80 protein-coding genes and 1 pseudogene (1 of these 81 running past the window's edge) are annotated in these 88761 nt (G+C 73.9%); 19 read left to right on the top strand and 62 right to left on the bottom strand.

The features are described 5' to 3' along the window. Positions 1-139: 139 nt before the first annotated feature. The 3 genes from ACFTWP_RS07235 to ACFTWP_RS07225 all read right to left on the bottom strand — a co-directional run bounded on the left by ACFTWP_RS07235 (position 140) and on the right by ACFTWP_RS07225 (position 2824). Positions 140-1129, bottom strand: coding sequence for a malate dehydrogenase (locus tag ACFTWP_RS07235; protein ID WP_380263236.1), 990 nt, complete (start codon positions 1127-1129; stop codon positions 140-142). 391 nt (positions 1130-1520) lie between these two features. Then, positions 1521-1946 carry a DUF3017 domain-containing protein gene (locus tag ACFTWP_RS07230; RefSeq protein WP_380263235.1) on the bottom strand — a complete coding sequence of 142 codons (426 nt, stop codon included), beginning with the start codon at positions 1944-1946 and terminating at the stop codon, positions 1521-1523. Between the two features lie 20 nt (positions 1947-1966). Continuing rightward, a complete protein-coding gene (locus ACFTWP_RS07225) occupies positions 1967-2824 on the bottom strand; it encodes a bifunctional methylenetetrahydrofolate dehydrogenase/methenyltetrahydrofolate cyclohydrolase (protein WP_380263234.1) in 858 nt (285 codons plus the stop codon). A 221-nt stretch (positions 2825-3045) separates the two neighbouring features. Between ACFTWP_RS07225 and ACFTWP_RS07220 the strand changes: the two genes are divergently transcribed. The 3 genes from ACFTWP_RS07220 (at position 3046) to ACFTWP_RS07210 (ending at position 4739) form a co-directional block, all read left to right on the top strand. Further along, on the top strand, positions 3046-3450 hold the full coding sequence (locus tag ACFTWP_RS07220; protein ID WP_380263233.1) for a hypothetical protein: 405 nt from the start codon (positions 3046-3048) through the stop codon (positions 3448-3450). 2 nt (positions 3451-3452) lie between these two features. Next, on the top strand, positions 3453-3878 hold the full coding sequence (locus ACFTWP_RS07215) for a DUF2752 domain-containing protein (RefSeq protein ID WP_380263232.1): 426 nt from the start codon (positions 3453-3455) through the stop codon (positions 3876-3878). A 222-nt stretch (positions 3879-4100) separates the two neighbouring features. Beyond that, complete coding sequence (locus tag ACFTWP_RS07210; protein WP_380263231.1) at positions 4101-4739, top strand: RDD family protein; 639 nt, start codon at positions 4101-4103, stop codon at positions 4737-4739. 102 nt (positions 4740-4841) lie between these two features. Here ACFTWP_RS07210 and purH read toward each other — a convergent pair whose 3' ends face one another. After that, positions 4842-6422, bottom strand: coding sequence for a bifunctional phosphoribosylaminoimidazolecarboxamide formyltransferase/IMP cyclohydrolase (gene purH / locus ACFTWP_RS07205; protein WP_380263230.1), 1581 nt, complete (start codon positions 6420-6422; stop codon positions 4842-4844). Next, positions 6419-7072: a phosphoribosylglycinamide formyltransferase gene (purN, locus tag ACFTWP_RS07200; protein WP_380263229.1), complete on the bottom strand. Its 654-nt coding sequence runs from the start codon at positions 7070-7072 to the stop codon at positions 6419-6421. The genes purH and purN overlap by 4 nt, the downstream gene beginning before the upstream one ends. A gap of 325 nt (positions 7073-7397) precedes the next feature. Here purN and ACFTWP_RS07195 point away from each other — a divergent pair, with 325 nt between their 5' ends. Then, entirely contained in the window at positions 7398-8084 is a 687-nt protein-coding gene (locus tag ACFTWP_RS07195; RefSeq protein ID WP_380263228.1) for a hypothetical protein, read from the top strand. 74 nt (positions 8085-8158) lie between these two features. On the opposite strand, the gene ACFTWP_RS07190 is transcribed toward ACFTWP_RS07195, so the two are convergent. Continuing rightward, on the bottom strand, positions 8159-9946 hold the full coding sequence (locus tag ACFTWP_RS07190) for a DUF6350 family protein (protein WP_380263227.1): 1788 nt from the start codon (positions 9944-9946) through the stop codon (positions 8159-8161). Positions 9947-10081: 135 nt separating this feature from the next. Here ACFTWP_RS07190 and ACFTWP_RS07185 point away from each other — a divergent pair, with 135 nt between their 5' ends. Then, a complete protein-coding gene (locus ACFTWP_RS07185; protein WP_380263226.1) occupies positions 10082-12235 on the top strand; it encodes a LuxR C-terminal-related transcriptional regulator in 2154 nt (717 codons plus the stop codon). Positions 12236-12395: 160 nt separating this feature from the next. Here the strand turns inward: ACFTWP_RS07185 and sucD are convergent, their stop codons facing one another. From sucD to ACFTWP_RS07160, 5 genes are all read right to left on the bottom strand, one after another. Then, on the bottom strand, positions 12396-13277 hold the full coding sequence (sucD, locus tag ACFTWP_RS07180) for a succinate--CoA ligase subunit alpha (RefSeq protein WP_380263225.1): 882 nt from the start codon (positions 13275-13277) through the stop codon (positions 12396-12398). Positions 13278-13293: 16 nt separating this feature from the next. Next, positions 13294-14466: an ADP-forming succinate--CoA ligase subunit beta gene (gene sucC, locus ACFTWP_RS07175; RefSeq protein ID WP_380263224.1), complete on the bottom strand. Its 1173-nt coding sequence runs from the start codon at positions 14464-14466 to the stop codon at positions 13294-13296. A 341-nt stretch (positions 14467-14807) separates the two neighbouring features. Beyond that, a complete protein-coding gene (locus tag ACFTWP_RS07170; RefSeq protein WP_380263223.1) occupies positions 14808-16040 on the bottom strand; it encodes a VWA domain-containing protein in 1233 nt (410 codons plus the stop codon). A gap of 140 nt (positions 16041-16180) precedes the next feature. After that, complete coding sequence (locus tag ACFTWP_RS07165) at positions 16181-18652, bottom strand: DUF5682 family protein (RefSeq protein ID WP_380263222.1); 2472 nt, start codon at positions 18650-18652, stop codon at positions 16181-16183. Between the two features lie 34 nt (positions 18653-18686). Further along, positions 18687-19808: an AAA family ATPase gene (locus ACFTWP_RS07160; protein WP_380263221.1), complete on the bottom strand. Its 1122-nt coding sequence runs from the start codon at positions 19806-19808 to the stop codon at positions 18687-18689. 225 nt (positions 19809-20033) lie between these two features. On the opposite strand from ACFTWP_RS07160, the gene ACFTWP_RS07155 reads away from it, so the two are divergent. Then, positions 20034-21374, top strand: a complete 1341-nt coding sequence (locus tag ACFTWP_RS07155; protein ID WP_380263220.1) for an SWIM zinc finger domain-containing protein — start codon at positions 20034-20036, stop codon at positions 21372-21374. A gap of 55 nt (positions 21375-21429) precedes the next feature. Continuing rightward, positions 21430-23121, top strand: a complete 1692-nt coding sequence (locus ACFTWP_RS07150; RefSeq protein WP_380263219.1) for a DUF5691 domain-containing protein — start codon at positions 21430-21432, stop codon at positions 23119-23121. 110 nt (positions 23122-23231) lie between these two features. Here the strand turns inward: ACFTWP_RS07150 and ACFTWP_RS07145 are convergent, their stop codons facing one another. Then, complete coding sequence (locus ACFTWP_RS07145; RefSeq protein WP_380263218.1) at positions 23232-23639, bottom strand: cobalamin B12-binding domain-containing protein; 408 nt, start codon at positions 23637-23639, stop codon at positions 23232-23234. A gap of 412 nt (positions 23640-24051) precedes the next feature. On the opposite strand from ACFTWP_RS07145, the gene ACFTWP_RS07140 reads away from it, so the two are divergent. Further along, complete coding sequence (locus ACFTWP_RS07140) at positions 24052-25005, top strand: esterase/lipase family protein (RefSeq protein WP_380263217.1); 954 nt, start codon at positions 24052-24054, stop codon at positions 25003-25005. A 300-nt stretch (positions 25006-25305) separates the two neighbouring features. Further along, positions 25306-26076 carry a M23 family metallopeptidase gene (locus ACFTWP_RS07135; protein ID WP_380263216.1) on the top strand — a complete coding sequence of 257 codons (771 nt, stop codon included), beginning with the start codon at positions 25306-25308 and terminating at the stop codon, positions 26074-26076. Between the two features lie 51 nt (positions 26077-26127). On the opposite strand, the gene pcrA is transcribed toward ACFTWP_RS07135, so the two are convergent. From pcrA to ACFTWP_RS07120, 3 genes are all read right to left on the bottom strand, one after another. Beyond that, positions 26128-28818 carry a DNA helicase PcrA gene (gene pcrA / locus ACFTWP_RS07130; protein WP_380263215.1) on the bottom strand — a complete coding sequence of 897 codons (2691 nt, stop codon included), beginning with the start codon at positions 28816-28818 and terminating at the stop codon, positions 26128-26130. A 259-nt stretch (positions 28819-29077) separates the two neighbouring features. Continuing rightward, positions 29078-29788, bottom strand: a complete 711-nt coding sequence (locus ACFTWP_RS07125; RefSeq protein ID WP_380263214.1) for a LuxR C-terminal-related transcriptional regulator — start codon at positions 29786-29788, stop codon at positions 29078-29080. Beyond that, positions 29781-31256 (bottom strand): PspC domain-containing protein, encoded by a 1476-nt coding sequence (locus ACFTWP_RS07120; protein ID WP_380263213.1) that lies wholly within the window; start codon positions 31254-31256, stop codon positions 29781-29783. The genes ACFTWP_RS07125 and ACFTWP_RS07120 overlap by 8 nt, the downstream gene beginning before the upstream one ends. A gap of 132 nt (positions 31257-31388) precedes the next feature. Between ACFTWP_RS07120 and ACFTWP_RS07115 the strand changes: the two genes are divergently transcribed. Both ACFTWP_RS07115 and ACFTWP_RS07110 read left to right on the top strand, forming a co-directional pair. After that, positions 31389-32822: a PspC domain-containing protein gene (locus ACFTWP_RS07115; RefSeq protein ID WP_380263212.1), complete on the top strand. Its 1434-nt coding sequence runs from the start codon at positions 31389-31391 to the stop codon at positions 32820-32822. Continuing rightward, entirely contained in the window at positions 32819-33130 is a 312-nt protein-coding gene (locus ACFTWP_RS07110) for a hypothetical protein (protein WP_380263211.1), read from the top strand. Before ACFTWP_RS07115 ends, ACFTWP_RS07110 begins: the two co-directional genes overlap by 4 nt. Before the next feature lie 35 nt (positions 33131-33165). On the opposite strand, the gene ACFTWP_RS07105 is transcribed toward ACFTWP_RS07110, so the two are convergent. The 8 genes and pseudogenes from ACFTWP_RS07105 to ACFTWP_RS07070 all read right to left on the bottom strand — a co-directional run bounded on the left by ACFTWP_RS07105 (position 33166) and on the right by ACFTWP_RS07070 (position 45628). Beyond that, positions 33166-33444 (bottom strand): Rieske (2Fe-2S) protein, encoded by a 279-nt coding sequence (locus ACFTWP_RS07105; RefSeq protein ID WP_380263337.1) that lies wholly within the window; start codon positions 33442-33444, stop codon positions 33166-33168. Positions 33445-33651: 207 nt separating this feature from the next. Further along, positions 33652-34188: pseudogene (locus ACFTWP_RS07100) on the bottom strand (DoxX family protein); the annotation flags it as partial. A 176-nt stretch (positions 34189-34364) separates the two neighbouring features. After that, positions 34365-35960, bottom strand: a complete 1596-nt coding sequence (guaA, locus tag ACFTWP_RS07095) for a glutamine-hydrolyzing GMP synthase (protein ID WP_190210829.1) — start codon at positions 35958-35960, stop codon at positions 34365-34367. 1126 nt (positions 35961-37086) lie between these two features. Further along, complete coding sequence (locus tag ACFTWP_RS07090; RefSeq protein WP_380263210.1) at positions 37087-38619, bottom strand: hypothetical protein; 1533 nt, start codon at positions 38617-38619, stop codon at positions 37087-37089. Between the two features lie 390 nt (positions 38620-39009). Next, positions 39010-40893 carry a GMC oxidoreductase gene (locus ACFTWP_RS07085; RefSeq protein ID WP_380263209.1) on the bottom strand — a complete coding sequence of 628 codons (1884 nt, stop codon included), beginning with the start codon at positions 40891-40893 and terminating at the stop codon, positions 39010-39012. Positions 40894-40996: 103 nt separating this feature from the next. Further along, positions 40997-42625 carry a succinic semialdehyde dehydrogenase gene (locus ACFTWP_RS07080; protein ID WP_380263208.1) on the bottom strand — a complete coding sequence of 543 codons (1629 nt, stop codon included), beginning with the start codon at positions 42623-42625 and terminating at the stop codon, positions 40997-40999. A gap of 105 nt (positions 42626-42730) precedes the next feature. Then, positions 42731-44392 (bottom strand): serine/threonine-protein kinase, encoded by a 1662-nt coding sequence (locus tag ACFTWP_RS07075; RefSeq protein WP_380263207.1) that lies wholly within the window; start codon positions 44390-44392, stop codon positions 42731-42733. 162 nt (positions 44393-44554) lie between these two features. Beyond that, positions 44555-45628: a hypothetical protein gene (locus ACFTWP_RS07070; protein ID WP_380263206.1), complete on the bottom strand. Its 1074-nt coding sequence runs from the start codon at positions 45626-45628 to the stop codon at positions 44555-44557. A gap of 96 nt (positions 45629-45724) precedes the next feature. Between ACFTWP_RS07070 and ACFTWP_RS07065 the strand changes: the two genes are divergently transcribed. Beyond that, entirely contained in the window at positions 45725-46267 is a 543-nt protein-coding gene (locus ACFTWP_RS07065) for an SHOCT domain-containing protein (protein WP_380263205.1), read from the top strand. A gap of 51 nt (positions 46268-46318) precedes the next feature. Here the strand turns inward: ACFTWP_RS07065 and ACFTWP_RS07060 are convergent, their stop codons facing one another. Next, positions 46319-48268 (bottom strand): serine/threonine-protein kinase, encoded by a 1950-nt coding sequence (locus ACFTWP_RS07060; RefSeq protein WP_380263204.1) that lies wholly within the window; start codon positions 48266-48268, stop codon positions 46319-46321. 277 nt (positions 48269-48545) lie between these two features. Between ACFTWP_RS07060 and ACFTWP_RS07055 the strand changes: the two genes are divergently transcribed. Continuing rightward, positions 48546-49112 (top strand): hypothetical protein, encoded by a 567-nt coding sequence (locus tag ACFTWP_RS07055; RefSeq protein WP_380263203.1) that lies wholly within the window; start codon positions 48546-48548, stop codon positions 49110-49112. Positions 49113-49173: 61 nt separating this feature from the next. On the opposite strand, the gene ACFTWP_RS07050 is transcribed toward ACFTWP_RS07055, so the two are convergent. The 4 genes from ACFTWP_RS07050 to ACFTWP_RS07035 all read right to left on the bottom strand — a co-directional run bounded on the left by ACFTWP_RS07050 (position 49174) and on the right by ACFTWP_RS07035 (position 54222). Further along, on the bottom strand, positions 49174-50301 hold the full coding sequence (locus ACFTWP_RS07050; RefSeq protein ID WP_380263202.1) for a GuaB3 family IMP dehydrogenase-related protein: 1128 nt from the start codon (positions 50299-50301) through the stop codon (positions 49174-49176). Between the two features lie 198 nt (positions 50302-50499). Beyond that, positions 50500-52014, bottom strand: coding sequence for an IMP dehydrogenase (guaB, locus tag ACFTWP_RS07045; RefSeq protein WP_266323060.1), 1515 nt, complete (start codon positions 52012-52014; stop codon positions 50500-50502). 476 nt (positions 52015-52490) lie between these two features. After that, positions 52491-53048, bottom strand: a complete 558-nt coding sequence (gene shbA / locus ACFTWP_RS07040) for an RNA polymerase sigma factor ShbA (RefSeq protein WP_073924730.1) — start codon at positions 53046-53048, stop codon at positions 52491-52493. A 562-nt stretch (positions 53049-53610) separates the two neighbouring features. After that, positions 53611-54222 (bottom strand): response regulator transcription factor, encoded by a 612-nt coding sequence (locus ACFTWP_RS07035; protein WP_014136228.1) that lies wholly within the window; start codon positions 54220-54222, stop codon positions 53611-53613. 553 nt (positions 54223-54775) lie between these two features. On the opposite strand from ACFTWP_RS07035, the gene ACFTWP_RS07030 reads away from it, so the two are divergent. Next, a complete protein-coding gene (locus ACFTWP_RS07030) occupies positions 54776-55102 on the top strand; it encodes a WhiB family transcriptional regulator (RefSeq protein WP_380263201.1) in 327 nt (108 codons plus the stop codon). Positions 55103-55440: 338 nt separating this feature from the next. Here the strand turns inward: ACFTWP_RS07030 and ACFTWP_RS07025 are convergent, their stop codons facing one another. The 3 genes from ACFTWP_RS07025 to groES all read right to left on the bottom strand — a co-directional run bounded on the left by ACFTWP_RS07025 (position 55441) and on the right by groES (position 58626). Further along, a complete protein-coding gene (locus ACFTWP_RS07025; protein ID WP_380263200.1) occupies positions 55441-56442 on the bottom strand; it encodes a LysR family transcriptional regulator in 1002 nt (333 codons plus the stop codon). Between the two features lie 130 nt (positions 56443-56572). Continuing rightward, entirely contained in the window at positions 56573-58204 is a 1632-nt protein-coding gene (groL, locus tag ACFTWP_RS07020; RefSeq protein ID WP_380263199.1) for a chaperonin GroEL, read from the bottom strand. 116 nt (positions 58205-58320) lie between these two features. Continuing rightward, the gene (gene groES / locus ACFTWP_RS07015; RefSeq protein WP_049654366.1) at positions 58321-58626 is read right to left on the bottom strand and encodes a co-chaperone GroES; all 306 of its coding nucleotides are present in this window, start codon (positions 58624-58626) and stop codon (positions 58321-58323) included. A gap of 323 nt (positions 58627-58949) precedes the next feature. On the opposite strand from groES, the gene ACFTWP_RS07010 reads away from it, so the two are divergent. After that, positions 58950-59255, top strand: a complete 306-nt coding sequence (locus ACFTWP_RS07010; RefSeq protein WP_380263198.1) for a hypothetical protein — start codon at positions 58950-58952, stop codon at positions 59253-59255. A 104-nt stretch (positions 59256-59359) separates the two neighbouring features. Next, positions 59360-60535 carry a methyltransferase domain-containing protein gene (locus ACFTWP_RS07005; RefSeq protein ID WP_380263197.1) on the top strand — a complete coding sequence of 392 codons (1176 nt, stop codon included), beginning with the start codon at positions 59360-59362 and terminating at the stop codon, positions 60533-60535. A 70-nt stretch (positions 60536-60605) separates the two neighbouring features. On the opposite strand, the gene ACFTWP_RS07000 is transcribed toward ACFTWP_RS07005, so the two are convergent. From ACFTWP_RS07000 to tsaB, 5 genes are all read right to left on the bottom strand, one after another. Then, complete coding sequence (locus ACFTWP_RS07000) at positions 60606-61460, bottom strand: polysaccharide deacetylase family protein (RefSeq protein WP_380263196.1); 855 nt, start codon at positions 61458-61460, stop codon at positions 60606-60608. Between the two features lie 119 nt (positions 61461-61579). Then, on the bottom strand, positions 61580-61840 hold the full coding sequence (locus tag ACFTWP_RS06995; protein WP_380263195.1) for a hypothetical protein: 261 nt from the start codon (positions 61838-61840) through the stop codon (positions 61580-61582). Continuing rightward, positions 61837-62973: a tRNA (adenosine(37)-N6)-threonylcarbamoyltransferase complex transferase subunit TsaD gene (gene tsaD / locus ACFTWP_RS06990; RefSeq protein WP_380263194.1), complete on the bottom strand. Its 1137-nt coding sequence runs from the start codon at positions 62971-62973 to the stop codon at positions 61837-61839. The genes ACFTWP_RS06995 and tsaD overlap by 4 nt, the downstream gene beginning before the upstream one ends. Next, positions 62966-63451 (bottom strand): ribosomal protein S18-alanine N-acetyltransferase, encoded by a 486-nt coding sequence (gene rimI, locus ACFTWP_RS06985; RefSeq protein ID WP_380263336.1) that lies wholly within the window; start codon positions 63449-63451, stop codon positions 62966-62968. The genes tsaD and rimI overlap by 8 nt, the downstream gene beginning before the upstream one ends. A gap of 50 nt (positions 63452-63501) precedes the next feature. Beyond that, positions 63502-64155 (bottom strand): tRNA (adenosine(37)-N6)-threonylcarbamoyltransferase complex dimerization subunit type 1 TsaB, encoded by a 654-nt coding sequence (gene tsaB, locus ACFTWP_RS06980; protein ID WP_380263193.1) that lies wholly within the window; start codon positions 64153-64155, stop codon positions 63502-63504. A 164-nt stretch (positions 64156-64319) separates the two neighbouring features. Between tsaB and ACFTWP_RS06975 the strand changes: the two genes are divergently transcribed. Further along, positions 64320-64892: a hypothetical protein gene (locus ACFTWP_RS06975; RefSeq protein WP_380263335.1), complete on the top strand. Its 573-nt coding sequence runs from the start codon at positions 64320-64322 to the stop codon at positions 64890-64892. A 58-nt stretch (positions 64893-64950) separates the two neighbouring features. On the opposite strand, the gene ACFTWP_RS06970 is transcribed toward ACFTWP_RS06975, so the two are convergent. From ACFTWP_RS06970 to ACFTWP_RS06945, 6 genes are all read right to left on the bottom strand, one after another. After that, the gene (locus ACFTWP_RS06970; RefSeq protein WP_380263192.1) at positions 64951-65187 is read right to left on the bottom strand and encodes a hypothetical protein; all 237 of its coding nucleotides are present in this window, start codon (positions 65185-65187) and stop codon (positions 64951-64953) included. 106 nt (positions 65188-65293) lie between these two features. Continuing rightward, positions 65294-65836, bottom strand: a complete 543-nt coding sequence (gene tsaE / locus ACFTWP_RS06965) for a tRNA (adenosine(37)-N6)-threonylcarbamoyltransferase complex ATPase subunit type 1 TsaE (protein ID WP_380263191.1) — start codon at positions 65834-65836, stop codon at positions 65294-65296. Between the two features lie 133 nt (positions 65837-65969). Next, positions 65970-67334, bottom strand: a complete 1365-nt coding sequence (locus ACFTWP_RS06960; protein ID WP_380263190.1) for an alpha/beta fold hydrolase — start codon at positions 67332-67334, stop codon at positions 65970-65972. 10 nt (positions 67335-67344) lie between these two features. Beyond that, positions 67345-68541, bottom strand: a complete 1197-nt coding sequence (gene alr, locus ACFTWP_RS06955) for an alanine racemase (RefSeq protein ID WP_380263189.1) — start codon at positions 68539-68541, stop codon at positions 67345-67347. A 77-nt stretch (positions 68542-68618) separates the two neighbouring features. Beyond that, positions 68619-70121 carry an NAD(P)H-hydrate dehydratase gene (locus ACFTWP_RS06950; RefSeq protein ID WP_380263188.1) on the bottom strand — a complete coding sequence of 501 codons (1503 nt, stop codon included), beginning with the start codon at positions 70119-70121 and terminating at the stop codon, positions 68619-68621. Between the two features lie 34 nt (positions 70122-70155). Further along, a complete protein-coding gene (locus ACFTWP_RS06945; protein WP_380263187.1) occupies positions 70156-70524 on the bottom strand; it encodes a holo-ACP synthase in 369 nt (122 codons plus the stop codon). 176 nt (positions 70525-70700) lie between these two features. Between ACFTWP_RS06945 and ACFTWP_RS06940 the strand changes: the two genes are divergently transcribed. Continuing rightward, a complete protein-coding gene (locus tag ACFTWP_RS06940) occupies positions 70701-71249 on the top strand; it encodes a Uma2 family endonuclease (protein WP_380263334.1) in 549 nt (182 codons plus the stop codon). 56 nt (positions 71250-71305) lie between these two features. Here the strand turns inward: ACFTWP_RS06940 and glmS are convergent, their stop codons facing one another. Further along, entirely contained in the window at positions 71306-73162 is a 1857-nt protein-coding gene (gene glmS, locus ACFTWP_RS06935) for a glutamine--fructose-6-phosphate transaminase (isomerizing) (protein WP_380263186.1), read from the bottom strand. 99 nt (positions 73163-73261) lie between these two features. Here glmS and coaA point away from each other — a divergent pair, with 99 nt between their 5' ends. Beyond that, positions 73262-74257 carry a type I pantothenate kinase gene (gene coaA / locus ACFTWP_RS06930; protein ID WP_380263185.1) on the top strand — a complete coding sequence of 332 codons (996 nt, stop codon included), beginning with the start codon at positions 73262-73264 and terminating at the stop codon, positions 74255-74257. Between the two features lie 84 nt (positions 74258-74341). On the opposite strand, the gene glmM is transcribed toward coaA, so the two are convergent. The 19 genes from glmM to rplR all read right to left on the bottom strand — a co-directional run. Then, positions 74342-75709 carry a phosphoglucosamine mutase gene (glmM, locus tag ACFTWP_RS06925; protein WP_380263184.1) on the bottom strand — a complete coding sequence of 456 codons (1368 nt, stop codon included), beginning with the start codon at positions 75707-75709 and terminating at the stop codon, positions 74342-74344. Positions 75710-75874: 165 nt separating this feature from the next. Next, positions 75875-76378: a 30S ribosomal protein S9 gene (rpsI, locus tag ACFTWP_RS06920; RefSeq protein WP_073924284.1), complete on the bottom strand. Its 504-nt coding sequence runs from the start codon at positions 76376-76378 to the stop codon at positions 75875-75877. Positions 76379-76426: 48 nt separating this feature from the next. Further along, positions 76427-76873: a 50S ribosomal protein L13 gene (gene rplM, locus ACFTWP_RS06915; RefSeq protein ID WP_073924285.1), complete on the bottom strand. Its 447-nt coding sequence runs from the start codon at positions 76871-76873 to the stop codon at positions 76427-76429. 274 nt (positions 76874-77147) lie between these two features. Then, complete coding sequence (locus ACFTWP_RS06910) at positions 77148-78812, bottom strand: ABC-F family ATP-binding cassette domain-containing protein (protein WP_380263183.1); 1665 nt, start codon at positions 78810-78812, stop codon at positions 77148-77150. A 42-nt stretch (positions 78813-78854) separates the two neighbouring features. Continuing rightward, the gene (truA, locus tag ACFTWP_RS06905) at positions 78855-79772 is read right to left on the bottom strand and encodes a tRNA pseudouridine(38-40) synthase TruA (protein WP_380263182.1); all 918 of its coding nucleotides are present in this window, start codon (positions 79770-79772) and stop codon (positions 78855-78857) included. A gap of 94 nt (positions 79773-79866) precedes the next feature. After that, positions 79867-80340: a 50S ribosomal protein L17 gene (gene rplQ / locus ACFTWP_RS06900; RefSeq protein ID WP_073924288.1), complete on the bottom strand. Its 474-nt coding sequence runs from the start codon at positions 80338-80340 to the stop codon at positions 79867-79869. 143 nt (positions 80341-80483) lie between these two features. Then, positions 80484-81506, bottom strand: coding sequence for a DNA-directed RNA polymerase subunit alpha (locus ACFTWP_RS06895; protein WP_030232516.1), 1023 nt, complete (start codon positions 81504-81506; stop codon positions 80484-80486). Between the two features lie 149 nt (positions 81507-81655). Next, positions 81656-82063, bottom strand: a complete 408-nt coding sequence (gene rpsK / locus ACFTWP_RS06890) for a 30S ribosomal protein S11 (RefSeq protein WP_030232513.1) — start codon at positions 82061-82063, stop codon at positions 81656-81658. 73 nt (positions 82064-82136) lie between these two features. Beyond that, entirely contained in the window at positions 82137-82517 is a 381-nt protein-coding gene (gene rpsM / locus ACFTWP_RS06885; protein ID WP_073924290.1) for a 30S ribosomal protein S13, read from the bottom strand. Between the two features lie 177 nt (positions 82518-82694). Further along, positions 82695-82808, bottom strand: coding sequence for a 50S ribosomal protein L36 (rpmJ, locus tag ACFTWP_RS06880; RefSeq protein ID WP_003956441.1), 114 nt, complete (start codon positions 82806-82808; stop codon positions 82695-82697). A gap of 57 nt (positions 82809-82865) precedes the next feature. Beyond that, entirely contained in the window at positions 82866-83087 is a 222-nt protein-coding gene (gene infA / locus ACFTWP_RS06875) for a translation initiation factor IF-1 (RefSeq protein ID WP_003956442.1), read from the bottom strand. Between the two features lie 166 nt (positions 83088-83253). Next, complete coding sequence (gene mscL / locus ACFTWP_RS06870) at positions 83254-83688, bottom strand: large conductance mechanosensitive channel protein MscL (protein ID WP_380263181.1); 435 nt, start codon at positions 83686-83688, stop codon at positions 83254-83256. Positions 83689-83873: 185 nt separating this feature from the next. Continuing rightward, positions 83874-84713, bottom strand: coding sequence for a type I methionyl aminopeptidase (gene map / locus ACFTWP_RS06865; RefSeq protein WP_380263180.1), 840 nt, complete (start codon positions 84711-84713; stop codon positions 83874-83876). A 152-nt stretch (positions 84714-84865) separates the two neighbouring features. After that, entirely contained in the window at positions 84866-85513 is a 648-nt protein-coding gene (locus tag ACFTWP_RS06860; RefSeq protein WP_380263179.1) for an adenylate kinase, read from the bottom strand. After that, positions 85513-86823 (bottom strand): preprotein translocase subunit SecY, encoded by a 1311-nt coding sequence (gene secY, locus ACFTWP_RS06855; RefSeq protein WP_073924294.1) that lies wholly within the window; start codon positions 86821-86823, stop codon positions 85513-85515. Before secY ends, ACFTWP_RS06860 begins: the two co-directional genes overlap by 1 nt. A 330-nt stretch (positions 86824-87153) precedes the next feature. Beyond that, positions 87154-87606, bottom strand: a complete 453-nt coding sequence (rplO, locus tag ACFTWP_RS06850; RefSeq protein ID WP_073924295.1) for a 50S ribosomal protein L15 — start codon at positions 87604-87606, stop codon at positions 87154-87156. A 1-nt stretch (position 87607) separates the two neighbouring features. Further along, positions 87608-87790 carry a 50S ribosomal protein L30 gene (gene rpmD, locus ACFTWP_RS06845; RefSeq protein ID WP_073924296.1) on the bottom strand — a complete coding sequence of 61 codons (183 nt, stop codon included), beginning with the start codon at positions 87788-87790 and terminating at the stop codon, positions 87608-87610. Further along, entirely contained in the window at positions 87790-88407 is a 618-nt protein-coding gene (gene rpsE / locus ACFTWP_RS06840; protein ID WP_073924297.1) for a 30S ribosomal protein S5, read from the bottom strand. The genes rpmD and rpsE overlap by 1 nt, the downstream gene beginning before the upstream one ends. A 48-nt stretch (positions 88408-88455) precedes the next feature. Beyond that, a protein-coding gene (rplR, locus tag ACFTWP_RS06835; protein ID WP_073924298.1) for a 50S ribosomal protein L18 crosses the window boundary here: on the bottom strand, positions 88456-88761 show its 3' portion. The gene runs 78 nt beyond the window's last position; the window shows 306 of its 384 coding nt (coding positions 79-384); its start codon lies beyond the right edge, outside the window; it ends in the stop codon at positions 88456-88458.

Here is an 88761-nt window from a genome sequence, read left to right as displayed (position 1 = left end):
GTGGGGGCCCCCCCCGTCGCCGGGCTGGCCCGCCGGTCACGCCGGGGCGGGCGCGGGGCTGACCCCGGGCCGGCGGGCGCCCCCCGACGGCCGGGCCCCCGCGCGGGGGCCCGGCCGTCGGGCGTCGCACTGCTACGGCTCAGATCAGGCCGAGCTCGGCGACCGCGTCGCGCTCCTCGACCAGCTCGCCGACCGAGGCGTCGATCCGGGCGCGCGAGAAGTCGGAGATCTCCAGGCCCTGGACGATCTCGAACTTGCCGTCCTTGGTGGTGACCGGGAAGGACGAGATGATGCCGGGCTCCACGCCGTACGAGCCGTCGGAGACGATGCCCATCGAGGTCCAGTCGCCCTCGGCGGTGCCGTTGACCCAGGTGTACACGTGGTCGATGGCGGCGTTGGCGGCCGAGGCGGCCGAGGAGGCGCCACGGACCTCGATGATCGCGGCGCCGCGCTTGGCGACGGTCGGGATGAAGTCGTTCTCCAGCCAGGCCTGGTCGTCGATCAGCTCGGCGGCGTTCTTGCCGGCGACCTCGGCGTGGAAGATGTCCGGGTACTGGGTGGCCGAGTGGTTGCCCCAGATGGTGAGCTTCCGGACGTCGTTGACGGTGACGCCGGTCTTCTTGGCGAGCTGGGCGACCGCGCGGTTGTGGTCCAGGCGGGTCATCGCGGTGAAGCGCTCGGCCGGGACGTCGGGCGCGTTGCGCTGGGCGATCAGGGCGTTGGTGTTCGCCGGGTTGCCGACCACCAGGACCTTGATGTCGTCGGCCGCGTTGTCGTTGATGGCCTTGCCCTGCGGGCCGAAGATGCCGCCGTTGGCCGACAGCAGGTCGCCGCGCTCCATGCCGGCGGTGCGCGGACGGGCGCCCACCAGCAGGGCCACGTTGGCGCCGTCGAACGCGGTGGCGGCGTTGTCGGTGATGGTGATGTCGCGCAGCAGCGGGAAGGCGCAGTCGTCGAGCTCCATGGCGACGCCCTCGGCGGCCTTGAGGCCCTGCGGGATCTCCAGGAGGCGGAGGTTCACCGGCACGTCGGCACCGAGCAGGTGGCCCGAGGCGATGCGGAAGAGCAGCGCGTAGCCGATCTGGCCGGCCGCTCCGGTGATGGTGACGTTGACGGGGGTGCGAGTCATTTTTACCTACTCCAGCGATCGCCAGTACCGCGCTCCACGCGCGCCCGACGCGCTGGAGCCGAGGACGGTCTCTCGACATCGAGAGACCCGGCTCAGGCTATCGCAAGCTGGGCGCGCCGCCAGCGCACGGGCCTGGCTGATATCTCACATCCGCGCCGGTTTCGGCCCCGCGGCGGGCGACACCGGCCCGGGCGGGCGGGTCCGAGGCCGGCACCGGGCGTCCCCGGACCGCAGCCGCGACACGCCCGGACGGACGCGCGGCCGGACGCGCGGCCGGACCGCCCCGGGGCACGCCAAGGCCCCCGCGGGCGTACCCGGCGGGGGCCGTGGCGACCGCGTCCGGGCGGTGGCTTCACCGGACGGCGTCGGGGCGGCCGGCGCGGCCGCCGCCTCAGTGCCGGGGCCGGCCGATCAGCTGCCCGATGTTGTCGAGCAGCGGGATCTCCAGCCACGGGTTGGGCTGGGCCACCAGGGTGAGCAGCACGATCCCGCTGCCCAGCACCAGCAGCACGATGACGTCCGTGAAGCGGCTGCGCACCGCTAGCATGCCGACCTCGGGCAGCAGCAGTCGCAGCACGGCGCCGAGCAGGATCCCGCTGCCGACCACCATCAGGCCGTACTTGAAGCCGTCCTGGAAGTCGGCGAACACGGTGACCGCCAGCCCGGTCAGGACCACCGTCAGGACCAGCGTTATGGGCCACTGGCGGACCGGCAGCGTATGGCCGCGCCCGAGCGCCGCCCCCGCGCCCTCCGGCGGCAGCGTGCCCGTGGTCCTGACCGGCCTGCGGCGGGTCCTGGCCGGTCGTCGTTCGCTCATGGCCAGACCGTCCCTCGGGGTCAGATACCGGCGCGGCGCTCGGCCGCCTCGACGATGTTGTTCAGCAGCATGGCGCGGGTCATCGGGCCGACGCCGCCGGGGTTCGGCGAGATCCAGCCCGCCACCTCGGCCACCGACGGCTCGACGTCGCCGACGATCTTGCCCTCGCCGTCCCGGCTGACGCCGACGTCCAGCACGGCCGCGCCGGGCTTCACGTCGGCGGCCTTGACCAGGTGGCCGACGCCGGCCGCCGCGACGACGATGTCCGCCCGGCGCAGGTGCGCGGAGAGGTCGCGGGTGCCGGTGTGGCAGAGCGTCACGGTCGCGTTCTCGCTCTTGCGGGTGAGCAGCAGGCCGATCGAGCGGCCGACCGTCACCCCGCGGCCGAGCACCACGACGTCGGCGCCGTTGATCTCCACCTTGTGCCGGCGGAGCAGCTCGACGATGCCGTACGGGGTGCAGGGCAGCGGGCCCTCGATGCCGAGCGCGAGCCGACCGAGCGAGGTCGGGTGCAGCCCGTCGGCGTCCTTGTCGGGGTCCATCAGCTCCAGGACGGGGTTCTGGTCCAGCCCCTTGGGCAGCGGCAGCTGGACGATGTAGCCGGTGCAGGCCGGGTCGGCGTTGAGCTCGCGGACGACGTCCTCGACCTCCTGCTGGGTGGCGGTCGCGGGCAGCTCGCGCTGGATCGACGCGATGCCGACCTCGGCGCAGTCCTTGTGCTTGCCGTTGACGTACCAGCGGCTGCCCGGGTCGTCGCCGACCAGGACGGTACCGAGACCGGGGACGACGCCCCGCTCCCTGAGGGCCGCCACGCGGACGGACAGTTCGGACTTGATCGCGGCAGCGGTGGCCTTGCCGTCGAGAATCTGGGCAGTCATGGGCCTATTCTCCTGGATCGGCCGGGGTGCCCGTGAATGCGCCCCCGCGGATACGGAACGTGTGGTTCTAGTTGCGGTTGCGCCACAGTTGTGTCCGCGAGCCGGGCCAGGCTGGACAGGGCCCGGCTGTCGGGTTGACGATAAGGCCCGGCCATCTCCGTGCCCACAGCCCGGCGACGGGCCGCCGGAGACGATGCGGGGACATCCTCGGGGGAAGAACAGTGAGCAATCCGTACCAGACACCGCCGCCGGACCCGTACGGCGGCTACGGTCAGCAGCAGCCGCAACAGCCGTACGGTGCGCCGCAGTACCAGCAGCCGCAACCGCAGTACCAGCAGCCCGGCTACGGCTACCCGCAGCAGCAGGCGTACGCGCCGCAGCCGGTCGCCCAGCCGAACTCCTACGCCACGGCGGCCGTGGTGCTCGGCTTCGTCGCCGTCCTCTTCTCCTGCTTCTACGGCGGGTTCCTCGGCCTGATCGGCCTCGGCGTCGGCATCGCCGGCCTCAACCGGTCCACCGCCACCGGTGTCGGGCGCAACGCCTCGATCGGCGGGATCGCCCTCAACACGCTGGCCGTGCTGATCTCGATCGCCATGATCGTCTTCATCGTGATCGCCCCGCAGTAGCCGTGACCACCCCCACCCTGACCGGACTGACGGTCCGTTGGCGGCGCAGTGCCGGCTCCCGGCCGGGCGCCGTGCTGCGCACCGTGCTGCGCGCCGCCGCCGGCGCGGCCGCCGCCGTGGCGGTGGCGGGCCTTCACCGGGCCCACGACCCGGGCGTGCTCTGCCCGCTGCGCCTGCTCACCGGCGTCCCGTGCCCCGCCTGCGGGAGCACCACCGTGCTGATCGAGGCCGGTCAGGGCCACTGGGCGGCCGCCGCGGGCGCGAACCCGGTGACCGTGGCCGCGCTGGTCGGTCTGCTGTTCGCCCCGCTCGGCCCCGGCCGCTGGTGGACGGCGCTCCCGGCGAACCGCCGGAACACCCTGGTCGCGGCAGCCCTGGCCGCCGCCTGGGTGTGGCAGCTCGAACGGCTGGGCATCTCCCGGCCCTGAGCCGGCGTCCGCCGCCCCGGAACGGCCGTCAGAACAGTCGTGCCCGAACGCTCGTATCCGAACACCCTCCCGATTCACGGACCGACAGGTTCTCGACCGTCACCGGTGGACCCCGCGTCAGTCCGCTCCGCTATTGTCCCCTTCGGTCGGCAGCCCACATGCCCGTCCGTCCAGGACTCCCCTGCTGTCCGTCACCCGTCCCATCCTGCCCGGAGGCATCTCATGAGCTACCCGCCCGACCCCAACAACCCGTACGGCCAGCAGGCCCCGCAGCCCGGCTACGGCTACCCGCAGCAGGCCCCGCAGCAGCCGGGCTACGGCTACCCGCAGCAGGCGCCCGCCGGCTACGGCATCCCGCAGCAGGGCGGCTACGGCCACCCCGGCTACGTGCAGCCGTTCTACGCGGGCTGGGGCTCGAGGGTCATCGCGCTCCTGCTCGACGGGCTGATCGTCGGGGTGCCCTCCGGCATCCTCTACGGCATCGGCGCCGCGATGACGGCGAGCAGCCTCGACTGCTCCACCGACTCCTACGGCATCACGACCTGTGACGGCGGCGGCGTCAGCGGCGGCGGCATCGCCCTGATCCTGCTCGGTGCGGCCGTGGCCCTGGGCCTCGGCCTCTGGCTGATCGCCCAGGAGGGCAAGACCGGCCAGACCCCGGGCAAGAAGATGGTCAACATCCGCGTCGTGCGCGAGGCCGACGGCCAGCCGCTCGGCTTCGGCATGGCCTTCGTCCGCCGGCTCTGCCACGCCGTCGACGGCCTGCCCTGCTACATCGGCTACCTGTGGCCGATCTGGGACGCCAAGAAGCAGACCTTCGCCGACAAGATCATGAGCACCGTCGTGGTCAAGTCCTCCTGACGAGGACGCACACGCCGACGGCCCGCACCCCCGGGGAGATCCCGGGGGGTGCGGGCCGTCGGCGTTCCCGCCGCGGCGGGAGGGGGCTCGGACCGACCGGTCTCAGTGGAAGAAGTGCCGGGTGCCGGTCAGGTACATCGTCACGCCGGCCTCGGTCGCGGCGGCCACGACCTCCTCGTCCCGGATCGAACCACCGGGCTGGACCACGGCCCTGATGCCGCCGCCGATGAGGATCTGCAGGCCGTCCGCGAACGGGAAGAACGCGTCCGACGCGGCGTACGAGCCCTTGGCGCGCTCGCCGGCCCGCTCGACCGCGAGCTTCGCCGAGTCGACCCGGTTGACCTGGCCCATGCCGACGCCGACCGAGGCGCCGTCCTTGGCCAGCAGGATCGCGTTGGACTTGACGGCCCGGCAGGCCCGCCAGGCGAAGGCCAGCTCGGCCAGCTCCTCGGCCGACAGGGCGTCACCGGCGGCCAGCGTCCAGGTCGACGGGTCGTCGCCCTCGGCGTGGATGCGGTCGGTCTCCTGCAGCAGGACGCCGCCGGAGACCGGGCGGACCTCCTGGCGACCGGCCGGGGCCCCGGGGGCGCGCAGCACCCGGATGTTCTTCTTGCGGGCCAGCACCTCGACGGCGCCGTCCTCGTACGCCGGGGCCACCACGACCTCGGTGAAGATCGGGGCGATCTGCTCGGCCAGCTCGACGGTGACCGGGCGGTTCACCGCGATCACACCGCCGTACGCGGAGACCGGGTCGCACTCGTGCGCCTTGCGGTGCGCCTCGGCGACGTCCGCACCGGTCGCGATGCCGCACGGGTTGGCGTGCTTGATGATCGCGACGGCCGGCTCGGCGTGGTCGTAGGCGGCCCGGCGCGCGGCGTCGGTGTCGACGTAGTTGTTGTACGACATCTCCTTGCCGTGCAGCTGCTCGGCCCCGGCCAGGCCGCCGGTGCCGTCGCTGTAGAGCGCGGCGCCCTGGTGCGGGTTCTCGCCGTAGCGCAGCACGCTCTGACGCTCCCAGGTGGCACCGAGGAACTCGGGGAACCGCTCGTCGCTCGGCGCGTAGCCGGCCTCGAACCAGGAGGCCACCGCGACGTCGTAGGCGGCGGTGTGCGCGAACGCGGCACCGGCCAGGCGCTTGCGGGCGGCCAGGTCGAAACCGCCGGAGCCCACGGCGGCCAGCACGTCGGTGTAGCGGGCCGGGTCGACCACGACGGCCACCGACGGGTGGTTCTTCGCGGCGGCGCGCACCATGCTCGGGCCGCCGATGTCGATCTGCTCGACGCACTCGTCCGGGGTGGCGCCCGAGGCGACGGTGGCCTTGAAGGGGTAGAGGTTGACCACGACCAGGTCGAAGGGCTCCACGCCCAGCTCGGCCAGCTGCGCGCGGTGCGACTCCAGCCGCAGGTCGGCCAGGATGCCGGCGTGCACGCGGGGGTGCAGCGTCTTCACGCGCCCGTCGAGGCACTCGGGGAAGCCGGTCAGTTCGGACACCTCGGTGACCGGGACGCCCGCGGCGGCGATCCGGCCGGCCGTCGAACCGGTCGAGACCAGCTCGACCCCGGCGGCGTGCAGGCCCTGGGCCAGCTCCTCCAGGCCGGTCTTGTCGTAGACGCTGACCAGGGCGCGGCGAATCGGGCGGACGTCTTCGGAGACAAGCGGCGTGGTGCTGGCGGCGGCGCTCATGCCGGGATCCATACCTTTCGGTCTTCAATGCGGTGGCCTTCGCGGGCCAGCCGGCCCACGATCTCGACGAGCAACTGGCGCTCGACAGTCTTGATGCGCTCGTGCAGCGCGTCGCCGCCATCGGCGTGGTCGGCGTCGGTGACCTCCACGACGCCCTGCGCGATGATCGGCCCGGTGTCCACGCCGGCGTCGACCAGGTGGACGGTGCAACCGGTGACCTTCACGCCGTACGCCAGCGCGTCGGTGACGCCGTGGGCGCCGGGGAAGGCGGGCAGCAGAGCGGGGTGGGTGTTGACGATCCGGCCGGCGAAGGCGGCGACGAACTCCGGGCCGAGGATCTTCATGAAGCCGGCCGTGACCACCAGGTCCGGTTCGTACGAGGCGACGGCGGCGGTCAGGGCACGGTCCCAGTCGGCCCGGGCGGGGAAGTCCTTGACCCGGTGCACGAAGGTCGGCAGGCCGGCGCGCCCGGCGCGGTCCAGACCCGCGATTCCCTCGCGGTCCGCGCCGACGGCGAGGATCTCCGCGCCGTACGCGGAGTCGGTGACCGCGTCGATCAGGGCCTGCAGGTTGGTGCCGGAGCCGGAGACCAGGACCACCAGACGGGCGGGGCCGGCCGTACGGGGCGGGAACACTTTGGCGGAGGCCACTGCGCGATTCTCCGTAGGTTCGGTGCGCCGCCCGCTGGTACGTCCACCGACGGTGGGGCCACTACGAACGGCAGGTCGAGCGGGTCAAGGGGCGGGAATCCCGCGGCGCTGCGAGGTCCCGGGAACCGATGGGGGTTGCTGACCGTCACCACGATAACGGCTGCTCCGGCGGGGCCAGAACCGGCCGGATGCCGCTACGCGCGTAGTTGAGACACGGATCTCGCCGCACCCGTGACGGCAGGCCGCCGCAGGCCGCCCGGACGCCTGCGGGATCATTGGAGGCGGGCAGGCAGGCCCCACCGACCGAGAAGGATTGGCTGACACCATGAGCAGCGGCGACAACACCGGCGAGCGCAACCCCTTCGCGCCGCCGCCGGCGGACGCCCCGGACCAGCCGTGGCAGCCGCGGACGCAGCCCCCGGCCGGCGGGCAATCCGAGGACCCGGATCGGCCCGAGGGCGAGGAGCAGCACCCCCAGGTGCCCCCGCCGCACCCGTGGAGCCCCGGCTACCAGGGCCCCTGGCACCCGCAGCCGGCCCCCCAGCAGCCGAAGCCGGACCCCAACGACCCCGCCCAGCGGCGCGCCCGGAACGCCCTGATGGCCGGTATGGCCGCCCTGGTCTGCACCCTCGGCGGCATCCCGTACGTCGCCCTGTTCGTCGGGGCGCTCGCCGTCTACTGGGGCATCAGCGCACTGCGCACCACCCCCAAGCCGCCCGCCCCCGCCCACCCCACGGCCCCGGCCGCCTCCGCCGCCCCGACCCGCCCCGGCTTCGGCCCGACCCTCGGCCCCGCCCAGGGGCCGGCCGGCAACCCGCAGAACCCGGCCGCCCTCGGCGGCCTGTTCACCGGCGCGGTCGCCGTGGTCGTGACGCTCTGCGCGATCGGCCTGAGCATGTACTACGCCGACTACGGGACCTGCGTGAAGGACGCCCTCACCGCGGCCGGCGAGCAGGACTGCGCCAAGCTCGCGCCGAAGTGGTACGTCGACATCGTCAACCCCAGCAAGTAGCCGAGCGCGGGAACGACGGGCCCGGGCACGACGGGCCCGGGCCGGCCCCGGACGCGCGCCCCGGCCGGGTGCCACTACCCGCGAGGGGCGCGCCGGCCCGGCCGCCCGGCGTACAGCACCAGTGCGTACGCGAGCGCCCGGGCCCGGGCCTGCCCCGCCCCGAGCGCCGCTCCCACGGCCGACCGCCGGCCGCCGACGCCCACCCCGCGGCCTGTCCCGGACGGCTCACCGCCGACGGCCACGACCGCTCCCGCCCCTCCCTGCTCTGCCTGCTCTGCCTGCCCTGCCGGCCCTGCCGGCGTTTCGGCCGCGTCGGCCGCATCGACCACCCGCCGCGTCGACCACCGGCCGGGCCCGCCCCACGACAGCGCCTTCCACCCTGCCGCGCCCTGTCCCACCGCGCCCTGTCCCGCCTCACCCTGTCCCGGCCCGCCCCGCACCCGCCAGGCACGCACCGCCAGGGCCCCGGGTACGCCGACCCCCGCGAACCAGGCCGCGGCCGCCGAACCCGCCTGCCACGGGACGGGCCCCAGCTGCGCCATCCGACCGGTACCGAGCGAGCCCCCGGCCAACCAGCCGCAACCGGCCGCCGCGGCCCCCGCCAGCACGGCGGCCACCAGCACCACGACCACCGTCGCCCCCGGATGCCAGACCCCGCCGCCGCCCCCGGTGCCGGACGGCGCCTCCTCCGCGCGTCCTGCGGACCCCACCGGCACGCCGCCGGACGCCGCCCGCCCAGCCGTCGGCGCTCCCCCGCCCGCCGCCGCCCTGCCGAGCAGTACGGCCGGCACCGCCCCGGCCAGCAGGGGCAGCAGGCAGACGAGCCAGCGCCAGCCGCCCTCGCCCGCCGCCGGCAACAGCTCGAACAGCGGGACGCCCGGCACCGACCCGAGCCGCGCGCCGGACGGCGCCACCACCGCGCCCGTCCCCACCGTGAAGCCCGGGCCCAGCGCGTACGCCGCACCCCAGAGCACCGCGTTGGGCAGCAGCACCACGCAGAGCAGCAGCAGGCCGAGCACCCCGGCCACCCCGCCGCCGGCCGGCGGCAGGGGCCGGCCACCGCCCACCGCCGCGTCCAGCAGGGCGGAGCCGGCGACCAGCAACGCTCCCGCCGCCACGAGCCCGTACGCCGCGGCCAGCACCGCCCCCCGGACGGCCTCCCGGACCTCCGCGCGCGCCGTCGGCCACGCCCAGGGCGGGATCCGCTCCGCCAACCGGAGCAATCGGCCGGGCTGCCCAGAACCTGGCGCGAAGTCACCCGCGGACCCCGCCGAACGGGCGCCCGCACCGACCGCGAGGGCCACCAGCAACGCCGCCGCGAGGACGTCCGGCAGCACCCGCGCCCGGAAGGCCGCCCCGGCCGCGGGAGTCACCCCGCTCGCCCCCAGCAGGGCCACGCCGGCCACCACCATCAGGTAGCCGGCGCCCACCGCCGCCGCCGCGCCCCGCCCGCCGCCGCGCGCCGTCGCACGCGCATCCGGGCGACCGCCCCCCGCCCGGCCGCCGCGGACCTCGGCCGGTCCCGCGCCGTGGACGGCCGTCGCCTGCCGGCCGGCTCGATGGAGCTGCCAGGCGGTCAGGACGGTGAGCAGCAGCGGAGTGACGGTCACCGGCGCGCCGGACCCGCCTCGGGCGAGCGGACCGCCGTGGCCCAGCAGCCAGACCGTGCCGGCCAGCCGGGCGGCCCCGCTCGCCGTGTCGTCCGCGTACGGGGTCACCACCCAGAGCGCCAGGATCGGCACCGCGACCGCCGCGAGCCCCAGGAGTGCCGTCCGCACCCCGGCGAGCAGGTCGGCGAGCACCGACCGGGAGCTCAGCTCGCCTGGCAGATCCAGGATCGGACGGCCCATCAGCTGCGTCATGCGCCTCATGGTGCCAAGGCGACTCGCCCCGCCCCGTGAAGAGGCAAACCGTCGCCGTGTCCCAGATTATTGGCTTATGCGCATTTTCAGACCACGTCACCAAGCCGTCGTCGCCGCCCCGGCCCGGAGGGTCTGATGACCACGCCACCCACGGCCGAGCGCCCGGCCGAGCGCGCCCCGGGAGGCGCCGCCCCGCAGCCGCCACCGACCAAGGGGCGCCGGTCCAAGCGCACCGATGCCCGGGCCCGCCCCCAGCCGGATCCGGCTCGGCTGCTCGGCCTGCTGACACCGCGTGAGGCCCAGGTGCTGGCCAGGCTGGCGGCCGGGGACGACACCGCCCAGCTCGCGGCGGCCCTGGGCATCGCGCCCGCGACCGCCCGCACCCATCTGCACCGGACCATGCGCAAGATCGGTGCCCGCACCCCCCAGGAGGCCGCCGCCACCGCCGCGGCCCTGCTGGGCGGCGCCGCACCGCCCCGGCCGCCGGCCCTGGGCGGCGCGACCGCGCCCCCGAACGCCGGGCACCCGCCGGATGCGCCCGGCGCCGCTGACGCCCCGGCGGCCGCCGCCGGGACCGGGGCCAAAACTGGGGCCGGGGCCGGGACTGGGGCCGGGGCCGGGACTGTGCCGGCGGACGCCCCGGCCCAGAAGGAGCGCCGGCCGCCCACCGGACGCCGGGCGGCGGCGCCCTCTCGACAGGACGCGGCACCCGAGGACGGGCCGGCGACGGCGAGCTCCACGAGAAGCGCTCCCGCCAAGGGCACGCCGACGAAGAACGCCCCCGCGAGCGCCCCGGCGAAGGAGGCGGCCGGCAAGGACGGTGGGCCGGCTAGCGGAGCGACGACGGCCGAGGCGGCGGAGGTGACGGCGGCCGAACCGGCGAAGGTCGCCGCAGCGAAGTCGGGGAACCAGCGGGCGGGGAGTCAGAAGGCACGTGGTCAGGAGGCGGGCGGTCAGGAGGCAGCCGGCCAGAAGACGGACGCCCGGAAGGCGTCAGGCCGGACGGCAGCGGCCCGGAAGGCGGCCGAGCCCGACGCCCGCCCGTCCGGATCCGACGCACCCGAACCGGCGGACGGACCGGCGTCCACCGAACAGCCCCAGCCCGACCGGCCCTCGACCGAGCACCCCACAGCCGAGCAACCGTCCGACGGACAACCCGCCGCCGAGCAACCGTCCGCCGAGGAGTCACCCGTACGGCCCCCCGCCGTCCCGGCGGACTCCGCCTTCGAGGAGCTGTACGAGTCCGCCCACACCCGCCTCGTCCAGCAGGTCTTCCTGCTCACCGGCGCGCGCCACCACACCCTGCACTGCGTGCACCTGGCCTTCGGCGCCGCGCTGCGGGCCTGGCCGGAGGTGTCCGAACTACCGGACCCGGAGGCCTGGGTCCGGGCCCGGGCCTGCGAGGCGGCGCTCTCCCCCTGGCGCCGGGCCGGCCGACGGCGGGGGGCGGCGCGGCGCCGGCCGTGGCGTCGGCCACCGGTGCGGCCTGCCGACGAGGGGCAGACCGTGCTGCCGGAGCACGACCGGCTCACGGAGCAGGACCGGGCGCTGCTCAGGGTGCTCCGGCGGCTGACTCGGCCGCAGCGCCGCGCGTTGGTGCTGCATGACGGGATCGGGTTGCCGGCCGCGGAGGTCGCGGTCGAGGTGGAGTCCAGTACGGCCGCCGCCGAGGGCCGGGTCCTGGCCGCACGGGCGGCGCTGGCGGCCCAGTTGCCCAAGCTGGTCGGCGCGGACCCGGCCGAACCGGGCTTCGCGGACCGGCTCAGCGCCCTGCTCCACCGGGCGGGTGTCCGCGGCTGCCCGGAGCCGCATCGGCCGCCGGTCCCGGTGCTGAGCGCCCGGCACCGGGTGTCCACGGCCACGGTGACCGGTGGCGCCGCACTGGTCACGCTGGCGATGACCACCGCGGTGGCGACCACGCTGTTCGGCGCCGGCCCCGGCGAGCTGTTCAAGCCGACTCCGCCGGTGCCGCACCCGGTCTGCACGAACGGGCAGAACGGCAGCGCCGGGCCGGCAGCGCCGGGCGGGCCGCCGCCGGGTCTGCGGACCGCCTGGTGCAGCTCGGCACCGGGCCGGGAGGCGGTGCTGGGCCCGCCGCCGCCACCGGCGCTGGCGCTCTGGGGGCCGGTGCACCAGGGCGTCCGGGGGTCGATGGACGCGGCCGGCCCGCCCGGGCCGAGCGGCGCGACCGCCGCCCCGTGCTCGGCGCTCGCACCCCGCCCGTGCGCCGTCCGCGCACAGCCCGCGCCTCCGTTGCCGGCGCCGTTGCGCGCGCCCGCGGGTCGGTGATGCCGCCGGGTCGCTCGGACGGCGCGCGGCGGGTGCAGAGCGACGGGCGACGGCAGTGGGCAGTGGGCAGCGGGCGACGAAACGCGAGGGCGCCCCTCATCGGACCGATGTCCGACGAGGGGCGCCCTCGCAGGCGGGCGGCCGTGGCCGCCGCGCCTTGTCAGCCGATGAGCTCGCGCGCCAGGCGGGCGGTCTCGGACGGCGTCTTGCCGACCTTGACGCCGGCGGCCTCAAGGGCCTCCTTCTTCGCCTGCGCGGTGCCCGAGGAGCCGGAGACGATGGCGCCGGCGTGGCCCATGGTCTTGCCCTCGGGGGCGGTGAAGCCCGCGACGTAGCCGACGACCGGCTTGGTGACGTGCTCGGCGATGTAGGCCGCGGCACGCTCCTCGGCGTCGCCGCCGATCTCACCGATCATCACGATGATCTCGGTCTGCGGGTCCTCCTGGAACGCCTTGAGGGCGTCGATGTGGGTGGTGCCGATGACGGGGTCGCCACCGATGCCCACGGCCGAGGAGAAGCCGATGTCGCGCAGCTCGTACATGAGCTGGTAGGTCAGGGTGCCGGACTTCGACACCAGGCCGATCTTGCCGGCCTGGGTGATGTCCGCCGGGATGATGCCGGCGTTGGACTGTCCGGGGCTGATCAGGCCCGGGCAGTTCGGGCCGATGATCCGGGTCTTGCCGCCCTTGGAGCCGGCGTACGCCCAGAAGGCGGCCGAGTCGTGGACCGGGACACCCTCGGTGATGACGACCGCGAGGCCGATCTCGGCGTCGATCGCCTCGACGACGGCGTCCTTGGTGAACTTCGGCGGCACGAAGATGACCGTGACGTCGGCGCCGGTCTTCTCGATGGCCTCGGAGACGCTGCCGAACACCGGCACGTCGGTGCCGTCGACGTCGACGGTGGTGCCGGCCTTGCGCGGGTTCACACCGCCGACGATCTGGGTGCCGGAGGCGAGCATGCGGCGGGTGTGCTTCATGCCCTCGGAGCCGGTCATGCCCTGGACGATGACCTTGCTGTCCTTGGTAAGGAAGATAGCCATGATTCAGTCCTCTCCCTTACTTGTTGGCCAGCTCGGCGGCGCGGTCGGCCGCACCGTCCATGGTGTCCACGCGCTGCACCAGCGGGTGGTTGGCGTCGTCGAGGATCTTGCGACCCAGCTCCGCGTTGTTGCCGTCGAGGCGGACGACCAGCGGCTTGCTGACCTCCTCGCCCTTCGAGGCGAGCAGGGCCAGCGCCTGCACGATGCCGTTGGCGACCGCGTCGCACGCGGTGATGCCGCCGAAGACGTTGACGAAGACCGACTTGACGTCGGGGTCGCCCAGGATGATCTCCAGGCCGTTCGCCATCACCTCGGCGGAGGCGCCGCCACCGATGTCGAGGAAGTTGGCGGGCTTGACGCCACCGTGGTTCTCGCCGGCGTAGGCGACGACGTCCAGGGTGCTCATGACGAGACCCGCGCCGTTGCCGATGATGCCGACCTCGCCGTCGAGCTTGACGTAGTTCAGGCCCTTGGCCTTCGCCGCCGCCTCGAGGGGGTTGGCCGCGGCCTTGTCCTCGAGCTCCTCGTGGTGGGGCTGACGGAACTCGGCGTTCTCGTCCAGCGACACCTTGCCGTCGAGCGCGATGATCTTGCCCTCGCCGGACTTGATCAGCGGGTTGACCTCGACGAGGAGCGCGTCCTCGGCGATGAAGACCTTCCACAGCTTCTGCAGAACGTCGGCGACCTGGTCGGCGACCTCGGCCGGGAACTTCGCGGCCGCGACGATCTCGGCGGCCTTCTCCGGGGTGCAGCCCTCGTTGGCGTCGACCGGGATCTTCGCCAGTGCGTCGGGGTTCTCCTCGGCGACGACCTCGATCTCCACACCGCCCTCGACACTGGCCATGGCCAGGAAGGTGCGGTTGGTGCGGTCCAGCAGGAACGAGACGTAGTACTCGTCCTTGATGTCCGCGGTCTGGGCCAGCATCACCTTGTGAACGGTGTGACCCTTGATGTCCATACCGAGGATCGCCTCGGCCTTGGCGACCGCGTCGGCCGGGTCGGCGGCGAGCTTGACGCCGCCGGCCTTGCCTCGGCCACCGACCTTCACCTGAGCCTTGACGACGGCGCGTCCGCCGAAGCGCTCGGCGATGGCACGAGCGGCTTCGGGGGTCTCGATGACATCCCCGTCAAGCACGGGTACACCGTGCTTGGCGAAGAGGTCCCTCGCCTGGTACTCGAACAGGTCCACGTGTGTTCGTCCTTGTTCGTGGTCGCGGATTGTGTCTCTACGAGCGTGCCACGGCAGGATCTTCGCTGCGGGTCGTCGAGGCGGTGCAGGTACGCAGAGATACGGCCTTGCGGCCCACACAGCCACGGGCGCACACGTCAATCAACACGCGCGTCACGTCCGTCTGGCAGGTTATCCCCGTACGACGGGCGTGTTTCGCCCGGGACCGGCACGGGTTTGGTGAGAACCGTCACAACGGCCGCACGGCGGTGTGCCGGGCGTGCTTCTCACCGCGCCCGGTCACCGCCTGTGAGCACCGACCCGGTTCACCCGTGCGAGTGAATTTCGGCCCCGTCCGTTCACTACTGCGGGTCGGGCACCGGCAGCGGGCGCTTCTCGATCGCGGCGGCCATGATCTCCGGAAAGGCGTCCGGCGTGCAGGCGAAGGCGGGCGCGCCCAGGGCGGCCAGCGCGGCCGCGTGCGCGTGGTCGTAGGCCGGGACTCCCTCGTCCGAGAGCGCGAGCAGCGCGATGAACTGGACGCCCGAGGCCTTCATCGCCGCGACCCGCTTGAGCATCTCGTCGCGGATCCCGCCCTCGTAGAGGTCGCTGATCAGGACCACGATCGTCTCGGACGGCCTGGTGATCCGCGACTGGCAGTACGCCAGCGCCCGGTTGATGTCCGTTCCGCCCCCGAGTTGAGTCGCGAACAGGACGTCCACCGGATCGCTCAGTTGCTCGGTGAGGTCGACCACCGAGGTGTCGAAGACGACCAGGCGGGTGTCCAGGGTCCTCATCGAGGCGAGCACCGCGCCGAACACCGCCGAGTGGACGACGGACGGCGCCATCGAGCCGGACTGGTCGATGCAGAGGATGACGTCCTTCTTCACCGCCCGCTGGGCCCGGGCGTAGCCGACCAGACGCTCGGGCACGACCGTGCCGCGCCCGTCCGGGCCCGCCTCGGGCAGGTAGTTCCTGAGGTTGGCCCGGATCGTGCGGTCCCAGTCGATGTCGCGGTGGCGCGGGCGGTTGACCTTCGCGCTGCGGTCCAGCGCGCCGCCGAGGGTGGCCCGGGTGCGGTCGGCGAGCCGGCGCTCCAGGTCCGCGACCACCTTGCCGACCACGGCCCGGGCCGTCTCCCGGGTGGTCTCGGGCAGCGCGTGCTTCAGCGACAGCAGCGTGCCGACCAGGTGGACGTCGGGCTCGACGGCCTCCAGCATCTCGGGCTCCAGCAGCAGGCGCTCCAGGCCGAGGCGGGAGATCGCGTCCTGCTGCATCAGCTGGACGACCGAGCTCGGGAAGTACTCCCGGATGTCACCGAGCCAGCGGGCCACCTGCGGCGCCGAGCCGCCCAGCCCCGCGCTGCGCGCACCCGGCCTCGTCCGCTCGGCCCCCTCCCCGCGGTAGAGGGCGGCGAGCGCGCCGTCCATGGCGGCGTCCCGGCCGGACAGGCGGCAGCCCGTCCCGTCGGCCTCCCCGCCGAGGACCAACCGCCAGCGGCGCAGCCGCTCGGCGTCGGCGTCCAGGGGAGCGGCGCCGGCGCTGGGGCCGCCGGCGCCCGCGGTGGCACCGGCGAGCTGGGGGGTGACGGACATCGGGCGCTCCTTCTGACGGCTGACGGCTGACGGTTGGCGGCTGACGGCTGGCGTTGATGGTTGGCGGAAGTACGGACGAACGGGCGGGGACGGGACCGGACGGACGCGCGGGGCGGGCACCGAGGGTCGGACGGCTGGCCTCAGGGGCCGCGGCGGTCGGCCTGCCGGGGGAACCGGCGCAGCGGGCCCTCGGCAGGGTCGCCGTCGCGGCCCGTCGGCAGCGGCCCGGGCAGGCCGAGCAGCAGTGCCACGGTGGGGACGGCGGCGTCCGCACGCTCCTCGTCGAGGTCGGCCGCCGGGCCGGCCGCCCGAGCGGCCGGGGCGCCGAGCCGGCCGGCGGCGACCTGCTCGCCGACGGTCCGTCGCACGCCGGCCTCCAGTTCGGAGAAGGTCCGGCGGAGCAGCGGCAGCACGTCGGTGAAGACCCCGCCGGGCACACCCGCCAGCCATGCGTCCAGCAGCCCGAGCAGGCGGGTGTCGTGCAGCAGCAGGGCGCCGCCGCCCGAGAGGAAGCCCTCCACCCAGCCGGCGGCGTCGGCGGGTGCGCTGGCGGTGGAGAGCACCAGACCCATCCGGCGGCCCGCCTCCGCGGAGTCCAGCCGGCCGTCGTCCAGCAGCAGCCGTACGGCCCGGCCGCGCAGCAGCCCCGGGACGCCGGTGGCCGGGCCGCCGGCCGGCTCGCGGCGGGCCAGCGAGCCGAGGGTGGCGGACCAGCGGTCGGCGAGCGTGTCGCTGCCGCCGCGCCCGGGCTCCTCAGGGGCGTCACCGGCGGAGCCGCCGTCGGTGGCGTTCTCCAGCAGGCCGATCGCGGCGTGCACCGCGTCGAGCGAGCGGCGCATCGCGGCGGCGCCCTCGGCGTCCAGCCCGGTGCAGGCGGGCGGCAGGCCGACGCAGATCCGCTCGGCCAGGCCCCGGGCCACGGCGTCGAGCGCGGAGCTGTCGGTGCCCCGGACGTCGCCGTAGCGCAGCGCCCGGACCAGGGCCGGCAGGGCCGCGGCCAGCTGGGCGACGTCGGTGTCCAGGGCGGCCCGGTCGGCGAGCACCCGCATCACGGCGGGCAGCGCGCCGGACAGGCCCGCCAGCAGGCAGCGCTCGACCAGGCCGGTGAGCTCGCCGAGCTCACCGGCCCGGGCGGCCGTCTCCACGGCCCGGCCGGTCGCCGCGCCCTCGACCGTGGTGCCCCACTGCGCGGCCTCCACGATCCGGACCGCGAACTCGGGCTCCCAGCGCAGCCGCCAGCTCTCCCGGAAGGTGCCGGTGGAGTTGACCGCGGAGCGGCCGGGGGTGCCCCAGTCGACGCCGAGCAGGCGCAGTCGGTGCAGCAGCCGGGAGCGGGCCGCGTCGTTCTCCTTGCGGAGGTCGAGGTCGAGCTCCCGGACGGCCGCCTCCGGCTTGAGCCGCAGCGTGCGCTGGAGCCGGGTGAGGTCGCGCTGGAGCGGCACGGCCGGGGCGTCGTCGGGCACCGCGCCGAGCTCGTCGCCGATCACCAGGCGGTCGTGCACCAGGGCCAGCGCGACGTCCGAGCCGTCGCACATCACCGAGCGCACGGCGTCCAGCGTCTCGGTGAGTCCGGCCAGCGGGCGTCCGCGCATCACGGCGAGCGTGCCGGCCAGCCGGACGGCCTCGATGACGTGCGCGGAGGACACCGGGTGGTCCTCGCCCCGGAGCAGTTCGGCGGCCCTGGTCATCCAGCAGGCGAGCGGGTCGCCCTCGGTGGTGAACAGGTGGTGGTACCAGCCCGGGGAGGCGATTCCGGCGCCGTAGCCGGTGTGCTGGGCGAGCCTGCGGTGCGTCCAGGGCACCCAGGTGATCTCGGTGCGGACCTTCCGCGGCAGGGTGGCGAGCAGCGCCCTGTCGTGGGCGACGGTCGGCATGGTCGCCAGCGCCGGGACGTGCCAGGCCCCGCAGACCACGGCGATCCGCCGGTGCCCGGCCCGGCGGGCCGCCCGGATCTGCTGGCGCATGTACGCCTCCCGCAGTTCATCGCGCCGCCCGGCCCGGCCACCTTCGCGCAGGGCCGTCATCGCCTCGGCCACGGCGGTGAACGGCGCGAGCGCGTCCGAGCCGGGGGCCCGGTGCTCGATGACGTCCTCCCACCAGCGCTCGGCGTCGTCGTGGCCGGCGGCGGCGGCCAGCGCGCCGATCGGGTCGGCGGTGGCCTCCTCGCCGCCCGGGTCGGGGGCGCGGCCGTCCGCGGCGGCCGGGCCCGGGGCCGGCGGGCCGTCCGGAGAAGTGCCCCCCGGCACTCCCCCTGACGGCTCGGACGGACCGGGGGGCCCGGCCGGTTCCCCGGCGAGGCCGTACGCCGCCGGGAGGTCGACGAAGCGGACCGGCACCTCGGCGTCGAGTGCGTACCGGATCGCGACCCACTCCGGGGAGAAGACCGCGAAGGGCCAGAACGCGGCGCGGGCCGGGTCGTCCACCGCGTGGGCGAGCAGGGCCACCGGCGGCGCCGTCTCCTTGTGGCCCGCCAGGCCGATGATCGGATCGGCCTCGGGCGGGCCTTCGATCAGCACCACGTCCGGCCGCAACTGCCGCAGCGCGGCGCCCACCGCGCGGGCCGAGCCCGGGCCGTGGTGGCGTACGCCGAGCAGCGTCACCTCTGCGCTCATCGCGCCTCCCCTCCTCGAAGACCGTCGTTCGGATTCAGCGGGCGTTCTCGCGCGCGGCGCGGTAGAAGTCCTTCCAGCCGTCCCGCTCGCGGACCACGCCCTCGACGTACTCGCGCCAGACCACCTGGTCGGCGACCGGGTCGCGCAGGACGGCGCCGAGGATGCCGGTGGTCACGTCGCCGGCCCGGAGCACGCCGTCGCCGAAGTGCGCGGCCAGCGCGAGGCCGTTGGTGACCACCGAGATCGCCTCGGCGGTCGACAGGGTGCTGCTCGGCGACTTCACCTTCGTCCGGCCGTCCGCGGTGATGCCGTCCCGCAGCTCGCGGAAGACCGTCACCACCCGGCGGATCTCCTCCGCGCCGCCCGGAAGCTCCGGCAGGTCCAGCGAGCGGCCCAGCTGGCCGACCCGCCGGGTGACGATGTCGACCTCCTCGTCGAGCGTCGCGGGCAGCGGCAGCACCACGGTGTTGAACCGGCGGCGCAGCGCGCTGGAGAGCTCGTTCACCCCCCGGTCGCGGTCGTTCGCGGTGGCGATCAGGTTGAAGCCGCGCACCGCCTGCGTCTCGCCGCCGAGCTCGGGGACGGGCAGGGTCTTCTCGGACAGGACGGTGATCAGGGCGTCCTGGACGTCGGCCGGGATCCGGGTCAGCTCCTCGACCCGGGCGATCTTGCCATCGGCCATCGCCCGCATCACGGGGGACGGCACCAGGGCGTCCCGGCTGGGGCCGTGGGCGAGCAGCTGGGCGTAGTTCCAGCCGTACCGGACGGCCTCCTCCGGCGTGCCGGCGGTGCCCTGGACCAGCAGCGTGGAGTCCCCGCTGATCGCCGCGGCCAGATGCTCGGACACCCAGGTCTTGGCCGTGCCCGGCACCCCGAGCAGCAGCAGGGCCCGGTCGGTGGCCAGCGTGGTCACGGCGACCTCGACGATCCGGCGCGGGCCGATGTACTTGGGGGTGATCACGGTGCCGTCGGGCAGTTCACCGCCCAGCAGGTAGGTGGCCACGGCCCACGGCGAGAGCCGCCAGCGCTCGGGGCGCGGGCGGTCGTCCTGCGCGGCGAGCGCGGCCAGCTCGGCGGCGAACGCGTCCTCGGCGTGCTCCCGCAGCACCTCGGCGGTGGCCGTCGGCGCGGTCGCGGCGGTGGTGGCGGTCGTCATGAGGGCTCCTTCTGGTCGGCCGCCGGACACACCTGTGGCAGGGGTCGCGGGCGGCGGGGTGATCGATGGGGAGCATCGGCGCAGATGTCGTCCGGCCGGCGGGAGGGCCCCGTCCGGCCTGCTCGAACAACCATGCACCCCGCCACTGACAACCGGCCCGGACGACCTGACCGGCGATCAGTTCGGCCCGGCCGGTTGTCAGTCCCTCCCCCTAGCGTGGTGGGCATGGAGGAACGCTGGAGCACCGAACACGTCCTGTCCCTGGCGCCTGACGCCCCCTCACGCAAGGCCGCGGGCAAGCTGTCCTCACCCGCACCCTGGTCGGGCACCGGCACCGACGGCGACGCGCTCTGGGGGGAGTGCCGGGGCAGCGGCAGCACGCCCTACCGGACGGCGGTAGAACTGGCCACGCCCGCCTACACGTGCAGCTGCCCGAGCCGGAAGTTCCCGTGCAAGCACGCCCTGGGGCTGCTCCTGCTGTGGAGCGCCGGCCCGGAGGCCGTCCCGGCGGGCGCCGAACCCGCCGACTGGGCCGCCGCCTGGCTCGAGGAGCGCCGGGACCGCGCCGAGCAGGCCGCCGAGCGGCGCACCGCGAAGGCCGAGGCCGCGGCGGCCGACCCGGCCGCCGCCCGGCGCCGGGCCGAGAAGCGCTCCGCGCGGGTCGCCGCCGGCGCCCAGGAGCTCAGGCTCCGCCTCGCCGACCGGATCCGGCACGGCCTGGCCGACGCGAGCAGCGCGCCGGAGGGCTGGGACGAGGTCGCCGCCCGGATGGTCGACGCCCAGGCCCCCGGCCTCGCCGCCCGGGCCCGCGAGCTGGACCACACCCCGCAGGCCGACCTACTGGAGGAATACGCGATGCTGCACCTGCTGGCCACCGCCTACGGCCGGGTCGACGAGCTGCCCGAGGCCCTGGGCGCGACCGTCCGGGCCCGGGTCGGCTTCACCACCGACACCGCCGAACTTCTCGCCGGCCCCACCGTCCGCGACCGCTGGCAGGTGCTCGGCTCCCGGACCGCACCGATGGACGCCGGCGGCGACGAACGCCTCACCACCCGCCGGGTCTGGCTGCGCGGCGCCAAGACCGGCCGCCACGCCCTGCTGCTCGCCTTCGGCCGGCCCGGCCAGGCCCCGGACCTCGCCCTGCCCACCGGCCACCTGCTGGAGGCCGAGCTCGCCTTCCACCCGGGCGCCCGCCCGCTGCGCGCCGTCCTCGGCACCCGGCACGGCGGGCCGCAGGCCCCCGACCAGGGCGCCCCGGCCGGCCTCTCCCCCGCCGCCGCCCTCGCCGAGTACGGGGCGGCCGTCGCCGAGGACCCGTGGGTCGAGGCCTGGCCCACCGTGCTGGCCGGTGTCGTCCCCGTCCACGACGTCGACGGCTGGCACCTCACCGACGGCCGGCACTCCCTGCGCCTGCACCGGGCGGGCGCGCCCGAGCCGGCCCTCTGGCGGCTCGCCGCCGTCTCCGGCGGCCGCCCGGTCACCCTCTTCGGCGAGTGCGGCCACCGCGGCTTCACCCCCGTCACGGTCTGGGACGAGCACGGCCGCCCGACCGGCCTCGCCCAGTAGCCGCCCCGGCGCACAGACCCCCCCGGCCCAGCAACCAGACCGCAGGAGCCCGCACGTGACGGCCACCCGAACCGAACCGACCGCCCCGGCCGACGCCTGGGAGGACCTCAGGACCTCCGCCCTGCTCGGCACCGACCGCCGCCCGCTGCCCGCGCCCGCCGGGTCGCCGGCCCTGGTCGCCGCCGCGGCGGCGGTGGACCGCACCGACCCGGCCACCGCCCTGCTGGAGCTGGCCGCCCTCACCGCCGTCCGCCGGCGGGCCGGGGCGCGGCCCGCCACCCGGGCGGCCGCCGGGCCCGCCGCCCCCGCCGACCCGAGGGCCGAACTGCCCGTGGCGGCCGCCCGACGGCTGGCCGTCCTGCTCGGCGGCCGGTCCGCGGGCGGCACCCTCGCCAACCTCACCGAACTGCTCCCGCAGTGGCTCGCCGCCGCCCGGGACCGCGACTACCGCCCGCCCGCCGCACTCGTCCCGGGGCTGCTGGACACCGCCCGCGCCCGCAGCGAGCTGCGCGGCGACGTGGTCGCGCTGACCGGCCCGCTGGGCCGCTGGCTGGCGGAGCAGAACCCGGACTGGCGCTTCGTCCTGCGGACGGCCGTCCCCGTCCCCGCCGGCGACCCGGCCGGCACCACCGACTCGGCCGACTCGGATGATCGGGGTCCGGACGGCGGGGGCGCGGAGCCGTCCGGCGCCGAGCACCGGATCTGGCACGAGGGCCTGTTCGCCGAACGCGTCACCCACCTGACGCGGTTGCGCCGCACCGATCCGGCCGCCGGGCTCGACCTGCTGCGCGGCACCTGGGCGACCGAGCGCGCGGAGGACCGCCTGCTCTTCCTGGACGCCCTCCAGGACGGCCTCTCCGCGGCCGACGAGCCCTTCCTGGAGTCCGCGCTCGGGGACCGCAGCAAGAACGTCCGCGCGACGGCGGCCGAACTGCTCTCCACCCTCCCCGGCTCGGCGCTCGCCACCCGGATGGCCGAGCGCGCACGATCCACCGTGCAGCTCGCCGGCACCGGGGACGCACTCCTGGTCACTCCGCCCGCCGCGTGCGACGCCGCGATGCAGCGCGACGGCGTCGCGCCGAAGTCACCGACCGGGCGCGGCGAACGGGCCTGGTGGTTCGGCGAGATCATCGCGGCCACCCCCCTGCGCACCTGGACGGAGGACACCGGCCTGACGCCGGCCGGGCTCCTCGCGCTGCCGGTCGGTGACGCCGGCCGAGGCGGGCGGGGAGACGGCGGCGCCGACAGCACCTGGGCCGACGACCTGCGGGAGGCCTGGGCCCGGGCCGCCGTCCGCCAGCACGACGCCGACTGGGCGCGCGCCCTGCTCGGGCCGGCGCCGCGACCGGGCCGGGGCGGCCGGGCCGCGCGCACCTCCGGCGCGCCCGCCAAGCTGCTCTCCGTGCTGCCCGCACCCGAGCGGGCCGCCTGGACGGCGGCGTTCATCCAGGCGCACGGGCTGGGCGAGGCGTTCCAGCTCCTGGGGGCGTGCGCCACCCCGTGGACGCCCCCGCTCTCGACCGCCGTGGTGGCGGCCCTGGAGCGGGCCGCCAGTTCGGGCACGTACCCGTGGAGCCACAGCGGAGTCCTCGGGATGACCGAGCGGGCGCTCGCCCCCGGGACGGCACCGGCCGTGGAGGCCCTGGCGGCCGACGCGGCGCCGGACACGGCCTGGGCGGAGACCTTCGCCCGGCTCGCCGGGACGCTGCGCTTCCGCGCCGCGATGCTGACCGAACTGGACGGCTGAGCCGGGGCGGACGGCCCCGCACCCGCCGGGCACGGCGGGGCAGCGGGACCGCCGGGATGCGGGACTGCGGGACTGCGGGACTGCGGGACTGCGGGACTGCGGGACAGTGATCAGTTGGCGGCGCGCAGGTTGGCCTCGACCCAGGCCACCACGTCGCGGGTGGGCGTGCCGGGCGTGAAGATGTCCGCCACCCCGAGCGCCTTGAGCTCGATGATGTCCTCCTCCGGGATGATCCCGCCGCAGAAGACCTTGATGTCCGCAGCGTCCCGCTCCCGGAGCAGTTCGAGCACCCGCGCGCAGAGCGTCATGTGGGCGCCGGAGAGGATCGACAGGCCGATGCCGTCCGCGTCCTCCTGGATCGCGGTGTCCACGACCTGCTCGGGCGTCTGGTGCAGGCCGGTGTAGATGACCTCCATGCCGGCGTCGCGCAGTGCGCGGGCGATCACCTTGGCACCCCGGTCGTGACCGTCCAGCCCCGGCTTGGCGACGACTACGCGGATCGGCCCTGACACACCCATGACTGCCTCCTGGACGACGTTGTCCACCACCCCTCCGGATTGTGTCCGGTCCGGGTGTTGTTAACCATCGATAACTGAACCTGAGGGGAGGTTAGCGCCACGGGGGCCGGTTGGTCGTTTCGCCCTTCCAAGCGAGGGGAAAATCACAGCACCGCGTGTTCTCCGCGGCCCCACCACCCACCCACCGGGCCCCCGCCTGCCCGCGTGGCACGGCTCCGCGAACACGGCACCGTGCCCGTGTCCCGTGTCCCGTCGCACCACGGCAGCGTGACCGCAGTCGGGCGGCAGCAGTTGTACGAAGGCAGCCCCGCGACCACCGCCGCCGGCCACCCGCTCCACCGCTCCCGCCAGACCCACCCGCGCCGCCCGACCGGGCGTCCCCGCCCCCGCCGCCGATCCGGGGAGCCGCCGCATGTCCGTCCCCTTCCAGCGAGCCGCGGACGCCGTCCGCGGAGCCGGTGCCGAGGCCGCCGCCATCGCCGGCCACCTGGCCCGCTATCCCACCGGGGTGGGCGGCGAGCGCCGCCCCGCACCCGGCCGCCCGTGCCCGCCGCAGCCCGAGGGCACCGGCGACCGGTCCGCGGCCGCGCAGTCGCGCCCGGCGGATCCCGGCCCCGAGCGCGCCGGTCCGGCGCACGACGGGTCGACGCACGACGGTCCGGTGCTGTTCCTGCACGGCTTCGCCGACAACCGCGCGGTCTTCCATCCGCTGCTGCGCGCCCTGCGCCGGGACGGCTGGACGCACCTGCACGCCCTCAACCACTCCCCGCTGACCGGCGACGTCCGGACCGCCGCCGTACTGCTCGGCCGGCACGTCGAGTGGGCGCGGCGGGCACACCGCGGAGCGCCGGTGACGCTGGTCGGCCACAGCCTGGGCGGCCTGATCGCCCGGTACTACGTCCAGCGGCTCGGCGGGGACGAGCACGTGCCGACCGTGATCACCCTGGCGGCGCCGCACGAGGGCACGCTGGCCGCCCACCTGCCCAACCCGTTCCCGATCACCCGCCAGATGCGGCCCGGCAGTGAGCTGCTCGCCGAACTGCGGTTGCCGGCCCCGCACTGCCGGACCAGGTTCACCGCCTTCTGGGGCGAACTGGACGAGGTCGTGCTGCCGGCCCGCAACGGCCGGCTGCGACACCCCGACCTGACGGCCGAGAACGTCCTGGTGCCGGGCACCGGCCATGTGGGGTTGCCGGTGGACCGCCGGGTGGTGGACGCCGTCCGCGAGCGCCTGACCGCCGCCGAGGCCGCCGGGGCGCAGCGGTGGACGTCCGGGGGTGCCGCCGGTGCCCCGGCGGTGGCGGAGGCCACCGGGCTGCCGGGCGGCCCGCCGGCCCTCCCGCCCGGGGGCCGGCTGACGGCCTGACCGTCGCCGCGCACCCCGGCGCCCGGCGGGTGGCCACGACCGGCGGGTGGCGGCATGCGGGCGGCGGCAGGCGGGTGGCGACGGCCGCCCACCCGCCCGCGGGCGGGGCGCACCGCCGCGCCCGGCCGGCACAGCCACCACACCCCGTCCGCACGCCTTCGACACCGCAGCGATGCGATCCGGCGACCTGAATGACCGTCAGGGGTCTTGACATCCGGACTTTTGTCCGGACTCGGCCAGGGAGGCTACAGTCTCGCCTGTTTTCCCCCTCAGCCGCGGACCACCAGGAGGCGCCGCCCGATGCCTGACGCCGTCCGCCCCACCCGCGCGGAACTGCGGGAGGCTGCCCGCGCGCAGTCGCGCGCGGAGCGCCGCGGCGCCGCGAAGGCCGCCACCCGTTCGGCCCTGCTGGGTGTCGCGCTGCCCTCGCTCGCCGCGCTCGGCGTGGCCGGCGCCGCGGCCGTCACGGTGCAGGGCGGCGCCGAGCGCTCCACGGTCGCGGGTGCGGCACCGGACGCCGCGCCGGCCGGCGAGCAGGTGCCGGCCGACGGCCGGACGCCCGACCCGGCGGGCGGTACGGACACCGAGCGCGCCGCCCGCGGCGAGGCCCGGACCGAACTGTCCGCCCAGGAGCCGGCCGCCGCCCCGGTCGAGGCACCGCCCGCCCCGGCGCGCCCGACGGTCTCGCTGCCGGTGGAGCTGCACGGCCTCAGCGCGACCTACGGCGAGGCCGGCACCCACTGGACGGCGCGGCACACCGGGATCGACTTCCCCGTCCAGGGCGGCACGCCGGTGATGGCCGTCACCGACGGCACCGTCCGCACGCAGTGGAACTCGGCGTACGGGTACATGGCGATAGTGAAGGCCCCGGACGGCACCGAGACCTGGTACTGCCACCTGCGCACCTACAAGGTCCGCAAGGGCCCGGTGAAGGCCGGCGACGTGATCGCCTTCTCCGGCAGCAGCGGTAACAGCACCGGCCCGCACCTGCACTTCGAGGTCCGCCCGGACGGCGGCGCCCCGATCGACCCGCTGCCCTGGCTGCTCGCCCAGGGGCTCGACCCGCGCTGAGACGCGCGGGCCGAGCAGCCCGTCCGACAGCCCTAGAGCTTCTCCACCGGTCTAGAGCTTCTCCACCGGCGCGTACCGCAGCAGCAGCTGCTTGCGGCCCGCGGTGCCGAAGTCCACCGTGGCCTGCGCCTTGTCGCCGACCCCGGCGGTGGCCACCACGGTGCCCAGACCGAAGGTGTCGTGGGTGACGCGGTCGCCGACCGCCAGGCCGACGACCTCGCGCTCGGTGACCCGCCGGGCCGACTGCCCCCAGCCCGCCTTCGGTGCGGCGGCGGTGCCGGCGCCCCGCGAGGCCCCGCGCGAGCCGCCGCTGCTGCTCGCGGTGAACCCGCCGGAGCCGCCGGAGTACCCGCGCGCGGGCGGCGCCGAGGCGGCCCCCATCCGCTTCCAGTCCACCAGCGTCTCCGGGATCTCCTCCAGGAACCGCGAGGCAGGGTTGTACGAGGGCTGGCCCCAGGCGCTGCGCAGCACCGACCTGGTGAGGTAGAGCCGCTGCCGGGCCCGGGTGAGGCCGACGTACGCGAGCCGCCGCTCCTCCTCCAGCTCCTTGACCTGGTTGAGCGCCCGCATGTGCGGGAAGATGCCGTCCTCCATGCCGGTGAGGAAGACCACCGGGAACTCCAGGCCCTTGGCGGTGTGCAGGGTCATCATGGTGATGACGCCGCCGCCCTCCTCGTCGTCCGGGATCTGGTCGGAGTCGGCGACCAGCGCGACCCGCTCCAGGAAGTCCGCGAGCGAGCCGAGCGGCGGGGTGGCGTCGCCCTCCTCGGCCTCGGGGCGCTCGCCCGGGTCCTTCTCGTACTCCAGCGCGACCGAGGCGAGCTCCTGGAGGTTCTCCACCCGGGTCTCGTCCTGCGGGTCGGTGGAGGACTGCAGCTCGGCGAGGTAGCCGGTCTCCTCCAGCACCGCCTCCAGCACCGCGGCCGGGCCGGCGCCGGACTCGACGACCTGGCGCAGCCCGGCCATCAGCGTGTTGAACTTCTTCACCGCGTTGGCGGAGCGCGAGGCCATCCCGTACGCCTCGTCCACCCGGACCAGCGCCTGGGCGAAGCTGATCCGCTCGCGGGCGGCGAGCGCGTCGATCATCGCCTCGGCGCGGTCGCCGATGCCGCGCTTGGGGACGTTGAGGATCCGGCGCAGCGGCACGGTGTCCTCGGGGTTGGAGAGCACCCGCAGGTACGCGAGGACGTCCCGGACCTCCTTGCGCTCGTAGAAGCGGACGCCGCCGACGACCTTGTACGGCAGGCCGACCCGGATGAACACCTCCTCGAACACCCGGGACTGCGCGTTCGTCCGGTAGAAGATCGCCACGTCGCCGGGGCGGGCGTCGCCCGCGTCGGTGAGCCGGTCGATCTCGTCGGCGATGAACTGGGCCTCGCCGTGCTCGTCGTCCGCGACGTAGCCGACGACCTTCTCGCCGTCCTCGCCGGCCGTCCAGAGCTTCTTCTCGCGGCGGCTGGTGTTCCGCTCGATCACCGCGTTGGCGGCGCTGAGGATGGTCTGGGTGGAGCGGTAGTTCTGCTCCAGCAGGATGGTGGTCGCGTTCGGGTAGTCCTCCTCGAACTGGAGGATGTTGCGGATCGTCGCGCCGCGGAAGGCGTAGATCGACTGGTCCGCGTCACCGACGACGCACAGTTCGGCGGGCAACACCTCGGCCGCCGCCGCGGCCGCCGGGTTCACCAGGTCGCCGTCCACGGTGCGCTTCGGCGCCGCCGTGGCGGTGCCGCCGCTGAGCTCCCGGACGAGCATGTACTGGGCGTGGTTGGTGTCCTGGTACTCGTCGACCAGGATGTGCCGGAAGCGGCGGCGGTAGTACTCGGCGACGGCGGGGAAGGCCTGCAGCAGGTTGACCGTCGTCATGATGATGTCGTCGAAGTCCAGCGCGTTGGCCTCGCGCAGGCGCCGCTGGTAGAGGAAGTACGCCTCGGCGAGCTTCTTCTCCATCGGGTTGGCCGCCTGGTCGGCGTAGGTCTCCTCGTCGATCAGCTCGTTCTTGAGGTTGCTGACCTTCGAGATGAACGACTTCGGCGGGTACTGCTTGGGGTCGAGGTCCAGGTCGCGGCAGACCAGGCCCATCAGCCGCAGCGAGTCCGCCGAGTCGTAGATCGAGAAGCTCGACGTGAAGCCGAGCAGCTTGCTCTCCCGGCGCAGGATGCGCACGCAGGCGCTGTGGAAGGTGGAGACCCACATCGCCCGGGCGCGCGGGCCGACCAGCTGCTCGACGCGCTCGCGCATCTCGCCCGCGGCCTTGTTGGTGAAGGTGATCGCGAGGATCTCGCCGGGCTGCACGTGGCGCGCGCCCAGCAGGTACGCGATCCGGTGGGTCAGCACCCGGGTCTTGCCGGAGCCGGCGCCGGCCACGATCAGCAGCGGGGAGCCGGCGTGCAGCACCGCCTCGCGCTGCGGGTCGTTCATCCCCTCCAGCAGCAGCGCCGGGTCGGCCATGACGCGGGCGGCGCCGTTGCGGTGCCAGGCGTCGCGCTCGGTCTCGGCCGCGTAGTCGGTCTGGAAGAGGCCCGCCGGGATGGCCTCCTCGTAGCCGGCCTCGTACGCGGCGTACGGGACGTCCTCCTCGTACGGGACGTCGTCCTCGTACGGCGGCGGCTCCTCCGCGCCGAACGGGCCGCCGGGGTCGTCCAGGGGGGTGGCGGCGGTGGCGGCGGGCCGCGTCGGGCCGGCGGGCTTCCGGGCGGCGGGCAGCTCGAAGCCGGGGAGCGGGAGGTCGTCAAAGAGGCTACTCATGGCACTCCGAGTCTATGACCCAGGACTGACAGCCCAGGCCCGTACCGGAGCTCCCGGGGCGTTCGGGCCCCGACCGGCGAAGGCCTGCGGGCCCTGACCAGCGCGGCTGCGATCCCCCGCCCGCGAAGGCCTGCGGGCCCCGACCGGCGCGCGTGCGGGCCCCGACCGGCGGGGACGACCGACCGGTGCCCGGGTGAACGAGCACGGGCCCGCCGCCGCGTCACCGCGGCGGCGGGCCCACGTCGTACCGCGGGGCGCGTCAGACCAGCCGGCGGGCGGTCGCCCAGCGGGTCAGCTCGTGCCGGTTGCTCAGCTGGAGCTTGCGCAGCACCGCCGAGACGTGGCTCTCCACCGTCTTCACCGAGATGAAGAGCTGCTTGGCGATCTCCTTGTACGCGTAGCCGCGCGCGATCAGCCGCAGCACCTCGCGCTCGCGCTGGGTCAGCCGGTCGAGGTCCTCGTCCACCGGCGGGGTGTCGGTGGCGGCGAAGGCGTCCAGCACGAAGCCGGCCAGCCGGGGGGAGAAGACCGCGTCGCCGTCGGAGATCCGGAAGATCGCGTTCACCAGGTCGGTGCCGGTGATGGTCTTGGTGACGTAGCCGCGGGCACCGCCGCGGATCACCCCGATCACGTCCTCGGCCGCGTCCGAGACCGACAGCGCGAGGAAGCGCACCCCCGCCGGGTCCCCCATCAGCGCGGCGGAGCGCCGCAGCACCTCGACCCCGCCACCGCCGGGCAGGTGGACGTCCAGCAGGACGACGTCCGGCCTGGTCTCGGCGACCACCCGGACCGCCGACTCGACGTCGTCGGCCTCGCCGACCACGTCGATGCCGGTCACCTCGGTGCGCCCGATCTCGGCCCGCACCCCCGTACGGAACATCCGGTGGTCGTCGACCAGGACCACCCGTGCCACCCGCCCCCCGCCTTCGGCCGGAGGATCCCCCATGGGCCCACCCGTGGGCTCAGTCATCAGCTCTCTCCATCTCCAGCTCGACCTCGGTCCCGCCGTCCGGCGCGGGCCGCACCCTCGCGGTGCCGCCGTTGCGCTTCATCCGGCCGATGATCGACTCGCGTACGCCCATCCGGTCCTCGGGCACCTCGTCGGGGTCGAACCCGGGCCCGTGGTCGCGTACGAACACCGACACCGTGCGCCCCTCCACCTCGGCGTAGACCTGGACCGGCTCCCCGCCACCGTACTTGGCCGCGTTGACCATCGCCTCCCTCGCGGCCCGCATCTGCGCCGAGATCCGCTCGTCCATCGGGCAGTCGCCGACGCAGACCAGCTCCACCGGCACCCCGTGCCGGTCCTCGACCTCGGCCACCACCTCGCGGATCCGCTCGGCCAGGGTGTCCGGGGCGTCCTCGGCGGCGGCCTCCGGGCGGTAGAGCCACAGGCGCAGCTCGCGCTCCTGGGCGCGGGCGAGCCGGAGCACCTCCTTCGGGTCCTCCGCCCGGCGCTGGATCAGCGTGAGGGTGTGCAGCACCGAGTCATGGACGTGCGCGGCGATCTCGGCCCGCTCCTGGGCCCGGATCCGGGCGGTGCGCTCGGCCCCGAGGTCCTGCCACATCCGCAGCGCGTACGGGCCGACCAGGACCAGCACGCCCGCGAGGACGGCGATCGACGCCTCGATCACCGAGCCGATCGTCGAGCCGGTGCCCTGCAGGACCAGGAAGCCGATGATCCCCGCCACCACCAGCAGCACGCCCGCGCCGACCCTGGTGTACGCGCCGCGCCGCCGCTCGCCCTCCTCCAGGCCGAACCAGCGCTGCCAGCGGGAGTCGTCGGCCTGCCGCCAGACCAGCGCGACGCCGACGCCGATCGCCAGCAGCGGCCAGGTGTAGGGCTTCGCGGTCTGGATGTTCAGCGCGTTCAGCAGCGCCATGATGCCGATCACCAGCATCACCAGGGCGGCGAGCTGGCCCAGGCCCTGCCTCCCGGCGCCCTCCGGGGCCGTGCCGGCCCCCGCCGCCTGCTCCTGCGCGGCCGCCCCGGCCGGCACCGCGGGCTCGCCCTGGAAGGTCCGCTGCAGGAGCTCGCGCAGCCGGGCCACCCGGCCCCCGCCGCCCTTGCGCAGCGTGCTGCCGCTCTGCCCCGGCGCGGCCGGGACGAACGCGCCGTCGACGTACGCCCAGTGCGGCGCGCCGCCCGGGGCCGGCTCGCCGATGCCGATCGGCACCACGAACCAGAACGCCGCGTACAGCAGGGCGCCGATCCCCTGGGCGAAGAAGAGCAGGACGAACGCCGCCCGCACCCAGGTGACCGGCAGCCCGAGGTGCACGGCGAGGCCGTGCGCGACGCCGCCGAGCATCCGCCCGTGCGGGCTGCGGTAGAGCCTGCGGTAGGGCGGCCGGCCCTCGTCGGGCGTGGCCGGGTCGGCCCCGGCCGCCGACGGGGTGTCAGGGACTGGGGACTTGGGATCGGTACCGGGGGCTGCCACGCCACGAATGGTCACACGTGCCCGGGCCCGTGCGCATCAGGGTGGGCCCCGAGTATCTCTCAGGGACAAGTCAGGGTCCGGACAGGGCCCGGAACGGTTGGGCGGGCGCTCGCGGGCCACCAGGATGGAGGCATGACGGACGACCACACTCCGGGGGCGGGGCCGATCTCCCCGCCGGACTCCGAGCGCCCCCCGCTGACCCGCAGCGAGCACCACCGCGTGGTGGCCGGGGTGTGCGGCGGCCTGGGCCGGCACCTGGACATCGACCCGGTGGTGTTCCGCGTGGTCATCGCGGTGCTCTGCCTCTCCGGCGGCCTCGGCCTCTTCCTGTACGGACTGGCCTGGCTGGTCGTCCCGATCGAGGCGGCGGAGGGCCGGGAGGGTCGCACCGAGCTGCAGCGGGTGCTGACCGGCCGGGTGGACGGCCAGTCGATCGGCGCGGTCCTGCTGACCGTGATCGGCACCGGGGTGTTCTTCTCCTCGATGGGCGACGGCGACCAGCTGTTCCCGCTGCTGCTGCTCGGCGGGCTGATCTTCCTCGCCGTGCGCCGCCGCGACCCCGAGCACCGCGGCGGTCGGCAGCGCCGGCGCCACCGGGGCCGGCGCCACGGCGGCCCGTACGACCGGCTGTACCCGCAGGCGCCGGAGCAGCCGGCCGACGCGGTGGGGGGCGGCGAGGAGTGGCGGGCCGCCGCCGAGGCCCGGGCCCGGCACGCTCGGGAGCGCGAGGCCGGCACGGTGCCCCAGGACACCCCGCACGCCGGCCCGACCGGGTACCTCTGGGACCCTCGCCATCCCGAGCGCAACCCGTACGCCGAGCGCGGTCCGTACCCGGGGCCGACCGCGCCGCCGGGCGCCCCGGCCCAGGCCTGGTGGCAGCGGACCGACCTGCCGGAGGGCGACCCGCTGCGCAAGGGCCCCGCTCCCGCCGGGCGGCCGGCCACCCCCGTCCGGCGCCGCGAGCGCTCCTTCCTCGGCCCGCTCGGCCTGCTGGTCACGGCCGGCGTCTGCACCCTCCTCTGGGGCCTGCCGGGCGGCCGCGGCGCCGGCGTGCTGATCACCACCGCGATGGCGGCGCTGCTGCTCGGGATCGGCCTGACCCTGCTGGTCGGCGCCAAGTTCGGGCGGGCCCGGGCGCTGGTGGTCCCGGCCGTGCTGCTGACCCTCGTCCTGGCCTCCGGCAACAATTCCGGGGCGACGGTGGGCGACGCCTTCGGCGACCGGGTCTGGGCGCCGACGAGCGCGGGCGAGCTGCACCGGGAGTACCGGCTCGGCGCCGGCAGCGGGACGCTCGACCTGCGCGGGCTGGATCCGGCGGGCGGCACCCTGAGCACGACCGCCCGGGTCGGCGCGGGCGACCTCACCGTCCTGGTACCCCCGGATGTCGTGGTCAGCGTGCGGGCGAGGCACATCCTCGGCAACGTACAGATCACCGGGTTCGACGACACCGGCGACAGCAACGACCGCACGTACGAGCTGCAACCGCGCAGCGGGCAGGCATCGAAGGGGACGCTCGACCTCACGCTGACGGTCGGGCTCGGCGACATCAAGGTGGTCCAGGCATGAGGAAGCACCCGCTCGACCTGTTCTCGCTGATCGCGGGAACCCTCTTCACCGTGGTGGCCACGCTCTACCTGGTGGCCTCGCTGAACGACTTCTCGGTGAACGGGCGGATAGTCATCCCGGTGACCTTCATCGTGCTCGGCACCGCGGGCCTGGCGGGGGCGGTGCTGGCGATGGCGCGGCGCGGCCGGACGGAGGCGCCCGCCCCGCCGGCGGCGCCGGCCGCCCCCGGCACCCCGGAGGGCGACCTGGACGCCCACCTGCGCGAGCTGGGCCTGCTGGACCGCGAACGCCCCGGGAGCGACCGCTAGGGTCCTCCCGGGGCGCGGGGGCCGTTGCGGGCCGCTCAGGCCTGGACGGCGCCGAGGTTGAGCTTGTCGCCGTCCTTGGTGACGGCGTACTTGGGGAGCGGCTTGGTGGCCGGGCCGTTGATCACCGCGCCGGTCGCGGCGTCGAACTTCGAGCCGTGGCAGGGGCAGTACATCTGGCCGTTCTTGGGGGCGTCGACCGCGCAGCCGGAGTGGGTGCAGACGGCCGAGAAGCCGCAGTACTGGCCGGCCGTCGGCTGGACGACGTAGACGGCGTCGCCGGTGGCCGGGTCCTTGACCTGGGCCGAGCCGCCCACCGGGACGGCCGAGACGGCCACCGAGACGACCGGTCCGGCGGGCGTCGGCGCGGCGGTCTGCCGGGGCTTGACCGTCTTGTCCCGGCCGAAGGTGGCCGTCAGCGATCCGGTGAGCAGCCCGGCCCCGCCGATCGCGACGGCCGCGATGGAGCCGTCCACCAGGGAGCGGCGCCGGATCTGCGCGTCGCCCAGGCCCCGGGCGCGGTCCCGCTTCCCGCGGGCCGCGAGGTAGCCGTCCACCGAGAGGTACGGGGTGCCGGCCAGGACCAGGGCCGTCCAGGCCATCAGGTAGACGAGGTCGTTGCCGAGGAAGTACGGGGTGACGCCCCAGCTGACGGTGAGCCAGAGGCTGGCGCTGATCAGCGCGCCGCCGGTGGCCGCGATCCGGCCCCAGAGTCCGAACAGGGTGCCCAGCCCGACGGCCAGCTCGCCGAAGGCGATCAGCAGGGCGAAGAAGGTCGGCGCGTCCAGGGCCGGGCCGAGCAGGAAGGAGATCGGGCTGGCCGCCTTCACCGCCTGGGTCTGCGAGACGAACGAGGCGGGGTCCGCGGCGCCGGCGAGGTAGTGCGCGTCGGAGAGCTTGTCCAGCGCGGCGTAGACGAAGGTCACCCCGAGGAAGAGCCGCAGCGGCAGCAGCGCGTACCGCGACGCGAGCCCGCGCAGCCGCTCCGCCCGGCTGCCGCCGCCGAGTCCCGTACCGCCGGCTCCCGTACCGCCGGCCGCGTCCGTGCTGGCCTCCGACATGCCTCCACCTTCCTTCACGGCCCGTCAGCCCCCTGACAGATCCGGTCCGATTCTGCCCGTTGCCGAGCGCTTTCGGTGGGAGGGCCCACCCGGTGGGCGCCCCGCACCGCGAACGGCCGCGCCGCCGCTCCCATGGATACGGGTGCGACGGCGCGGCTGTTCAGTCCGGCGGGAGACTACTCCCACTCGATGGTGCCCGGCGGCTTGCTGGTGACGTCCAGCACCACGCGGTTCACCTCGTCGACCTCGTTGGTGATCCGGGTCGAGATCTTCGCCAGCACCTCGTAGGGCACCCGCGACCAGTCGGCCGTCATGGCGTCCTCGGAGGAGACCGGGCGCAGCACGATCGGGTGGCCGTAGGTGCGGCCGTCGCCCTGCACGCCGACGCTGCGGACGTCGGCCAGCAGCACGACCGGGCACTGCCAGATCGAGCGGTCCAGGCCGGCCGCGGTGAGCTCCTCGCGGGCGATGGCGTCGGCCTCGCGCAGCAGGTCCAGGCGCTCCTTGGTGACCTCGCCGACGATCCGGATGCCCAGGCCCGGGCCGGGGAACGGCTGGCGCTGGACGATCTCCTCCGGCAGGCCGAGCTCCTGGCCGACCATCCGGACCTCGTCCTTGAACAGCTTGCGCAGCGGCTCGATGAGCTCGAACTCGATGTCGTCGGGCAGGCCGCCGACGTTGTGGTGCGACTTGATGTTCGCGGTGCCGGTGCCGCCGCCGGACTCGACCACGTCCGGGTAGAGCGTGCCCTGGACCAGGAACGCGACGTCCTCGCCGGACGCGCCGGCCTCGGCCACGATCTCGGCCTGGGCCTGCTCGAAGACCCGGATGAACTCGCGGCCGATGATCTTCCGCTTGGTCTCGGGGTCGCTGACCCCGGCGAGGGCGGCGAGGAAGCGCTCCTCGGCGTCCACGACCTTCAGCTGGATGCCGGTGGCCGCGACGAAGTCCTTCTCGACCTGCTCGGTCTCGCCCTTGCGCATCAGGCCGTGGTCCACGTACACGCAGGTCAGCTGCGAGCCGATGGCCTTCTGCACGAGGGCCGCGGCGACCGCGGAGTCGACACCGCCGGAGAGTCCGCAGATCGCGCGCTTGCTGCCGACCTGCTCGCGGATGAGCGCGACCTGCTCCTCGACCACGTTGGTGGTGGTCCAGTTCGGCTCGATGCCGGCGCCCCGGTAGAGGAAGTGCTCCAGCACCTGCTGGCCGTGCGTGGAGTGCATCACCTCGGGGTGGTACTGGACCCCGTACAGCTTCTTCTCGTCGTTCTCGAAGGCCGCGACCGGCACCACGTCGGTGGAGGCGGTGACGGTGAAGCCCTCCGGCGCGGCCGAGCAGGCGTCGCCGTGCGACATCCACACCGACTGCTCGGCCGGGGTGCCCTCGAAGAGGGTCGAGCCGGTCTTGGAGACGGTCAGCGGGGTGCGGCCGTACTCCCGGGCGCCGTTGTCGTCGACGGTGCCGCCGAGCGTGGTGGCCATCAGCTGGAAGCCGTAGCACATGCCGAAGACCGGGACGCCGGACTCGAAGAGGGACCGGTCGACGGTCGGGGCGCCCTCCGCGTACACGGACGACGGGCCGCCGGAGAGGATGATCGCCCGGGGGTTCTTGGCCAGCATCTCTTCCACGGGCATCGTGCTCGGCACGATCTCGCTGTAGACCCGGGCCTCACGGACGCGGCGGGCGATGAGCTGGGCGTACTGGGCGCCGAAGTCGACGACCAGGACGGTGTCGGCCGGCGGTACGGAGTGGTCGGGGGTAGCAGAGGACACGAACGGCCTTCCGGCAGCGGAACGGGAGGTGCCACACGCCACGGCGCCCGGCAGGGCGGCGGCGGGTGGTATGTGGGGGTGTCGGCCCCCAGTCTACCGGCCCGCCCGGGGCCTCCCGCTGCACCCGGTACGTCACCCTGTTGGCACCGTGACCGCCCGGGCCGCCGGCTCGTTCTCCACACGACCGTACGACCGCGACGCACCCGCCAGGTGCGCCGCCTCGGCCCCGCAGGTCCGGGGGTGGTGCCGTACGGGCTTTGCAGGACCACGCGTGGAGCTCATCGCCAGTCCACCGGCGCACGTGGCGCCGCCGTCGTTCCGGTCGCAGCCGGGCGCGGCCCGCCGTGGGACCGTGCGCGGGTGCCGCGACCGGACAGCAGGGGACAGCGACCCCGGCCGCGACTGGACCCAAGGAGGTGGGGCGGCCGTTGCCCGGGGACGCCCGGGCGGCGGCCGTCGCACCCCCGGACCGTCCCCCCGTCCCCACCGGCGCACGTCCCCCGCCGCCCCGCGCCGCTACGCGCGTCCCCATGCGCTCCGGCCCGGTCCCACTACTCAACGTGATCATCACTCCCCGCACCCGGGGCCCCGGTCAGCGGCTGCCCGGCCGTGGAAGCGGGCCCGCGACGGAGGCACCGCGGTGCTTCCGGGCGGACCGGGCGGCGGGCCTTTCGGCAAAATGGACTGTGCCGAACTGCGTCGAATCGGTTGCAGAGCAAGGCCTGTGTCCAGCACGATGCTGGTTGAGGGGGTTCGCAGGCGACCGCGGTCGGGTCGGCGGCGAGTCCGTGCCGGTGGCGTCGCAACCCGACGACGACAACGGTTATCACCTCACGCTCCGTGAGCGTCGGCCCGCGCGCACCGTCGCGCCGGACCGCGCACGACCGCGCACCCGCCGCACCCCGGCTCACCCGCGCCGGCCGCGGGGCGCGACATCCGAAGCCATCCGCCGCGACGGCGCTCTTCCCCCGGCGCCGTCACCACAGCACCGGCGCAGCCCTGACGCCGAGTGCTGAGCGACAAAGGGCCCCGTTCCCCCGCGGGGCCCTTTGCCCTTTCCGGGCCCGACCGCGACCGGGGCGGCGCCGGAGGCAGCGCTGCCGGCCCGCCCTGGCCGGCAGCGGCGCTACGCGTCCGTCTGGTCCTGCCTGCGCCAGACCGAGGGGTCCTCGCCCGCCTCGCGGGAGGGCTCCGGGGAGGGCGCAGGGGAGAGCGCCGGACCGCTGCCGGCCGACGCCGCAGCCCGGTCCGAGTCCAGCAGGTCGGTCGGCGCCGGAACGACGGTCGGCGGGACGACGGTCGGCGGCCCCTGGGGCGCGGAGGCGAAGTCGTGCGCCCCCGTCTCGCCCCCACCGTGGGGAGTCTGCGCGGGGATGCCGGCGGCGCCGACCGCCCCCGACCGCCCGACACCGAGGGAGGCGAGCAGCCGCGGCACGGCCAGCGCGCCGACGGCCGCCCAGACGACGTTCGCCAGCACCACCGAGGCGAGGGCCAGGCCCGCCGAGGAGGTCTGGCCGTAGCCCCGAACGCCGGGCATCCCACCCATGCCCAACTGGCTGACGGTCAGCCCCGCACCGCCCAGCAGCATCAGCAGGCTGAGGAAGGCCGCGTACAGCACCGCGAGCTTGATCCGCTCCGCCGCGCCCAGCCGGTGGCGCAACGCCGACCGGCCGAGCAGCACCACGGCGAGCACCGCCAGCAGGCCGGCCCAGCGCCAGTCCCCGGGGGCGTCGTGCAGGTCGAAGAACGAGAACCGCACCCCGGAGACCGGGAGTCCGTCCACGGACATCCCGTACTGCCGTCCCGCCTCGAAGGTCGCCCCCGAGCCGAAGCCGAGCAGCTGCAGGCCGAGGTTCGGCAGGAACGCCAGCGAGCTGAGCGTGGCGCCGGCCGAGCCCTGCACCGCGACCACCACGAAGGCCGCCGCCGAGGCCACGGCCACCACCAGGCCGATCACCCGGGCGGCCGACAGCGCGGCCACCGCCCACCCGCGCACCTCGGTACTGCGCCAGGCCGCCCAGCGCGCCGCGTCCGTCCCGTACACCAGCAGCGCCGTCAGGCCGGCGAGCAGGAACGTCCAGGGGACGGCCTCCAGCCAGCGGGCCTCCAGACCGAAGCCCGTCAGGGACGGGTAGACCCGCAGGTCGACGTCGACGCCGGCGCCGCGGGCGGGCCGGAAGCTGCCGCCCGCGAGGACGCCGAGCACCAGCGTGACGGCCGCCGCCACCAGCCCGGTGCGGACCGCCTCACCGAAGGCCCGCCGCCCGGTCAGCTGCTCGCCGGAGCGCGCCTGCCGCCGCCGCAGCCCGATCCGCAGACCGAGCCAGAGTGCCAGCAGCCACAGGGCGGTGACCGTCAGCGGCGCCACCCGCAGCAGGTACTCCAACACCAGTTGCTGCCCCCCGTCGACGCCCCAGTCCGGGGAGACGTGCAGGGCGAACGGCGCGCCGAGCGCCGCGAGCGAGGCCGCCAGCGCCGCCCCCAGGCGGGAGCCGAAGGGCGCCGGGAACGCGCCGCCGTAGTCGCTCGGGATCGCCGCCAGCAGGGCCGCCACCAGCAGGACGCCCGTGGGCGCGAGCACCACCCGCAGCGCGGGACGCCAGTCGGCCCCGGTGAGCCAGCGCAGCACGGCGGAGCGGGCCGCCGCGGGGGCGACCACCGTGCCCGCACCCCAGGACCCCACCGGCGGAGCGCCGACGGGCGGAGCCGTGACGGGCGGCGCAGCGGGAGGCACCGGCGGTGCCGGCCAGGCGGCCGGGTCGCCGGGCACGGCCGGTGGCGCGAGCGGTGCCGGCGGCACCGGCGGGGCGGTGGGCGGCAGGGGCGGGGCGGTGGGCGGCCCCGCCGCGGCGGGCGGCGCGAGCGGCCGGTCGCAGGAGGCGCAGCGCTGCGCCCCCTGGGCCGATGCCGCCCCGCACGATGCACAGATGGCCACAGCTGCGTTCCCCCGTCGTCGCAAGCCTCGATGAGCCACTGTTTATCCCACCGGCCGTCAGACACTGTCAACCGGCGGCGGTACGGGCCCGAACTCCCGCCCGGGAGGCCGGTCCTAGAGCTTTTCCGACCCGACCTGGTCCGCCGCCACGGACTTCTTCGGCACCGCCGGCACGGCGAGGAGCGGCAGCCGCAGCTCCCCGAAGGCGCCCTTCGGCACCGCCGGGCGCACCGGCGCCACCGCCGCGACCCGCCGGTAGGCCTCGCCCTGGGCCGGGCGCGGGTCCGCCTCGCCCTTGTTCGGCCACATCGACATCGCCCGTTCGGCCTGCGCCGTGATGGTGAGCGAGGGGTTGACCCCGAGGTTCGCCGAGACCGCGGAGCCGTCCACCACGCTGATCCCCGGGTGCCCGTACAGCCGGTGGTAGGGGTCGACCACGCCGGTCTCGGGGGCGTCGCCGATCGGGCAGCCGCCGAGGAAGTGCGCGGTCATCGGGATGTCGAAGATCTCGCCGATGGTGCTCCCGGGGAACCCGTTGATCTCCGCCGCCAGCGCCCGGGCGCCCTCCTCGGCGGCCGGGATCCAGGTCGGGTTGGGTTCGCCGTGCCCCTGACTCGACGTCAGCTTGCCTTTGCCGAGGCCCTTGCGCTTCACCGAGACGGTGATCGAGTTGTCCAGGGACTGCATCACCAGGCCGATGATGGTCTTCTCCGACCAGCGGTGCAGGGTCATCGACCGGACGAAGTTGACCGGGTGGGTGGCCGCGGTGACGGCGTACGTCAGCCAGCGCGGCGCCCGGCCGCCGCCGGGGATCTGCTGCACCGAGAGCGCGCCCATCGCGTTGGAGCCCTTGCCGTAGCGGACCGGCTCGATGTGGGTGTTCTCGTTGGGGTGGATGGAGGAGGTGATCGCGACGCCCTTGGTGAAGTCCGCCTTCGACCCGTAGCGCCGGTCGTTGGTCTGCGCGCCCACCAGGGCCTCGGAGTTGGTGCGGGTCAGCTCGCCGAGCCGGGCCGAGATGCCGGGCAGGTGGCCGCCGTCCCGCATCCGGTGCAGCAGGCTCTGGGTGCCGTAGGTGCCGGCCGCGACCACCACCCGGGCCGCCGTGATCGTCCGGGCGCCGGCCTTCCCCCGGTCCCGGGAGCGCGAGTCGGTGCGCCGCACGTCGACCGCGAAGCCCCCGCCGCTCTCCCGGATCCGGGACACGGTGGTCAGCGGGTGGATCCGCGCGCCGTTGCGCTCGGCGAGGTAGAGGTAGTTCTCGGTCAGCATGTTCTTCGCGCCGTGCCGGCAGCCGGTCATGCACTCCCCGCACTCGGTGCAGGCCCGGCGCCTGGGCCCGGCGCCGCCGAAGTACGGGTCCTCGCTCTCCTCGCCCGGCGCCGCCCTGACCTCGCCCGCGGCGTCCCCGCCGTCGCCGAAGAACACGCCGACCGGCGCCAGGTGGAAGGTGTCCCCGACGCCCATCTTCTCGGCCGCCGCCCTGAGGTGGACGTCGGCGGGGGTGACGGTCGGGTTCAGGCGCACCCCGAGCATCCGCTGCGCCTGGTCGTAGAACGGCGCCAACTCCTCCTGCCAGTCGGTGATGTGGCGCCACTGGCGGTCCTCGAAGAACGGCTTCGGCGGTACGTACAGGGTGTTGGCGTAGTTGAGCGAGCCGCCGCCGACGCCCGCACCGGCCAGGATCAGGACGTTGGCCAGCAGGTGGATCCGCTGGATGCCGTACAGGCCGAGGGCGGGGGCCCAGAGGTAGTTCCTGGTGTCCCACGAGGTGGACGGGAGTTCGTCCGCGCGGAACCGCCGGCCGGCCTCCAGGACGGCGACCCGGTACCCCTTCTCGGTCAGCCGCAGGGCGGTGACCGAGCCGCCGAAGCCGGAGCCGACCACGACCACGTCGTAGTCGAACTCCCCCTCGCCGGACGGGCGTTCCGCCTCCGGTCGGGCGTCCGTCAGGTCGTCCGCTTCGGACGGCACTGCCGCCTCCGGTGTCGCTGCCATCGCCCGCTGCTCCTTCGAAGTACCGGCCGGCGCACCACCGACCTATCGCTCGACGTACCGGAGGACCACACCCGCCCGGCGGTGAACCGCGCCGCCGTACGGGCTACTTGAGCCGGAAGGCCTTCATCGCCCGCAGACCGGTGGTGAACAGGGCGGCGAACCGCGCGTCGTCCATGCCCAGCGAGGGTCCGATCGGCAGCAGCCGCTGGCTCGCGATGGTCTGCGCCTCGGTGTAGCGCAGGATGCCCTCGGAGCCGTGCCGGCGGCCGAGTCCGGAGTCGCCCATCCCGCCCATCGGCGAGGCGACCGAGCCGTAGGCCGCGGCGTACGCCTCGTTGACGTTGACCGTCCCGGTGCGCAGTCGGGCCGCGACCGCCCGGCCGCGCCGGCCGTCCTTCGTCCAGACGCTGGAGTTCAGGCCGTAGGAGGTGGAGTTGGCCGCCGCGACGGCCTCGTCCTCGGTGTCGAAGCGGTAGACGGAGACCACCGGGCCGAAGGTCTCCTCGGCGCACACCGCCATGCCCGGCGTGACGCCGTCCAGGATGGTCGGCTCGAAGAACAGCGGGCCGAGGTCGGGGCGGGCCCGACCGCCGGCCAGGACGGTCGCGCCGGCCTTCACCGCCTCCTCCACGTGCCCGCTGACGACCTCCAGCTGGCGCTCGGAGACCAGCGAGCCCATGTCCGCGCCGTAGGCGAGGCCGCCGCCGAGCCGCAGCGCCCGGGTCCGCTCGGCGAAGCGCGCGAGGAACTCGTCGGCCACCGAGCGGTGCACGAAGAGCCGCTCCACCGAGATGCAGAGCTGGCCGGCCGAGGAGAAGCAGGCCCGGACGGCGCCCTCGGCGGCCTTGTCGAGGTCGGCGTCGGCGAGCACCAGCAGGGCGTTCTTGCCGCCCAGCTCCAGGGAGGCGCCGACCAGCCGGGCGGCGGCCCGCTGCGCGACCTCGCGCCCGGTGCGGGTCGAGCCGGTGAACGAGACGTAGTCGGCGTGCTCGACCACGGCCGGCCCGATGACCGGGCCGTCGCCGATCACGATCTGCCACAGGTCGGCGGGCAGCCCGGCCTCGATCAGCAGTTCGCGGGCCCACAGGGCGGTCAGCGCGGTCTGCGTGTCGGGCTTGTTGACCACCGCGTTGCCGGCCACGAAGGCCGGCAGGGCGTCGCCGACGGACAGCTCCAGCGGGTAGTTCCACGGCGAGATCTGGCCGACCACGCCCTTGGGGCGGCGGGCCTCCACGGTGTGGGTGAGGACGGGCACGGCGCCGCCCCGGCGGCGGTCGCGCAGGTACTTCTGCGCGGCGCGGCCGTAGTGCCGGGCGGCCAGTGCGGCGCCCAGCACCTCCTCGAAGGCGTGCAGCCTGGCCTTGCCGGTCTCCGCCTGGATCAGGTCGAGCACCTCGTCCTGCCGCTTGAGCAGCAGGTCGTGGAAGCGCAGCAGGACGGCGGCGCGCCGGCGCACCGGCAGCGCGGCCCAGTTGCGCTGGGCGCGGCGGGCCAGCTCGTACGCCAGCTCCACGTCGGCCGGGGTGGACTGCGGCAGCGTGGCCAGCCGCTCGCCGGTGAGCGGCGCGACGGTGTCGACCGTCCGCGGTTCGCCGGCCGCGGTCACACCGGCGGCGAGCCGGGCGACCAGGGCCTGCGGGACCGCCGAGGCGACGGTGCGGGCGCCACCCGGCGCGGCGGGGTTGCGTCCGGGCTGCGCGGGCGCCTGTGCATCTGCCGTGAGGTCCGTCATGCGGCGAAGCCTAGGCGCTCGGCGGCCGGTTCGGTACCCGCCAGTAACCGGAAAACAGGAGACTTCACGCGCCCGGCCCCGGGAGGGCGAGCCGGGCGCCCGGCCTCAGCGGGTGGGTTCGAAGCTGTTCAGCACCGTGGTGAAACGCTGCTCGCCCTCGGTCCAGTCCTTCTCCGGGCAGGACAGGTAGACGGCGTACGCGGTGCCCTGGTCGTCGATGAACTCGGCCTCGACGGCGTGCCGGCGGCCGCCCTCCTTCGCCGCGTACGAGAACTCCCAGACCGCCGCGTCGTGGCCCTTGACCTTCGCGTCCGCCATCTTGAGCTGGGTGTATCCGGCCAGGTTCTTGCTGACCGTGAGCTCCAGCTGCCCGAGGTGGTCGAGCGGGCGGGTCGACTGGCCGACGGTCACCGCGAACTGCAGGTAGTGCACCTTGTTGTCGGGGCTGTAGTAGATCTGGTTGCGGTCCATGCTGCGCTGCCAGACCCCGCCGGTCTCCGGCAGCAGGAACCGGAAACCGCCCGGGTCCTCCGTCCAGCGGTAGCCCGCCGGCGCCGGCGCGCCGGCGGTCGGGGACTGCGGGGCGGCCGTCCCGGTCGGCCCGGACGCGGCGCCGCCGTTCCGGTCCTTCTGGGCGGTCACCAGGTACGCGGCCCCGCCGGCCACCAGCGCGCTCGCCAGGCCCAGCGCGGCCACCTGGAGGACCAGCCGGGCGCGCGAGCGCCGCCGGACCGGGGCGGCCGGCGCCACCGGCACCGGGGTGACGGGCGTGGTGGCGGGGGTCGCCGGCTCGGCGGCCCGCGGGACGGTGACCGGCTCCGGGTCCTCCGCGAGCGCCGGCGTGCCCGTCCGGTCCACCACCGGCACCGACTGGGTCGGCACCTTCGGCGGGCTCTTCGGCTCGGGCTTCTTGAAGCCCATGGTGTGCCCCGCGGTGACCTCGGCGAGCATCCGCAGCGCCTCGTCCGCGGTCGGCCGCTCGGCCGGGTCCTTGGCCATCAGCGCCGCCAGCACCGGGCCCAGCGCGCCGGCCCTGCGCGGCTCCGGCAGCGGGTCGCCGACCACCGCGGCCAGCGTGGTCAGCGGGGAGGTGCGCCGGAACGGCGACTCCCCCTCCACCGCCGCGTACAGCGTCGCACCGAGGCCCCACAGGTCGGAGGCCGGGCCGGGGCGCTCGCCCTGGGCCCGCTCGGGCGCCAGGTAGTCCGGAGATCCCACCAGGTCGCCGGGGCGGGTCAGCTCGGCCGAGCCCTCGTAGGTCGCGATGCCGAAGTCCAGCAGCACCACCCGGCCGGTGCCGCGCTCCAGCAGCACGTTGCCCGGCTTGACGTCCCGGTGCAGCACGCCCAGCTGGTGGCCCCGGTGCAGCGCGGCCAGCACCTGGGCGCCGACCTCGGCCGCCTCCCGGGGCAGCAGGGTGCCGTCCTGGCTGATCACGTCGGCCAGCGAGCGGCCGTCCACCAGCTCCATCACGATCCACGGCCGGCCGTCCTGCTCCAGCACGTCGTGGACGGTGATCACGCCGGGGTGCTTGATCCGGGCAGCGGCGCTGGCCTCACGCTTCATCCGGGCGTTGAGGATCTCCAGCTCCTCCTCGGGGAGGTGGCTGACGGTCAGTTCCTTGACCGCCACCTCGCGGTCGAGCATCCGGTCCCGGGCCCGCCAGACCGTGCCCATGCCGCCGCGGCCGAGCCGCTCCCCCAGCTCGTAGCGGTCCGCCAGCAACCGCTGCGCGACAGGCGCCTCCGGCCGATCCTGAACGCCCATCGCGACCGCTCCCCCTCATCCACCTGCCGTCACCCCGACGGAGGGCCCGGTGCACCGCCGACCACCGCTCGAACAACTCTCACGCACAGATTAGGCCGGACGTTCCATTCCAGGGATTCCGCCCCGGCCACGTGACCGCCCCGTGACCTGCGGGGCGGCCCGTCAGCCTGCGAACAACACCACGGCGCCGACCCCGAGCACCAGCGCCACCAGCACCCCCGCCACCAGCAGCGGCCCCAGCAGGGCCGGCGGGATCCTCGGCGGCCGGCCGGGCCGCCCGTCGTCCCCCGCGGCGGCCGGAGCGGCGGCGCGCCGACGGTCACGGCGCTGGACGGGCACCAGCGGACCCTCCGGGCGCATCACCGGGAGCAGCACCGGCGGCGCCGAACCGAACGGCTCGGGGGCGCCGGCCAGCAGTTCGGTCAGCTCCCGCCACGCCTCGACGGCGGTCGGCCGCAGCGCCGGGTCCGGCTGGAGCAGCCGCCCGACCAGCGGACCGAGCGGACCGCAGCCGTGGGTGGAGGCCCGCCGGTCGTCCCGGACGGCTCCGAGCAGCGTCGGCAGGTCGTCCTCCGGGTACGGCCCGGCGCCGGTGAGCAGCCGGAACAGCAGCACGCCCAGCGCCCAGCAGTCACCGGCCGGGCCGCCGTCCATCGGCCAGCGCTCGGTGCGGGGACCGAGCAGTCCGGCCCGCACCTCGTACCGGCGCCGGCCGGCCGGACCGCCCAGCTCCTCGCAGAGCGCCTCCAGCGCGACCCCGGCCTCCAGGCCGCCCAGCAGCGCGGCGCCGTCCTCGCAGACCAGCACCGAGTCGGCCGAAACGTTTCCGTGCGTCAGACCGTCCTCGTGCAGCGCCCGCAGTGCCCCGGCGAGGTCCGCGGCCAGCTCCGCGACCCGGTAGGGGGCCACCGGACCGTCCGCCGCGAGGTCGGCCAGCGAGACCCCGCCCGGGTACTCCTCCACCGTCCAGAGCAGCTCGCCGTCGACGAAGGCCCCGCCCGCGCCGAGCAGCCGCGGGTGCCCTGGCACCCCGGCCGCCGCGGCGGCCACCCTGCGCACCAGCCGCTCGCCCTGCGCCGGCACCGGGTCCTCGTAGGTCTCGGCGGCCTGGGCGCCCCCGTAGGCCGGGCCGCCGGCCGACAGCAGGCCGGGCAACTCCAGTCCCGTCAGTCTCACCGGGGTGCCGGTCCGTTCGTCCTTCGCGAGCACCCGCAGGTACTCCGGACGGTCCGTCACCCGGTACCGCCCTGCCAACACCTGCCCCGGGCCCGCCAGCATGCTGTTCCTCTCGTCACCGCCAGCGTACGTGGCCGTCGCGGGTACGCTCGATCCGTGGACTGGACCGATCTGATCGATGTGGCCTTCGACGCGGCCGGAAACGGCGAGGACCGCGGGCGGGCCGCGGCCGTCCGGACCGTCGAGGCCACCATCGCACCCGGCGAGCGCCCCGTCGCGGCGACCGCCGCCCGACACCCCGACCACTTCCGCAAGGGCGCGCTGGTCCTGACCACGCACCGGCTGCTCTTCCTGAAGGACGGCAAGCCGCCGCTGCCGGTTCCGCTGGAGGCCGTCACCGAGGTGACGGTCACCCGGACGAGGCTCAACGGCGAGGTGCTGAAGGTGGTCGCGCTCACCGGCGCCCACCGCTTCGAGGACGTGACCAAGGCCGAGCCGTTCGCCGAACGGCTCCGGGAGAGCGCCCGGGCGGCCCGCGAGGGCGCGACCGCCGCCCCGGCCGCCACCGGCCCGGCCACCGGCTCCCCCGCGACCGGCGCCGACCTGCTGGACCAGTTGGAGCGGCTGGCCGCGCTGCGCACCGCGGGCGCCCTCACCGAGGAGGAGTTCACCCGGGCCAAGCAGCGCCTGATCGGCTGACTCCCCGGGCCGGGCCCGACCCGACCGGCGGTGGCCGCCGGACCGGCCCCGCTAGGGCGCGGGCTGGAAGGTGTCGAAGCCGGTCTGCCGGGCCTGCGCGAACTCGGGCGCGGCCCAGTCCGCGTCCGCCATCGTCCAGTAGAGGGCGTAGCCGTACTTGCCGCCGCCGGTGACGAAGCCCCGGTTCAGCGAGTGCATCCGGGTGGAGCTGCCGAAGGTCCACTCCCAGTCGGCCGCGTTGGTCCACTGCCGGTAGGTGACGGCCTGCAGCGCCACCCGCTGGTAGCTGCCGCTGCGCTGGCCGGCCTCGGCGCTCTGCCAGTCGGCGAGCGCGCTGGCGCCGCCCGGCTGGGTCCAGTCGACGACCAGCTTCACGTGCCGGCCCTCGAACCTGCGGCTGCTGTCGTCGTAGTCCTTGCCCGCGTCCGCCAGCCAGTCGGGCAGCACGATGGAGAAGCCCGACGGGTCCTTGTACTCGCGGTAGCCCGCGGGGACGGCCGCGGCGGCCGGCGGGGTCGTGACCGGCGGGGTCGCGGCCGAGGCGGCCGGCTGGGTCGCCGGCGGCTGGCCGGCCGTCGCCTGGGTGGCCGGCGCCGCGGCCGACGGCGCCGCCCCCGCGGCGCTCTGCGCCGGGTCGGCCGTGGAGTTCTGCGGCGCGTTCTGCGAGGCGCTCCCGGCCGGGCTCACCGGCTGGCCGCCGTCCTGGCCCGGCGCCGGGTTCGCGGCCGGCGCGGAGCCGGTCGCGCCCTTCGCCGTACCGCCCTGACCGGAGTCGCCCAGCGCCTGGGAGAGGACCACCGCGGCGATCAGCACCACGAGGGCCACCAGCAGGATCAGGGCCCGCTTGCGCCCGCCCACGGCCCGTACCAGCCCGGCGCCGCGCCGGGCCCGGACGGTCTCGCCCGCCGACCACTGGCCGGGCGCGGGCGCGGCGGCGCTCTCGGCGGGGTCCGGGGTCCGGGCGGCGGCGGGCGCCGGCGCCCCCGGGTCCGCCGGCTGCGGGGCCTTGGACCTGCTGCCCACCCGGACGGTGCCCAGCAGCCCGGCCACCGGGCGGCGGTCGCCGGCCGGGGCGTCCCCGACCGGGGCGTCCGCGGCGGCCGGCGGGGTCGCGTCCGGCGCGTCCGCGACCGGCACCCGCTGCTGGGTGGTCGCCTCGGACTTCACGGTGGCCTGGGCCACCACGCGCCGCAGCATCGCCCGGGTCTGCGAGGCGTCCAGGCGCCGCGCCGGGTCCTTCTCCAGCAGCCCCTCGATGACCGGCTTCAGCGGGCCGGCGTTGGCCGGCGCGGCCAGGTCCTCGGTCATCACGGCCGTCAGGGTGGCGAGCGCCGAACCCCGGTCGTACGGGGGCTTGCCCTCCAGCATCGCGTAGAGCGTGCCGCCCAGCGACCACAGGTCGGCCGGCGGCCCGGGCTTCTGGCCCCTGGCCCGCTCGGGCGATATGTAGGAGGGCGCGCCGACCAGCATCCCGGTCGAGGTCACCGACGCGTCCCCCTCGACGCTGGCGATCCCGAAGTCGGTGAGCACGACCCGGCCGTCCTCGCCGATCAGCACGTTGGAGGGCTTCACGTCGCGGTGCAGGATCCCGTGGCTGTGGGCGGCGCCGAGCACGCCCAGCAGGTCGAGGGCGATCTCGGCCGCGCGGACGGGCGTGAGCGGGCCGTCCTCCTTGATCACCTCGGCCAGCGAGCGGGACTCCACCAGCTCCATGACGATCCACGGCCGGTCGTCCTCCTCGACCACGTCGAAGACGGTGACCGCCGCGGTGTGCCGGATCCGCGCCGTCGCCTTGGCCTCGCGCAGCGTGCGGACGATCAGGCGGTGCTTCTCCTCCTCGTCGACACCGCCGTGCATCCGCAGTTCCTTGACCGCGACGACCCGGCCGAGCATCTCGTCCTCGGCCCGCCAGACGGTACCCATACCGCCCCGTCCGAGCACTGCGTTCAGCCGGTAGCGTCCGGCCAGGAGACGGCCGGTGGAACCCTGCGCCTGGGTCATTTGGAGAGTTCCCCCATGTGGTGCTGGCGGTCGAAGTGACGGCGTATCGGCCCGGCGTCGGGCTCCGCATGCCAAGCCTCCATCATCCCCTGTCGACGGGCTCCCCGACCACCCGGCCCCTGGCCCGCGGGGCGGGGCCGCCGGAGCCGCGACGGCGTGCGCCGTCGCACGACCGGCGCTCTGTGCCCGACCCGTAATCAAATCCCTGTGTTCCGGGGCGCATCGGCGCTGCTAACCTTCGACGCCGCCGCACCACACGTCCCCGGGGGGAACCCGCATGACCGCACCCGCGCCAGGCTCTGACGGCAAGGCAGGCCCCGCGGCCCAGCACTACGCCGCGCCGATGTACGAGCCCGAGGCCCCGGTCGGCTACGTGGCGCCGGGCATGCCCGGCGCACCGGCACCGTACGCGTACGCCCCGCTGCCGCCCAGCGCGCGCCGGCGCCCGAACGCCGTCGCCGCGGTGGCGGCCGCCCTCGGGGGCATGCTGGCCGGCGCGCTGGCGTACGGGTTCCTGACGAAGGCCCTGGACCGGGAGTTCGGCTGGCTGGTCATCGGCCTGGCGGCGGCCGTCGCCTGGCCGCTGGGCAAGCTGGGCGGCCGCAATCCGGTGCTGCCGGTGGTCGGCTCGCTGCTGGCGGCGCTCTCGCTGCTGCTCGGCCAGTTCTTCGGGGTCACCCTGTACCTGCACGAGCTCACCGGGGCCTCGGTCGGCGAGCTGTTCGGCCCGCAGTTCGACCTCACCGTCGAGGGCTGGAAGGCCACCCTGGAGCCGCTGGACGCCCTGTTCTACGGGATCGCGGTCTTCGAGGGCTTCGTCTTCACCCGGCGGACGGCCGGCTGACCCCGGACGCGCCCGTGGCCCCCGCCGGATCGCTCCGGCGGGGGCCACGGGTCTGTCGTCGTCAGCCGTGCTGCGGCGCCGAGTTGACCGTGACCTCGACCCGCTGGAACTCCTTGAGCTCCGAGTAGCCGGTGGTGGCCATCGCGCGGCGCAGGGCGCCGAAGAGGTTCATGGTGCCGTCGGGGGTGTGCGACGGGCCGGTGAGGATCTCCTCGGTGCTGCCGACCGTGCCGAGGTCCACCCGCTTGCCGCGCGGCAGCTCCTCGTGGACGGCCTCCATGCCCCAGTGGAAGCCCTTGCCCGGGGCGTCGGTGGCCCGCGCCAGCGCCGCGCCGATCATCACCGCGTCCGCGCCGCAGGCCACGGCCTTGGCGAGGTCGCCGCTGTAGCCCACGCCGCCGTCGGCGATCACGTGCACGTACCGGCCGCCGGACTCGTCCATGTAGTCCCGGCGGGCGGCCGCGACGTCCGCCACCGCGGTCGCCATCGGCACCTGGATGCCGAGCACGTTGCGGGTGGTGTGCGCGGCGCCGCCGCCGAAGCCGACCAGCACGCCCGCCGCGCCGGTGCGCATCAGGTGCAGGGCCGCGGTGTACGTGGCGCAGCCGCCGACGATCACCGGGACGTCCAGCTCGTAGATGAACTGCTTCAGGTTGAGCGGCTCGGCCGCGCCGGACACGTGCTCGGCGGAGACCGTGGTGCCCCGGATCACGAAGACGTCGACGCCGGCGTCCACTACGGCCTTGGAGAACTCCGCGGTGCGCTGCGGCGACAGGGCCGCGGCGGTGACGACGCCCGACTCGCGGACCTCCTTGATGCGCTGCCCGATCAGGTCGGCCTGGATCGGCGCCGCGTAGATCTCCTGCAGGCGGCGGGTGGCGGCGGCCTCGTCGGTCATCGCGGCGATCTCGTCGAGCAGCGGCTGCGGGTCCTCGTACCGGGTCCACAGGCCTTCGAGGTTCAGCACGCCGAGCCCGCCGAGCCGGCCGATGTTGATGGCCTGCTGGGGCGAGACCACGCTGTCCATCGGGGCCGCCAGGAACGGCAGCTCGAAGCGGTAGGCGTCGATCTGCCAGGCGATCGAGACCTCCTTCGGGTCCCGCGTACGGCGGCTGGGGACGACGGCGATGTCGTCGAAGGAGTACGCCCGGCGTCCGCGCTTGCCTCGCCCGATCTCGATCTCAGTCACTTCGAGCCCTTCCGGTTTTCTCGCTCATACCTGCCGGGTCACCCCGGCCGCCCCCAGTATCCCGCACCCGCGGGCCCGCGCGGCGCAGCCGGTCAACGGGCGGACAGCCGGCGGGCACCGGGGGCACCGCCGCCGAACAGCGCGGGAGGCCCGCCACCGGGTGGTGGCGGGCCTCCCGCGGGCCGGCGAGCGGGGTGCTCAGCGGCTGGTGTAGTTCGGGGCCTCGACGGTCATCTGGATGTCGTGCGGGTGGCTCTCCTTGAGGCCCGCGGAGGTGATCCGGACGAACCGGCCCTTGCTCTCCATCTCGGCGACGGTGGCGGCGCCCACGTAGCCCATGGTCTGGCGCAGACCGCCGACCAGCTGGTAGAGCACCGCGGAGAGCGGGCCGCGGTAGGGGACCTGGCCCTCGATGCCCTCGGCGATCAGCTTCTCGTCGGAGGAGACCTCGGCCTGGAAGTAGCGGTCCTTGGAGAAGGACTTCGCCTGGCCGCGGGTCTGCATGGCGCCCAGCGAGCCCATGCCGCGGTAGGACTTGAACTGCTTGCCGTTGATGAAGAGCAGCTCGCCGGGCGACTCCTCGCAGCCGGCCAGCAGGCTGCCGAGCATCACGGTGTCGGCGCCGGCGGCGAGCGCCTTGCCGATGTCGCCCGAGTACTGCAGGCCGCCGTCGCCGATCACCGGCACACCGGCCGCCTGGCAGGCGAGCGCGGCCTCGTAGATCGCGGTGACCTGCGGGACGCCGATGCCGGCGACCACGCGGGTGGTACAGATGGAGCCGGGGCCGACGCCCACCTTCACGCCGTCCACGCCGGCGTCGATCAGCGCCTGGGCGCCGTCGCGGGTGGCGACGTTGCCACCGACGACGTCGATGCCGACGGCGGCCTTGATCTTGGCGATCCAGGACAGCGCGTTGTGGCTGTGGCCGTGCGAGGTGTCGACGACCAGGAAGTCCACGCCGGCGCCGACCAGCGCCTGGGCGCGGTCGAAGGCCTCGGCGCTGGCGCCGACGGCGGCGCCGACCAGCAGGCGGCCCTCGGCGTCCTTGGCGGCGTTCGGGTACTTCTCGGCCTTGACGAAGTCCTTGACGGTGATGAGGCCCTTGATCCGGCCCTCGTCGTCGACCAGCGGCAGCTTCTCGATCTTGTGGCGGCGGAGCAGCCCGATCGCGTCCTCGCCGGAGATGCCGACCTTGCCGGTGATCAGCGGCATCGGCGTCATGATCTCGCGCACCTTGCGGCTGCGGTCCGACTCGAAGGCCATGTCGCGGTTGGTGACGATGCCGAGCAGCCGGCCGGCCTCGTCGGCGATCGGCACGCCGCTGATCCGGAACTTGGCGCAGAGCGCGTCGGCCTCGCCGAGGGTGGTCTCCGGGCCGACCGTGATCGGGTCGGTGACCATGCCGGACTCGGAGCGCTTGACCAGGTCGACCTGGTTGACCTGGTCCTCGATCGACAGGTTGCGGTGCAGGACGCCGACGCCGCCCTGACGGGCCATCGCGATCGCCATCCGGGACTCGGTGACCTTGTCCATGGCGGCCGAGAGCAGCGGGATGTTCACCCGCACGTTGCGGGAGACGCGCGAGGACGTGTCCACCTGGTTCGGCAGCACCTCGGAGGCCCCGGGCAGCAGCAGGACGTCGTCGTACGTGAGTCCGAGCATCGCGAACTTCTCGGGTACGCCTGCGGCGTTGACGCCGTCGTTGATGGGCATCTTGGGGGTTACCTTCCGTGGCCGGCCGAATCCATTGCAATGCGCCCGGTCGAGGGTGGGGGCGCACTGATCCTCGCTCGGGCGGACGACCGACCGTGGTACGGCCCCGTCACACCCGCGCGCTCACCGGCACAGGCACAGGCCACCGAAACGCTCGGTGCCTTGGAGGAACCTCCAGGGGAACCCCGTCCGCACCCACGAAACTTTGGCGACCAGCCCAGGCGCCGATACCCCATGGTACTGGCACCGGGAATGCCGACTCGCGCCCCCTTGACAACACTGATCACACGTGGGTGATTCCACGGTCCGTACGTGCCGGTACGATCACGCCGCGTTCCGGGATGCCCGGAAAGTCCGGCGGGCGCCGGCGTTCGGCGGCCCGGGGGCGGGACACGCCGGAACACGGAGCGCGGGACACGCCGGAACACGGGAGACGGTCGACCGCGGGCCGCGCCGGAGCGCGGGAGGCCCAGCCGTCAGGAGGATTCCTCCGCCAGCGCCCGCAGCCGGCTGAGCGCCCGGTGCTGGGCGACCCGGACGGCGCCCGGCGACATCCCGAGCACCTCGCCGGTCTCCTCCGCCGACAGGCCGGCGGCCACCCGCAGCAGCACCAGCTCGCGCTGACGGGCCGGAAGGTTGGAGAGCAGCTCCTTCGCCCAGGCGGCGTCACTGCTGAGCAGCGCGCGCTCCTCGGGGCCGAGCGCGTCGTCCGGCAGCTCGGGGAGGTCGTCCGGCGGGATCACGGTCGATCCCGGCCCGCGCATCGCGGCCCGCTGCAGGTCGGCGATCTTGTGCGCGGCGATGCCGTAGACGAAGGCCTCGAACGGCCGGCCCTGGTCCCGGTAGCGCGGCAGGGCGCAGAGCACCGCCACGCAGACCTCCTGGGCGATGTCGTCCACGTGATGACGCGCACCGCCGGGCAGCCGGACCAGCCGACCGCGGCAGTACCGCAGCGCCAGGGGGTGGACGTAGGCCAGCAGGGTGTCGATGGCCGGACCCTCGCCGCGCACGGCGGCGGCGACCAGGTCGGCCATCAGCGGCGATCCGGCGGCCCCCAGAACGGGCGGGCGCTCCTCGCCGCCCGGGGCGGCGTGCGGCTCCCGGTCGACCTCTTCCGCCGACGGGCCGTCGGCGTACGGCGACTCCCGACCCGGGCCGGAGAGCCCGGCCTCCTCTGGGCCCGCCCCGCGGGGAGCGGGGTCAACGTCGTCGCGCATCGGTCCATGGTGCCTGGTCGGACCGGAAAACATGGCACCGCGTCCGGAGTTGTGCACCGGAACGTTATGCGCTGCCGCCGCCACACCGAGTACCGGCCGGCCGCCGTCCCGGGGCACGGTGGGCACGGGCGGGTCGAGCCCCGGACCGTCGTGCACCGGACCGTCGTGCACCGTGCCGCCTCCCGCCCCGCCGCCGTCGGTTGTCCCGCCTGCCGCGCCGTCCGCCGAGTGTCCTGCGGCTGCGTCGTCCGCCGCAGTGCCTGTCCGCTGGTCCCCGAGGTGCTCCACTCCTCCATGGTGCAACCTCGGGACCGTAACGTCACACGTCTGCGCGAGGGGAATCGCGAGGAGGGTGCCGCGGGAGCCCGACCGGGGCCGGTCAGCGCACCAGGCCCCACCTGAACCCCAGGGCCACCGCGTGCGCGCGGTCCGAGGCGCCGAGCTTCTTGAACAGCCGTCGGGCGTGCGTCTTCACGGTGTCCTCGGAGAGGAAGAGCTCCCGGCCGATCTCCGCGTTGCTGCGGCCGTGGCTCATGCCCTCCAGCACCTGGATCTCACGCGCCGTCAGGGTCGGCGCCGCGCCCATGTCCGGGCTGCGCAGCCGGCGCGGGGCGAGCCGCCAGGTCGGGTCGGCGAGGGCCTGGGTGACGGTGGCCCGCAGTTCGGCGCGCGAGGCGTCCTTGTGCAGGTACCCCCGCGCACCGGCGGCCACCGCCAGGGCGACGCCGTCGAGGTCCTCGGCGACGGTGAGCATGATGATGCGCGCGCCCGGGTCGGCGGACAGCAGCCGCCGCACCGTCTCGACGCCGCCGAGTCCGGGCATCCGGACGTCCATCAGGACGAGGTCGGAGCGGTCGGCCACCCAGCGGCGGAGGACCTCCTCACCGTTCGTCGCGGTGGTGACCCGGTCGACACCGGGTACGGTCGCGACCGCGCGGCGAAGCGCCTCGCGGGCGAGCGGGGAATCGTCGCAAACGAGAACGGAAGTCATGACCGTCCTCCGCTGCTGATCCGCGTCACGTTGAGCCTCCTGGCTGGTACGAATCTCTCCGACACGGCCGATTGGCGACAGACCTCGTGCTGATCGCCGGTTCTCCCCGCGATCGTTCCCGACGTCCGGCGCCCGCTAACCGCCTCCGCACATCCAACGACCGTCACTCGAATGAGTTACGGCCTTCAGGGCCATCTCCACCACTGTACGTGGCCAACCCATCACGGATCGGCCGCATCGCGGGGCGCGCGCCGCACTTTTCTGCAGCTGGTGCGCGGTAGGCGCGCGACGCGCACGCCGGTACGGGACCGCACACCCGCACCGGCCACTCGATCGCCACGTGTCCGCCCGCCAAACCACATGCCCACTTTGCCCGTTTTTATAGCTTTTGTATGGTCATTGACTGTTGTGTCACTCTGTGGGTGACTTGTCCATGAGGTTGCCTTAAGTCATATTTCCAGGTGTCCACACCAGCGCACCGAAGCCCCGCCGAGCCGAGCCGAGCGATCCCCGGGCCGGCGCGGGGCCGACGAGCCCTTGAAGGGAATGAGCCATGGCAGATTTTTCCCGCCTCCCCGGCCCCAACGCGGACCTTTGGGACTGGCAGCTCTCCGCCGCGTGCCGAGGCGTGGACAGCTCGCTCTTCTTCCACCCGGAGGGCGAGCGCGGCGCCGCGCGCAGCTCGCGCGAGGCCAGTGCCAAGGAGGTCTGCATGCGCTGCCCGGTACGCACCGAGTGCGCGGCACACGCGTTGGCGGTCCGTGAACCGTACGGCGTGTGGGGCGGCCTCACCGAGGACGAGCGCGAGGAGATGATGGGCCGATCGCGCAACCGCCTGGCCGAGGTCCCGCTGACGATGCCGTCGGGCGTACGGCGCTAGACGACCGTCGCCGCACCGTGAGGAAACGTTTCTTCACGGCTTTCCCCGTGCCCGACCTCGACCAGATGCACTGCCCTCGTGCACTGCCCTCATGCACTGCTCTGATGACCTGACCTGATGACCTGACCTGATGCTTTGATCCGATGCTCTGATCCGATGCCCGACCTGATGATGCGCCGACCATCCCCGAACACCCGTCGACACCCCCGGCGCCGGCCGGCCTGCGCGGCGTCCCGACCCCTGCGGCGCCCCTCCCGGTGCCACCGACCACGGCACCGCGACCACGGCACCCGCCCGACCCGGGCCCTCGCCCCCTCCGGGCCCGGGTCCGCGGCGGGTCAGCGGCGGGCGGCGGCTCCCGCCAGCCGGTCGAGCATCAGGGCCACGGCCGGCACCTCCGCGAGGTCCGGCAGGGTGAGGGCGACCACCTGGCGCAGCGCCGGCTCACCGGTGGCGGCCCGCAGCCCGACCGGCGACACGCCCTCCTGGCGCACCGAGTCCAGCGCCAGCCCCGGCAGCACGGCCACCCCGAGGCCGGCCGCGACCAGGCCGACCACCGCGGGGTAGTCGTCGGTGGCGAAGTCGATCCGCGGCTCGAAGCCGGCGGCCGCGCAGAGCTCCACGAGGTGGCCGCGGCACTGCGGGCAGCCGGCGATCCACTGCTCCTGCGACAGCTCGGCCAGCTCCACCGGCCGCTCGCCCGCCGGGTCGGCCAGCGGATGCCCGGCGGGCAGCAGTCCGACCAGCGGGTCGTCCAGCAGCGGGCGGACCACCAGGTCGGACCAGTCGTTGGCGGCCGCGGCGGCCGCCGCCTCCAGGACGGCCTCGGCGCGCGCCTCGCGCGGGGTGCCGTGCGGGGCGGGAACGGTCGCCGCGCCCTGCGAGTCCGGGTACCGGAACGCCAGCGCGACCTCGCACTCGCCGCCGCGCAGCATCGCCAGCGACTCGGTCGGCTCCGCCTCGACCAGCGACACCCGCAGCCCCGGGTGGGTGCTCCGCAGCTCGGCGACCGCGGGAGGCACCAGGGTGGAGCTCGCGGTCGGGAAGGACACCAGCCGCACCCGCCCGGCCCGCAGCCCGGCGATCGCGGCGACCTCCTCCTCGGCCGCCGAGAGTCCGGCCAGGATGCCGTTGGCGTGCTTCAGGAGCACCCGGCCGGCCTCGCTGAGCTGCATGCCCCGCCCGACCCGGACCACCAGCGGCGTGTCCACGGATTTCTCCAGGGCCTTCATCTGCTGGCTGATGGCGGGCTGGGTGCAGCCCAGCTCCCGCGCGGCGGCGGAGAAGGACCCGGTGCGGGCGACGGCACGCAGGACGCGGAGATGGCGGGCCTCGATCATGCCTCAGTTATAAGGCACTCTTTGCCATTGGCAAAATTATCCTGATATGTGGTTGAACATTGGAGCAGTACGCCGGAGGCCCGGCCGCACCCCATGGGGCGCGACCGGGCCTCCGGTCAACGGTCAGGCGTCAGTGCGAGTGGCCGTGGCCGCCGTGCGAGTGGCCCGCGGAGGCCTCCTCCTCGGCCGGCTTCTCCACCACGAGGGTCTCGGTGGTGAGCAGCAGCGAGGCGATCGAGGCCGCGTTCTCCAGAGCGGAGCGGGTGACCTTGACCGGGTCGATGACGCCGGCCTTCAGCAGGTCGCCGTACTCGCCGGTGGCGGCGTTGTAGCCGAAGCCCGCCTCCAGCTCGGCCACCTTGTGGGTGATGACGTAGCCCTCGAGACCGGCGTTCTGGGCGATCCAGCGCAGCGGCTCGGCGAGCGCCTTGCGGACGACGGCGACACCGGTCGCCTCGTCGCCGGACAGGCCCAGGCCGCCGTCGAGCACCTTCTGCGCGTGCACGAGAGAGGCGCCACCACCGGCGACGATGCCCTCCTCGACCGCGGCACGGGTCGCCGAGATGGCGTCCTCCAGGCGGTGCTTGCGCTCCTTGAGCTCCACCTCGGTGGCGGCGCCGACCTTGATCACGCAGACACCGCCGGCCAGCTTGGCCAGGCGCTCCTGCAGCTTCTCGCGGTCCCAGTCCGAGTCGGTGTTGGCGATCTCGGCCTTGATCTGGGCGACGCGACCGGCGACGGCCTCGGTGTCACCGGCACCGTCGACGACCGTGGTGTCGTCCTTGGTGATGGTGACGCGGCGGGCGGTGCCCAGCACCTCCAGGCCGGCCTGGTCGAGCTTGAGGCCGACCTCCTCGGAGATGACGGTGGCACCGGTCAGGGTGGCCAGGTCGCCCAGGATCGCCTTGCGGCGGTCACCGAAGCCGGGGGCCTTGACGGCCACCGCGTTGAAGGTGCCGCGGATCTTGTTCACCACGAGGGTGGACAGCGCCTCGCCGTCGACGTCCTCGGCGATGATCAGCAGCGGCTTGGAGGCACCGCCCTGCAGGATCTTCTCCAGCAGCGGGAGCAGCTCCTGGATGGAGGAGATCTTGCCCTGGTTGATCAGGATGTAGGGGTCCTCCAGGACCGCTTCCTGACGCTCCGCGTCGGTGACGAAGTACGGCGACAGGTAGCCCTTGTCGAACTGCATGCCCTCGGTGAAGTCGAGCTCCACGCCGAAGGTGTTGGACTCCTCGACGGTGATGACACCGTCCTTGCCGACCTTGTCGATCGCCTCGGCGATGAGCTCGCCGACCTGCGAGTCCTGCGCCGAGAGACCGGCGACGGCGGCGATGTCGTCCTTGCCGTCGACCTCGCGGGCGATCGAGAGGAGGTGCTCGGAGACGGCGGCGACGGCCTTGTCGATGCCCTTCTTCAGGGCGGCCGGGCCGGCGCCCGCGGCGACGTTGCGCAGACCCTCGTTGACCAGGGCCTGGGCCAGCACCGTGGCGGTGGTGGTGCCGTCACCGGCGACGTCGTTGGTCTTGGTGGCGACCTCCTTGACGAGCTGCGCGCCAAGGTTCTCGTACGGGTCGTCGAGCTCGACCTCACGGGCGATGGTGACGCCGTCGTTGGTGATGGTCGGGGCGCCGAACTTCTTGTCGATGACGACGTTGCGGCCCTTGGGGCCGATGGTCACCTTGACCGTGTCGGCCAGCTTGTTCACGCCGCGCTCCAGCGAGCGGCGGGCGTCCTCGTCGAACTGCAGAATCTTCGGCATGTTCCCGTTCCTCAGGGGTTACTGAATACGTGAGCCAACAGCCGCGCCCCGGGCCCCTGTCGGTGAAGACACGGATCCGGGGCGGGGCGGATACGGACCCGCGGGCCCGTGAGGTCTTACTTCTCGATGACCGCGAGAACGTCGCGGGCCGAGAGGACGAGGTACTCCTCGCCCTTGTACTTCACCTCGGTGCCGCCGTACTTCGAGTACAGGACGATGTCGCCCACGGCGAGGTCGAGCGGAAGACGCTGACCGTCCTCGAAGCGACCCGGTCCGACGGCCAGGACGACGCCCTCCTGGGGCTTCTCCTTGGCGGTGTCCGGGATAACCAGGCCGGAGGCCGTGGTGGTCTCGGCGTCGAGCGGCTGGACCACGATGCGGTCCTCGAGCGGCTTGATGGCAACCTTGCTGCTGGTGGTCACGTCCGAGCTCCCCTTCGGAGATTACGGGGTTGTCTTACAGGTAGTTGTGGTGCCTGCGTGTCTGCCGTCGCGGGGGTCAGACACGCTTCACCGTGTTAGCACTCACCCGGTGGGGAGTGCCAGGAACGACCATAGGGCGCCGTTAGCACTCAGTCAACCAGAGTGCCAACGGCGCGGCCGGGAGATTCCGGCGACCGCACGTGCGTACGGGTCGGCAGGGTGCGGAGCGCCGCGCGGAGCCGCCCCCGACCGGGGCGACCCCACACCGGGTTGAGTAGCCGTACTCAGGCGCCCGGCACCCGCCCGGCCACAGACTCGACGGCATGACCGCCGAACCCGCCGGACTCCACCGGCCGCTGCGCCTGGACCTGCTGCTGACCCTCGTCGTCCTGCCGATGGAGGCCCTGCTGGTCGCCGGAACCGCCCTGCTGACCTTCGCCCTGGCCTTCGGCGCCTCCGAGGGCGGGGGCGGCGCCTGGGTCGCCGCCCTCCTGGTCGTCGGCCCGCTGCTCGCCCTCGCACCGCCCGTCCTGGTGACCGTCCACTCCAGGAGGGCCGGGTTCCGGGTCCTGCCGGTGGCGGCCGCCCTGCTGCCGGTCGCCCTGCTGCTGCTGACCTCCGCACTCTGACCGCGGGCCGGGCCGGCCTCGCGGTCGCCGGCCGGGCGGGCTTCGCGGGCTCCGCCCGGGCGAGTAGGGCGCACGAGGCGGCGCCGGGCGGCGAGAATGGGCGGGTGGAGACCGAGAACCTGCAGGCCCTGCTGACCCCCGAGGGCCAGTCGCTGCTCGCCGAACTGCGCGACTACGCACCCGGCGACGAACTGGCGCTGGCCACCCGGCTGCGCCGCGACCACCCGGCGGAGCTGGTCTCCGCGGCCCTGGCCCAGGCCCGGCTGCGGCAGCGCGCCGAGGCCAAGTTCGGCGACGACGCCCGGCGGATGTACTTCACGCCGAACGGCGTCGAGCAGTCCACCCGGCGCAGCGTCGCCGAGTGGCGGGCCAGGCGGTTCGCGGCACTGGGCGTCCGGCGACTGGCCGACCTGTGCTGCGGGATCGGCGGCGACGCCGTCGCCCTGGCCCGGGAGGGGATCGCGGTGCTGGCCGTGGACCGCGACCCGGCGGCCTGCGCGGCCGCCGCGGCCAACGCGGCGGCGCTCGGCCTGTCCGGGCTGATCGAGGTGCGCTGCGCGGACGTCGCGGAGATCGACGTGACGGGCTACGACGCGGTGTTCACCGACCCCGCCCGACGGACCACCAAGGGCCGGGTCTTCGACCCCGAGGCGTACTCCCCACCGCTCTCCTGGGCGATCGAGGCGGGCCGGCGCACCCCGGTCGGCGCGCTGAAGATCGCCCCCGGCATCCCGCACGACCTGGTGCCCGAGGACGCCGAGGCCGAGTGGGTCTCCGACCACGGCGACGTGAAGGAGGCGGTGCTCTGGTTCGGGACGAAGGCCGCCGACCGGCACCGGGCGACCCTGCTGCCGCACGACCGCACCCTGACCGGCGGCGACCTGCCCGACCCGCCGGCCGGCCCGGTCGGGCGCTACCTCTACGAGCCGGACGGGGCCGTGATCCGGGCCCACCTGGTCGCCGAGGTCGCCCGCGAGGTCGGGGGCCGGCTGATCGACCCGATGATCGCGTACGTGACCTCCGACCGGCTGGTGGCCACCCGCTACGCGCACGCCTACGAGCTCACCGACGTGCTGCCGTTCAACGTGAAGAAGCTCAGGTCGCTGCTGCGCGAGCGCGGCGTCGGCACCGTGGTGATCAAGAAGCGCGGCCTCTCCATGACCCCGGAGGAACTGCGCCACAAGCTGAAGCCGCAGGGGCCGCACAGCGTGACCGTGATCCTCTCGCGGGTCGGCGACGGGCACCTGATGATGCTGGCCCGGCCGGTGTCGACCGGCTGAGCCGGCCGGCCGGGCGCGTGCCACGGGCGCGTGCGACGGGCGTTGGCCGGGCGCGCTCGGCGGGCCGGCGCTAGCCCGGCGCCTTGACGTAGTCCTCCAGCCGGGCCACCGCGAAGCCCTGCTCCTGGATGCGGCTGAGCAGCTCGCCGAACATCTGGGTCATGGTCTCGCCCTTGAGGTCCTTGGGCCCCCGGAAGTGGGCCAGGATGATGTCGCCCGGCTTCAGCTTCTTGTCGGCCGCCTGGTACTGCATGTCGTGGATCTGCATCGACTCGCGCCAGAGCACGATCGCGCGCGGGCCGCACTGCTGCACCGCCGTGTTGAGCGCGGGTGTGTGCGCGCCGTCGCCGTACGGCGGGCGGAACAGCAGCGGCGCGGTGCCGTACTGCTGGGTGAGGGCCGCCTGCGCCTCGCAGACCTCGGCCTTCTGCGCCTCGGGCGGCTTGGTGCTCATCGCCGGGTGGTCGACGGTGTGGTTGTGGATGTGGTTGCCGAGGGCCTGGAGCGGCTTGAAGTAGCCGTAGTCGTTCTTGACGATGTCGCGGGTCAGGAACATCGAGACCGGCACCCTGAGGTCGGTCAGCATCTCGACGAACTTCGGGTCCTTCTCCGCGCCGTCGTCGAGGGTGACGAAGACGACCTTGTCGGTGGTCGGGACTTCGCTGAAGACCGGCACGGCGCCCGTCGCGGTGAGCTTCAGGGGCTTGTCCGCGGGCGGCGCCGGGGCGGGCGGCAGCGGCTTGAGGTTCCATTTCGTCCAGACCGCCGGGGCCGCGTCCGAACCCGGCGAGGCCGTGCCGGCCGGCGGTGACGCCGGCGGCTGCGAGCGGGCCGGCGTGCCGGTGACGGCCGGCGGGCCGCTCGGCACCTCGGGGGCCGCTCCCCCGCACCCGCTGACCAGCGCGCCGAAGGCGAGGGCCCCCACCGCGTACGTCGTCGTCCTGCCCCGCCCGTACCGCTCCACCGCGCCGTGCCCCCCAGATCGTTCAGCCGACTCCCAGGAAGCACGCTACCGGCCGGCGGCCGGTTCCCCGGCGCGGCGCACTACTCGACGTGTTCGCTCGTGAACGCCCAGCGGTGGACCGGCCGGGCGAGCAGTCCGGCGGGCGGGTCGGCGACCGCCACCGGGGCGCCGTCCCACCAGGTGATCAGCAGCACCCGGTCGCCCGGCGCGCCGAGCACCTCGGCGCGCTCCAGGCCCGCGGAGCCGCGCAGCGCGGGCAGCGCGACGGCGTGCACCCAGGCGGTCAGCTCGGCGGCCCGGCCGTCGGCCGCCCGGGCCTCCCACATCGCGGCGACGGTCACCGCCCGCCGCCGAGCGCCCGGTAGGCCTGGCCGTGGACGTCGCCGTGCGCCCCGCCGTCCGTACCGGCGCCGGTGGCCGCGCCCGCGCCCGTGGCGGGCACGTGCACCTCGGTGACGGGCAGCGAGGAGTCCGCGGAGAGGTCGGCGGAGGACGGCGTACGGCCCCGCCAGACCATCTCGGAGCCGAGCGCGGCGACCATCGCCCCGTTGTCCGTGCACAGGCCCGGGCGCGGCACCCGCAGCCGGATGCCGGCCTTGTCGCAGCGCTGCCGGGCCATCTCGCGCAGCCGCGAGTTGGCGGCCACGCCGCCGCCGATCATCAGGTGGTCCACGCCGCTCTCCTTGCAGGCCTTGACGGCCTTGCGGGTGAGCACGTCGGTGACCGCCTCCTGGAAGGACGCGGCGACGTCCGCGACCGGGACGTCCTCGCCGGCCCGGCGCTTCGCCTCGACCCAGCGGGCCACCGCGGTCTTCAGGCCGGAGAAGGAGAAGTCGTACGCCGGGTCCTTCGCGCCGCTCAGCCCGCGCGGGAAGGCGATCGCCCGCGGGTCCCCCTCGCGGGCCATCCGGTCGACCACCGGGCCGCCGGGGAACCCGAGGCCGAGCACCCGGGCGACCTTGTCGAAGGCCTCGCCGGCCGCGTCGTCGATGGTCGCGCCCAGCGGGCGGACGTCACTGGTGATGTCCTCGCTGAGCAGCAGCGAGGAGTGCCCGCCGGAGACCAGCAGGGCCATCGTGGGCGAGGGCAGCCGGCCGTGCTCCAGCTGGTCCACGCAGATGTGCGAGGCGAGGTGGTTGACCCCGTAGAGCGGCTTGTCCAGCGCCCAGGCGTAGGCCTTGGCGGCGCTGACGCCGACCAGCAGCGCGCCGGCCAGGCCGGGGCCGGCGGTGACGGCGATGCCGTCCAGGTCCGAGGCCTTGACGCCGGCCGTGTCCAGCGCCCGCTGGATGGTCGGGACCATCGCCTCCAGGTGCGCCCGGCTGGCGATCTCGGGCACCACGCCGCCGAAGCGGGCGTGGTCGTTGACGCTGGAGGCGACCGCGTCGGCGAGCAGGGTGGTGCCGCGCACGATGCCGACGCCGGTCTCGTCGCAGGAGGTCTCGATGCCGAGGACGAGCGGTTCGTCAGCCATGGCGGGGGTCCTTGTTCACGTCGGTCTTCGGTTCGGTCTTGGGGTCGTCCAGGCGCATCACCAGCGCGTCCACGTTGGCGGGCTGGTAGTAGCCGCGGCGGATGCCGACCGGCTCGAACCCGAAACGCTCGTACAGGCGCTGGGCGCGCGGGTTGTCCACCCGCACCTCCAGCAGCAGCTCGGCGCAGCCGCGCCGGGCGGACTCCTCGATCAGGTCGGTGAGCAGCGCGGCGCCGAGTCCGGCGCCCTGCATCCGCTCGTCGACGGCGATGGTCTGCACGTCGCCCTCGCCGGCCACGGCCATCAGGCCGGCGTAGCCGACCACGGCGCCGTCGGGAGCGGTGGCCACGGTGTAGTGGCGGGTGCCGCCGGGGTGGGTCTCGGCGAGCTCGGACCAGTACATGCCGGTGGACCAGGCGTCCTCGGGGAACAGCCGCAGTTCCAGCTCCATCACCGGTGCGATGTCCCACCAGCGCATGGGTCGCAGGGTGGTGCCGCCCGGGCCGGCGGCGCCGTTCGGGCCGGGGCTCACGCCGGGAGCACCGCCTTGTAGCCGGCCGGGACCTGGGCGTCGGGGCGCCGGAGGTAGAGCGGGACGCAGGGCAGCAGTTCGCGGCCGGCGGCCAGTTCGGCGGCGGCGAAGGCGGCCAGGGCGCCGGCCGAGACGTGCTCGGGGCCCTGCGCGCCGGGGAAGACCTCGGGGTAGAGCAGCGCGCCGGCGCCGACCGACCGCGGTTCGGGCGTCAGGTCGGCCGGGCGGTCCACCGAGGGGCCCTCGGTCCGGACGCCGTCGGCGTCGTACGAGGCCCAGTAGACCTCCTTGCGGCGCGCGTCGGTGGCCACCGTGAACGGGCCGGTGACCCCCTCGGCGCGGGCCCGGTGGGCGATCGCGTCCAGGGTGCAGACGCCGTGCACCGGCAGGTCGAGGGCGTGTCCGAGGGCGGCGGCGGTGACCAGGCCGACCCGCAGTCCGGTGTAGGGGCCGGGTCCGACGCCGACGGCGATCCCGGTCAGCCGGTGCTTGTCGACGCCGGCCTCCCTCAGTACCTGGTCGACGGCGGGCAGGAGCAGCTCACCGTGCCGTCTGGCGTCGACCGTCCAGGCCTCGGCGAGGACGGTCGTGCCGTCGAAGACGGCGGCGGTGACGGCGGGGGTTGCGGTGTCGAACGCGAGCAGCAGCACGGGTCCAGGTTAGTTGGTCCCGCCGACCGGTCCTCGTCGCTCCCGCCGACCGGAATTCCGTGCCAGTACGGAACACACGTCCGGATCGGTGCGGGCGCGCCCGGCGGACCTGGCACGATTGGGGCCGACAGTTCCGGACGGTGGTGGGAGCAGACGTGGCGAAGATGGGTCCTGGAGTGGTGGTCACCGGGCTGACCCTGGGGGCCCTGGCGTTGGTGAGCATGCTGGCCTTCCAGGCCAACGGCGCCGTGGACCGCGCCGGCGGGCCGCCGAAGCCGGCCGAGAGCAGTGCCGCCCCCGGCCCCTCCGCCTCGACCGCGGCGCCGACCGCCTCCGCCACCCCGACCGTGCCGGCCCTGCCGGCCACCTCCGGCACGGGGCTGCGGGTGGTGTACTCGCTGGGCACGCACACCGTCTGGCTGGTCGATCCCAAGAAGACCCCGCAGGTCCAGGCCGCCTTCACGGTGGCACCGGGCTCGGTGGAGCCGTCCGCGGGCAACTACACGGTCTACAGTCGGCGGCCCACCACCACCGGCACCGACGGCAAGCAGATCGAGCACGTGGTGCTGTTCGCCCAGCAGAACGGCATCGTCTTCGGCTTCAGCGCGGCCCAGGACGGCGCCCTGCCGACGCCCGACCCGGCCGTGAAGACCGGCGGCATCCGCCAGAGCCGGCAGAACGGCCAGCTGCTCTGGGACTTCGCACCGAACGGGACCAAGGTCGTGGTCGTCGCCTGAGGTCGTGGTCGTCGCCCGAGGCCGCCCCGGCGCGGTGGTCCGCGGCGGATCGGCGCGGTCAGGCGGCGCTGCGCCGCCCCTCCGGCCGGCCTGCCGGCCCGCGGCGCCCCGGCGGTGTGGACACGGCCTCGGCGGCCGCGCAGGCGGCCAGCAGGGTGCGCATCGCGGCGCCGGGCTGAGCCGCGGCGGCCGGCCCGGCCCCTTGGCCGTGGCCGGGGGCGCCGGAGGCGGGACGGGCGGACTCGCCGGCCCGGTCACGCGGTGCGCGCTCCGGGGCGGGGGTGGTGCTCGACATGGCGCCTCCCTAGTTAGGCAGACCTAACCGCAGCACCCATCCCACCACGCCCGGCGCCCCGGCCGCAACATCTTCCCGACAACCTGTCGGAACCCGTCGCCGGCCGTCAGCCCTCGGCCAGCGCCGCCAGCTCCACCGCGTCCCAGCGCCGGCCGAGGCCGGTCAGCACCACCCGCCGCGGATCCGAGTCGTCGTCGGCCTCGCCGCCGGCGTCCCCGGTGCCGACCGGGGCCTGCGGCTGCGCGCCACCGAGCGTCCGCTCGATCCGCACCTCCAGGCGGTCGTCGGAGAGCTGCTCGACCTTGCCCTCGCCCCACTCGACCACCACCACCGACTCGGGCAGCGACACGTCCAGGTCGAGGTCCTCCATCTCGTCCAGGCCGCCGCCCAGCCGGTACGCGTCCACGTGCACCAGTGCCGGGCCGCCGACCAGGGAGGGGTGCACCCGGGCGATCACGAAGGTGGGCGAGGTGACGGCGCCGCGCACGCCGAGCCCCTCCCCCAGGCCCCGGGTCAGCGTGGTCTTGCCCGCGCCGAGCTCGCCGGAGAGCAGCACGAGGTCCCCCGGGCGCAACAGCCCGGCCAGTTCCCGGCCGAGCCGGCCCATCCGCTCGGGGGTGGGAACGGTGAGAGTGGCGTGCGAGCCCATGCGCGTGTCATGCCCTTCGGATCCGTGCGGCGCCGCCGGTCGGACGCCACCGCTACGGTGCCACATTCCCGGGCGGCCCCGCTTGCAGGGCAGCACAGCACAGGGCAGCGCAGGCCCGGACGCCCCGCCCGCCTCACTCGCCGCGGGCCGCCTCCAGGACGGACGCCGGCAGCGGGGCAGCCCCCGCGTACTGCGCGGCCTGCCGGAGCAGCACCGCCAGCCGGTGGTCGACCAGCTCGGGGCGCTCCAGCATCACCAGGTGCCCGGCGTTCTCCACCAGCAGCAGGTCGGCCTCCGGCAGCTCCCGGGCGATCGCCTCGCTGTGGCCGGGCGGGGTGAGCAGGTCCCGGGTGCCGGCCAGCACGAGGGCGGGGATGCCGCGCATGGCGGCCAGCGCGGCGTGCTTGTCGTGCCGGCCGAACGCCGGGTAGAACTCGGCGACCACGTCGATCGGGGTGGCGTCCAGCAGCTGCTCGGCGAACCGGGCCACGCCGGGGTCGACGTCCTGGCTTCCGAAGGAGAACCGGCGGTAGAAGACCGCCGCGAAGTCGGCCCCGAACCGCCGGGTGGCCTCGACGAGTTCGACCTGGCGGCCGAGCAACTTCATCATCCCCGGGGCGACCCGCCGGAAGATCTTCGCACCGACGGCCGGCAGGCCCAGCGTGACGCTGTCCCAGTCGCTCGCCAGGGTGCCGATCAGGGCGACGCCGGCCACCCGCTCGCGGAACAGCTCGGGGTGGCGGTCGGCGAGCGCCATCACCGTCATGCCGCCCATCGAGTGGCCCACCAGCACCAGCGGGCCCTCGGGCGCGACCGCGTCGATGACGGCCTTGAGGTCGCCGCCGAGCTGGTCGATGCCGGCCGGCTCGCCGGCCAGGTAGGAGCGCGAGCGCTCGGAGCGACCGTGGCTGCGCTGGTCCCAGAAGACCAGCCGCATGCCCTCGCGCAGCGCGGCCCGCTGGAAGTGCCAGCTGTCCTGGTTGAGGCAGTAGCCGTGGGAGAACACCACCGTCAGCGGAGCCCCGTCCTGCGCCGGGGAGCCTCCGAAGCTCCGGCGGCTGCTCGCCCGCACCAGCGCGCCGGAGCCGGCCAGCAGGCCGGGCAGCCCGGTGCGGTCCACCGGCCCCTGCTCGCCGCGCCGGCGGGCGAACCAGCTGCGTCTGGGGCCCCGGTGGTGGTCCTCGGGGTGCACCTGCACCGGATCGGGCCAGCCGGTGCCGTCCAGTTCGACGTACAGCTCGGTGCCGTCCGGAGCGGCCACCGTGCGCGGGCGCCCGCGCAGCGAGCCGTAGGGGGCGGTGGCGTCCAGCGCCTCGCGCGCCCGCCGGCGCATCGCCCGGCCGACGGTGAGGCGCTCGACCGCCACGCCCGCCGCCGCGCCGGCCGCGACCACACCCACCGAGATGCCGATCAGCCCGGCCCGGCTGACGCCCGCCGACGCGCTCTCGGCAGCCCGGGCCACGGCCACGATCGGGCTCCCCCCGCCCTCCTCGCTCATCGCTCCCCGTTCATCCCTCGATGGTGCCGACGTAGCGGCGCGGCACCCGGGCGCCGATCCGGGTGACGATCTCGTACGAGAGGGTGCCGCAGGCCCGGGCCCAGTCCTCGGCCGTCGGCTCGCCGTGCTCGCCGGGGCCGAAGAGCAGCACGTCCTCGCCGACCTGCGGGGTGTCGCCGCCGAGGTCGACCACGAACTGGTCCATCGCGACCCGGCCCGCCACCGTGCGCCACTTGCCGGCGATCTGCACCGGCCCGGTGTTGCTGGCGTGCCGGGGGATGCCGTCCGCGTAGCCGAGCGGGACCAGCCCGAGCGTGGTGCTGCCCGGGGTCGTGTAGTGGTGGCCGTAGCTGACGCCGTGTCCGCCCGGCACCTCCTTGACCAGGGCCAGCCTGGCCGTCAGCGACATCACCGGGTGCAGCCCGAAGTCGGCCGGCCCGCCGACCTCCGGGACGGGCGACAGCCCGTACACCGCCAGACCCGGCCGGACCAGGTCGTAGTGCGACTGCGGGAGCAGCAGGGTGGCCGGCGAGTTGGCCAGGTGCCGGACCTCGGGGCGCAGCCCCGCCCGCTCGGCGTGCGCCAGCGCGGCGGCGAAGCCGTCCAGCTGGGCCTGGATGGACGGGTGCCCGGGCTCGTCCGCCGCCGCGAAGTGCGACCAGACGCCGGCCACCCGCAGCAGGCCCTCCGCCTCGGCCCGCCCGGCGGCGGCCACCAGCTCGGGCCAGTCGTGCGGCTGGCAGCCGCCGCGGCCGAGGCCGGTGTCGGCCTTCAGGTGCACCCGGGCCGGAACACCGGTCTCGCGGACGGCGGCCAGCAGCTCGTCGAGCGCCCACTGCCCGCTGACCGAGATGTCGACGCCGGCGCGCAGCGCCTGCGCCCACGGACCGCCCGGGGTCCAGAGCCAGCACAGGATGCGGGCCCGGTCCGGGCCGATGCCGGCGGCCCGCAGCGCGAGCGCCTCCTCCGGGGTGGCCGTGCCGAGCCAGCTCGCGCCGGCTTCGAGCGCCGCCAGGGCGCACGGCAGCGCGCCGTGGCCGTAGGCGTCCGCCTTGACCACGGCCATCACGGCGGGCCCGCTGGTCCGCTCACGCAGCGCGGCCAGGTTGGCCCGCAGGGCGGCCAGATCGATGGTCGCCTCAGCCCGGTGGTGTCGACCGGGGGCGTCGGTGGAGGTGGCCGTCCCGGTCGTCTTCGCAGTTGTCATCGGGGTCAGTCTCCCAGACGGGGCCGGGTGCCCGCCGAACGGCCCGGCGGCGCGGCGCCCGGTCGGCGGCCGGTCCATCAGCGCCGACCGCCGGCGGCGGCGCCGGGCGCGCCGCCGTGGACGTCCCGCCAGACGGCCGGCAGCGTCCGGGCCACGTCCGTCGCCGCGACCGGCGCGCCGGTGCCCGCGGCCCGGCGGCCGGCCAGCCCGTGCAGGTAGGCGGCCACCGAGGCGGCGTCGAACGGTCCCAGACCGGCCGCCAGCAGGGAGCCGGCCAGGCCCGCCAGTACGTCGCCGCTGCCTGCCGTGGCCAGCCAGGAGGTGCCGGTCGGATTGGCCCGGGCCGTGCCGGTGGGCTCGGCGACCACCGTGGTGGAGCCCTTCAGCAGCGCCGTGGCCCGGTAGGCCGCCGCCAGCCGGCGCGCGGTGCGCAGCCGGGTCGCCGCCAGGTCCGCGGCCTGCGGCGGCGCGGACTGCTCGGCGCCGGCCAGCAGCCGGGCGGCCTCGCCGGTGTGCGGGGTGAGCAGGGTCGGGGCGGTGCGCCCGGCCAGCGCGGCGGGCCCGAGCCGGGCGAGTTCGGTGAGGCCGTCCGCGTCGACCAGCACGGGCACGTCGCTCGCCAGCGCCTCGCGCAGGGCCCGTTCGGCGCCGTCGCCGCCGCCGGGCCCCACCACCCAGGCCTGGACCCGCCCGGCGCCGGCCGGTCCGCCCTCGGTGACCAGCACCTCGGGGAAGCGCCGGACCACCTCCTCGGCCGCCGTCCCGACGTACCGCACCGCGCCGGCGCCGCCGCGCAGCGCCCCGGCGACCGCGAGCACCGCCGCCCCCGGGTAGCGGGCCGACCCGGCCGCCACGCCCACCACGCCCCGCCGGTACTTGTCGCTCTCGGCGTCCGGCCGGGGCAGCAGCGCGGCCACGTCCGGGTGCTGCAGGGCCGTCAGGGCGGCCTCCGGCAGGTCCAGCCCGATGCCGACCAGCTGGACCGTCCCGGCGTACGAGGCCCCCGGGTCGATCAGCAGCCCCGGTTTGAACGTCCCGAACGCCACGGTCACGTCCGCCCGCAGCGCGGCGCCCGGCACCTCGCCGGTGTCGGGGTCGACCCCGCTCGGCACGTCCACGGCGACCACCGTGCCGGGGCGCGGCGCCGCGGCGTACGGCTGGGCGGCGGGCCGCAGCCCGCCCCGGCCGCCGATGCCGACGATGCCGTCCAGGGCGAGGTCGGCGCCGGTGAAGGCCGCGAGTCCCGCCTCCCGGTCCGTCAGCACCCGGCCGCGGGCGGCCCGCAGTGCGGCGAGGCCGCCGGGGTGGGCCCGGTCGGGGTCGAGCAGGACGGCGGTGACGGCGGCGCCGCGCCGGGCGAGCAGGGCGCCGGCGTACAGGGCGTCACCGCCGTTGTCCCCGCTGCCGGCCAGCACCGTCACGCGGCTGCCGTAGACCCGGCCGCGGGCTCCGGTGAGCAGCCGGGCGCAGGTGGCGGCGAGGCCGGCGACGGCCCGCTGCATCAGGGTGCCGTCCGGCAGCCGGGCCATCAGTGCGGCCTCGGCCGCCCGGACCTGCTCGACGGTGTGTGCGTGGCGCATTCCTCGGCCTCCTGGGGGCTCGGTGCCGGGGGGCTCAGCCTTCGGCGATCACTACCGCCGACGCTACGCCCGCGTCGTGGCTGAGCGACACGTGCCACGAGCCGACGCCGAGTTCGGCGGCGCGGGCGGCGACCGTCCCGGTGACCCGCAGCACCGGGCGGCCCGAGCTCTCGGTGTGCACCTCGGCGTCGTGCCAGTGCAGCCCTCCGGGTGCGCCGAGGGCCTTGGCCAGCGCCTCCTTGGCGGCGAACCGGGCCGCCAGCGAGGCCGGGGAGCGCCGGGCGCCGGAGGGCAGGGTCAGTTCGGCCGCGGTGAACAGCCGCTCCGCCATCCCGGGCGTGCGCTCCATGGCGGCGCCGAACCGGTCGATGGCGGCCACGTCGATGCCGATCCCGATGATCACTCCGGTACTCCTCCGTGTCGTCCGCCCGTGTCGTCCGCGGTGAGGGCCGCCCGCTGCCGCGGACCTTACGGCACACTTTCGGGTGAGAGCCGCTGCGAACCCCCGCCGGCTTCGGTCCGTACGCCTACCGTGTCGCGTGGCACGGACCAGCAGGAGGGAGAAAGGCCATGGTCGCCATGCCCGCCGTCGAGCACCCCCTGACCGAGGACGACGTCCTCCAGGCGTTCCTGGAGCTGGAGACACCGGCCGGTTTCAAGGCCGAGCTCATCGAAGGGGAGATCGTCGTGACCCCACCGCCTGACGGTGACCACGAGGACGCGATCGCACGGTTCGCACGTGCAGTCGCCCGACACGCAGCGGAGGAGTTGTACGTCAGTGGAGGCAAGGGCCTGATCACACCGAACGGTCGTTTCATCCCTGACGCCACGGTGGCACCGGTCGGACGCTTCCGAGCCCAGGAGTCCTGGTCGAAGCCGACGGATGTCAGGCTCGTACTGGAGGTCACCTCGACCCGTCCCGACAACGACCGCGGTGCCAAACGCCTCGGCTACGCCGCCGCCGGCATCCCCTGCTACCTGCTGGTCGACCGCACCGACGGCAACGTCACGCTCTTCACCGACCCGGAGGACGGCGACTACACCGCCCACGTCCAGGTCCCGTTCGGCAAGCCGCTGGACCTGCCGGCGCCGTTCTCCTTCGCGCTCGACACGGCGCCCCTGCGGTAGGGCCCCCGAACCCAGGGCACCGCCACCGCAGGGGCGCACGCACGCGCTCGGACGGACTACTCGACGGTGACCGACTTCGCCAGGTTGCGCGGCTGGTCCACCTCGTGGCCCTTGGCGGTGGCCAGCTCGCAGGCGAAGACCTGCAGCGGCACCGTCGACACCAGCGGCTGGAGCAGCACCGGCGTGGCCGGGATGCGGATCAGGTGGTCGGCGTACGGCACGACCGCCTCGTCGCCCTCCTCGGCGATCACGATGGTCCGCGCGCCGCGGGCCCGGATCTCCTGGATGTTGGAGACGATCTTGTCGTGCAGGATCGACCGGCCGCGCGGCGAGGGAACGACCACCACGACCGGCAGCCCCTCCTCGATCAGCGCGATCGGGCCGTGCTTGAGCTCGCCCGCCGCGAAGCCCTCGGCGTGCATGTACGCCAGCTCCTTGAGCTTGAGCGCACCCTCCAGGGCGACCGGGAAGCCCACGTGCCGGCCGAGGAAGAGCACCGACTTGGCGTCGGCCAGCGAGCGGGCCAGCTCGCGGACCGGCTCCATGGTCTCCAGCACCTGCTCGATCGCCTTCGGGGCGTCGCCGAGCTCCTTGATGACGGCGAAGATCTCGTCGCCCCACTTGGTGCCGCGGACCTGGCCGAGGTAGAGGGCGACCAGGTAGCAGGCGACCAGCTGGGTCAGGAACGCCTTGGTGGAGGCGACCGCGACCTCGGGGCCGGCGTGGGTGTAGAGCACCGCGTCGGACTCGCGCGGGATGGTCGAGCCGTTGGTGTTGCAGATCGCCAGCACCTTGGCGCCCTGCTCGCGGGCGTGCCGCAGCGCCATCAGGGTGTCCATGGTCTCGCCGGACTGCGAGATGGCGATGACCAGCGTCCGCTCGTCGAGGATCGGGTCCCGGTAGCGGAACTCCGAGGCGACCTCGACCTCGCAGGCGATCCGGGTCCAGTGCTCGATCGCGTACTTGGCGATCATGCCCGCGTGGAAGGCCGTGCCGCAGGCGACGATGACGACCTTGTCGACGGCGCGCAGGTCCGCGTCGGCGATCCGCAGCTCGTCGAGGGTGAGCCGGCCGTCGGTGCCGATCCGACCGAGGAGGGTGTCGGCGACGGCCTTCGGCTGCTCGGCGATCTCCTTGAGCATGAAGTAGTCGTAGCCGCCCTTCTCGGCGGCCGAGGCGTCCCAGTCCACGTGGTACTCGCGCACCTCGGCGGGGTTGCCGTCGAAGTCCGTGACGGTCACCGCGTCGTGGCGCAGCTCGACGACCTGGTCCTGGCCCAGCTCGATCGCCTCGCGGGTGTGCGCGATGAACGCGGACACGTCGGAGGCGAGGAAGTTCTCGCCCTCGCCGCGGCCGACCACCAGCGGCGAGTTGCGGCGGGCGCCGACCACCACGTCGGGGGCGTCCGCGTGCACGGCCACCAGGGTGAAGGCACCGTCCAGGCGGCGGCAGACGATCCGCATCGCCTCGGCGAGGTCGCCCTCGTAGGCCTCGCCCAGCAGGTGCGCGACGACCTCGGTGTCGGTCTCCGAGCGCAGCGTGTGGCCGCGCTCGGCGAGCTCCGCCCGCAGCTGGGCGAAGTTCTCGATGATGCCGTTGTGGACGACGGCCACCTTGGCGGCGTCGTCCAGGTGGGGGTGGGCGTTGGCGTCCGTCGGGCCGCCGTGGGTGGCCCAGCGGGTGTGGCCGATACCGGTGGTGCCGCCGGGAAGAGGGGTCTCGGCGAGCGACTTCTCCAGGTTGGCGAGCTTGCCCGCCCGCTTGTCGGTGGCGAGGCTCCACTGCCCGTCGGAGCCCAGGGTCTGGACGGCCACACCGGCGGAGTCGTACCCGCGGTACTCCAGCCGTTGCAGACCTGCGATTACTACGTCAAGGGCGGGCTGAGCGCCCACATATCCAACAATTCCGCACATGCGTGCCAGCATAAGGGCCGCCCCCACGTGGCCTCACCCCCGAACGCGAAGCCCGCGTGACAGACACCACAGCGTGCCGTGCGGCCCGCACGGCCCACAATGGAGCACGTGCTGACCGAACTCTGTACGCGGGGCGCCGCCACGCCCGGCCCCTCCCCGTCCCCGTACGTGGACCTGAGCCGGGCCGAGTGGAGCGCGCTGCGCGAGCGTACGCCGCTGCCGCTGACCGCCGAGGAGGTGGAACGGCTCCGCGGTCTGGGCACCGCCCTGGACCTCGACGAGGTCCGGGACGTCTACCTGCCGCTGTCCCGCCTGCTGAACCTCTACATCCACGCCACCCACGAGCTGCGCGGGGCGGTGGGCACCTTCCTGGACACCGGGGACACCGAGCGCACCCGCACGCCGTTCATCATCGGGGTGGCCGGGTCCGTGGCGGTCGGGAAGTCGACCACGGCCCGACTGCTGAAGGCCCTGCTGGCCCGCTGGCCCGAGCACCCCCGGGTCGAACTCGTCACCACCGACGGGTTCCTGCTGCCCAACGCCGAGTTGCGCCGGCGCGGGCTGATGGCGCGCAAGGGGTTCCCCGAGTCGTACGACCGCCGGGCCCTGATGCGCTTCGTCGCGGACGTGAAGGCGGGCAAGGACCGCGTCACCGCCCCCGTCTACTCCCACCTGGTGTACGACATCGTGCCGGACGAGCGCCTCACCGTGGAGCGCCCGGACATCCTGATCGTCGAGGGCCTGAACGTCCTGCAGCCGGCCCTGCCCGGCACCGACGGCCGCACCCGGCTCGCGGTCGCCGACTACTTCGACTTCTCGATCTACGTCGACGCCCGCACCGACGACATCGAGAACTGGTACCTGTCCCGGTTCAAGAAGCTGCGGGACACCGCCTTCCAGGACCCGAACTCCTACTTCCGCCGCTTCACGGAGGTGCCGGAGGAGGAGGCGATGGACTACGGCCGCCAGGTCTGGCGCACCATCAACAAGCCCAACCTGGTGGAGAACGTGCTGCCCACCCGGGGCCGGGCCACCCTGATCCTGCAGAAGGGCCCCGACCACAAGGTCCGCCGGGCCCTGCTGCGCAAGCTCTGACACCGCACCGCCTCCCTCGCGACGGCCGGCGCCCCGCCGGAGACTCTCCGGCGGGGCGCTGACCGCTGTTCAGGTGGCGGTGCCTCAGCCCAGGTACGTGCGGACCACCTCGGCCAGCCGCTCCGCGACGGCCTTCGCCTGCACCTGGTCCGCGGCCTCGACCATCACCCGGACCAGCGGCTCGGTGCCCGACGGGCGCAGCAGCACCCGGCCGGTGCCGCCCAGCTCGGCCTCGGCCTCGGCGACGGCGGCGATCAGCTCGGGGCAGCTGTCCACCCGGCTCTTGTCGACGCCCTTGACGTTGATCAGCAGCTGCGGCAGCCGGGTCATCACCGCCGCGAGGTCGGCCAGCGGCTGCTTGGTGGCGGCGAGCCGGGCGCCCAGCATCAGGCCGGTCAGCGTGCCGTCGCCGGTGGTGGCGTGGTCCAGCAGGATGACGTGGCCGGACTGCTCGCCGCCCAGGGCGAAGCCGTGCTGCTTCATCTCCTCCAGCACGTAGCGGTCGCCGACCGCCGTCTGGACGAGGTCGATGCCCTCGCGCTCCATGGCCAGCTTGAAGCCCAGGTTGGACATCACGGTGGCGACCGCGGTGTTGCCGCGCAGGGTGCCCGCCTCGCGCATGGCGACCGCGAGGATCGCGATGATCTGGTCGCCGTCCACCTCGTTGCCGTCGGCGTCGGCGGCCAGGCAGCGGTCGGCGTCACCGTCCAGGGCGATGCCGAGGTCGGCCTTGTGCTCGGTCATCGCCGCGCGCAGCTTGTCCAGGTGGGTGGAGCCGACGCCGTCGTTGATGTTGAGGCCGGTGGGCTCGGCGCCCAGGGTGTGGACGACCTCCGCGCCGGCCCGGGCGAACGCCTCCGGGGCGACGTAGGCGGCGGCGCCGTGCGCGCCGTCGATGACGACCTTGACGCCGTCCAGGCGGTTGGGCAGCACGCCGATCAGGTGGGCGACGTACTTGTCGAAGCCCTCGGTGTACTCGCGCACCCGGCCGACGGCCGCGCCGGTGGGCCGCTTCCAGTCCTCGCCGGCGCCTTCGCGGTGGCGGTGGTAGTGCGCCTCGATGGCGTCCTCGATGCGGTCGTCCAGCTTGTGGCCGCCGCGGGCGAGGAACTTGATGCCGTTGTCGGGCATGGCGTTGTGGCTGGCGGACAGCATCACGCCGAGGTCGGCGCCGAGCGCGCCGGTGAGGTACGCCACGGCGGGCGTCGGCAGCACGCCGACGCGCAGGACGTCGACGCCCGCACCCGCCAGGCCGGCGATGACCGCGGCCTCCAGGAACTCGCCGGACGCCCGGGGATCGCGGCCGACCACGGCGACCGGACGATGCCCGTCGAAGGCCCCCGCATCACCGAGAACATGCGCGGCCGCCACCGAGAGGCCCAGGGCCAGTTCGGCCGTGAGGCCTTCGTTGGCCACACCGCGTACGCCGTCCGTACCGAAGAGTCGTCCCACTGTCCTGTCCTCCATTGCCGCTGCTGGCAGTCATCCTGTGGTGTCCCGGGCCGCCGCACAACGGCCGGGGAGCACGACGCCCCGGAGTACACGAGGTACTCCGGGGCGTATGAGCGCTTCCAGGGGCGCGCACCACCAGGGCGGTACGCACCCCCGGGGGCGCGACTAGCGCTTGCTGTACTGCGGCGCCTTGCGGGCCTTCTTGAGACCGGCCTTCTTGCGCTCGACGGCACGCGCGTCACGCATCAGGAAACCGGCCTTCTTCAGGGCGGCGCGGTTGTTGTCCACGTCGGCCTCGTTCAGGGCACGGGCGACGCCGAGGCGCAGCGCGTAGGCCTGACCGGACACGCCGCCACCCGAGATGCGGGCGACGACGTCGTAGCGGCCGTCGAGCTCAAGCAGCTTGAAGGGCTCGTTGACGGTCTGCTGGTGCACCTTGTTGGGGAAGTAGTTCTCCAGGGTGCGACCGTTGATCTTCCAGACGCCGGTGCCCGGGACGATGCGCACGCGGGCGATCGCCTCCTTGCGACGGCCGAGGCCGGCGCCCGGGGTGGCCTCGCCGAAGCGGCCGGCCAGCGACTCGGAGGTGTAGCTCTCCTCGGAGGTGTACTCGCCCTCGACGACGGTCTCGTCGAAGTCGACCTCAAGGGTTTCAGTGGTCTCGGCCACGGTGTTCCTCAGCTCCTGCTAATTGGGATGGGGTTTTGGTGGCCGGACTTACTGCTGCGCGACCTGGGTGATCTCGAACGGCACCGGCTGCTGGGCAGCGTGCGGGTGCTGGTCGCCCGAGTAGACCTTCAGCTTCGAGAGCATCTGGCGGCCCAGGGTGTTCTTCGGGATCATGCCCTTGATGGCCTTCTCGACGGCCTTCTCCGGGTTCTTGTCCAGGAGGTCGTCGTAGCGGACCGAGCGGAGACCGCCCGGGAAGCCGCTGTGGCGGTAGGCCAGCTTCTGGGTCTTCTTGTTACCCGAGAGGTGCACCTTGTCCGCGTTGATGATGATGACGAAGTCACCAGTGTCAACGTGCGGCGCGTAGATCGCCTTGTGCTTGCCCCGGAGGAGGTTGGCGGCCTGGGAGGCCAGGCGGCCGAGCACGACGTCGGTCGCGTCGATGACGTGCCACTGACGCTGGACGTCGCCGGGCTTGGGGCTGTACGTACGCACGGTCGTAGCCTTCGCTTTTCAGTGAGTGAGTCCTGACAGGAGCACCTGAACGAGAAGAACAGCCTGGCTCGCCTTGGACGCAATTCAAGGGGAGCCGCTGATCGTCGGCCGGGTGTCTCCGGCGTACCGACCTCTCACGTGAGATGGAGCGAGCCAATACGCACAACAAGCGCCCAGCCTACCGGGCGCATCCTTGGGGGTCAAAAAGGCCCGGCCGCCACCGGGGCCCGGTGGCGGCCGGATCGTTCGGAAAGGGCCCCTGACCTGGCACTCGTCAGCGGTCGCGGACGACCCGGGTCTCGTCCCAGACCGGCTCGGGAGCCTCGTAGACCCGGCCGTCGGAGCCGAACACCAGGAACCGGTCGAAGCTGCGGGCGAACCAGCGATCGTGGGTGACGCAGAGCACCGTCCCCTCGAAGGCCTCCAGGCCCTCCTGGAGGGCCTCGGCGCTCTCCAGGTCCAGGTTGTCCGTCGGCTCGTCCAGCAGCAGCGCGGTGACCCCGGAGAGCTCCAGCTTGAGGATCATCAGCCGGGCCTGCTGCCCGCCGGAGAGCGACTCGAACTTCTGCTCCTCCTGCCGGTCCAGCTCGTACCGGCGCAGCGCGCCCATCGCGGCCCCGCGGCTGAGCGCGTGCTCCTCCTCCACGATCGAGCGCACGGTGCGGCCGAACAGCTCGGGGTGCGCGTGGGTCTGCCGGAAGTGGCCGGGCACCACCCGGGCGCCGAGCTTCCAACTGCCGGTGTGCGCCACCGAGTCGTCGCCGGCCAGCATCCGCAGGAAGTGCGACTTGCCGGAGCCGTTGGAGCCGAGCACCGCGACCCGCTCGCCGTAGAAGACCTCCAGGTCGAAGGGCTTCATCAGGCCGGTCAGTTCCAGGTTCTCCAGGGTGAGCGAACGCACACCGGTACGGCCGCCCTTGAGCCGCATGGTGATGCTCTGCTCGCGCGGCGGCTCCTCCGGCCGGCCGGCCTCCTCGAACTTCTTCAGCCGGGTCTGCGCGGCCGCGTAGCGGGTGGCGAGGGCGTGGCTGACCGAGGCCGCCTGACGCAGGTTGACCACCAGCTTCTTCAGCTTGGCGTGCTCCTCGTCCCAGCGGCGGCCGAGCTCCTCGAAGCGGGCGAAGCGCTCCTTGCGGGCCTCGTGGAAGGAGTCGAAGCCGCCGCCGTGCACCCAGACGCTGCTGCCGCCGCCCCCGAAGCCGGACTCCACGGCGATGATCTTCTCCGCCGTCCGGGAGAGCAGCTCGCGGTCGTGCGAGATGTACAGCACGGTCTTGGAGGTCGCCCTGATGGCCTCCTCCAGCCAGCGCTTGCCGGGGACGTCCAGGTAGTTGTCCGGCTCGTCCAGCAGCAGGACCTCCTCCGGGCCGCGCAGCAGCGCCTCCAGGACGAGCCGCTTCTGCTCACCGCCGGAGAGGGTGTTCAGCCCGCGGAACTGGGCCCGGTCGAAGGGCAGCCCGAGGGCCGCCATGGTGCAGACGTCCCAGTCGGTCTCGTAGTCGTAGCCGTCGGCGTCCGCCCAGTCGGAGAGCGCCTGGGCGTACGCCATCTGGGTCTTCTCGTCGTCCTGCGCCATCATGGCCAGCTCGGCGGCGTCCACCGCCTTCGCCGCCCTGGCGATCCGGGGCGGGGCGACGGAGACCAGGAGGTCCCGTACCGAGGCGTCCGGGGCCAGCGCGCCCGGCGTGTCGCGCTGGTCCTCCCGGCCGGTGGTGCCGACGAACTGGCGCATCACACCGAGCCCGCCGCTGATCGTCACGCTGCCGCCGTGCGACTGGATGTCACCCGCGATCATGCGCAGCAGGGTGGTCTTGCCGGCCCCGTTGGCGCCCACCAGGGCCACCGCGGAGCCCTCCCCCACCCGGAAGGACGCGTCGTCGAACAGCACCCGCCCGTCCGGCAGGTAGTACTCAAGGTGTGAAATCTCGACGTGTCCCATATGGCGGATTTTGCCAAGAGAACCGCCGTGGGCCCAAACGGATTACCCCTCGGTCCGCGGCTGCCCCGGCAGGGTGCGCATCCGGCGGGCCGCCCGGTTGCGCTCGGCCAGCTGGTCGTCGGCCGGGTAGCCGACCTCCTCCAGCGTCAGCCCGTACGGCCGGATCACGTTGACGGCCGAGTTGCGCACCCCGCCGGCCAGCACCTCGCCGGGGAACTCCACCGGCCGGTGCCCGTCGCCGACCAGCAGCATCGCGCCGACCAGGGCGCGCACCATGTTGTGGCAGAAGGCGTCGGCCCGGACGGTGGCGACCGCCAGCGAGCCCGCCACGCCCGCGGTGTGGCTGTCGGCCGGCACCCGCTCCCAGTACAGGTCGAGCAGGGTGCGGATGGTGGTGGCGCCCTCGCGCTTCTTGCAGTACGCGGCGAAGTCGTGCTCGCCGAGCAGCAGCTTCGCGGCCTCGTTCATCCGGTCCACGTCCAGCGGGCGGTCGTGCCAGAGCACGTGGCCGCGCAGCAGCGGGTCCACGCCGCCCTGGTGGTCGGCCACCCGGTAGGCGTAGCGGCGCCAGATCGCCGCGAAGCGGGCGTCGAAGCCGGCCGGGGCCTCGCTCAGCCGGTAGATCCGGACGTCCCCCGGCAGCCGCCCGGCCAGGCGCCGCAGCAGCTTCCCGCCGTGCGCGGCCCACAGCTCCACCGGCAGGTCCACGTGGGCGACCTGCCCGCGGGCGTGCACGCCCGCGTCGGTGCGCCCGGCCACCGTCAGGTCGTAGGTCTCCTCGCTGCGGGTGACCACCTTCAGGGCGCTCTCGATCTCGCCCTGGACGGTGCGGCGGCCCGGCTGGCGGGCCCAGCCGGAGAAGTCGGCGCCGTGGTAGGCCAGGTCCAGCCGGATCCGGACCGTCCCCTCGGCCGGGCCGTCCTGCTGCGGGCCCGCGGTCTGCGCGCAATCCTTGAGCACTGCTACTCCAGAAAGATATGGCTGCGTCTTGGCAACAGAACGGGCCCGCTCCCCCATCGCTGGGAGAACGGGCCCGGACTCACACCGGAGGGTGTCAGGCGGTCTCGACCTCGGGGGTCTCGTCGGCCTTGGTCTCGGCGGCCTGCTCGGCCTCCTTGACGGCGCGCTTGGTGGCACCCTCGGCCTCGCCGACGGCGGTCTGCGCGACGGTCAGGGCCTCGACCAGCTCGATCACGGCCATCGGGGCGTTGTCGCCACGACGGGGACCGATCTTGGTGATGCGGGTGTAGCCACCGGGGCGGTTCTCGTAGCGCGGCGCGATCTCGGTGAAGAGGGTGTGCAGCACGGAGACGTCGGTGATCGTCTTGCGGACGATGCGACGGTTGTGGATGTCGCCGACCTTCGCCTTGGTGATCAGCTTCTCCGCCAGCGGGCGCATCCGACGGGCCTTGGCCTCGGTCGTGGTGATGCGGCCGTACTGGAAGAGCTCCCGGCAGAGGCCGGCGAGCAGCAGCGGCTCGTGGTGCGGGCCGCCGCCGAGGCGGGCACCCTTCGCGGGACGGGGCATGGTAGCTCCTTAAATCTCCGAATCCGGCCGTGTCAGGTACCGGAACGGGCGGCCGGGCACGGTTGCCCGGACGACTTAGCGTGGGCCCGAGGGCCCGGTGTGCATCGAACAGGGGCGGCCCGGTGGGCCGCCCCCGCCCAAAATCAGTACTGCTCGGTCTCCGCGTAACCCGCGTCGTCCAGGTCGTCGGCGCCGAAGGCGTCGGCGGCGGCGGTCGGGTCGAATCCGGGCGGGCTGTCCTTGAGGGCCAGGCCCATGCCGGCCAGCTTCGCCTTGACCTCGTCGATCGACTTCGCACCGAAGTTGCGGATGTCGAGCAGGTCGGCCTCGGAGCGGGCGACGAGCTCACCCACGGTGTGGATGCCCTCGCGCTTGAGGCAGTTGTACGACCGAACGGTGAGCTCCAGCTCCTCGATCGGCAGCGCCAGGTCGGCGGCCAGGGCGGCGTCCGTCGGGGACGGGCCCATGTCGATGCCCTCGGCGTCGATGTTCAGCTCGCGGGCGAGACCGAACAGCTCCACCAGGGTCTTGCCGGCCGAGGCCATGGCGTCACGGGGGCGCATGGCGGGCTTGGTCTCGACGTCGACGATGAGCTTGTCGAAGTCGGTCCGCTGCTCGACACGGGTGGCCTCGACCTTGTAGGTGACCTTCAGCACGGGGCTGTAGATCGAGTCGACCGGGATGCGGCCGATCTCCTGGCCGGAGGCCTTGTTCTGGACGGCGGAGACGTAGCCGCGACCGCGCTCGACGGTCAGCTCCATCTCCAGCTTGCCCTTGCCGTTGAGCGTGGCGAGGACCAGCTCGGGGTTGTGCACCTCGACACCGGCCGGGGGCGCGATGTCGGCGGCGGTGACCACACCCGGGCCCTGCTTGCGCAGGTACATCACGACCGGCTCGTCGTGCTCCGAGGAGACGACCAGCTGCTTGATGTTGAGGATGAGGTCGGTGACGTCCTCCTTGACGCCCGGCACGGTGGTGAACTCGTGCAGGACACCGTCGACGCGGATGCTGGTGACAGCGGCGCCGGGGATCGAGGAGAGGAGCGTGCGGCGGAGCGAGTTGCCGAGGGTGTAGCCGAAGCCCGGCTCCAGCGGCTCGATCACGAACCGCGAGCGGAATTCGTCGACGACCTCTTCGGTCAGCGAGGGACGCTGAGCGATCAGCATGTTTTCAGATCCTCCAGTTGTCTTCGGCACCCACTATTTGATGCCGAACAGAACCAGCGTACGGGGTCCTGTCGGAAACAGGACCCCGTACGCGGTGTCGTGCTGTGGCGCGGGGCGAGCCCCGCAACACCCTGCCCGAAGGCGCTGCGTCAGACGCGGCGGCGCTTCGGCGGACGGCAGCCGTTGTGCGGGGTGGGGGTGACGTCCTGGATCGAGCCGACCTCCAGGCCGGTGGCCTGGAGCGAACGGATCGCGGTCTCGCGGCCCGAGCCCGGACCCTTCACGAAGACGTCGACCTTGCGCATGCCGTGCTCCTGCGCGCGACGGGCAGCGGCCTCGGCGGCCATCTGCGCGGCGAACGGGGTGGACTTGCGCGAGCCCTTGAAGCCGACGTGGCCGGCGGAGGCCCAGGAGATCACGTTGCCCGCGGGGTCCGTGATCGAGACGATCGTGTTGTTGAACGTGCTCTTGATGTGAGCGTGCCCGTGGGCGACGTTCTTCTTTTCCTTGCGGCGGATCTTCTTCGCGCCGGCAGCCTGACGACCCTTGGGGGGCATAAGTCTGTTTCTCCTACTGAGGTGGTCGGTCCGCTAACCCGCGGGCCGGAGGGATGTCCGGTTACGGGACGGACTACTTCTTGCCGGGCTTCTTCTTGCCGGCAATCGCGCGACGCGGGCCCTTGCGGGTACGCGCGTTGGTGTGGGTGCGCTGACCGCGGACCGGGAGGCCACGGCGGTGACGCAGACCCTCGTAGCAGCCGATCTCGACCTTGCGGCGGATGTCGGCGGCCACCGAGCGGCGGAGGTCACCCTCGACCGTGTAGTTGGCGTCGATCCACTGCGCGAGCTTCACGAGGTCTTCCTCGGAAATGTCGCGGACCCGGATGTCGGGGTTCACGCCCGTCTCGGCCAGCGACTGCTGGGCGCGGGTACGGCCGATGCCGTAGACGTACGTGAGGGCGATCTCGATCCGCTTTTCGCGGGGGAGATCAACGCCGGCGAGGCGTGCCATTCATGGCTCCTGTGGTTCTTCAGAGGTCTGACGGGCGGCCTACTCCGCAACCTCTCGGTTTGGGAGCCCCGGCCTCTGACCGGGGGTGGCAGTCCGTCCCTGGGGGACGGATCGGGCAGCCCGCGTTATGACGTTTTTTCGCGTCGCGCGAAGTACTACGAGAAATGCGGAGCTGGATCAGCCCTGGCGCTGCTTGTGGCGCAGGTTGTCGCAGATCACCATGACCCGGCCGTGACGGCGGATCACCTTGCACTTGTCGCAGATCTTCTTGACGCTCGGCTTGACCTTCATGGTTCAGGTTCTCCGGGTCTAGATCTGACGTTGTGTCCCCTCGCGAGCGAGGGAGTCCTACTTGTAGCGGTAGACGATCCGGCCGCGCGTCAGGTCGTAGGGGCTGAGCTCCACCACGACCCGGTCGTCCGGGAGGATGCGGATGTAGTGCATCCGCATCTTTCCGCTGATGTGCGCGAGGACCTTGTGACCGTTCTGCAGCTCAACCTTGAACATGGCGTTCGGGAGAGACTCGATCACGGTGCCCTCGATCTCAATGGCGCCTTGCTTCTTTGCCATGAACTGCGAGATCCACCTTCCGGGACCGGCTACCGTATGCGGCACGCTCGTGCGAACCTGGGTTCACCCCGACCCCTGTGAGGGGGAAGAGGGCGTGCTGAAGCACGCTACGAGTGAGCCGACGGTCCATCCTACGCCAGTCGCACGGGTACGGCCAAAACCGACGTCACCGCTGGGTGTAGATGACCGCCGGCTCGACCGGCTCGACCTCGGCGGTGCAGGCCGCACAACGGCGCGCGGCCTCCGGAATCTCGGTCAGGCACTCGGGGCAGGGGCGCCTGGGAGCCTTCGGCTTCTTCGGCAGGTAGCGCGCCGTGGCCTTCGTCACGGGCAGCACCACGCAGAAGTAGAGCACCGCGGCGGTCAGCACGAACGCGATCAGCACGTTCAGGAACTGTCCGTAGGGGAAGGTCACCCCGCCGACGCTGAAGGCGTAGTTCTTGAAGTCGCCGGCCGCACCGACCGCGACACCCACCAGCGGCGTGAGGAAGGCCGACACGAAGCCGGTCACCACCCCGGTGAAGGCGGCGCCGATGACGACACCGACCGCCATGTCGATGACGTTGCCGCGCATCATGAAGTCCCGGAAGCCCTTGAGCACCGCTGTCCCCTTTTCTCATCTCATCTGGTAAGCCAGGCAGCTTAGCGAAACTTCGGGGCATGGCAAAAAGGACAAAGGTCCGGAAGCGGGAGCTTCCGGACCTTGGGTCCCACTGTTCACGTCGGCGCCGGCCGGGGCCGCGCGGGCCCGCCCGGCGGGCCCGCCCGACGGCTCGGGCCGGCAGGTCAGCCCAGCGGATCCGGCGCCGCGGTGACGCCCAGCTTCGCCAGCTCGGCCTTGCCGCCGTCGAAGGCGGTCAGCACCAGCGGGCCCTGCTCGGTCACGGCCACCGAGTGCTCCCAGTGCGAGGCCCAGGTGCCGTCGTTGGTGACGACCGTCCAGTCGTCCTCCAGCACCGAGGTGTGCGGGGTGCCGAGCGAGACCATCGGCTCGATCGCCAGCACCGTGCCCGGGACGAGCTTGGGGCCCTTGCCGCGACCCCGCTCGACGTAGTTCAGCACGTGCGGCTCCATGTGCATCGCGGTGCCGATGCCGTGGCCGCCGTACCCCTCGGTGATGCCCCACTTGCCCTTGGGCGGCAGCGGCTGGCGCCGGATGAAGCCCTCGATCGCCTTGGAGACGTCGACCAGCCGGTTGTTCTTCTTCATCTGGGCGATGCCCGCCCACATCGAGCCCTCGGTGACCCGGCTCAGCATCTCGACCTCGGGCCGGACCTCGCCCACCGCCACGGTGATGGCCGCGTCGCCGTGCCAGCCGTCCACGATCGCCCCGCAGTCGATGGAGATGACGTCACCCTCCACCAGCACCCGGTCACCCGGGATCCCGTGCACGACCTCGTTGTTGACCGAGGCGCAGATCACCCCGGGGAACCAGAGGCCACCGTGGTGGGCGCGGAAGTTGGAGGTGGCGCCGTGGTCGGCGATCACCTTCGCCGCGACGTCGTTCAGCTCCTGGGTGGTCACCCCGGGCACCACGGCCGCACGGGCCGCCTTGAGCGCCTCGGCCACGACCAGCCCGGCCACCCGCATCTTCGCGATCTGCTCGGGGGTCTTGATCTCCACCATCTGGCCACGCCTTCCCGTTGGTCGCCGCCCGGTCCTTGCCGGGCGGCCGTGCACTCGTACCACCGTACGACGCCGTACGGCCGCGTTGCCCCGTCCCGGGGCCCCGCGGCCGTACGTACGTCGGTCGGACCCGGCTGCGCCGGGGCCGCTCGCTACTTCTTCAGCGCCGCGATCGCGCGCTGGGTGACCTCGTCGACCTTGCCGAGCGCCGGGATGGTCGCGACCAGCCCCTGCTGCACGTAGTAGTCGATGATCGGCTCGGTCTCCGTGTGGTAGACCTCCAGCCGGGTCCGCACCTTGTCCTCGGTGTCGTCGGAGCGCTGGTACAGCTCCCCGCCGCACTCGTCGCAGACGCCCGCGGTCGCGGGCGGGTTGTAGTCCACGTGGAACACGTGGCCGCCGTCGTTGCGGCACAGCCGGCGACCGGCGATGCGCTTGACGACCTCGTCCTCGGGGACCTCCAGGTCGAGCACGCCGTCGAGGGCGATGCCCCACTCGACGAGGATCTCGTCGAGCGCCTTGGCCTGGGCAAGGTTGCGCGGGAAGCCGTCGAGCAGGAAGCCGCCAGCGGCGTCCGGCTGGGCCATCCGGTCCTTGGCCATGCCGATGGTGACCTCATCCGGCACCAGGCGACCCGCGTCCATGTAGCTCTTGGCCTCGAGCCCCAACTGGGTGCGCTGGCCGATGTTGGCGCGGAACAGGTCGCCGGTGGAGATGTGGGGGATGGACAGGGTCTTGGCGAGCAGGTGCGCCTGAGTACCCTTCCCGGCCCCGGGAGGCCCGACGAGGACGATACGCATCAGCGGAGGAACCCTTCGTAATTGCGCTGCTGGAGCTGGCTCTCGATCTGCTTAACAGTTTCGAGTCCGACGCCGACGACGATGAGCACGCTGGTGCCGCCGAACGGGAAGTTGGTCTGCTGTCCGAAGGCGACCAGGGCGATCATCGGGATCAACGCGATAAGGCCCAGGTAGAGCGAACCCGGCCACGTGATGCGGGTGAGCACGTAGTTCAGGTACTCGGCCGTCGGTCGGCCGGCCCGGATCCCCGGGATGAACCCACCATACTTCTTCATATTGTCCGCAACTTCTTCGGGGTTGAAGGAGATCGCGACGTAGAAGAAGGCGAAGAAGACGATCAGGAGGAAGTAGGTCGCCATGTAGATCGGGTGGTCGCCCTTGACGAAGTTCGTCCTGATCCAGGTCGCCCAGCCGGCCTGGCTGCTGGTCAGCTGCACCAGCAGGGCCGGGATGTACAGCAGCGACGAGGCGAAGATGACCGGGATGACACCGGCCTGGTTCACCTTGAGCGGGATGTACGTCGAGGTGCCGCCGAAGGCGCGGCGCCCGATCATCCGCTTCGCGTACTGGACCGGGATCCGGCGCTGCGCCTGCTCCACGAAGATGACCAGCATCACAACGATCACGCCGACCGCGATGACGGAGAAGAACTCCACCCAGCCGCCGCCGATGGTGCCCGACTTCTTGATCGCCCACATCGAGCCGGGGAAGCCGGCCGCGATCGAGGTGAAGATCAGGATGGACATGCCGTTGCCGATGCCGCGGTCGGTGATGAGCTCACCGAGCCACATGATCACCGAGGTGCCGGCCGTCATCGTGATCACCATGACGGCGATCCGGAAGACCGAGGTGTCCGGCACGATCTCGTTGGCGAAGGTGCAGCCGGAGAAGAGTGCGCCGCTGGAGGCCGTCGCGACGATGCCGGTGCCCTGGAGCACGGCGAGCGCGATGGTCAGGTAGCGGGTGTACTGGGTGATCTTCGCGGTGCCGGCCTGACCCTCCTTCTTCAGCGCCTCCAGTCGCGGGATCACGACGGTGAGGAGCTGGAGGATGATGCTGGCCGTGATGTACGGCATGATGCCGAGGGCGAAGATCGTCAACTGCAGCAGCGCGTTGCCGCTGAACAGGTTGACGAGGCCGAACAGGCCGCTGGTCTTGGTCTGGTCCAAACAGGCATTGACTGCTGTGAAACTGACCCCGGGGACGGGGATGTGTGCACCCAGCCGGAACAGCACCATGATGCCCAGCGTGAACAGCAGCTTCTTGCGCAGGTCGGGCGTCTGGAACGCCCGCGCGAACGCACTGAGCACGGTGCCTCCTGCGCCTCCCGCGCGTCGTCGGCGGGAGGGTCGGTCCTGATGGGGGGAGTTTGCGGTCTGGCTCTCCGGCGGGCGGGCACAAGCAGAGCTGCGCGAGCCTACAAGGGAACCCCACGGACTCTAACAGTGCACGGCCACTCGACAGAAGCGCGTGCCACCTCTCCCCCACGCATGGGGTACGGGATGACCGGTTTTGCCATACAAAAGACTTGCCGATTCCGGATGAGAAATCCGTGTCCGGAGCACCGGAGGGTGCGCCGGGAAAAGCGACAGGCCCCGCACCTCCCTTGCGGGAAGTACGGGGCCCAGGTGTCAGCGGGCTCAGATGAGCTCGGTGACGGTGCCGCCGGCGGCGGTGATCTTCTCGGCGGCGGAGCCGGAGACGGCGTCAACCGAAACCTGCAGCGCGACCGAGATGTCGCCGGTGCCGAGCACCTTGACGAGCGAGTTCTTGCGAACCGCGCCCTTGGCGACCAGGTCCTCGACGGTGACCTCTCCACCCTGCGGGTAGAGCTCGGCCAGCTTGTCGAGGTTGACCACCTGGAAGGTGATCTTGAACGGGTTCTTGAAGCCCTTCAGCTTCGGCAGGCGCATGTGGAGGGGCATCTGGCCACCCTCGAAGCGCTGCGGAACCTGGTAGCGGGCCTTGGTGCCCTTGGTGCCACGACCGGCGGTCTTACCCTTGGACGCCTCGCCACGACCCACGCGGGTCTTGGCGGTCTTGGCACCCGGGGCAGGACGCAGGTTGTGGACCTTCAGCGGAGAGTCCGCCATGTCAGTCAACCTCCTCGACCGTGACGAGGTGGCGGACGGTCTGGGCCATCCCGCGGATCTCGGGACGGTCCTCCTTCACGACCACGTCGTTCATCCGCTTGAGACCAAGCGAACGAAGGGTGTCACGGTGGTTCTGCTTGCTACCGATGTAGGACTTGGTCTGCGTGATCTTGAGGCGAGCCATCAGGCGCTCACCCCTGCAGCACGCGCCCGCAGCAGAGCGGCGGGAGCCACGTCCTCCAGCGGCAGGCCACGACGGGCGGCGATCTCCTCGGGGCGCACGAGGCCCTTCAGAGCGGCCACCGTGGCGTGCACGATGTTGATCGCGTTGTCCGAGCCGAGCGACTTCGACAGGATGTCGTGGATGCCGGCGCACTCCAGGACGGCACGCACCGGGCCACCGGCGATAACACCGGTACCGGGGGCGGCCGGCTTCAGGAGCACGACGCCGGCAGCCTTCTCGCCCTGGATCGGGTGAGGGATGGTGCCCTGGATACGGGGGACCTTGAAGAAGTTCTTCTTGGCCTCCTCAACACCCTTGGCGATGGCGGCCGGAACCTCCTTCGCCTTCCCGTAGCCGACACCTACGGTGCCGTCACCGTCGCCCACCACGACCAGCGCGGTGAAGCTGAAACGACGACCACCCTTGACAACCTTGGCGACACGGTTGATCGCGACGACACGCTCGACGTAAGCGCTCTTCTCGACGACGGGGGCGCCGCCGTCACGCTTACGGTCACGCCGCTCGCCACCGCCGGTGCCGCCGCCGGCGCCGCTACCGCGGCGCTGGGGTCCAGCCATTGGAATTACCTCTCTCGTTTACGTCCGTCGACAGAGCCGACGAGCGGCTTAGAAGTCGAGCCCGGCCTCACGGGCGGCATCGGCCAGAGCGGCGATGCGGCCTGCGTAGCGGTTACCCGCGCGGTCGAAGACGACCGACTCGATGCCGGCGGCCTTGGCGCGCTCGGCGACCAGGCTTCCGACCTTCTTGGCCAGCTCGGTCTTGTCGCCCTCGACGCCCTTGATGGACACGTCGAGAGTGGACGCCGACGCGAGGGTGTGACCCTTGGCGTCGTCGATGACCTGGGCGACCATGTGACGGTTCGAGCGGGTCACGACGAGACGAGGACGAACCTCGGTGCCGGTGACGCGCTT

This window comes from Kitasatospora sp. NPDC057015 (assembly GCF_042673745.1).
In the GTDB taxonomy this organism is placed as follows: domain Bacteria; phylum Actinomycetota; class Actinomycetes; order Streptomycetales; family Streptomycetaceae; genus Kitasatospora.
The sequence above is the reverse complement of the archived record's forward strand: the minus strand, read 5'-3'. Positions and strand labels throughout refer to the sequence as shown.

Excerpts from the sequence above, each read along its gene's own strand:
- ACFTWP_RS07235 (WP_380263236.1), bottom strand. The coding sequence starts at position 1,129 with ATGACTCGCACCCCCGTCAACGTCACCATCACCGGAGCGGCCGGCCAG.
- ACFTWP_RS07230 (WP_380263235.1), bottom strand. The coding sequence starts at position 1,946 with ATGAGCGAACGACGACCGGCCAGGACCCGCCGCAGGCCGGTCAGGACC.
- ACFTWP_RS07225 (WP_380263234.1), bottom strand. The coding sequence starts at position 2,824 with ATGACTGCCCAGATTCTCGACGGCAAGGCCACCGCTGCCGCGATCAAG.
- ACFTWP_RS07210 (WP_380263231.1), top strand. The coding sequence starts at position 4,101 with ATGAGCTACCCGCCCGACCCCAACAACCCGTACGGCCAGCAGGCCCCG.
- purH (WP_380263230.1), bottom strand. The coding sequence starts at position 6,422 with ATGAGCGCCGCCGCCAGCACCACGCCGCTTGTCTCCGAAGACGTCCGC.
- ACFTWP_RS07195 (WP_380263228.1), top strand. The coding sequence starts at position 7,398 with ATGAGCAGCGGCGACAACACCGGCGAGCGCAACCCCTTCGCGCCGCCG.
- ACFTWP_RS07190 (WP_380263227.1), bottom strand. The coding sequence starts at position 9,946 with ATGACGCAGCTGATGGGCCGTCCGATCCTGGATCTGCCAGGCGAGCTG.
- ACFTWP_RS07185 (WP_380263226.1), top strand. The coding sequence starts at position 10,082 with ATGACCACGCCACCCACGGCCGAGCGCCCGGCCGAGCGCGCCCCGGGA.
- sucD (WP_380263225.1), bottom strand. The coding sequence starts at position 13,277 with ATGGCTATCTTCCTTACCAAGGACAGCAAGGTCATCGTCCAGGGCATG.
- ACFTWP_RS07170 (WP_380263223.1), bottom strand. The coding sequence starts at position 16,040 with ATGTCCGTCACCCCCCAGCTCGCCGGTGCCACCGCGGGCGCCGGCGGC.
- ACFTWP_RS07165 (WP_380263222.1), bottom strand. The coding sequence starts at position 18,652 with ATGAGCGCAGAGGTGACGCTGCTCGGCGTACGCCACCACGGCCCGGGC.
- ACFTWP_RS07160 (WP_380263221.1), bottom strand. The coding sequence starts at position 19,808 with ATGACGACCGCCACCACCGCCGCGACCGCGCCGACGGCCACCGCCGAG.
- ACFTWP_RS07155 (WP_380263220.1), top strand. The coding sequence starts at position 20,034 with ATGGAGGAACGCTGGAGCACCGAACACGTCCTGTCCCTGGCGCCTGAC.
- ACFTWP_RS07145 (WP_380263218.1), bottom strand. The coding sequence starts at position 23,639 with ATGGGTGTGTCAGGGCCGATCCGCGTAGTCGTCGCCAAGCCGGGGCTG.
- ACFTWP_RS07140 (WP_380263217.1), top strand. The coding sequence starts at position 24,052 with ATGTCCGTCCCCTTCCAGCGAGCCGCGGACGCCGTCCGCGGAGCCGGT.
- ACFTWP_RS07135 (WP_380263216.1), top strand. The coding sequence starts at position 25,306 with ATGCCTGACGCCGTCCGCCCCACCCGCGCGGAACTGCGGGAGGCTGCC.
- pcrA (WP_380263215.1), bottom strand. The coding sequence starts at position 28,818 with ATGAGTAGCCTCTTTGACGACCTCCCGCTCCCCGGCTTCGAGCTGCCC.
- ACFTWP_RS07125 (WP_380263214.1), bottom strand. The coding sequence starts at position 29,788 with ATGACTGAGCCCACGGGTGGGCCCATGGGGGATCCTCCGGCCGAAGGC.
- ACFTWP_RS07115 (WP_380263212.1), top strand. The coding sequence starts at position 31,389 with ATGACGGACGACCACACTCCGGGGGCGGGGCCGATCTCCCCGCCGGAC.
- ACFTWP_RS07110 (WP_380263211.1), top strand. The coding sequence starts at position 32,819 with ATGAGGAAGCACCCGCTCGACCTGTTCTCGCTGATCGCGGGAACCCTC.
- ACFTWP_RS07085 (WP_380263209.1), bottom strand. The coding sequence starts at position 40,893 with ATGGCAGCGACACCGGAGGCGGCAGTGCCGTCCGAAGCGGACGACCTG.
- ACFTWP_RS07080 (WP_380263208.1), bottom strand. The coding sequence starts at position 42,625 with ATGACGGACCTCACGGCAGATGCACAGGCGCCCGCGCAGCCCGGACGC.
- ACFTWP_RS07075 (WP_380263207.1), bottom strand. The coding sequence starts at position 44,392 with ATGGGCGTTCAGGATCGGCCGGAGGCGCCTGTCGCGCAGCGGTTGCTG.
- ACFTWP_RS07060 (WP_380263204.1), bottom strand. The coding sequence starts at position 48,268 with ATGACCCAGGCGCAGGGTTCCACCGGCCGTCTCCTGGCCGGACGCTAC.
- ACFTWP_RS07055 (WP_380263203.1), top strand. The coding sequence starts at position 48,546 with ATGACCGCACCCGCGCCAGGCTCTGACGGCAAGGCAGGCCCCGCGGCC.
- guaB (WP_266323060.1), bottom strand. The coding sequence starts at position 52,014 with ATGCCCATCAACGACGGCGTCAACGCCGCAGGCGTACCCGAGAAGTTC.
- shbA (WP_073924730.1), bottom strand. The coding sequence starts at position 53,048 with ATGGCCGACCTGGTCGCCGCCGCCGTGCGCGGCGAGGGTCCGGCCATC.
- ACFTWP_RS07035 (WP_014136228.1), bottom strand. The coding sequence starts at position 54,222 with ATGACTTCCGTTCTCGTTTGCGACGATTCCCCGCTCGCCCGCGAGGCG.
- ACFTWP_RS07030 (WP_380263201.1), top strand. The coding sequence starts at position 54,776 with ATGGCAGATTTTTCCCGCCTCCCCGGCCCCAACGCGGACCTTTGGGAC.
- ACFTWP_RS07025 (WP_380263200.1), bottom strand. The coding sequence starts at position 56,442 with ATGATCGAGGCCCGCCATCTCCGCGTCCTGCGTGCCGTCGCCCGCACC.
- groL (WP_380263199.1), bottom strand. The coding sequence starts at position 58,204 with ATGCCGAAGATTCTGCAGTTCGACGAGGACGCCCGCCGCTCGCTGGAG.
- ACFTWP_RS07010 (WP_380263198.1), top strand. The coding sequence starts at position 58,950 with ATGACCGCCGAACCCGCCGGACTCCACCGGCCGCTGCGCCTGGACCTG.
- tsaD (WP_380263194.1), bottom strand. The coding sequence starts at position 62,973 with ATGGCTGACGAACCGCTCGTCCTCGGCATCGAGACCTCCTGCGACGAG.
- rimI (WP_380263336.1), bottom strand. The coding sequence starts at position 63,451 with ATGCGCTGGTGGGACATCGCACCGGTGATGGAGCTGGAACTGCGGCTG.
- ACFTWP_RS06975 (WP_380263335.1), top strand. The coding sequence starts at position 64,320 with ATGGGTCCTGGAGTGGTGGTCACCGGGCTGACCCTGGGGGCCCTGGCG.
- ACFTWP_RS06970 (WP_380263192.1), bottom strand. The coding sequence starts at position 65,187 with ATGTCGAGCACCACCCCCGCCCCGGAGCGCGCACCGCGTGACCGGGCC.
- tsaE (WP_380263191.1), bottom strand. The coding sequence starts at position 65,836 with ATGGGCTCGCACGCCACTCTCACCGTTCCCACCCCCGAGCGGATGGGC.
- ACFTWP_RS06960 (WP_380263190.1), bottom strand. The coding sequence starts at position 67,334 with ATGAGCGAGGAGGGCGGGGGGAGCCCGATCGTGGCCGTGGCCCGGGCT.
- alr (WP_380263189.1), bottom strand. The coding sequence starts at position 68,541 with ATGACAACTGCGAAGACGACCGGGACGGCCACCTCCACCGACGCCCCC.
- ACFTWP_RS06950 (WP_380263188.1), bottom strand. The coding sequence starts at position 70,121 with ATGCGCCACGCACACACCGTCGAGCAGGTCCGGGCGGCCGAGGCCGCA.
- ACFTWP_RS06940 (WP_380263334.1), top strand. The coding sequence starts at position 70,701 with ATGCCCGCCGTCGAGCACCCCCTGACCGAGGACGACGTCCTCCAGGCG.
- glmS (WP_380263186.1), bottom strand. The coding sequence starts at position 73,162 with ATGTGCGGAATTGTTGGATATGTGGGCGCTCAGCCCGCCCTTGACGTA.
- coaA (WP_380263185.1), top strand. The coding sequence starts at position 73,262 with ATGGAGCACGTGCTGACCGAACTCTGTACGCGGGGCGCCGCCACGCCC.
- ACFTWP_RS06910 (WP_380263183.1), bottom strand. The coding sequence starts at position 78,812 with ATGGGACACGTCGAGATTTCACACCTTGAGTACTACCTGCCGGACGGG.
- rplQ (WP_073924288.1), bottom strand. The coding sequence starts at position 80,340 with ATGCCCCGTCCCGCGAAGGGTGCCCGCCTCGGCGGCGGCCCGCACCAC.
- ACFTWP_RS06895 (WP_030232516.1), bottom strand. The coding sequence starts at position 81,506 with ATGCTGATCGCTCAGCGTCCCTCGCTGACCGAAGAGGTCGTCGACGAA.
- rpsK (WP_030232513.1), bottom strand. The coding sequence starts at position 82,063 with ATGCCCCCCAAGGGTCGTCAGGCTGCCGGCGCGAAGAAGATCCGCCGC.
- rpsM (WP_073924290.1), bottom strand. The coding sequence starts at position 82,517 with ATGGCACGCCTCGCCGGCGTTGATCTCCCCCGCGAAAAGCGGATCGAG.
- rpmJ (WP_003956441.1), bottom strand. The coding sequence starts at position 82,808 with ATGAAGGTCAAGCCGAGCGTCAAGAAGATCTGCGACAAGTGCAAGGTG.
- infA (WP_003956442.1), bottom strand. The coding sequence starts at position 83,087 with ATGGCAAAGAAGCAAGGCGCCATTGAGATCGAGGGCACCGTGATCGAG.
- map (WP_380263180.1), bottom strand. The coding sequence starts at position 84,713 with ATGGTGGAGATCAAGACCCCCGAGCAGATCGCGAAGATGCGGGTGGCC.
- ACFTWP_RS06860 (WP_380263179.1), bottom strand. The coding sequence starts at position 85,513 with ATGCGTATCGTCCTCGTCGGGCCTCCCGGGGCCGGGAAGGGTACTCAG.
- rplO (WP_073924295.1), bottom strand. The coding sequence starts at position 87,606 with ATGGCGGACTCTCCGCTGAAGGTCCACAACCTGCGTCCTGCCCCGGGT.
- rpmD (WP_073924296.1), bottom strand. The coding sequence starts at position 87,790 with ATGGCTCGCCTCAAGATCACGCAGACCAAGTCCTACATCGGTAGCAAG.
- rpsE (WP_073924297.1), bottom strand. The coding sequence starts at position 88,407 with ATGGCTGGACCCCAGCGCCGCGGTAGCGGCGCCGGCGGCGGCACCGGC.